The 115,343-nt window shown below is 41.8% G+C and carries 106 protein-coding genes, 2 tRNA genes and 3 pseudogenes (1 of these 111 running past the window's edge); 71 read left to right on the plus strand and 40 right to left on the minus strand.

The features are described from left to right. The 8 genes and pseudogenes from MHH60_RS20100 to MHH60_RS20135 form a co-directional block, all read left to right on the plus strand. Window positions 1-394, plus strand: a pseudogene (locus MHH60_RS20100) (hypothetical protein); the annotation flags it as partial. Between the two features lie 2 nt (window positions 395-396). Next, window positions 397-720 (plus strand): hypothetical protein, encoded by a 324-nt coding sequence (locus MHH60_RS20105; protein ID WP_076136618.1) that lies wholly within the window; start codon window positions 397-399, stop codon window positions 718-720. Next, a complete protein-coding gene (locus MHH60_RS20110) occupies window positions 710-3,787 on the plus strand; it encodes a pyocin knob domain-containing protein (protein WP_076136620.1) in 3,078 nt (1,025 codons plus the stop codon). The genes MHH60_RS20105 and MHH60_RS20110 overlap by 11 nt, the downstream gene beginning before the upstream one ends. A gap of 3 nt (window positions 3,788-3,790) precedes the next feature. Further along, window positions 3,791-4,375, plus strand: coding sequence for a hypothetical protein (locus MHH60_RS20115; RefSeq protein WP_076136622.1), 585 nt, complete (start codon window positions 3,791-3,793; stop codon window positions 4,373-4,375). 118 nt (window positions 4,376-4,493) lie between these two features. Beyond that, complete coding sequence (locus MHH60_RS20120; protein ID WP_076136624.1) at window positions 4,494-4,772, plus strand: hypothetical protein; 279 nt, start codon at window positions 4,494-4,496, stop codon at window positions 4,770-4,772. 15 nt (window positions 4,773-4,787) lie between these two features. Then, the gene (locus MHH60_RS20125; protein ID WP_076136626.1) at window positions 4,788-5,063 is read left to right on the plus strand and encodes a phage holin family protein; all 276 of its coding nucleotides are present in this window, start codon (window positions 4,788-4,790) and stop codon (window positions 5,061-5,063) included. Continuing rightward, window positions 5,060-5,329 carry an N-acetylmuramoyl-L-alanine amidase family protein gene (locus MHH60_RS20130; protein ID WP_306082186.1) on the plus strand — a complete coding sequence of 90 codons (270 nt, stop codon included), beginning with the start codon at window positions 5,060-5,062 and terminating at the stop codon, window positions 5,327-5,329. Before MHH60_RS20125 ends, MHH60_RS20130 begins: the two co-directional genes overlap by 4 nt. After that, on the plus strand, window positions 5,295-5,798 hold the full coding sequence (locus tag MHH60_RS20135) for an N-acetylmuramoyl-L-alanine amidase (protein WP_306082187.1): 504 nt from the start codon (window positions 5,295-5,297) through the stop codon (window positions 5,796-5,798). The genes MHH60_RS20130 and MHH60_RS20135 overlap by 35 nt, the downstream gene beginning before the upstream one ends. Window positions 5,799-6,295: 497 nt before the next feature. On the opposite strand, the gene MHH60_RS20140 is transcribed toward MHH60_RS20135, so the two are convergent. Further along, entirely contained in the window at window positions 6,296-6,910 is a 615-nt protein-coding gene (locus MHH60_RS20140; protein WP_076136629.1) for a hypothetical protein, read from the minus strand. A 607-nt stretch (window positions 6,911-7,517) separates the two neighbouring features. Between MHH60_RS20140 and MHH60_RS20145 the strand changes: the two genes are divergently transcribed. From MHH60_RS20145 to MHH60_RS20170, 7 genes are all read left to right on the plus strand, one after another. Beyond that, window positions 7,518-8,099 (plus strand): hypothetical protein, encoded by a 582-nt coding sequence (locus MHH60_RS20145; protein ID WP_076136631.1) that lies wholly within the window; start codon window positions 7,518-7,520, stop codon window positions 8,097-8,099. After that, window positions 8,100-8,537 (plus strand): hypothetical protein, encoded by a 438-nt coding sequence (locus MHH60_RS20150; protein WP_076136633.1) that lies wholly within the window; start codon window positions 8,100-8,102, stop codon window positions 8,535-8,537. 5 nt (window positions 8,538-8,542) lie between these two features. Further along, window positions 8,543-8,884 (plus strand): hypothetical protein, encoded by a 342-nt coding sequence (locus MHH60_RS20155; RefSeq protein WP_076136634.1) that lies wholly within the window; start codon window positions 8,543-8,545, stop codon window positions 8,882-8,884. Next, entirely contained in the window at window positions 8,865-9,284 is a 420-nt protein-coding gene (locus MHH60_RS20160) for a hypothetical protein (protein WP_076136636.1), read from the plus strand. The genes MHH60_RS20155 and MHH60_RS20160 overlap by 20 nt, the downstream gene beginning before the upstream one ends. Window positions 9,285-9,516: 232 nt before the next feature. Continuing rightward, window positions 9,517-9,627: an LPXTG cell wall anchor domain-containing protein gene (locus tag MHH60_RS33325; RefSeq protein ID WP_076136777.1), complete on the plus strand. Its 111-nt coding sequence runs from the start codon at window positions 9,517-9,519 to the stop codon at window positions 9,625-9,627. A 22-nt stretch (window positions 9,628-9,649) separates the two neighbouring features. Then, window positions 9,650-9,844: a hypothetical protein gene (locus MHH60_RS20165; protein ID WP_076136638.1), complete on the plus strand. Its 195-nt coding sequence runs from the start codon at window positions 9,650-9,652 to the stop codon at window positions 9,842-9,844. A gap of 61 nt (window positions 9,845-9,905) precedes the next feature. After that, window positions 9,906-10,121 (plus strand): hypothetical protein, encoded by a 216-nt coding sequence (locus MHH60_RS20170; protein ID WP_076136640.1) that lies wholly within the window; start codon window positions 9,906-9,908, stop codon window positions 10,119-10,121. A 54-nt stretch (window positions 10,122-10,175) separates the two neighbouring features. Here the strand turns inward: MHH60_RS20170 and MHH60_RS20175 are convergent, their stop codons facing one another. Then, complete coding sequence (locus tag MHH60_RS20175; protein ID WP_179088919.1) at window positions 10,176-11,063, minus strand: hypothetical protein; 888 nt, start codon at window positions 11,061-11,063, stop codon at window positions 10,176-10,178. Between the two features lie 266 nt (window positions 11,064-11,329). Here MHH60_RS20175 and MHH60_RS20180 point away from each other — a divergent pair, with 266 nt between their 5' ends. Genes MHH60_RS20180 through MHH60_RS20190 form a run of 3 tightly spaced genes read left to right on the plus strand, consistent with a single transcriptional unit; the run spans window position 11,330 to window position 12,135 of the window. After that, on the plus strand, window positions 11,330-11,527 hold the full coding sequence (locus MHH60_RS20180; RefSeq protein WP_076136645.1) for a hypothetical protein: 198 nt from the start codon (window positions 11,330-11,332) through the stop codon (window positions 11,525-11,527). After that, on the plus strand, window positions 11,520-11,807 hold the full coding sequence (locus MHH60_RS20185) for a helix-turn-helix domain-containing protein (RefSeq protein ID WP_076136646.1): 288 nt from the start codon (window positions 11,520-11,522) through the stop codon (window positions 11,805-11,807). Before MHH60_RS20180 ends, MHH60_RS20185 begins: the two co-directional genes overlap by 8 nt. 13 nt (window positions 11,808-11,820) lie before the next feature. Further along, window positions 11,821-12,135: a YolD-like family protein gene (locus MHH60_RS20190; protein WP_081389055.1), complete on the plus strand. Its 315-nt coding sequence runs from the start codon at window positions 11,821-11,823 to the stop codon at window positions 12,133-12,135. Window positions 12,136-12,188: 53 nt separating this feature from the next. Here the strand turns inward: MHH60_RS20190 and MHH60_RS20195 are convergent, their stop codons facing one another. Together MHH60_RS20195 and MHH60_RS20200 are read right to left on the minus strand one after the other, a co-directional pair. Beyond that, the gene (locus MHH60_RS20195; protein WP_076136648.1) at window positions 12,189-12,404 is read right to left on the minus strand and encodes a DUF3006 domain-containing protein; all 216 of its coding nucleotides are present in this window, start codon (window positions 12,402-12,404) and stop codon (window positions 12,189-12,191) included. Then, entirely contained in the window at window positions 12,405-13,457 is a 1,053-nt protein-coding gene (locus MHH60_RS20200) for an MBL fold metallo-hydrolase (RefSeq protein ID WP_076136650.1), read from the minus strand. It abuts the gene before it with no gap. A gap of 195 nt (window positions 13,458-13,652) precedes the next feature. Here MHH60_RS20200 and MHH60_RS20205 point away from each other — a divergent pair. Continuing rightward, window positions 13,653-13,718, plus strand: a tRNA-Met gene (locus tag MHH60_RS20205). A gap of 438 nt (window positions 13,719-14,156) precedes the next feature. On the opposite strand, the gene MHH60_RS20210 is transcribed toward MHH60_RS20205, so the two are convergent. Together MHH60_RS20210 and MHH60_RS20215 are read right to left on the minus strand one after the other, a co-directional pair. Further along, a complete protein-coding gene (locus MHH60_RS20210) occupies window positions 14,157-15,374 on the minus strand; it encodes a sialidase family protein (RefSeq protein WP_076136652.1) in 1,218 nt (405 codons plus the stop codon). Window positions 15,375-15,407: 33 nt separating this feature from the next. Further along, complete coding sequence (locus MHH60_RS20215) at window positions 15,408-15,773, minus strand: hypothetical protein (protein WP_076136654.1); 366 nt, start codon at window positions 15,771-15,773, stop codon at window positions 15,408-15,410. 395 nt (window positions 15,774-16,168) lie between these two features. Between MHH60_RS20215 and MHH60_RS20220 the strand changes: the two genes are divergently transcribed. Then, window positions 16,169-16,672: a hypothetical protein gene (locus MHH60_RS20220; protein ID WP_076136656.1), complete on the plus strand. Its 504-nt coding sequence runs from the start codon at window positions 16,169-16,171 to the stop codon at window positions 16,670-16,672. A gap of 688 nt (window positions 16,673-17,360) precedes the next feature. Here the strand turns inward: MHH60_RS20220 and MHH60_RS20225 are convergent. The 6 genes from MHH60_RS20225 to MHH60_RS20250 form a co-directional block, all read right to left on the minus strand. Then, a complete protein-coding gene (locus MHH60_RS20225; RefSeq protein WP_081389056.1) occupies window positions 17,361-18,350 on the minus strand; it encodes a hypothetical protein in 990 nt (329 codons plus the stop codon). Then, on the minus strand, window positions 18,347-18,841 hold the full coding sequence (locus MHH60_RS20230; RefSeq protein WP_076136658.1) for an RNA polymerase sigma factor: 495 nt from the start codon (window positions 18,839-18,841) through the stop codon (window positions 18,347-18,349). The genes MHH60_RS20225 and MHH60_RS20230 overlap by 4 nt, the downstream gene beginning before the upstream one ends. Window positions 18,842-19,287: 446 nt before the next feature. After that, on the minus strand, window positions 19,288-19,623 hold the full coding sequence (locus MHH60_RS20235; protein WP_076136660.1) for a DUF3139 domain-containing protein: 336 nt from the start codon (window positions 19,621-19,623) through the stop codon (window positions 19,288-19,290). 359 nt (window positions 19,624-19,982) lie between these two features. Continuing rightward, window positions 19,983-20,144: a hypothetical protein gene (locus MHH60_RS20240; RefSeq protein WP_155288176.1), complete on the minus strand. Its 162-nt coding sequence runs from the start codon at window positions 20,142-20,144 to the stop codon at window positions 19,983-19,985. A gap of 66 nt (window positions 20,145-20,210) precedes the next feature. Beyond that, window positions 20,211-20,762: an ImmA/IrrE family metallo-endopeptidase gene (locus MHH60_RS20245; protein WP_036683410.1), complete on the minus strand. Its 552-nt coding sequence runs from the start codon at window positions 20,760-20,762 to the stop codon at window positions 20,211-20,213. 152 nt (window positions 20,763-20,914) lie between these two features. Beyond that, window positions 20,915-21,091, minus strand: a complete 177-nt coding sequence (locus MHH60_RS20250) for a YjfB family protein (RefSeq protein ID WP_076098563.1) — start codon at window positions 21,089-21,091, stop codon at window positions 20,915-20,917. A gap of 149 nt (window positions 21,092-21,240) precedes the next feature. On the opposite strand from MHH60_RS20250, the gene MHH60_RS20255 reads away from it, so the two are divergent. Further along, window positions 21,241-21,390 (plus strand): hypothetical protein, encoded by a 150-nt coding sequence (locus MHH60_RS20255; RefSeq protein WP_155288175.1) that lies wholly within the window; start codon window positions 21,241-21,243, stop codon window positions 21,388-21,390. Window positions 21,391-21,470: 80 nt separating this feature from the next. Here the strand turns inward: MHH60_RS20255 and MHH60_RS20260 are convergent, their stop codons facing one another. Continuing rightward, entirely contained in the window at window positions 21,471-21,908 is a 438-nt protein-coding gene (locus MHH60_RS20260; protein WP_076128851.1) for a NucA/NucB deoxyribonuclease domain-containing protein, read from the minus strand. A gap of 100 nt (window positions 21,909-22,008) precedes the next feature. On the opposite strand from MHH60_RS20260, the gene MHH60_RS20265 reads away from it, so the two are divergent. Beyond that, window positions 22,009-22,425 (plus strand): cytidine deaminase, encoded by a 417-nt coding sequence (locus tag MHH60_RS20265; RefSeq protein ID WP_076128854.1) that lies wholly within the window; start codon window positions 22,009-22,011, stop codon window positions 22,423-22,425. Window positions 22,426-22,594: 169 nt separating this feature from the next. Next, a complete protein-coding gene (locus MHH60_RS20270; RefSeq protein ID WP_076136662.1) occupies window positions 22,595-24,070 on the plus strand; it encodes a glycosyl hydrolase in 1,476 nt (491 codons plus the stop codon). Window positions 24,071-24,142: 72 nt separating this feature from the next. Here the strand turns inward: MHH60_RS20270 and MHH60_RS20275 are convergent, their stop codons facing one another. Continuing rightward, the gene (locus MHH60_RS20275; protein ID WP_076128858.1) at window positions 24,143-24,631 is read right to left on the minus strand and encodes a PH domain-containing protein; all 489 of its coding nucleotides are present in this window, start codon (window positions 24,629-24,631) and stop codon (window positions 24,143-24,145) included. 117 nt (window positions 24,632-24,748) lie between these two features. Here MHH60_RS20275 and MHH60_RS20280 point away from each other — a divergent pair, with 117 nt between their 5' ends. After that, complete coding sequence (locus MHH60_RS20280; RefSeq protein WP_076136664.1) at window positions 24,749-25,309, plus strand: hypothetical protein; 561 nt, start codon at window positions 24,749-24,751, stop codon at window positions 25,307-25,309. Between the two features lie 215 nt (window positions 25,310-25,524). Then, complete coding sequence (locus MHH60_RS20285) at window positions 25,525-25,860, plus strand: YolD-like family protein (protein WP_076128863.1); 336 nt, start codon at window positions 25,525-25,527, stop codon at window positions 25,858-25,860. On the opposite strand, the gene MHH60_RS20290 is transcribed toward MHH60_RS20285, so the two are convergent. Next, entirely contained in the window at window positions 25,857-26,021 is a 165-nt protein-coding gene (locus MHH60_RS20290) for a hypothetical protein (protein ID WP_172628852.1), read from the minus strand. The genes MHH60_RS20285 and MHH60_RS20290 overlap by 4 nt on opposite strands. A gap of 117 nt (window positions 26,022-26,138) precedes the next feature. Between MHH60_RS20290 and MHH60_RS20295 the strand changes: the two genes are divergently transcribed. From MHH60_RS20295 to MHH60_RS20305, 3 genes are all read left to right on the plus strand, one after another. Further along, on the plus strand, window positions 26,139-26,825 hold the full coding sequence (locus tag MHH60_RS20295; protein WP_076136666.1) for a M15 family metallopeptidase: 687 nt from the start codon (window positions 26,139-26,141) through the stop codon (window positions 26,823-26,825). 75 nt (window positions 26,826-26,900) lie between these two features. Further along, window positions 26,901-27,377 carry a WGxxGxxG-CTERM domain-containing protein gene (locus MHH60_RS20300; protein WP_076136668.1) on the plus strand — a complete coding sequence of 159 codons (477 nt, stop codon included), beginning with the start codon at window positions 26,901-26,903 and terminating at the stop codon, window positions 27,375-27,377. Window positions 27,378-27,535: 158 nt separating this feature from the next. Continuing rightward, a tRNA-Leu gene (locus MHH60_RS20305) sits at window positions 27,536-27,621 on the plus strand. 162 nt (window positions 27,622-27,783) lie between these two features. Here the strand turns inward: MHH60_RS20305 and MHH60_RS20310 are convergent. The 3 genes from MHH60_RS20310 to MHH60_RS20320 all read right to left on the minus strand — a co-directional run bounded on the left by MHH60_RS20310 (window position 27,784) and on the right by MHH60_RS20320 (window position 29,426). Further along, window positions 27,784-27,978 carry a hypothetical protein gene (locus MHH60_RS20310; protein ID WP_076136669.1) on the minus strand — a complete coding sequence of 65 codons (195 nt, stop codon included), beginning with the start codon at window positions 27,976-27,978 and terminating at the stop codon, window positions 27,784-27,786. Further along, the gene (locus tag MHH60_RS20315) at window positions 27,975-29,144 is read right to left on the minus strand and encodes a site-specific integrase (RefSeq protein WP_076136671.1); all 1,170 of its coding nucleotides are present in this window, start codon (window positions 29,142-29,144) and stop codon (window positions 27,975-27,977) included. Before MHH60_RS20315 ends, MHH60_RS20310 begins: the two co-directional genes overlap by 4 nt. Window positions 29,145-29,225: 81 nt before the next feature. After that, on the minus strand, window positions 29,226-29,426 hold the full coding sequence (locus MHH60_RS20320) for a helix-turn-helix domain-containing protein (protein WP_076136673.1): 201 nt from the start codon (window positions 29,424-29,426) through the stop codon (window positions 29,226-29,228). 540 nt (window positions 29,427-29,966) lie between these two features. On the opposite strand from MHH60_RS20320, the gene MHH60_RS20325 reads away from it, so the two are divergent. Next, the gene (locus MHH60_RS20325) at window positions 29,967-31,910 is read left to right on the plus strand and encodes a hypothetical protein (RefSeq protein WP_076136675.1); all 1,944 of its coding nucleotides are present in this window, start codon (window positions 29,967-29,969) and stop codon (window positions 31,908-31,910) included. Between the two features lie 155 nt (window positions 31,911-32,065). Next, window positions 32,066-33,151, plus strand: coding sequence for a hypothetical protein (locus MHH60_RS20330; RefSeq protein WP_076136677.1), 1,086 nt, complete (start codon window positions 32,066-32,068; stop codon window positions 33,149-33,151). Window positions 33,152-33,252: 101 nt separating this feature from the next. Here MHH60_RS20330 and MHH60_RS20335 read toward each other — a convergent pair whose 3' ends face one another. Next, on the minus strand, window positions 33,253-34,482 hold the full coding sequence (locus tag MHH60_RS20335; protein ID WP_076136678.1) for a stalk domain-containing protein: 1,230 nt from the start codon (window positions 34,480-34,482) through the stop codon (window positions 33,253-33,255). Window positions 34,483-34,697: 215 nt separating this feature from the next. Here MHH60_RS20335 and MHH60_RS20340 point away from each other — a divergent pair, with 215 nt between their 5' ends. Further along, a complete protein-coding gene (locus MHH60_RS20340; protein ID WP_076136680.1) occupies window positions 34,698-35,045 on the plus strand; it encodes a helix-turn-helix domain-containing protein in 348 nt (115 codons plus the stop codon). Here the strand turns inward: MHH60_RS20340 and MHH60_RS20345 are convergent. The 5 genes and pseudogenes from MHH60_RS20345 to MHH60_RS20360 all read right to left on the minus strand — a co-directional run. Beyond that, window positions 35,042-35,331: pseudogene (locus tag MHH60_RS20345) on the minus strand (JAB domain-containing protein); the annotation flags it as partial. The gene MHH60_RS20340 and the pseudogene MHH60_RS20345 overlap by 4 nt on opposite strands. Before the next feature lie 268 nt (window positions 35,332-35,599). Then, a complete protein-coding gene (locus tag MHH60_RS20350; RefSeq protein ID WP_076136681.1) occupies window positions 35,600-35,875 on the minus strand; it encodes a hypothetical protein in 276 nt (91 codons plus the stop codon). A gap of 170 nt (window positions 35,876-36,045) precedes the next feature. Further along, window positions 36,046-36,288 (minus strand): hypothetical protein, encoded by a 243-nt coding sequence (locus tag MHH60_RS20355; RefSeq protein ID WP_076136683.1) that lies wholly within the window; start codon window positions 36,286-36,288, stop codon window positions 36,046-36,048. A gap of 483 nt (window positions 36,289-36,771) precedes the next feature. Beyond that, window positions 36,772-36,948 (minus strand): DUF6979 family protein, encoded by a 177-nt coding sequence (locus tag MHH60_RS33330; RefSeq protein ID WP_440941445.1) that lies wholly within the window; start codon window positions 36,946-36,948, stop codon window positions 36,772-36,774. Then, window positions 36,896-37,174 carry a DUF6979 family protein gene (locus MHH60_RS20360; protein WP_076136685.1) on the minus strand — a complete coding sequence of 93 codons (279 nt, stop codon included), beginning with the start codon at window positions 37,172-37,174 and terminating at the stop codon, window positions 36,896-36,898. Before MHH60_RS20360 ends, MHH60_RS33330 begins: the two co-directional genes overlap by 53 nt. A 229-nt stretch (window positions 37,175-37,403) precedes the next feature. Between MHH60_RS20360 and MHH60_RS20365 the strand changes: the two genes are divergently transcribed. The 19 genes from MHH60_RS20365 (at window position 37,404) to MHH60_RS20455 (ending at window position 71,451) form a co-directional block, all read left to right on the plus strand. Beyond that, complete coding sequence (locus MHH60_RS20365) at window positions 37,404-37,907, plus strand: VUT family protein (RefSeq protein WP_081389067.1); 504 nt, start codon at window positions 37,404-37,406, stop codon at window positions 37,905-37,907. Between the two features lie 59 nt (window positions 37,908-37,966). Next, on the plus strand, window positions 37,967-40,000 hold the full coding sequence (dpdA, locus tag MHH60_RS20370; protein ID WP_076136687.1) for a tRNA-guanine transglycosylase DpdA: 2,034 nt from the start codon (window positions 37,967-37,969) through the stop codon (window positions 39,998-40,000). A gap of 57 nt (window positions 40,001-40,057) precedes the next feature. Beyond that, entirely contained in the window at window positions 40,058-40,846 is a 789-nt protein-coding gene (locus tag MHH60_RS20375; RefSeq protein WP_076136688.1) for a hypothetical protein, read from the plus strand. Between the two features lie 144 nt (window positions 40,847-40,990). Beyond that, a complete protein-coding gene (locus tag MHH60_RS20380) occupies window positions 40,991-41,917 on the plus strand; it encodes a queuine tRNA-ribosyltransferase (protein ID WP_076136690.1) in 927 nt (308 codons plus the stop codon). Continuing rightward, window positions 41,889-42,653, plus strand: coding sequence for a hypothetical protein (locus MHH60_RS20385; RefSeq protein ID WP_076136691.1), 765 nt, complete (start codon window positions 41,889-41,891; stop codon window positions 42,651-42,653). The genes MHH60_RS20380 and MHH60_RS20385 overlap by 29 nt, the downstream gene beginning before the upstream one ends. After that, complete coding sequence (locus tag MHH60_RS20390) at window positions 42,634-45,828, plus strand: hypothetical protein (RefSeq protein WP_076136693.1); 3,195 nt, start codon at window positions 42,634-42,636, stop codon at window positions 45,826-45,828. Before MHH60_RS20385 ends, MHH60_RS20390 begins: the two co-directional genes overlap by 20 nt. 71 nt (window positions 45,829-45,899) lie before the next feature. Then, entirely contained in the window at window positions 45,900-46,568 is a 669-nt protein-coding gene (gene queC, locus MHH60_RS20395; protein WP_076136783.1) for a 7-cyano-7-deazaguanine synthase QueC, read from the plus strand. A gap of 151 nt (window positions 46,569-46,719) precedes the next feature. Further along, window positions 46,720-47,004, plus strand: coding sequence for a hypothetical protein (locus tag MHH60_RS20400; protein ID WP_179088920.1), 285 nt, complete (start codon window positions 46,720-46,722; stop codon window positions 47,002-47,004). 208 nt (window positions 47,005-47,212) lie between these two features. Beyond that, window positions 47,213-47,482 (plus strand): helix-turn-helix domain-containing protein, encoded by a 270-nt coding sequence (locus MHH60_RS20405; protein ID WP_076136697.1) that lies wholly within the window; start codon window positions 47,213-47,215, stop codon window positions 47,480-47,482. A 189-nt stretch (window positions 47,483-47,671) separates the two neighbouring features. Continuing rightward, on the plus strand, window positions 47,672-50,536 hold the full coding sequence (locus tag MHH60_RS20410) for a hypothetical protein (protein WP_076136699.1): 2,865 nt from the start codon (window positions 47,672-47,674) through the stop codon (window positions 50,534-50,536). A gap of 1 nt (window position 50,537) precedes the next feature. Continuing rightward, window positions 50,538-52,826, plus strand: coding sequence for a UvrD-helicase domain-containing protein (locus MHH60_RS20415; protein WP_256715168.1), 2,289 nt, complete (start codon window positions 50,538-50,540; stop codon window positions 52,824-52,826). 202 nt (window positions 52,827-53,028) lie between these two features. Beyond that, the gene (gene dpdE, locus MHH60_RS20420) at window positions 53,029-56,289 is read left to right on the plus strand and encodes a protein DpdE (RefSeq protein WP_076136701.1); all 3,261 of its coding nucleotides are present in this window, start codon (window positions 53,029-53,031) and stop codon (window positions 56,287-56,289) included. Continuing rightward, window positions 56,286-58,802, plus strand: a complete 2,517-nt coding sequence (gene dpdF, locus MHH60_RS20425) for a protein DpdF (protein WP_076136703.1) — start codon at window positions 56,286-56,288, stop codon at window positions 58,800-58,802. Before dpdE ends, dpdF begins: the two co-directional genes overlap by 4 nt. Beyond that, on the plus strand, window positions 58,799-59,668 hold the full coding sequence (gene dpdG / locus MHH60_RS20430; RefSeq protein ID WP_076136705.1) for a protein DpdG: 870 nt from the start codon (window positions 58,799-58,801) through the stop codon (window positions 59,666-59,668). Before dpdF ends, dpdG begins: the two co-directional genes overlap by 4 nt. Continuing rightward, window positions 59,641-62,766, plus strand: a complete 3,126-nt coding sequence (gene dpdH, locus MHH60_RS20435; RefSeq protein ID WP_143766737.1) for a protein DpdH — start codon at window positions 59,641-59,643, stop codon at window positions 62,764-62,766. The genes dpdG and dpdH overlap by 28 nt, the downstream gene beginning before the upstream one ends. Window positions 62,767-62,779: 13 nt before the next feature. Continuing rightward, window positions 62,780-63,484: a hypothetical protein gene (locus MHH60_RS20440; RefSeq protein ID WP_076136709.1), complete on the plus strand. Its 705-nt coding sequence runs from the start codon at window positions 62,780-62,782 to the stop codon at window positions 63,482-63,484. A 60-nt stretch (window positions 63,485-63,544) separates the two neighbouring features. Continuing rightward, a complete protein-coding gene (gene dpdJ / locus MHH60_RS20445; RefSeq protein ID WP_076136711.1) occupies window positions 63,545-68,116 on the plus strand; it encodes a protein DpdJ in 4,572 nt (1,523 codons plus the stop codon). Further along, window positions 68,113-68,625 (plus strand): phospholipase D-like domain-containing protein DpdK, encoded by a 513-nt coding sequence (gene dpdK / locus MHH60_RS20450; RefSeq protein ID WP_076136713.1) that lies wholly within the window; start codon window positions 68,113-68,115, stop codon window positions 68,623-68,625. The genes dpdJ and dpdK overlap by 4 nt, the downstream gene beginning before the upstream one ends. Beyond that, window positions 68,626-71,451 (plus strand): hypothetical protein, encoded by a 2,826-nt coding sequence (locus MHH60_RS20455; protein WP_076136715.1) that lies wholly within the window; start codon window positions 68,626-68,628, stop codon window positions 71,449-71,451. Between the two features lie 522 nt (window positions 71,452-71,973). Here MHH60_RS20455 and MHH60_RS20460 read toward each other — a convergent pair. The 4 genes from MHH60_RS20460 to radC form a co-directional block, all read right to left on the minus strand. Beyond that, window positions 71,974-72,213 (minus strand): hypothetical protein, encoded by a 240-nt coding sequence (locus MHH60_RS20460; RefSeq protein ID WP_341161156.1) that lies wholly within the window; start codon window positions 72,211-72,213, stop codon window positions 71,974-71,976. 249 nt (window positions 72,214-72,462) lie between these two features. Further along, complete coding sequence (locus MHH60_RS20465; RefSeq protein WP_076136721.1) at window positions 72,463-73,533, minus strand: ParB N-terminal domain-containing protein; 1,071 nt, start codon at window positions 73,531-73,533, stop codon at window positions 72,463-72,465. Next, complete coding sequence (locus tag MHH60_RS20470; protein ID WP_076136723.1) at window positions 73,520-74,314, minus strand: ParA family protein; 795 nt, start codon at window positions 74,312-74,314, stop codon at window positions 73,520-73,522. Before MHH60_RS20470 ends, MHH60_RS20465 begins: the two co-directional genes overlap by 14 nt. A gap of 186 nt (window positions 74,315-74,500) precedes the next feature. Continuing rightward, entirely contained in the window at window positions 74,501-75,115 is a 615-nt protein-coding gene (gene radC, locus MHH60_RS20475; protein ID WP_076136725.1) for a RadC family protein, read from the minus strand. 369 nt (window positions 75,116-75,484) lie between these two features. On the opposite strand from radC, the gene MHH60_RS20480 reads away from it, so the two are divergent. From MHH60_RS20480 to MHH60_RS20505, 6 genes and pseudogenes are all read left to right on the plus strand, one after another. Further along, window positions 75,485-75,802 carry a hypothetical protein gene (locus MHH60_RS20480; RefSeq protein WP_076136727.1) on the plus strand — a complete coding sequence of 106 codons (318 nt, stop codon included), beginning with the start codon at window positions 75,485-75,487 and terminating at the stop codon, window positions 75,800-75,802. Window positions 75,803-76,215: 413 nt separating this feature from the next. After that, window positions 76,216-76,428 (plus strand): annotated as a pseudogene (locus tag MHH60_RS20485) (transposase); the annotation flags it as partial. Between the two features lie 294 nt (window positions 76,429-76,722). After that, complete coding sequence (locus tag MHH60_RS20490; RefSeq protein ID WP_076136729.1) at window positions 76,723-77,205, plus strand: helix-turn-helix transcriptional regulator; 483 nt, start codon at window positions 76,723-76,725, stop codon at window positions 77,203-77,205. A 38-nt stretch (window positions 77,206-77,243) separates the two neighbouring features. After that, window positions 77,244-78,929, plus strand: coding sequence for an AI-2E family transporter (locus tag MHH60_RS20495; RefSeq protein WP_076136731.1), 1,686 nt, complete (start codon window positions 77,244-77,246; stop codon window positions 78,927-78,929). Window positions 78,930-78,937: 8 nt separating this feature from the next. Further along, the gene (locus MHH60_RS20500) at window positions 78,938-79,825 is read left to right on the plus strand and encodes a hypothetical protein (protein WP_076136733.1); all 888 of its coding nucleotides are present in this window, start codon (window positions 78,938-78,940) and stop codon (window positions 79,823-79,825) included. After that, the gene (locus MHH60_RS20505) at window positions 79,825-80,922 is read left to right on the plus strand and encodes an AAA family ATPase (RefSeq protein WP_076136735.1); all 1,098 of its coding nucleotides are present in this window, start codon (window positions 79,825-79,827) and stop codon (window positions 80,920-80,922) included. The genes MHH60_RS20500 and MHH60_RS20505 overlap by 1 nt, the downstream gene beginning before the upstream one ends. 693 nt (window positions 80,923-81,615) lie before the next feature. On the opposite strand, the gene MHH60_RS20510 is transcribed toward MHH60_RS20505, so the two are convergent. From MHH60_RS20510 to MHH60_RS20525, 4 genes are all read right to left on the minus strand, one after another. Then, a complete protein-coding gene (locus tag MHH60_RS20510; RefSeq protein ID WP_076136737.1) occupies window positions 81,616-82,029 on the minus strand; it encodes a lecithin retinol acyltransferase family protein in 414 nt (137 codons plus the stop codon). 540 nt (window positions 82,030-82,569) lie between these two features. Further along, on the minus strand, window positions 82,570-82,755 hold the full coding sequence (locus MHH60_RS20515) for a tyrosine-type recombinase/integrase (protein ID WP_306082209.1): 186 nt from the start codon (window positions 82,753-82,755) through the stop codon (window positions 82,570-82,572). Continuing rightward, complete coding sequence (locus tag MHH60_RS20520; protein WP_256715170.1) at window positions 82,692-83,777, minus strand: tyrosine-type recombinase/integrase; 1,086 nt, start codon at window positions 83,775-83,777, stop codon at window positions 82,692-82,694. Before MHH60_RS20520 ends, MHH60_RS20515 begins: the two co-directional genes overlap by 64 nt. Window positions 83,778-83,854: 77 nt before the next feature. Then, complete coding sequence (locus MHH60_RS20525) at window positions 83,855-84,121, minus strand: helix-turn-helix domain-containing protein (protein ID WP_042130125.1); 267 nt, start codon at window positions 84,119-84,121, stop codon at window positions 83,855-83,857. A gap of 686 nt (window positions 84,122-84,807) precedes the next feature. Between MHH60_RS20525 and MHH60_RS20530 the strand changes: the two genes are divergently transcribed. Then, the gene (locus tag MHH60_RS20530) at window positions 84,808-85,932 is read left to right on the plus strand and encodes an IS701 family transposase (protein WP_179088921.1); all 1,125 of its coding nucleotides are present in this window, start codon (window positions 84,808-84,810) and stop codon (window positions 85,930-85,932) included. A 315-nt stretch (window positions 85,933-86,247) separates the two neighbouring features. On the opposite strand, the gene MHH60_RS20535 is transcribed toward MHH60_RS20530, so the two are convergent. The 4 genes from MHH60_RS20535 to MHH60_RS20550 form a co-directional block, all read right to left on the minus strand. Beyond that, window positions 86,248-86,445, minus strand: coding sequence for a helix-turn-helix domain-containing protein (locus tag MHH60_RS20535; RefSeq protein ID WP_042130121.1), 198 nt, complete (start codon window positions 86,443-86,445; stop codon window positions 86,248-86,250). A gap of 50 nt (window positions 86,446-86,495) precedes the next feature. Continuing rightward, a complete protein-coding gene (locus MHH60_RS20540; protein WP_042130118.1) occupies window positions 86,496-86,894 on the minus strand; it encodes a sigma-70 family RNA polymerase sigma factor in 399 nt (132 codons plus the stop codon). A 136-nt stretch (window positions 86,895-87,030) separates the two neighbouring features. Further along, window positions 87,031-87,975 carry a mannose-6-phosphate isomerase, class I gene (manA, locus tag MHH60_RS20545; protein ID WP_042130116.1) on the minus strand — a complete coding sequence of 315 codons (945 nt, stop codon included), beginning with the start codon at window positions 87,973-87,975 and terminating at the stop codon, window positions 87,031-87,033. 68 nt (window positions 87,976-88,043) lie between these two features. Beyond that, on the minus strand, window positions 88,044-90,356 hold the full coding sequence (locus MHH60_RS20550; protein WP_076136741.1) for a helix-turn-helix transcriptional regulator: 2,313 nt from the start codon (window positions 90,354-90,356) through the stop codon (window positions 88,044-88,046). A gap of 237 nt (window positions 90,357-90,593) precedes the next feature. On the opposite strand from MHH60_RS20550, the gene MHH60_RS20555 reads away from it, so the two are divergent. The 8 genes from MHH60_RS20555 (at window position 90,594) to MHH60_RS20590 (ending at window position 103,000) form a co-directional block, all read left to right on the plus strand. Further along, window positions 90,594-91,532 carry an ABC transporter permease gene (locus MHH60_RS20555; protein ID WP_076136743.1) on the plus strand — a complete coding sequence of 313 codons (939 nt, stop codon included), beginning with the start codon at window positions 90,594-90,596 and terminating at the stop codon, window positions 91,530-91,532. A gap of 10 nt (window positions 91,533-91,542) precedes the next feature. After that, window positions 91,543-92,421, plus strand: coding sequence for a carbohydrate ABC transporter permease (locus tag MHH60_RS20560; RefSeq protein WP_042130109.1), 879 nt, complete (start codon window positions 91,543-91,545; stop codon window positions 92,419-92,421). 73 nt (window positions 92,422-92,494) lie between these two features. After that, window positions 92,495-94,045 (plus strand): extracellular solute-binding protein, encoded by a 1,551-nt coding sequence (locus MHH60_RS20565; protein WP_076117198.1) that lies wholly within the window; start codon window positions 92,495-92,497, stop codon window positions 94,043-94,045. 145 nt (window positions 94,046-94,190) lie between these two features. Further along, on the plus strand, window positions 94,191-94,334 hold the full coding sequence (locus MHH60_RS20570; protein ID WP_179088922.1) for a hypothetical protein: 144 nt from the start codon (window positions 94,191-94,193) through the stop codon (window positions 94,332-94,334). 72 nt (window positions 94,335-94,406) lie between these two features. Next, window positions 94,407-99,311: an S-layer homology domain-containing protein gene (locus MHH60_RS20575; RefSeq protein ID WP_076136745.1), complete on the plus strand. Its 4,905-nt coding sequence runs from the start codon at window positions 94,407-94,409 to the stop codon at window positions 99,309-99,311. A 113-nt stretch (window positions 99,312-99,424) separates the two neighbouring features. Then, window positions 99,425-101,635, plus strand: a complete 2,211-nt coding sequence (locus MHH60_RS20580; RefSeq protein ID WP_076136747.1) for a GH92 family glycosyl hydrolase — start codon at window positions 99,425-99,427, stop codon at window positions 101,633-101,635. A 23-nt stretch (window positions 101,636-101,658) separates the two neighbouring features. After that, window positions 101,659-102,627 (plus strand): MTP-1 family protein, encoded by a 969-nt coding sequence (locus MHH60_RS20585; RefSeq protein WP_256715171.1) that lies wholly within the window; start codon window positions 101,659-101,661, stop codon window positions 102,625-102,627. A 154-nt stretch (window positions 102,628-102,781) separates the two neighbouring features. Continuing rightward, window positions 102,782-103,000, plus strand: coding sequence for a hypothetical protein (locus MHH60_RS20590; protein ID WP_143766739.1), 219 nt, complete (start codon window positions 102,782-102,784; stop codon window positions 102,998-103,000). Window positions 103,001-103,123: 123 nt separating this feature from the next. Here the strand turns inward: MHH60_RS20590 and MHH60_RS20595 are convergent, their stop codons facing one another. Then, window positions 103,124-103,441, minus strand: a complete 318-nt coding sequence (locus MHH60_RS20595; protein ID WP_143766740.1) for a hypothetical protein — start codon at window positions 103,439-103,441, stop codon at window positions 103,124-103,126. Window positions 103,442-105,003: 1,562 nt separating this feature from the next. Here MHH60_RS20595 and MHH60_RS20600 point away from each other — a divergent pair. From MHH60_RS20600 to MHH60_RS20620, 5 genes are all read left to right on the plus strand, one after another. Beyond that, the gene (locus MHH60_RS20600; protein WP_076136758.1) at window positions 105,004-106,074 is read left to right on the plus strand and encodes an ABC transporter substrate-binding protein; all 1,071 of its coding nucleotides are present in this window, start codon (window positions 105,004-105,006) and stop codon (window positions 106,072-106,074) included. Further along, window positions 105,983-106,399: a carbohydrate ABC transporter permease gene (locus MHH60_RS20605; RefSeq protein WP_076136760.1), complete on the plus strand. Its 417-nt coding sequence runs from the start codon at window positions 105,983-105,985 to the stop codon at window positions 106,397-106,399. Before MHH60_RS20600 ends, MHH60_RS20605 begins: the two co-directional genes overlap by 92 nt. A 27-nt stretch (window positions 106,400-106,426) precedes the next feature. After that, window positions 106,427-106,873 (plus strand): carbohydrate ABC transporter permease, encoded by a 447-nt coding sequence (locus tag MHH60_RS20610; RefSeq protein ID WP_081389059.1) that lies wholly within the window; start codon window positions 106,427-106,429, stop codon window positions 106,871-106,873. A gap of 29 nt (window positions 106,874-106,902) precedes the next feature. Beyond that, window positions 106,903-107,232 carry an ABC transporter permease subunit gene (locus tag MHH60_RS20615; protein ID WP_256715174.1) on the plus strand — a complete coding sequence of 110 codons (330 nt, stop codon included), beginning with the start codon at window positions 106,903-106,905 and terminating at the stop codon, window positions 107,230-107,232. Between the two features lie 300 nt (window positions 107,233-107,532). After that, window positions 107,533-108,555 (plus strand): helix-turn-helix transcriptional regulator, encoded by a 1,023-nt coding sequence (locus MHH60_RS20620; RefSeq protein WP_076136763.1) that lies wholly within the window; start codon window positions 107,533-107,535, stop codon window positions 108,553-108,555. Between the two features lie 152 nt (window positions 108,556-108,707). Here the strand turns inward: MHH60_RS20620 and MHH60_RS20625 are convergent, their stop codons facing one another. Continuing rightward, complete coding sequence (locus tag MHH60_RS20625; RefSeq protein ID WP_076117191.1) at window positions 108,708-111,374, minus strand: cellulase family glycosylhydrolase; 2,667 nt, start codon at window positions 111,372-111,374, stop codon at window positions 108,708-108,710. Window positions 111,375-111,771: 397 nt separating this feature from the next. On the opposite strand from MHH60_RS20625, the gene MHH60_RS20630 reads away from it, so the two are divergent. Further along, complete coding sequence (locus tag MHH60_RS20630; protein WP_076117189.1) at window positions 111,772-111,972, plus strand: hypothetical protein; 201 nt, start codon at window positions 111,772-111,774, stop codon at window positions 111,970-111,972. Here the strand turns inward: MHH60_RS20630 and MHH60_RS20635 are convergent. Both MHH60_RS20635 and MHH60_RS20640 read right to left on the minus strand, forming a co-directional pair. After that, complete coding sequence (locus tag MHH60_RS20635) at window positions 111,962-114,799, minus strand: GxGYxYP domain-containing protein (protein ID WP_076136765.1); 2,838 nt, start codon at window positions 114,797-114,799, stop codon at window positions 111,962-111,964. The genes MHH60_RS20630 and MHH60_RS20635 overlap by 11 nt on opposite strands. A 190-nt stretch (window positions 114,800-114,989) precedes the next feature. Continuing rightward, window positions 114,990-115,343, minus strand: partial view of a response regulator transcription factor gene (locus tag MHH60_RS20640; protein ID WP_231573870.1) — the end only. It continues 480 nt past the right edge of the window; the window shows 354 of its 834 coding nt (coding positions 481-834); its start codon lies beyond the right edge, outside the window; the stop codon is at window positions 114,990-114,992.

The following is a 115,343-nucleotide window of genomic DNA, read 5'->3' on the forward strand; positions in this document are numbered from 1 at the left end:
AACCTGGGCATTGTGGATCTGGGAATGGATGTACTTCCGGAAGACTCAAGAGGGAAGCGACGATGAACGTAGAGAGGCGATACGCCGGAAGCGCTGGGGCGATCGTCCTTTTAAGCTACCTCTATTGCGGGAACTGGGAAATCAGCATGGAAAGCTCAAAAGTGTTTCAGAGGACTTTTTAGCTAAAGAGATCCATTTTGAATTTTCCTTAGTCCAACCGTTTAACATGGCGGGTCTGCAGGCTGATTTTGAATACGTGCGTCCGGTTCATATTCGTCGAGCAGTATTTAGTTCAGCAGTTCCGACGCAAGTCATTAATATAAAAGGTACTGGGTACTCTCATGGAGTAGACTTCCCGATTTGCGGGTTTGAAGTGCCATTTGGGAGAGGGTAGTAATGGCAGACGTTATTAAGCAGCTGCTTCTGGAAAAGCTGGTTTCGAATTTGAATGGCCACATCGTCAGCGCGCGAGTGAATATAGGAGGCGTTCAGACGACGTATCCTATTTACAACACAATTGTGGCTGGTATGTCTGTTCGAAAGTACATTTATATAACGGAGACGCAAGCCCTCGGCAAACAACTTCTAGGCGCAGCCTTGCTGGATGCTGAAGGTAATATACTGGCAGATCAACCCCTTCTCGTAACTAAAAACGATAAGGGGTTTTTAATTGCCTTTGAATTTGTTTTGAGATTGGAGGCGAGTGCTGGTGGCGTATAACAAGCAGCAATGGAAGGACGAGATTCCCGACTTGGCCAAGCCGATAAAAGATTCCTCTGGTAAGCAAAAGACTGACCCGCAAACCGGACGGCCTTTGTACGAACTGGTCCAAGAAGGTACACGTCTTACATCTCAGCGTTTGAATTATATAGAAGAGGGGATTGAAACTGCCCATGAACAGGCGAATCTGAACACTACGGATATTGATGCTCATAAAAAAGATACAGTCAAGCACATAACGGCTGCTGAAAGAGCGGAATGGAAAGCCAAGGAGACACTTACAGGTGCTCAGACTAAAGCTGATGCTGCTCTATCATCTGCCAAAACCTATGCTGATACCGCTCTGCTGGCAAAAGCAGATAAGTCATCCACTTACAGCAAAACGGAGACGGACCAGCGTATTCAAGCTGTGGTCGGGGCCGCGCCGGATGCTCTCGATACACTAAAGGAAATCGGAGATGCACTGAATAATGATCCTAACTTCGCAGCCACGGTCACTAATCAGCTTTCGGGCAAAGTGGATAAGGTAGCGGGCAAACAACTTTCAACAGAGGATTATTCTTCTGCGGAGAAGGCGAAGTTGGCCGGGCTCATTCCTGGAGCTGGTGCTGCGGGATCGGCTACAGATACTACGATAGGTAACCGTACTGCTGATCCTAATACTACAACAGCATATAGCTTGACGGGCACTATCACTCAGTGGTTCTCTTGGATTATTAAGTACTTCAAAGCCATCACAGGCAAAGCTAATCCATTCGACACACCTGACATTACACTGGCTGCGACTAAGACTCATGTAGATAACACTACAGTACATCTTACAGCTGCGGAGCGCACAGCATGGAATGCCAAAGAAACTCCAGCAGGAGCTCAAGCTAAAGCAGATGCAGCGCAGGCTGCGGCAATCGCTACTGCAGCAACAGACGCAACGACAAAAGCGAACAGTGCTCAGACAGCAGCAACTAACGCAGCTAACACAGCTCTTGCTCTTAAGGCTTCTTTAGCCTCTCCAGCCCTTACGGGGACGCCAACGGCTCCGACGGCCACGGCGTTTACAAATAATAACCAACTAGCTACGACGGCGTTTGTTAAATCTGCCGTGGATTTGACGCAATTATATAAGTTAACCAAAGACGATGGCAGGAATAAAATGCTTGCTACAGGAACTGACCTAGACACTGTGGTTACTTCTGGGTTTTATGATGGGAACGGGCTTTTGAATGCACCGCCTGGATCGACCTGGTGGCATATTCAAGTAAGCGTTCATTCCGACACGGATAACGGCGAACGTTACGTACTCCAAAAAGCGAATCCCCTAAATGCTAATTCATCATTAGGCGAATACAGCAGAAGGAGGGTCAACGGAGGATGGGGAGCGTGGACATACGCGCCGAGCAGCGCACTAATAAACGTCCCTGGGGGAATCGCAGGACTAGAAAGCAACGGAACTTTAAACATAAATAATTTGCCTTACGGTGGAGTTGTAAATTTACTTGGGGACTCAGGTAGATTTATGGGTACTGATGGTGATCCGAGGTCATTGCAACTCACCGCCTCATTCGCTAATAACTCTTTCTTTTCTCCTTATAACGGGACTACAGTCGCTAGTGGTGGCAGGTTCTACCACGATAATTCTACTAACGGAGGGACAAACGGGGCGTTAACAGATGACGTCGTTAGTCTCATAGCGGCTTTAGGTCTAGGGGGGTTAAGATACGGCACTGAATTTAACATAGCCTCGTTTACAATGGGTTCTGGGGTAAGTAATGCAGGGAGCATTGCAGGAACATATTTAATGACTGTGAACAACAATTTTCCTGCTGGCGGGGTCGATAAACTATTTACTGTGTCCTTCTGGATAAGGGTTAAGTCCGGCAAAAATGCCGTCATAACCAAAGAAGCGAGGTTACGGAAAAATGGCGTTACTATGTCCGCTAATATTACTTTGACTCCTGCTGATGGATGGGTACACATCGAAAAAACAATACCCTCAGCGAATGGGTATTCGAATGCTGCGCCGAACATTTTCGCAACATTGGGGGATGTAGTGCAGATTGCTATGCCCGTGGTTGTTGCGGGCGGTATTGGTGTTGGCGTCCACGTTTCGCCAGTTATGGGATCAACGCTGGGATTCGTCCCTATTCCAACAACTGGGGGCAACTTTACTGGGCCTGTATCAAGAACCTATGGTACTGAATCTATAAAGCTCCACAACTTAGCTTCATACAAGAGCGCCGCCAATAATACGGGGACAATCAAGATAACCCTTCCGGTTGGCTGGAATAATACCATGATGAACATCAAAATAAGAGGTTATGAGTATGCGTCTAACCGTGGAGCGTGGGAATTAACCCTTGGGGGGTATAACGCCACAACTGGAACAAAATGGGACATGACATCTGCTTTAGCTTCTTCTGCGGTGGGTACTTTGCCATTTACGTCTGTACGGTTTGCCTTTGATGGCAGTAAGTGCTGCATCCTTTTGGGTACAACTACCACGGTTATGCAGTACCCATCTATAGAGGTGTCCGAGGTGTTGGCCTCCCACGTTGGAGCCAGTGCCGTAGCCTCCGGCGGCTGGACGATTACCAATATCACAAGTGAAACGGGTATAGCGAACGTTGTCACCGTACCGATAAAATGGGGTAATGCCGATACTTTGGCCGGACGAGATGCGTCCCTAACCAACGTGGCTAATACTGTTCCACTTCGCGGAGCAGATAAAAAAATTGCGGATGTCCCCTTGGCCCGTGGCTATACCTATAACAATTTAGTGGCTACCACTTCAAACGTGAGCATGTGCAACTATACTCCGGTCGGTGCGGGTATGTACGAGGCTAAAGGCTACTTAAGACTGACTGCCCCGGCTATTGTAGAAGTGACACTAACCTTTTATGACGGGAAAGCGCAAACCTCAGTAATGTTGCCGTCCCAATTGTTAGAGGCCAAGAGCTACCACTTACCGACGGTATTCCTAGCCGCGACTTCGGCAAGTCCGATATCTATCGAAGTTAAATCCAACACAGCAAATGTCGTGTATATATCGGCAGTTATAGAGGAGGCGTAAGATATGGTAGAATTAACATGGGTAGGCGATGCGAAACCACCACAAGTAATTGAGGGTGTTAAGATATTCGCTGGAACCGGAACTATGAAGAAGCAAACAGATTTTTACGTGCCTGTCACGTTATACGATGCCTCATTTGGTCGCGTGGCTTTCTCACAGGCTGACGGTGTTTACAACGGTTACCACGACGAAACCACCAAGTACACAGTGGAAGAACCTAACCTACAGCCAGAGAATATCCCTAAAGACATGATTATGTTTGGGATACAAGGCACTATGGCTGCTGCTAGTATAAAGTCTGTCCGTTCAACATACTTCAATATTCCGGCGGGAACTGCTATTTCTGTGAAGGAGTCAGCCCTCAGCAAAGTTGAGATGATTGTCGTGGATGATTATTTCGTTTCTGGTATACCACACGCAGTAGTATGTAGAAGACCAGGCGAAAGCTTTAAAGCCCTAAGAGTAACGGGTCAAGCAAACCCATTGGTAGTAGGTACGATAACTTTGCTTGATGGGAACCCCACCTTTACATTGACCAATAACGCTGGCTATTCACAAAACGGTTATTTGGTATCATACGGGACGTAATCTTACTACAAAATATTCCAATCTATTATGCCTTGTTTGTCTTAAAACTACGCCATATAGGCGTTTTTATTTTGCCCTCGGATCCCCGGGGGCTATTTATATTAAGGGGGGGAAGGTAGTGGAGATTACAACGATCACAGCATTAGTTGCAGCAGTAAGCGGTGTTGTATTAGGGTGGGTAACCAGAACGTCTGCATTTAAAAAGGATGTGGCACAAGAGGCTGGTAGTGGTGCGGCATTGCGTACAGACGTTGAGTACATCAAACATGGTGTTGATGATGTTCGATTTGAGTTAAAAGACCAGGTAAGACGATTTGATGCATTAACAGAGCGAGTAACACGAGTTGAAGAATCTACCAAGCAAGCCCATAAACGCTTGGACAAAATCGAAGAATAGAGAGGATGAATTTATATGGAATGGAATGCAGTTGCAAATTTTATTAAGCCAGAATTGCTGATGGTTGTCGCCGTGTGCTGGGTGATTGGCTATATCCTTAAACAAACCCCAAAGATACCCGATTGGACAATCATTTACGCAGTTACTTTAGCTGCAATTATCCTGGTTGTACTGACTACTGGATTAAACGTAGACAGTGTTCTACAGGCGATTTTATGTAGTGCAGTTGCTGTGTACGGTAATCAACTGGTTAAACAAACGTCTAAAGCGAAGGAGGAAAATGAACAATGAAGAAGGTATGGATCGACGCAGGACATGGTGGTAAGGATTCAGGAGCAGTCGCAAATGGTTTAAAAGAGAAAGACATCGTACTGTCAGTGGCTTTGGAGATTAAAAAGCGACTCGAGACAAATTATGATGGAGTTCAGGTGTTACTATCCCGTAGCACTGATGTGTTTCTGGAATTAAAAGAGCGCACAAATCTAGCCAACAAAGCAGGCGCTGATATTCTGGTTTCAATTCATGGTAACGCTGGGGGGGGGCTCTGGTGGTTTTGAGTCATTTAGATATATAAAAGCCTCAGCCGCATCGGCAGCACTGCAGAACGTGCTACACATGGCGATTGTGGACATGCTTAATAAGGTTGCTGTTGGTGTGATAAATCGGGGGCAGAAGGCAGATAATTTGCACATGATACGAGAAAGTAACATGCCAGCAGTACTCACGGAGAATTTGTTTTTGGATGTGGCAACCGACGCTGCCAAACTCAAAAAAGATGTAGTTATCCAAGCAATCATTGATGGCCATGTGATCGGGATTGCAAAGTATTTGGGACTGAAGAAGAAGGAAGAAGGGAGACAAGTGAACAATGACAATAAAGTGGCAGTATTCGTAAATGGCAAGAAGATTGCTGACGGCGCACTTTATAACGGCACAACCTTTACCCCTGCACGAGCTGTAGCAGAGGCACTAGGGGCTACAGTTGTATATGACGCAGCAAGTAAGATGGTTAACATCATAACGTAAATACTAAAACCTTTTGGAAAAAGTCTACTGGCATCGGCTGGTGAATTCTTTTCTTACTATAGCCCTTTTTTTGAACGGAGCTACTTTATAAATATGGTTGCCCGATATAGAAGAGAAACAAGAAATACAAAATGTAGAGAATGGGTAGCTTTATTTTGAATTTGTTACAGAATAATTTAAATTTTTCTGAGGTCATGGACACATTCTTCATGACATATCCGTAAATGAGAAATTGTCCAATAATAAAGAAAATGAGCTTAAGGGGAAAGTTGCCCATGTTTATCTCAGTGAAAATAATGGTGAATGTGACACTCACGAAGGTTAGTGATACAACTTTTAAAAACTGTGCATAACGATCTTTTGGTTCTTTGACAGGATCCTGCTGTCCCCATTTTCTTTCGTCAATTTCTGTCATGTTAAACCTCCAATCACTTTAAAAGAGATCCCGTTGAACTTAAATCTAATTCAACGGGGATTATTTATAGGGTATTAATTTATTACTGAATATATTCAGTTGCTACTTCATTATACTGCACACTGATAGGTGTTATGAAGGAGTCATTTGTATAATGTACTAGTGTGAGGTAATAGCGGTATAATCCTGGTACTTGTGGATCACCCGATCTAGTGGTCCATATTCCTGTGTATGTGGGTTTGATTTCTGAATTATAAAACCAAGCTTCGGAAGCTGAAATCATCCATTTTTTGAACCATGTAGGATTCCATCCGATTTTTTTATAAACAAAATTATTTAACCAGGCTGTAGTAAGTGAGGCAAAAAGAGCCACATCTTTGTTTTTATGAGTTTCATATAAAGGACCGTATACGAGTTCTCCAGAACCACCTATCTCATGAGCGAAGGGGGATATTAATGTTTCACCAGATTGAGGTGCTTTTTGAACATTGTTGTAAATAGAAGCTAGTTGATTGTCGCTCAAAGTGAGGGGAGAATTAATTTGGAGGCCATTATAAGTATAGCTGTTTGTTGTTTCTTGTTGACTGCTCACCTGTTGCGGAGGTGTTACAGTTGAGTTTGATTGATTTGCTGATGCGAGTGGAGCAATTGCGGTAGTTAATAAAGCGATTGATAAAACTGTGGTTAGCTTTCTCATGCTTTTATAATCCTCCCAAATAAAGTAATTACTTACATGGATAATAGTAATCTTGATGGGTAATTATGTATATAAGCTATAAGGTCGATTTAAAAAATAAAAGTTTTTGTGATTTTTTATATATAAAAGTCGAATGTTGTAATAATAGGATGTTATTGGTATGTATGACCTAGGACTAATTTATTGTATTGATTTTAAAGTACAAAACCCGCCGATGAATGATCCGCAGGTTTGTGTTGATCAGGTATCTCAAGTAGGTCCTTCGAGTTATTGGGTACATTGCCTACAACTGTAGGAACTTTATAACCTCGCATTTTTATTACATCGTAAGTTTAAGTAGTTCCAGCAAAAAGCCAACTGGCTTCGGTTAGTGGGCTTTTTTTGTATTCGTTTCGTTTGAGTGAGTTGTAGTGTATATTTTCTTATTACTTACTATTTTTTAAAAAAAGGAACAATGATCCTATACCGAAAAATTATACCTAGTTGATTCCTTTTAATCCCTAAGTATCAAATTAAAGTGTTGAAATAAAAAATATCCTAAAAAAAGAGGGATTATTGTATCAGAATAGAATAATACTATAACTTACATAATGGGGAGAATAAATAGATGGCTCATGAAAAAATACAAGTGGATTTTAAACAAATACTAGAAGAATTATCGAAACCAAGGAAGTTTAGTATGCTCGAAAAGATAACTGAAGTATTTCTTTTAGATAAGAATGTTCCTAATTACATGGATTTCATTATGCGGTTGTTCGGGCCAGAAGTTGGACAAGGCTTATTTGTCTACATTTCATCTGAAAAAAATGTAGATAGTGTTCCAGATAAGAATTTAAGAGAAGCATTGGCTAAGATTAATACATATAAGAATTTTTATGGGGATTCTCTACGACAAACATATGCAAAAATGGGTAGACCATTTATGATTGGTGCATTTCATTTTACAAGAGAACTATCTGAGCAGGTTGCGGTTGTAACTTTGAGAAGGAATGACAATGTTGAATTCTCAGGCCAATTAGATTTCAATACTTCTGTGATGCTAACACAACAACTGGTTGATCTAATGGGTCAAATGTATAAATCGCAAAAAGAACAAATAGAATTAGATAATATCATCAAATTAATGAATGAACTTGCCCAGTTTGTAGAAACTGTGCTTGAAAATCAACAAGATGTGAGTGAGGAATAAATGGCTCCAGCATATCTAACTACTATTAATGTTTTTATCGGTGCAGCACTTTCAGTAGTAACTACCTTTATATTTTTAAGAGCAGAAAATATGAAACAGATCATGACTAGAAAACATGAGTTTTCTGTAAAAGAATTAGGTGAAAAGATATTTTCCCCTTTGTTGATTGAATTAGTGAGACATGAAACGAAAAAAAAATTAGGAAGACATCATACATTTCCAGTTCAAACAATAATCGATACTATCTCAATTAATCAGTACCTATTAATTTTTGCGAATGATAATGTTAGAAATATTATAAATAATATATATGAATTTGGTACATCTACGAGTAGTGATAATGGTAATACCATCAAAACTCAAGATGAACTTATAATTGAAGAACTTTGTTTGTTACGTGAAGAGTTAAATAGTATTTATTCCAAATACCGGATGTGAATAATTTGAGCGATTCAGAGAAAAATAAACAAATTGCTGAAACAGCGATGCAATTAAAAGCATTAATGGGAAAATTAGATTATGCGGCAATGGCTCAAGCCCTAAGTCATTCCCACCAATTAAAAAAAGAAGTTGAAAGGAAAAACATCGGAACAAGTGAAGAAGATCCTGAGAGTTGGACGGTAGAAATTTTAAATGGGGAAATAGGCCAAATGGAGCAACTTATTCGTACCCGTGCATATGATAATGTTGAAGGTAGAGCATACTTTATGTCATACTATACAAAAGTACTTGAAATCACGAAATATAATGAGGGGGAGGACGACAATGAAACGCTTGATTGCTGATGTAGTGCCTAATAAATTTTATGATTTTAATTTTGAGACGTTTAAAAATAAAATCAGTCCTCTCCCTCTGATTAGGAACGTATATGGATACCTTGTCAAAACTAATAATTTTATGATTTTCTTAGGTGATAATGGTGGTTTAAAGGTTGGTATTGAATATGAGAATGACAATGATTTGCTTTATAAGTTTGAAATGGCTTTAACAACTTTAAAACTAATAAATAAATTTTATGAGGATAATTACAAAGAAAATATAATAAAGAATTTCTTAATTAGTTGGCCAGTAGACGGAACAGCTTCTATGAATGAATTGAATTGGAGTTTTGGAGATTTTACGTATAAAGAACATCAGGTGCCTTCATCTTATGGTGGCAATTACAGTCAACTCTTATTAATATGACATTAGAATCTAAATCATTGTAGACTTCTTAGCAGAAAAATAACAACTATACAGTGTTGTGTATGTAAATAGTATTGAGTCAACGGAAGCACTCAGCCCTGCCAGTAATGGTGGGGTATTTTTATGCATTCAGGCAAATTTTCCTAACCAGTGATATAGAGTGAATATACATAATATTCCAAATGAATTAATCTACTATTATGAATAATGAAAATTATCAGTATAGAGATACATACTTTTCTGTGGGGAATCTAGCAATATATGGATCGCCATACTTGGCTTAATGCTACTGGGATTTGTTTTGTTTTATTTGATTAAGAAGTATATAAAGCAGAGAAAATGAGGTCAGGTATTGGGGTGCTGTAATGAAGAAAATCTTTAAAGAATTTGGTGTCCATTTTTGTGCAGCATCTACTCTTCTAGGTATTTCTTTATTGTTCAATAATTATGATGTTGCGGATGAGGAACAACTATCTTTGCTGGTTGTAATGATGTGTGGAGCGCTCATATCTATTGGTGGATATAACTATTTGAAAAACAGAAAAGACATAGTGATATAATCGTGGGAGTTGTTGTTTTAGGAATAGCGCTGTTTACCCTCTCTTTTTAGGAGTGATCGTATTGAGTAATGTATACAAAGTCTTGAAGACGGATGCAGAATTTCTATCAGCTGCCTTAAAACAGTCTCAAGTGGATATACTTGAACGTTGTGGTGATTTGGCTGGCTGTGTAATTGATTGTGAGGGTCCAGTACAAAAATGGAGCCCAGTCAGTGTTAAGGTTGCTGATGCTTATTACATGAGAAATGAATTTGAATTTAGAATGGTTTTGGCATAAGCGTGTATAACAAATACCCCGTCAACCTTAATTGGTCAGCGGGGTTATTTTTGTTTATTGAATTGTGTACTCACTTACTTCAAATGTAAGTATTTTATCGAAGACAACATAATCTTTACGTTTGTTGAATGGGCCTTTGTTATTTGAGTGTTTATCAATAGCATATAATCCAGGTCCTCTACCGGCATCACGGGAGTCATACCATTTCAAGAATGCATCTACTTCTGCAATTGGTAGGTCGTATTCTTTTTCTGTTCCATTCACCAGAGTGATGGTAAGAATAGCTCGATCCCCTGATGGCTGCTCTGGAGTTGCTGTAGGTTTAGGCGTCACTGTTGGTGTAGCCGTTGGGCTAGGAGTACTTGTAGGCACTGGAGTAGCCGTTGGTGTCACGGTTGGGCTAGGAGTACTTGTAGGCACTGGAGTAGCCGTTGGTGTCACGGTTGGGCTAGGAGTACTTGTAGGTACTGGAGTAGCCGTTGGTGTTGGTGTCGAAGCGACGCCAAAAACATCAAATTCATATAAATAAAGTGAATCACCAAATGCACTTGAAATAGATACTGTTTTTACGCCAGGAATAGGCGTGATACTAACCTTAACTCCTTTATAAGATGAATGTGGCTCATATACATTAGATATAATTTTCCCAGCACTATCGTAAAATCTAATTTCTAAACGGTTAAAATCACTTGCATGGAATTGGTAAGCATTTATAGTTGTTTCTTCAGAAAATTGATATGTAAAAGCTCGGTTCTTTAAATATGAGTATAAATTTTCATTAGTAGATAAATCGTTATCAGTCAACTTCGAAGTGGTGGTATTACTTGCTGCCTCAGTCATTAATTTTCCATCAAGAAGCCCTTCGGGATATGCATGAACTCCAGAAATAGGCATAACAGCAAAAATAAACATAAGCATGAAGACTATCTTTATTTTTTTCATTAGTTACACTCCTTGTTATTTATGTATTGTTCTTAGTGCATAATTTATATACTAATCATTAAATCCCACCTTTTCTTTGATTAACTTCTGAATTTTATCTTTAAAGGGGAATTATGTCTAAACATAATTGACTATATATGTAATAAAAAGATCTAAAAAGATTAAAATATTTTTTATTCCAATTAGTGAATAGGTTTCTTGTTGTTTTAAGAACAAATGTTCGAATATAATACAAACAAGTGTTCTTACTTTTTGGAGGCGATCACATGAATATGAGGGTTGGTCAAACCGTTGAGATTATATGCCAGGACAAAATGGAAAAGATTACGCAACGCAAGATCGAGGTCCGTGGTATTCGTGACGGCCGTATCCGTGCCACATGCCTGACCACCAATTCGCCCCGTGTATTCCTAGAATCCAGTACCCTGTCATGGCAATCTGTGAAGGAACAGCGTCATGCTTAGCGATACGGCCCGCAAGCTGCTGATGATTATGCGGCATTGCTCGGTGCATCATGGATACATGCCTACGCTAGAGGTACTGGAGACAAAGAGTGGGCGAATACCAGAAAAGATCCAGGTCGGGCTGCAGGAATTGGCAGAGAACAACTACATTCTGTGGGAATTTGGGAAACCACCTGAGAGTGCAGTTGTCGTTGAGGGATGGGAGCGAAAAGAGGATCGACCAGCATATGTTTCATGGGGCATTGACGGTGGCCATATAGATTACTGGACAGATTACTAGGAGGGCAGACATCATGGTTAAGAAACTGGAGAGTATTTGGGATTGCAGTAGGATGATGTTACCGGAGCATAAGGTTCGCATTATCAGTGATGAGCGAGGTCAGCAGTGGAGGGACCGTAAAAAGCCGGTGCTTGATGCGCAGGAGTGGGAATTGATTGATCAAGTACTCACTTACTCGAAACGGTATCGAGAGCAGATAACAATCACTCAGTTTGGGCCGGTTCGAGATATCAAGATACGGGGGATTGTGATGGCCATAGACAAGCAGCTACACGGATCAAACTGCAAACGGATGATGACTATGATTGGATTAAGATTGACGATGTGATTCAGGTGACTACATAAAAAAATGCCCCTGAAGCGTTCACCGGGGCATAACTATTATTCCTCGAATAACTCATCCATTAAACTATCGATTTCTTCTTTCCGCGAGGCTGTAGCCTCAGTATCAATGATGATCTTGCCTTCCTCGAAAATAAGCGTGTCTCCAGACTTAACCTCCGCCGGTAGTTCTGATCTAAGAACATCTTCGGTTTTACCATCAAATTCAATGACGGCATACTCACCTTCAAAGCGGTCAATGATTCCTTTATGCATTTACTTAGCCCCCTTAGTCGATGTAAAAGTGATTTTATTTCCATCACTTATTGCAGTAATTGTACCTTTTTGGTCAGTTCGTAACACTGAAGTATTCGCATTTTTTAACCTTGTAAGAATCCCGGAATCTGGATGCCCATAATTGTTCTTACCGACGCTTATTACTGCATACTGTGGTTTAACGGCGTCGAGGAATGCTTTACTGGTTGAACTATTGGAGCCGTGATGTCCGACTTTTAATACATCAGCTTTTAAATTCATGCCATCGGCTAACATATCGTTCTCAGAAGCCTTTTCAGCATCGCCGGTAAAGAGGAAGGACTTGTTCTTATAAGTGACCTTTAAGACAGCACTCCAGTCGTTAAGATTATCCCCATACGTTCTAATAGGAGCCAGGAACTTCGCCTCAACACCAGTTAAAGGAATGGTAACGCCTTTAGTCACTGCTTTGATGGTACGGCCCTCATTCTTCACAGCAGTCAAAAAATCTTTGTATGTTTCAGTGGTATGTGATACCTTTGGTGCGTAGACCGATTTAACATCCAGCGCTTTCAGAACATCATCTAGCCCACCAATGTGATCTGCGTCAGGATGAGTAGCAACCAGGGCATCAAGTGTCTTTACACCAAGGGCGTTCAGGTACTTTACTACATTCTTACCCTGATCGTTATTACCTCCGTCAATGAGGACATATTGATTATTCGGAGTCCGGATTAAGGTAGAGTCACCTTGTCCAACATCGAAAAAGTAGACCTGAAGAGTACCAATGTTCTGTTTCTTTGGTAAAAGCAAAGTTGGAGCTGGTGTAGTAGTAGGCTTTGCTGTTGGTTTCGCGGTAGGTTTAACAGCTGGTTTAGCAGTGGCAGCCGGTTTTGAATTTGAACTTCCACCATTGTGATAATGGTATTCTCCGTTTTCCAGCCCCCACTTTGCGCAATTTGTGCGGCAATAATGACCGCCATTTGCATCTGTACGTCCTGGATGTGCCTCAGCAAGTACAGGCATCAATAATAAAACAAGTGACATGAAGATTGGAACGATGATTCTTCTCATAAAAAATAAATACCCCCAATGTATGATTCTGGGAGTATTCTATCAGTTATAGGTAATTTTTTCTAGAGAACATAACGAAAACTTGCTAACGAATTTGTAAACGAAGTATCTGATATAGAGTTAAATCCATGAATAGAAAAACCTCTATAATAGAAGAAAAAGATACACAGTTAAGCTTATTTTAACCTTTCCCCAAGCTCAGTTGGTTAGAGCGGTCGGCTCATAACCGATTGGTCGGGGGTTCGAGTCCCTCAGGGCCCACTTAGAGAAAACCCTTACTTTGTAAGGGTTTTTTGCTATCTATAGGCTCCCTTGTAAGTAGAAGTGGAAGAGTTGGAAAAGCTGCAAAATTGGAAATGGTCACATTTTGGTCACGGCGCTGTTTGATCCTTTGGTTTTATCACGGATCATCTGGAAAACGGTAAAAAGTATGTATTCTGTGGAACTGCCCTACTCTTGTAGAGGAAGGGGAGTCATTACATACAAACCATTAAGAAGCAGTACCATACGCCGTAGATTTTTGATTGGACTGAAAGCATGTCTGACACACTGGAATTTGATGATTTCTTTAAACAGGTTAATGCTGAATTTTGATAACAAGCAATAAAGGATGCCGCATATTCGCTCGGCATCCTTTATTGAAGATGGATATACTAACTTAACATCCTTTTAATTAAACATCAGAAGTTGATTAATAGCTTATTGATTATCACCGAACCAGATGTTCTCTGTACCGGTCCGCGTGTCTGTCCATACGTTCACTAGCCGGCCTGTTTGGGGGACGATGGCATTACCGATGTAGTCCCCAATTAGGGGGATACCGGTGACGTCAAAGGAAGTTGTTGTTATCCGGGTGTTTGTATACGTCATACCGCCATCTCTAGATGTTGCTAGATAAACATCAAGGTTGAGGGGATTGACTCGATTAGTGTAATAGGTAACGAATATTGCACCATCCGCAGGGGAAACGGTGATGGCTGGGAAAAAGTTTTGGGAGCCCACCGGACTACCTGTAATGGATATTGGTGACCCCCAATCCACGCCAAAATTAGTGGAGGTAGCAAGAAAAATATCAGAATAACCTTCTCGAAAATCTTGCCATACAGCATAGACATTCCCTCGCGTCGTCGGTGCATTAGAAATATCTGCTGCGAGGGAAGGGTATGTCAGACATCTAAATGTATATCCTGGCAATGGATCTGGTGGGACTACAACGCTCGCGACCATGGTTTCAGGAGTAAAAGTGACCCCACCGTCTGAGGATGTGCGAATTTTAAGATCAGTATTACCGGGAGGCTGATTGATCCATCCCACGATAACAATCCCATTTAATGTAATTGCTATACCGGGGAATTCTTCGAATTCTTCGACCGAAGACAGCAGGGAGGGACTGGAATAGGTATTACCGTTATCTAGGGAACGATTGAAAAATATCGTATTTCCCGGTATGAATTGTGTGTTGTAATCATGCGTATAACCTGTATATACATTTCCAAAAAAGGGACTTGATCCAGCTTTGTCGGTGACAACGACCACCTGGTCATCATTCACAAACTGTCCAAACCCTTGATTCACGATGATTGGCGGTCCGAATGAAGAGGCATTGTCGGCAGAGGTATAGGAAACGATCGATCCGCTGAGACCGTCTGAATCGAAGGCGTGAGCCAATACGACGAACGTATTCGGAAAAATATAATCAATATGTGGTGCTTCGATGCCTGTAAATCCCGCAGGTAACGGTAATAACGTTGTTGTCCAAGTGCTACCTGCGTCAATAGATTTGTATAACCCAATATTGGGAGGGCCTGATCGAAGATCTACAGCTACGGTGACCATAACGGACGGGTTAAGCCAGTTTACCGCGATGGTGGGCTCGAATTGAGTGCTTGCGCTCGGCGAAATTTGAATATTAACCATGCGAAGCTCCTTTCGTCATAGATTTTTCGGTACTTACGGGTTCAGCTGAGCTATGAAAGTTAGTTCGGATTGCAGCACTCTTTGATGGGGGATGACATTTCCTGACGAATCCGTTCCAAATACCGTAATAATCGTGTCTGCCGGTGCGTTTCCAGTAACGAGAAATTGGACTTCATAAGCTGAATTGCCTGCGATATTAAAACTGAGAAACTGGCTGGTGTTCGCATTAACATTTAATGAGTTGGAGTAGACTAAACCTTTACTAACCAAGGTATTCCATACGTAAACGTGATAGACTACGTTAGATGAAAAACTAAGGTTGTCATTATCGATATTAATGAGCACGTTGGATGCTGGGATAGTCCCTGTGTTCGTAATAATGCCTGTTGTTGTTGCCATGAGCTTCACCTCTTTATTAGTTTGCTATATATATATGAATTGAGATTCATTGTGTTTGGACAAGGGACTCAGAAAAATCGCGGAAATGAATACTGGAGGTTTTATTAGGTGGGGAAATACATATAAAATTTTAGCATGATCTGAAGGTAACTAGATTTTATATTGAACAGCAATTGACGATTTTTACGACTTCTCTGCCCAAGGCGCATACAGGTAACTATTCGCTATCAGCAGGTGAGATTTGAAGAATTTAAATAGAAGGTCTGACATTCATTTTAAATAAATGTTATAATTATTAAATCAGTGTGTAGAGATATTGGTCTTTTTTATTGGGCCAAAAATATATGTCTCATGATACGTCTGCCATCTGAAATATTATTTAGGAGATGACAAACATGCATGGAGACACAAGACTGCCCAGAAACGGAAAAGAAGGTATACTATTTTTACTCATTATTTCAATCATTTCAGTTAACACTATTGCCCCTATTATTGTGGGGTTGGAACGCGGCTTCAGTAAGGAAGTGTATATAGATACACTAAAGGTTATTCCGTTTATGTGGATGATCGTAGTTTTATCCGTAAGATTAGTTGCAGGACCGATTGTTGGGAAAGTGATGCCAAAATTCATGGGACAAACCGATGGATTTAATGCAAGGATTCTGTTGAATACTTTATTGAATGTCACGGTGTTATCTATTTTACTATCAATTATAGGCACATGGGTTGGGACGAGACAAATAAGCCTGGATCCACTTAAAAGCTTCCTTCACATCTGGCCGAGAAACTTTGGAATAGCATTTTGGATTGAACTTTTGGTTGCGCAGCCGATAGCAAGATTTGTGATGAAAACATTACACGCAAGACAGGATCGAAAAACGGAAAGTGTAAATGCGTAACTTGCTAGAATTTTGTAGACGAATTAGAAAAAAAGGAGCGTCCATGGTGGGCGTTCCTTTTTTTGTAGCAATCGGAAGTACCGAGAGAGACCCTGTATTCCTTTGAAATTTGATTCGATAACAATTAAGTGAACGAGGCTTCTCCTATCGGACACAGCTGACCCTTAAAGCGGTTTTTTCCCTCATTTGCAATTCTAACGGACTCCATAGTCGCTATTGGTATAAAAATACCGTATTTGCGCCTCTTTCTAAGGAATAGTGTCTCTGGAGTCCGAAACCATGCTCTAAAGGCTGAAAATCAGTAAATAACGTCATATGGGTCCGATAGCTCGAATTGGAGGAGGTTAGTTCGTTAGTTCGTTAGTTCGTTCGTTAGTTTGTTAGTTCGTTAGCTCGTTAGTGCCGTGCTCTTCACAGATTTAGTTGCAGCATTCACAGCGAGGATCGTCCTTTAAAGTAATAATAGTAGTCTCACCTCTACAACCAGCATATCTAGTATGCGGGCTCATAAACCATACAGTAAAGCACAAAACGGCACTGCTCCAAACCATGAAATGGTTTTGAAGCAGCGCCGTTTTTGTTAGCAGCCAGCTAAATTGTTCAATGGAGAGCACGGCGACCGAAACGAGGTTCTCAATTGCTTCCGATCGCCGTCCCAACCGCAGTCCCTGGGTTTCCACCAACATCCCTAAAGTTTCATGCTGTCCCACAGCTGCTGGAATGCCCCGGATTCGACCTCGAAGAATACCGGTGCTAGACCGTAGCGTACAAGGCCTTGACCGAACAGCGTCAGCTCTACTCGGGCATTGTCTTCCAGCTGCAAATAGATGATCTTGCGGTCCTCGCTGTCGTAGATGCCTTGTTCGATCAGCGGCTCTGCTGCCAGCGGTTTGGCAGCTTGGAGGGCTGTCAGGAAGCCATCAAGCGCCTCGCCATTGGCGATTGGCGCCTGCTGCTGGAGGCCGTTGTTCCAGCTGTTGAAGCTTTCCCATTGAGCTGAAGTAACTCGGCTTTCAAGATTCAGCTTGCCGAACAGGTCGGCGCCGCTGTTTATGGTGATGCCGTTCGTGTGCTCGTACAGTTCGGCGAATACCTCGCCGTTGATTTCCGAATAGGACATAATCAGGAAGCTGGAGTCATAGCCCTTCACGGTATAGAGATCCGTTTCACCGATGTTCGAGGCTAACTCAATATATTCGTCGTTACCGCTCCATTCATTGATGCCGCCTGTAGTGCGTCCCAACTTGTCACCGCGCAGAGCAGCAGCATCGGCAGCGTCAATGCGAGTCGCTGACTGTGTATAAATATTATTTTTATACACGACCAAGGCGATCATATCTGCCTTCACGCCAGATTCCTTATCTGGCAGTTTCAGCTTGGGAATGACAATGCTGCCCGATGTAGCTGTGCCCGAATTGCCAGCATTGCTTGCACCCGGAGTTACCTGGGCAACCTGCCCCGGGGAGCTCTGACTGTTCAACTGCTGCCATATACTAGGCCCAGCCAGACCGATTCCTGCGGCGAGCACGACACTTGCCGCGATATAAACGGTTTTGCGTGGACGCTTACGCTCCTGCCGCTGCTCTATTTTGTCGAAAAGTTCTTTTTTCATCTCTTCACCTGGTTTCATCGAATCCACCGCTTTCTTATATGATGTTCGAAACTGATCTTCCTTCACTGTGGTTCCGCTCCTTCCAGCTCCAGTTTTAACAGTTGCCGTCCCCGCTGAAGTCTCATCTTCACGGCAGACTGACTAATCTGCAGAATCTTGCTGATCTCCTGGATGGGATAGTCCTCGTAATAATAAAGATGGATTACGGTTTTATACTTCATGGGCATCGCCATAACTAACTGCAGCAGAGCCCAATCCTCGGGGCTGTCTGCCGCAATTGGCTCAGCGCTCTCCAGCTTAACCTCGCGCTTGCGCCAGCCTCTGCCCAGTAGTGTTTTACAATGGTTGGTGATTACCCGGATCAGCCATGCCTTCTGATGTTCGGCATCTTTGAACTCCGGCGCTTTTTCTATTAGCTTGATGAAGGTATCCTGAGTGGCTTCTTCGGCATCTTGCCGGTTGCCTAGATGGACCAAAGCGATCCGGAACAGCATATCTGCGTAGATTTCGTAACTCTTCATCACATGATTTCCCGGCCGGGTCATGGATCGCTGCATGATACTGTGCCCCCTTTACCTATAACACCATTTAGGACGGCATTAGGTCACATTTTGTTCCTGAGAAAATTTCTTTGTGTTTGGAGAGTAGAGAATGCCTATTCATAAATTATCTCCAGAGGGTTAGGGACTCAGCAGTCGCTATTTGCATATAAATAGGCTTTTGAGCAGGTTCGAGGACCCCAGTGACGCTATTCCTTAAAAAGGGGCTCTTATATGGTGTTTTTCATGCAAATAAAGGCTATAAGGTCCGCTACACTTTGAAATGGAGGGTTATACCGCACATAAGATCAACTGTGTCCGATAGCTGCTAAGTACCACGTCAATATTGTCTACGCAAACGCTGGTTACTTATTTAGAGCAGGGAAGATCAAAAAAACGCGTTTGCCGAGGCAGCCCTGATGCTGACTGCTGGACAAACGCGTCTTTTTAATAGAGCAAATCCTTCATGGGAGATTCTCCTCGATATGTTTATATGTATAGCTAGGATCATTACCTTTAACAGGAGCCCTGCTGTATTGAAAGATCCTTCCGTTTTCTTTTCGATAAAAGTATCTTGCGTAGGGTTCGTCTGCGAAAATCACCGTGGTACTTACGAGGGGAGCTTTGGCGATCTGGGTGTGTACTTTATCAAAATCTTCCTTCTTATAATTTCTCGTCTCTACTAGATAATGAATGACTTCTCTGTTCATATGATTTCGGAAGGAGTGGAAGGCTAAGGATGTTATTCCACAGATTAAAAGGATTAGAACGATGAAGATTAGTTTTGTATTTTTCTTCATTAATTCCCTCCATATAGATAATTTGTATATAGTATAAGATAATACACAGAGACTATTATGTCATTCATAGATATATGACGTAGGAAGAAGAGAAGATACTGGAGCTGGAGCAGCGAATTAAGATGCTGGAGAATCAGGCAAGTCAGAGGTTGCCGGGGGTGAAAATCTTTATAGTTTGTAATTTGGGATTGTAGGTGTATTCGTTATTCTAATTCTTATGGGTGTGAGACAGTTTGTATCTGCATAACAGATTATACAAAAAGGCAGCAAATACCGATAGTAAACCAGGCGTAGGCGAAGAATTGCCGGGACATACTATATTTGCTGCCTTTTAACTTATGAAGAATAATAATTCTCTTTTAGTCTTCTTTGGGTTCTTGCAATAAAATGGAGAAGGTCCCCGTTTCGTGATCCACCTCAATCGTCTCAATGCCCACGAAATCCGGGATTTCGGGGTGTACTGCATCTACATTATAATCCGGATGAGTCAGTAATAATTCAATTACTTTAATGGCTTCCATGTCGTTCCTCCTCACGAGAAATTCCACCATAAATGAATATGCAGAGCACTATTGCAACTAAGCTTATTATCTCCGTGATCCGTTGCGAATATGTGTTAGTCGTTCTTCGTTTCTTCCCATCACGGCCAATAATTGCCCCTGGAACACACGTCTTTGGATCTGATCAATCCGCTGTAAGGCCAGCTCGGCAGGAACTTGAAATTCTGCTGCAAGATAGGAGATGGCATCCTCCCGTTGCTCAGGCAATGTCATGCGGGAGATCATGGAGTAAGGCATCGCCGCATACAAGATAAAACGCTCGGATTCATCCTCCTGTGCCCGCGTGAAATGCTCTGGCATCAAGGTCTGATTATCACTGCCATGGCGAAGGAGGTGACACAGTTCATGAAGAAACTCTAGCCGTTGAAGATTGGCTGGAAGGCGGTTGTCGATAAACAGGCTGTACATCCCTGCAGACGCCTCAATGCTCTTGCTTCTCACATCCAAATAATGAACCCAGATATTAAGCCGCTCGGCTATATACGATATTGAAATTTGTGAAGGCTGATGAAGATTTAATCGCTTGTATAAATCTTCCGTCCATTTCTCAAGCACAGTCATTTGATAATATGATTTCATGTTCTCCAACTTATTCACCTCGTTTAAAATCACTAATGGGATCGTATGTTCGCATAAATGCGCAAAAGAAAAGCCCGAAGGGCTATGTAGAGTAAAAAAAGTCTAAGGATACATAGGAACGTTCGTTCTCATGTATCCTTAGCATAAAGCAATTACACACTAATATCAAGTGTTTTTCCCAAATTCGGAGCAACGCTTTTGCCCAGCATTTCCACCATGGTTTGGCTCTGGGTTTCAGCCTGATTCTTGGCAATATTCATGACCTGTATCCCAACATTTTGAGCTAAGGATGCTTGGCTCATTGCCATTGATAATGCAGCTATATCCATATTGCACCTCCTTTGTGTATATCCTGTTTATCGACTGTCCACCTTCAATTCATTAGGTGATTGGCATTTGTTTGCCAATTCGCCCAAACGGCTTATCTCCTTTTTACATATCTTGTGCTGTAGTCATTAATCATTAGGAGGAATTGAAAATGGGAATGGAACATGGTTGTGGTTGTAACGTAGGTCCGGTAGTAAGTCCAGCATCAGTAGGTCCGGTGTGTAGTCCTTGGACTTCAACAGGAGCAATTCTGGTACTTTTCATCTTGCTGGTTATCATCACTAAAGCTTGCTTATTCTAAGTTAGCTGATGTGCATTGTAGCCCCATCTGGCGAATGCCAGGTGGGGCTATTCTGTTGCCTGGGATGGTCAGACAGATCGTTATTTAAACATAAATTCTACCCGCGTTCCGTCTGCATAATCCTCCAGCTGATTGCCAACCCAGCTTCCTGCCCCGCGGTTATCGCTTGGCGTTATGTATTCAATGTCGGCACCAACGCCGCCTTCCTTACACATAGCCATTGGCCATTCATCCCGGTCATACCCCTTTTTAGTGGGGATCCCTTTTAAGGACTCTTTACGGTTCTCTTCAGCCTGCTCTCGGTTAATCGTACATGTGGCGGATTCACCTTTCGCAATGGCATCCTGAATATGCTTGGCGGTCTCAGGATAGCGGTCTGATGGGAAGGTTAGCTGAACAACACTCGAATCGGATGGAGACGAGGGGTCTGTAGGCTCTCCGTTTTGTTCAAACCAGTAACTAGCCAAAGCAAGTAATGCAACAATGATGAGACTGGAGATCCATTTTTTTACTTTCAATTCTGCTCCTCCTTTTTTGGCACTTAAAATAGTATATCTTATATCATAATTCAGTGCGATTTAATATAATTAGGTAAAATAAAGGAGGACGGAACTGGATATGGAGTACATAATTACCATTGAGGATCAGACGCTTATTGCGGCTGCCGAAGATATAATTACCAGGCGTTATGAATGGGGACGGCACCATGTGGGTGCAGCGCTTCGTACTAAAACAGGAGAGATTTTTACAGCGGTACATGTGGAAGCCAGCATGGGGAGGATTACAGTCTGTGCAGAAGCGATGGTGATTGGCAAAGCGATATCCGAAGGTTATAAGGAATTTGATACGATTGTTGCGGTAAGGCATTCTGATCCAGACAGCGAGGGAAAAGAGATTAAAGTAGTTTCTCCCTGCGGCATGTGCCGAGAGTTAATTGCGGATTACGGAATAGACTGCAAGATAATTGTATCGGAGGATGACCGATTAGCTAAATATGAAATCACTGAACTATTGCCTTTAAGGTACACAAGATAAGAAATAATGAGGAGCCGCGGAGCTCCTTTTTTTATTGAGCCGTGAATTTATTCAGCAGTTCCTTATATCGTCCCAACTTATTTTACAACTTCATGTCCATTCGCTGAGTTCATGTCACTATTGTCCCCATACTATAACTTAAAAAGATTTAAAAGGATGGTGAGAATAGATGGAGCAGCGGATTATTCGTCAGATGGTTGATTCAGCATCAAGGTTCGTGGGCGATGTGCAGTGGCAGATGGCTTTTCGCAGATTACAAATGGCTCCGGCGGATTCGGGGCTGTCGTCCTCGGCTCAGCTATTGCTGAATACCCTCTATTACTTGCAGGGAAAGGGTGTGATAAGCGGCCAACATGATTATTTGGAAAGTGCAGACGAGCTCATGGAGAAGCTTAAAAATACCAGCGGGCAATATGCTGCGCTGCATGGCTACGAGCTGGGCGCAATCAATAATCAGTCACAGGCTCTAATTGACAATCAACGGAATTGGGTCGTCAGCAGTGCGATACGCTGGTCTAGGGCCGGAGGGATCGTAACGATGTGTTATCATGCTGCATTACCGGGGACAGCGCCAACTTGGGGGAATGTAAATACGAGCCTAAGCAATGCTGATTTTGATAAATATATAACCCCAGGTACCACCCAGTATAATGCTCTGTTAGCTGATCTGGATAAGATAGCCCTGTCGCTGAAAAAGCTTAATGACGCAGGGGTTCCTGTACTTTGGCGGCCGTATCATGAAATGAATGGTGGATGGTTTTGGTGGGGGCAAAAGAGCAATTACGCTGCATTGTGGAACCTTATGTTCGATCGTTTTACCAATTATCATAAGCTGCATAATTTATTGTGGGTCTGGAGTCCAAATGCAAAAAATCAGTGGTGTGATGAGCCGGCAGAATACTATCCGGGCAGTGATAAGGTAGATGTGCTGGCACTCGACATTTATGACGCGGATTTCAAGATTAGCCATTATGATAATTTATGGGATCTGGGTCGTGGCAAGCTGATTGCGATTGGTGAGAATGGAGAGCTTCCGTCTGCTGAACTGTTGTCCAAAACGCAGCCTAAATGGTCATATCAGCTGACGTGGGGGAAACTTCTCTATGAGAAGAATACCGATGCTGTGATAAAAGCTTTTATGAACGACAAAATGCTATTCACACGAGAGGAGTATGCTGCTGAGGCCGCCGCTTTCGCTGCTATCGGGGATAGTGTGCTGGAGAGTGGACTCTGTGGGCAATACTACAATAACATGACGCTTAGCGGCACACCTGCACTGATGCGCACGGATGCCAATATTAACTTTTCATGGAGACAAGGTTCGCCTGATCCTGCCATTCGTGTAGATGCGTTCTCTGTGCGGTGGAGTGGGAAGCTGACGGCAGCTTTTAGCGAAGTTTATACCATTTATTCCTACTCTGATGATGGGATACGGGTATGGATGGATGGCAGGCTAGTCATTGATAGTTGGGTGAATCAGAGCGGCCAGGAACGAAAAGGGAGCATAAACCTGATTGCAGGTAAGCCGTATGAAATAAAGGTGGAGTATTATGAGAATGCGGGCGACGCCCGGGTTGTTTTGCAGTGGGAGAGTCCGAGCCAGACCAAGGGGGTTATCCCAGCGGGGGCATTTTATCTTCCTTAAAAAAGATACTTCAAGTGTACAAGCGCAAGCAAAAAGCCCCGGTTTTCCGGGGCTTTTTTACGTATGAACATCTTAAATTTGCTCGCGGTAGCTAATGTTGTTGGCGATCTTCTCGTCACGAACGGCTTTGCGCAGAACATCTTTGACGGTTTGGGCATCATGGATTTTTCGAAAAAGAAGCTGAGGCGCTGAGGCATCATCAGAAAATACAGTTAATGACCCAATGCCAAGCATCCGGTCCATGATAGACTGTTTTACGGATAAATCGCGTACGCGCAGTAATTCGATTTCTTCAACATTTTTACCGATAAGTCCGGTCTTTACCATAATACGCTGACTTGTAATGGTATATGAAGTTGTGTTAAGTCCTACGATTCCTTTGAGTCGATCCGAGATGCCGGCAGGTTTGCCTTTCCAGAGCACGACTTCTTGAATGACATGATTATCTACTGCGGGTCGATGAGCGGTTACTGGAGCGGTACCGTCAAGGCTGGTTCCACATTCTCCACAAAATTTAGCGCCCTGCTTGTATTCCGCTCCACAGGTGGTGCAATAAGGCATAAATACTCTCCTTTCCTGATCACAATTAAAATAATTATAACATAACAGTCATTTTACATATATTTCATTTGCGCTTTACACAAACCGACATTATCCTGTTAAGTGGAGGGATAAATAATGAAAAAAGCTTTACTAATAGGAATGCTGATGATGACTGTCATCCTTAGCGCCTGCAGCAATAATTCAACTTCATCGGCACCTGCCACGAAGGAAGAAGTGCAGGAGACCGTGCAAAACTTCTACAATGAAATGTCTAAACTTGAAGAGTCGGGAAAATCTTCTTTAGCGGAGTTCAATGAAGCCATTGCGGGTTATTCAGCAGGAGAACTCACGGACAAGCAGTTGGAGAAGAAAATTAAGCAATTCCAGAGTACCGCAACTGATTTATCGAATCAAGCCGAGAAAGTAAAAATTTCCTCCAGCTTGCCTGAAGACATTCGTAAGTTGCTTGAAGAGTCTAAAATTTCCTTTGAAAGTGCTTATTCTTTAAAAAAAGAGGCTTCTCAGGGCGCAGATTCCGCAAATGTTACGGCTGAGCAATTTAATGAATTGAATCAAAAGGCTGATATAGCGATGTTGTTCGGTATCTCCAAGCTTAATGAGGCAAGAGAAGCAACTGGACTTATAGATTCCGAAGGTGAAGCTACCTCGGTATCTGGAGATGTTGTTCAAGAATAAATCAAATCAGGCGCTGTGCAGTTTATCTGTCAGCGTCTTTTTGCTGCGAATTTTAGCTTGAATAGATATACATTATTATACATCTTCTAGATAAAATAGAGATTCCGAAAAAGGTATCTTTTTCCTGATTATTGATTAATATGCGAAGATGCGGATATAATACAAACATACGTTCGTGTTCAGAGGAATAGATATATAATTAAGGAGGGGTTACCATGGGCAAAAAGCTGGAGAAAAACGGGCTGTGGGAAAGCAGCCGCATGATGCTGCCGGAGCATAAGATAAGAATTATAAGAGATGAACGGGAAACGCTGCGCCGCATCAAGCCTATTCTGGATGAGCAGAAGTTGGAGGAGATCGAATGTACACTGGCTTTGTCGTTGCGGAGTCATGTACGAGTGACAGTTGTTCTTTTTGACCCTTTTGAAAATACGATGCTAAGTGGTTTTGTGACTTCCATTCACACCCACTCGCGTGAGTTTAAGCTGCAGTGGGCGGAGGAATGGAAGTGGATCGATGTGGATGATATTGTCGAGGTCTACATCGTTTAATGCTGAGAACCGCTGCCTTCGCTTTTCTCATAAGCGATTAAGGTAACTGTAGGGTTACCGGTCAGATGTGCAATGGAAGCTTCAGCATTCCGAATAATTTCCAGTGCTTCTTCCTGTTCACTAAGGGCTGCCACTTTATAGCTATCGCTATGGATATCCATATGTCTCCCACCTTTCGTTAAATATTTTGTCCTTTTTTGTGGAAATCATCCTAAGAGGGACAGGGGTACAGGCAAATAGGGCAAAGGGATCATTGAATATACCAAAGGGGTGATTCTATGCTGACTTTGGAGCAATTGAGGGAAAAATCCGCGGCGCGTCTGGTCGGGCTTCATCCTGTCTTGGCGGCAGGTGCGAATGTTTTGATTCAGCAAAGCCATGCGAGAGGAGTCCCTATCGTTATTACTCAGGGTCTACGGACCATTGCTGAGCAAAATGCTTTGTATGCGCAGGGTAGAAGCAAGCCGGGGCCGATAGTTACCAACGCTAAAGGCGGTACCAGCTATCATAATTATGGTCTTGCGTTTGATTTTGCGCTTTTGCTGCCGAATGGCACTAGCCTTTCTTGGGATATCAATCGTGATGGTGATAAGGATAAGACAGCGGATTGGCAAGAGGTTGTACAGGAGGCTAAACGGCTTGGTTTAGAATGGGGCGGAGACTGGACTTCTTTTAAAGACTATTCACATCTGCAGATGACTTTCGGTTTAAGTATAGATCAACTTCGGGCAGGTAAACGTCCAACGACGGACCAAGCCAAAGAGGCTTTAAAAAAGATTACCGGAGGGGATGATCAGGTGAACAAAGACGTTACAGTGACCATTAACCTAAACGGCCGTAAGCTTACCGATGGCGTTCTCGATACCGGAATAACCTATGTGCCCATACGTGCGCTGGCTGAGGCACTTGGAGCAAAGGTTACTTATGATGCTGTGACCAAGACAGTTAATGTAGTAAAAGAGTAAAACCATCATGCATAGACAGTGCCGTCCAAGGGGAAATTATCAGTGATAACTAACCTTAAAGGGAGGCATAACACTGTGAACAAGCTGATAACAAGCCTTGCATGCGGTACTGTATTATCAATGAGTCTAATGGGAGCTAGCTATGCATCAAATGCCGTGGGATCAGCAGCGTTGGGCGGTATCCCAGCCGCGAATACCGGGATGGATGGTACTGCGGAACACACTCGGATGATGAACACGGAAGGCAATCTAATGAACGGCACAACCGGAACGCTGAATCAGCATGAGAGCATTATGAAAGATAAGATCCGCATCGATGATAATTACAGACCTAACAACTACAACACCAATAACTACAATGACACCCGGAACAACTACAGAACCAACAGCACTGTCAACCCGGCAACCAACACCACACAGACCGGCAAATACCGTGCAACTAGTACAACAACGAATGCTGCAACTAACAAAGGATCTAACTGGGGCTGGCTCGGTCTGCTTGGACTTTTGGGTCTTGCCGGAATGAGAAGCAGAAGTGACGAGCGCAGATAATCCACGTCAATAATAACCCGTGTCGGTTCTGGCTGAACGGGTTATTTTTATTGTGAATAATTTTTTTCGAAAAAGGATTGCGCGTTATCGATATTCATGATATTATATTTCTTGTCGCGTTATATGTGAACAACGTATGAAGCTTCAACACATAATATGCCGGGGTGGCGGAACAGGCAGACGCACAGGACTTAAAATCCTGCGGTACGTGAGTACCGTACGGGTTCGACCCCCGTCCTCGGCACTAGAAGAATAAGGGTTTCAGCTCATTAGAGCTGGAACCCTTATTTGTTTTTAAACGGTTTTGCTAACATTTTGCTAACGCCGCTTCTTTTTCGTGTAGATTCGAGGTTTCCGATACGCTCGGAATGATGTCTGACTTGACTTCGTGATGAGCAGTTTTTGCTCAGACTCTGCGTTCGAGGATTCTGTCACGTTCCATCCTCAGTCGCAGGATTTCAGCTTTAATGACTTCTTTAGGGCAAGGTAAAGTATTCTTGTCGCTGTACTCCAAAGCAAGCTTTACAGTGACTCTGGCTATGTCCAGCAGTGCGGAATTGATTGTAGCATCATCTAATGCTCGCCAAGCTGTGTGCTTCATTGAGATGCTTCCTTTGCTTTTTTGGAAAATAGATCGTTGATCTTTTGTGCCGTATCTTTTTTAGTCTCCATGTCGATGTGCGTATAGGTATTGGCTGTAATGCTGATAGTCGAATGCCCCAGCCATACCTGAATTTCTTTCAGGCTTACGCCATTTTTAATCAAGTAGCTGGCTGTCGAATGCCTGAGATCATGGAACCTGATATGCGGCAATTCATTCTTAGCGAGTATTTCCTTGAATTTATGATTCAGATATTCAGTCTTCATGGGACTGCCATCAGGCCAGCAGCATACAAGACTACTATCGACGTAATCTTTGCCATATAGCAACTTGTTTTTCTTCCGCTGTTTCTTTAGATGTAATAAGTAATCTTCAAGTTTTTCCATCAAAGGTAGAATGCGCTGACTGCTTTCGCTTTTAGGTTTCTTTACGACGACCTCTTTGCCGTACTTTACGCGAACCTCTTTAATCGAAATTGTCTTTTCTTCGAAATTAATGCAATCCCACTTCAACCCAAGTACCTCAGAACGTCGAAGGCCATAATGAGCCGCGAGATATACTGCTGATTCTATCGGTGTACCCAAACAAACCTCAAATAGCTTTTCGAGTTGTTCGACAGTGTAGTAGTTGGCATTGAACTTCTCCTGTTTTGGAAGTACGATTCGATCAGCGGGATTAAACGGAATCAAGTTCATTCGCACTCCAAATTTCAATGCACTCCTGATATTGGCGTGGTGTCTTCGTAATGTTTTAGCCGATAATCCTTTTTTGCCTGTCGTTTGATCATCTTGATATTTTGTTTCATAATATTTTTGCAGATGCATGGGTTGTAATTCTTGTAGCAATACATCATTCTTACTCTTAAAGTAGGGGATGATATGCTTTGTTACAATCATCTCATAACCTTCCCAAGTCGTTTCCTCGACCTCGCTTTTAATAACGTTATTAAGCCAATCTAACATGAATTCAGTAAATTTGAGTTTTCGCTGTGGCTGAACGAAACAGTTGTTGTCTATCCTCGTAAGCGTTTCTCTCAAAAACTTCTCAGCATCTGATTTTTTCTCGCACTTGGTATTAATCCATTTTTGCTTCCGCTTTCCGGACTCGTCCTTTGTTTCGACAATTATATACCAGTATTGATTGCGTTTACATAAGCTGCCTTTCATGTGCCTCGACCTCCAATAGTTTTTTTGGAAAATGAAAAAGACAGGAGAGTTATTGCCCCTGTCTGTGAAACTGCTATTTGATTACATGTATTTAGAAGATTCCATTTGAGCCTTGCTTAGAATATATTCTTTTACACTTAGTATTGGAATTCTATACGTATGTCCAATTTTAATAGATTTAATTTCACCAGATTTTAGTAACCTATACGCAGTATTTCTGCCGATCAATAATATATCTAAAAGATCTTCAACTAAAATAACTTCTGGATAATCATTTAGCATCAAGCTAGTCACCTCCTGTTCGTGGTAATAATATATATTTGTCTGTTTCGAGAGTACGGTTCTGAGATCGTTATCCCGTACCTTATGTTATTTGTTCATGCCTGGCGTTGTTATTTGGCGCCTTTCTTAGTTAGTGTTAGTGTGTCATGGACTTCAAAAACATATCAAGTTATAGTAAAAATACGGATTTTCAAAAGAAGATTCGTGCATCTGTAATTGAAGTGAAATGTATACGATAACATATCTACAGATGTAAATATTATCCGATTATCTCAATGTAAGATGATAAATTATTTATTACTCACGCGACAAAATAGGAACTGTGTCACTATAATCCGATTCAGTTATTTCATAAACGACATACAACTTAGTTCAATGCAATTTAGTTTTGTTTGAATACGGTGCATATATTGGATAATGTTGAGTGTTCTAAAAAAAGTTGATTTTATTGTAATAATTTATATTAAAATGTGATAGTAGGATGAAATTTTATTGAAAATCATCGCAAAATCACTTTTTTATAGAAAAGGAGATTTTAATATGAGAAAAGAGTTAGATGAATCTTCCGTACAAGAATTAATAAATGAATTCAAAAGCAAATACTCCGATAATGAATTTGACTTAAATGAAAACGGAGAATTTTGCATTATCAAAAACCAGAAGTTGAAGGCGATAGCGAACTTTAGTCTTATTCCAAAGGGAACTGTCAAAAATGTAGATGGGAAAACAGATTCGTATCTTTTTATGGGACTGATATTTGATGGTCAAAAGACTACGGTTTTGCCTGAAATAGAAGTGCTGAATAAGGATATAGCAAGCAAGAGTTGGTTGAGCAATCAGATACCACTAGGTATGTTTAATATGAGCGAAACAAAGGGATATCAGTTATTTAAGCAATTTATTCTTAGATCTCAAAGTAAAGAATTGATGGATGTTTTTGATGTTAAAAGATCAGGATGGCATTACGTGGGTGAGAAATGGGTGTATGTACATAGTGGAGGAATAATCGGTGAAACAGATAAGAGTATAAGGTTAATAGAAACGGAATCAACTTTGAAGCTTAACAATGGAATTACATCAAAAGAAGCGTTTTTGGGAAGTCTGGACATGCTGAATATCTGTGATCCGAAGCTGACACACGCCCTTTTTTCACTAGTACTGGTGTCAGTTATAACATCGCCGTTAATCCAAAATGATTTAGCTCCTAAATTCAGTATGTGGATCGAGGGGAGATCGGGAATGGGGAAAACAAGCTTATCGAAAATGTTTACTCAGATCTTCGAGAGTCTCAAGCTTGTTCATGTATATGATTTTAAGAAAGACTTAAATAAGAACATTATGAATAGAGACTGTGTTTCAATCTTCGATGATTACGGTACTTCGAAAACAAAAAAGGTTGCTGATTTAACAAATGAAAAAATAGAAAAACTGATTAGAGATATAGGTGATAGGGAAGTAACATCATATTTTACAGTTCGTCCTGAAGGTATGGTACTTTTTACTGGCGAGAAATTCATTACCATGGGTAAAGTTGATATAGCATCATCCGCTGGACGAGTTGTACGTGTTCAAATGGATAATTTATTTGATAAAAAGCAAACTTCAACATATGATCCATTGAAGGTAGAAAGATTTAACAGCTCTAAAGAAGGTAGCTTTTTGTCTACAAGTATGGCTAGTTATTTGAAGTGGATGAGTGAGAAGTTGAATTCTCATTTCTTCGAAAGTTACCGTAGAGATTTCGAATATCATCGAAATTACTATTCAACAGAGTCGAATATACATAGTAGACAAAAAGACAATTTTGCTCATATGACGGTTTCATTTAATTTCTACTTGGCATATGGTTTGGAGAAGGGGTATATAACGCCTGAAGAAAATGCTGTTTATGGCGAGAAGGCTAAAAACGTATTCTTTGAGTTACTGAAACAGCAGGCAGTTTCACCATTTGATCCGGACGTTCAAATATTCCTAGATGCACTTGAAGACTTAATTGTACAGGGGGATATCACTGTAATTGTCAAAGGTATCCCTTATATGAATCAAGGTGAAGGTGAAGTATTGGGGATCGTAGATGTATCTGATAGAACGTTAAGTTTAGCATGGCAACCTGTGTATGATATGGTCGTTAAACATATTTTGGTCCAAACTGATAACTCGGAATTCATAAGTGATATAAAACTTGGAAAGTTATTGAGGGAAGCCAATCTAATTTACAGATCGAATGACCGAGTGACGAAACCAGTAACAGGATTAAATAGTCGCGCTATTCAATTTATTACTAATAAGTTTCCTGCTTTGATTGAGGAGATTATAGAAATTAATAAAAATAGAAGCTTTAACGAACTACTTGATGAATACTCTAAAGATTATGAGAGTAATAACCGTAGAGATGAGGAGAAGGAAAAATACAAGGGAAATAAAAGAAAATTGGATAAGTTAAAGTCCAATATTTTTGAGAATAGAAAATATCTGAGGGACTGAGAGGGAACGATCTCTTATACGTATATATTATCTTTTAATATTTATATATTAATTAACTAGGGATATATACGAGATTTTCTGATTCTAGTTAGAGTTGTATTGTTTTTAAAAATGCGCATAACAAAAACCTAATTCAATGAATGGAGGTTTTTGTTATGCAGCATACAGTTCATATGTTTTGTAAACTAGATTATCATTTTTACTCATCGTTATTTAAAGTCTTGCAAGAATTATCGAATATCAAGCACAAAAAGTTTTACCGTGAGAAGGACGGTACTTATCATTGTCACTTGCTTCTGGAGGAGACAGGAATTAAATTAATTCTAAGAAGCTTAGAATATGAGGAAGGTTTTAGTTATAAGGCACTGGAGATTATAATGAATCCCATGAGGCTATTGGATGTAAATGACTACCTTCAATTGGCTAATATGGAACAGGCAAAATCCATTTATGATGCCTTTAAAATAGCTTTTGTCCCGATAAAAGAGAAATTTGAAAGTAAAAAGCGTAATCGACAATTCAAATTTAAATTACATCAGTTAGATACCTATAGTTTTAAGAGAGTGGATTTTGCAATCAATTTTTATACTGAACATATCAAACTGTATATGAAATTGATTAAACGTGCCAACATTCCTAATGGTTTTCAACTGTTTTTAAAATATAGACCATCAAGCAAGCGTTATGAACCGGCTGAACACAGTTTTTATATTTTTAGAACTAGCAAGTCAAATACCAAGTCAAGGGCGCATATAACTTTGAATATTCAATGTTATGATAAAGGTGAGCAACTAAAAGAAAATAATTTGCCTTGTGAAGATGAAAGGGCCAATTATACAATTCGCTTTGAGGTTCAGTGTTATTATAATAAAGTGTATAGAATTATGAAGAAAAATCAATTGAGCAAACAAGGATTTTCTCAGTTTCTACAGGATGATCTTTCAGATAATGAACTTATAAAATACTTTAAAAAAACCATTGGATTTGGGGATTACTACACTTTATCAAAAGCTAAAGGGATCATCGAGAATAAAAAAATGCAAATAAGATTGAAAGAATCTTTGATAGAAACACTTGAATTAGTTAGTAATAAAAGAGGGATTTGGAAGGCGAAGGAATCTGTCGAAGACAGAAAAGAATTCGATAAAAATATAAAAAAGTTACATGATCTTGGAATCAACCCTGTAACTATCCCTGTAACAGAACGGCTTGACTTTTTGCCCTGCTTATTTAAAATTTAAAATAAATATAATGCCAGCACATAATTTTATAGTGCTGGCATTTGATAATAATTGTCTTATAAACTAATGAAAACATCTAGCCATCATCTTAGTTATAAAATTTAGTGGCCGGAGCTTTCAATAGTGACCGTTCGAGCCTCTAACCATTGATTTGTTTTGTACTTAATTCCGGTAACTAAGCCCCAAAACGCTTCATCCCCGTTTGGAACCAGTATACTTTTAGAGTCCCAATATACTAAAATTTTAGTGCCGTTAATATCTTTTACAGATCCACTAAAAATGCCCTCTGCAGAAACTATATCTCCTATATTAATCCTAATCCCTTTCTTATCTAATGGGTCAGTAGTATTGTATGTAACCTCTGCTTGATCAGTCTTTCCAGTAGTATTCTGCTGCTCTTTGTATTTAAAGTAACTAGTATATGAATTAGGAATAGTGTCGAAGTCACCATAATAAATTCCAGCTGTTAGATTTGCTTTGTCCCATCCTATTTGGAGTCCTAAATTTTCACTTACAAAACGTAAAGGAACCATTACTCTTGAATCAACGATTTTTGGACCAACATCAAGAGCTTTTTCTACACCGTTTACAAGCGCCTTTGTTTTACCAATCCATATGTCAACCTTCTTATTGAAAAGTGTAATAGAGGCTTTTTGTTCTTTTGCATTCCATACAGTAGACCCTCCAAATTCAGATATTATTGCGGCGATAGGCAGCAAAGTCCTTCCATCCTGCATCACAGGAAGACTACCTCCTTGGGGATCAAGCTTTTTAATTTCTTCATTAACATACATCCAGGGGTCGTTCACTTTTATTAGGATAACTTTATTGTTCTTTTTAATATCCTCCGCATATTCTTTCGTACGAATGATAATTCGGTCCGTATAAAGGCTAACTGTTGTACCTTCGCCGAGAATATCTTCAAAAATAAATGCTGGCATAAATACTTTGTTGTCATCTAGAAAAAGCTGTTTCCGACTAATATCAATACTACCCTTAACAGTTTTGCATTCCTTATCATATATAGTAACTTTGCTTGATAGTTTAAACTCATAGCATGATTCTCTAAAGGTTATTTGGGATGTCTCGTACGCTCCAATACGGCCTAGATAAGTTTCTTTAGTGTTTGAATCCATCGCACTAAGTATCTCAGCAACCGGAAAATAATAGATTCCGTAATCGTTTTCTGGGTTAGCTATTTTACCTATAGTTTTTCCGTTGTACTCATAAATGAATTCTGAATTTCTTTGAGCGCTCACACTAGGAGCAATTAAGACAATAATCAAAATTAAAGAAACGAATGTCATACAATATTTAATTGATTTGTTCATTACTGAAACCCTCTTTCTTTAGAATTCATTTCTCATTAAAGATCCTCTGTCTTTATAAATAAGTCTGATGGTAAGCCTCCTTCCTAAACATCGGTGTATTTAGAGTCAAATTCCATATTCGAGCCTCAAATAAAGCTTACAGCATATTTTTTGAAACTACCAGTGTATTAATTAACTTTTCCTTTTTATCTAGTCTTAAGAAGGAGGCGTTAATAATGGACAATACTTTATTAGGTGCTCGTTTGCGCCAAGAGCGACAACGATTAAATATGACTCAAGAGAAACTTGCGGAAATGGTAGATATTTCTCATGCTTACTTAGGGCAGATAGAACGTGCTGAACGATCTGTAACTCTTGATACCCTTGTTAGACTTGCTAATCAACTAGGGGTTACAATTGACGATCTTCTTCATGAATCAATTGAAATGAGTGATGAGTTTTATGCGAACAAGATAAATAAGCTCTTAAATAATCGCTCGATTCAAGAACAGAAAATGGCGTTAGAGATGTTAGAGTTAATGTTTTTACATCTTGAAGATATTTGCTCGGGCAAAACTGTTTAAATTAATCCCTGTTCTTTGAGACTCACAAAACTATTACCGGAAATAATGATATGATCAAGCACTTCTATACCAATAATTTCGCCAACTCTCACTAGTCTTTTTGTTAATTCAACGTCTTCGAAAGATGGAGTCGAGTCTCCACACGAATGGTTATGAGAGCAAATGAGAGAGGCACTACAGCGTTTGATTTTAGTCCTGAATATTCTCTAGGATGTACAACAATGGCGGTATTTAAAGGACCTATTGATATATTCTTCTATGAAAACACATGGTTTTTAGTATTGAGATGTTGTAGAGGATAGCTGTCATCTGTCAGGCCGCTCTCTTAAGGATTCAGATATCAGTTTCTTTAATTCCTCATTGTAGTGGTGATTTATAAAATATCCTCCTAGTAATATTTTGTAGAAAACAAAGAGCCGGACACGATTAAATGTGTCTGGCTCTTTCATTGGTTTAGCCTCTCGCGAGGACTACCTATCAAGCATAGGTATCAGGAATATAATATATACTTATTTAGCGATGCTTTGCTAAGATAGCAACGAATAAAATCGCCCTTACTCTTTTGGTGCTGTAAGATCATCAACCCAAATCCAATTCTGTTCAAAAGTTGATCCTTCATCTCCTAATAAATCAACTAATTCCTCAATCGTTTCCTTGCTCCAATCGTCATCAGTCAAAAATTCAAACTTGGAGAAGTCAATAATCTCAGTGAAGAATTTACGAGTGGCATCTTTAAAATTAATTAACTTTACGTGCCTGTTTTCATCTGAGGTTAGTTTAATCACAAGTGTGTTACTTTGCTTATCTTGCTTTAATACATCTAATTGCATTACACGATATACTCCAGTGTCTTCGGTCATGATTAATTGTTTATCGCTAAAATAGAAATCAGTTGATGTGTATGCCTCAATTGGATATCCTGGATCAGGAATATTATTCCAATTCCCATTGATACTTTGCTTCAGAGTAGGGTTTGATTTTGTACTGCTAGCTTTAGCATTTACTTTTTCTTCGGTATCTTTTTTCGATTTACCGTTGTCACATCTTTTTTCTCTAAATTACTTTCATTTTTAGTTTTGACAGCAGCGTTATCATTGTTTTCTTTTTTGTTAGTTATTGCTATTTCCTCTTGTTTATCTAAATTACTCGTTGCGCTGTTTTCTTTTACTTCACTAACGTTTGATTTGGTTTCAGTAGCTATTTCTCTTGTTACAAGATCTGCAGTTACACCAATGATATACAATAAAATAACAATGCTGACCCCATATAAAAATAAAACTCTGAAACGTATCCTTTTTCCTATGGGGCTAAAAAATCTACAAGTCGCGGATTTACTAGCCCTATAATAAGAAGATGAAACAAAGTACCACTAATAAGACTAATATTCCCGTCACATCACGCACTTGAATTATTCAAATATATGGAGTTGCAGTATCAAGTATAGACGTTTACATAAAATTGGGTCAACGGTATGCTATGACTTAATGAAGTTGAAATTATTATTGCTAAAAAATGTTTAGAATTATATAATGCAAACAAATGTTCTTTTTTTATTTGGTTAAATAAAAAGCTAATTTCCAGCACCGGTTAATCAATTGATAACTTATACTCTAGAAAAATAGAATATCTCCAGGTTAGATGTTGGTTATGATTAATAATCATCTCTTCACTCGAAGGTATTTTATCTCGTTTTGGAACAGTTCAGATGTTTTCTAATGCTGAATAATTATTTTGAAGTAACAAATGTATTAACCATGTCGTTATTCCATAAAGCCAAGACAACATCCATTTGATAATTGTGAGACTTAGGGTTTCCCTTCGTAATTTCTCGCCACAATTTAAGAGACTTATTATGAAGAAAAAGTTTCATCTTCTGATAATAAAGCAACTGCTTCAATTGCATGATTCTTATTGGTATCGTCTCTAAGGGGTTTATTAATGTGATTTTGCTTTACGCCTTTTATTAAATCAGCCTCGCACAATCCTAAAAAGGCACTGCGAGGGCATGCTTTAGGGTCGGTTGTGAAGAACTCTGTAGTCGCAATATTCCATGCTTCATCTGCAAATAAAACTTCGCCAGAAAGAATGAGTTGTGTCGCATAAATTGCTGATTTCCCATATTTATTCATTGATCTACCACCTTAAAGTAATTTAGGGCTAAATAACATGCTCTTGTTTATTATTCGACTTAATTACAAAACTTTCCTCTCTTCTAGAGATAAATTGGAAGAGCATTATGTCGAAAATTGTAGTAATATTAATCGGTGGAGGGTAGCTCGGAAGAAACATTGATGGTATACTTGGTGGTAAGAAAATATAGAGGTGATAAATATTAAATACTTTACGATTCTAATCTATTTGTTGGCGATAACTTCATCAAATGTCGTCACGGCGGGCTTATCGCCCTTTTTTATTGGTCCTTTTATTATTCCGGCCGGAACTTTTATCATTGGTGCGACATTTATATTTAGGGATTTAGTACAGAATTATGTAGGAAGACGGAACACATACTTGATTATTTTGCTTGCAATGTTCCTATCTGCTCTGACTTCGTATTTACTTGGAGATACCCTTTGGATTGTTTTTGCATCAATTATAACGTTCGCTGTTTCAGAAACTACTGATACGGAGATTTATAGTAGACTCAACTTGCCTTTACATTTAAGGGTAGCATATAGTGGTATTGTTGGGGGCATACTAGATAGTATAATTTTTGTTATTGTTGGCTTGTCTCCTTTAGGGGCCAATATTCTTCCTTGGAATGCTGTGTTCCTTGCGGTAGTGGGTCAAATTATTGTCAAAGTAGTAATACAACTTATCGCAGCAATCATTGTGAAGAAGTTTGTACCTAAAGTAATTTAATTTTTTTAAAAAAGGACGTTTACGTCCTTTTTTGATGTCAATTGAAGGATGGGGATATTTTGAGTAATCGTATTCTTGTAGTCACTTCTTGTACGGGTGAGAAGTTGCATAAACCAGATAACCAACTTGTATTAGACGATTTTAAATATATTGAAAAGCTTGTTAAGAGAGAACGTGAATTAGCTGCATATCAGGAACGAGCAGATAAAATGTATACAGGAAGTCAACATCTTGCACTGATGAAGGGTATAACTGAATATCGACAGCATGGTGGGGAAATTGATTTATGCATCATTTCTGCAGGATATGGCCTTTTGAATGAAGATGCAAGAATTGTTCCTTATGAAGTTACATTCAATACAATGGATGGACAATCTATAAAAAAATGGTCTCGCCAATTGGAAATTACACAGAAACTTCAGGAAAAAGTAGCAGATTACGATCTCATTTTCTTCTTGCTAGGTGATAAATACTTACAGGCAGTAGAATGGCCATTAAATTTAGTGAATAATGATCAACGAGCGATATTTTTTGCTGGAGGATCCAGTCGATCCAGAATATTGAATTGGAATAACTATCATGTATTAACGATTGGTGAAAGAGAAGCTAAAGAATTTAAGTTTGGATTAATAGGAATTAAGGGATACCTTTTCTCCCATTTATTGAAACGTATTAGTGAAGGTAACATAGATTCTACTTGGAACATAATAAAAAATAATCCAGAGCAGAGTAGAGAGCTTATTTTAGAGTCGCTTTCATCTACGAAACAACCTGAACTTTTTAGTGAGACATCGAATAAAAGTGGCTTGTTGCGATTTTATAATGAAATGTTCCCTGTGCCGGATAAGTTAGTGGCTATTAATTGCATTGAAGAGCCGAAATTCTTTCTTCCAGAGAACGATGACCGAGTCGATCCAAACTACGATTTTTTTAAGGATTTCTCTGAGAAAGATAGAAATCCATTAGAGAATGATGTTTATGCTCATCAGATTTTTAACCAACCTCAATTCGATGGATTGCTTGTTTCAAAAGTGAATATAGATAATGCAACAAAACAAAAAAGCGCATTGATGAAAGAAATGGGAATGCATGATTTTTATAAACTCCCAAGAGAGTATCCTATTTTAGGCGATTGTGGAGCCTTTAGTTACATTGATAAGGAAGTACCTCCATACACAACTCAGGAGATAATTGATTATTACCATAACTTAGGTTTTGATTATGGTGTTTCTATTGACCATTTGGTTATTGGGGCTTTCCAGAGAGACGAAGCAATTCGCAATCAGAGATACGATCTTACTCTGACGATGGCAGAGGAATTCATTCGTCTGTATAGAGAAAATAAGGATGCCATGGGCTACCGGTTTCATCCAATAGGTATTGTACAAGGATGGGATCCACCTTCATTCCGCAGAGCGGTAGAGCATTTGATTGAACTGGGTTATGACTATGTCGCTCTTGGTGGTTTAGCCAGAGAACAATCTGAAAAAATCTATGAAATTCTTAAAGAAATTGCGCCAATTATTCCATCACCAACTTTTCGAATGCACTTATTTGGTGTAGCCCGGGATATTAAGACAATGGAATCCTTTCACAAACTTGGCGTAACTTCGTTTGATTCGTCCTCACCATTAAGAAGAGCGTGGCTCGGTACAGGACATAACTATCATACTTTAAGTGGTAAACACTATACTGCAATTCGAATTCCTGAAGCCAAGGAAACATCGGGAAGAGTTAAAAAGATGCTGGCTCTTAATAATGAAATTGAATTCTCTGAATATAAACGACTTGAACAAGAGGCTTTATCGGCACTAAGAGAATTCGGCGCTGGTAAACGTGAGTTATCTTCGACTCTTGATGCTATTCTTGAGTATGATAAGATATTAGGCGAGAATCGCGAAATGCATGAAGACCTCTATATGGAACTCTTATCCGAACGTCCGTGGGAACAATGTCAGTGTAATATCTGTAGAGAAATTGGTATTGATGTTGTTGTATTTAGAGGGAATAATCGAAATAGACGAAGAGGGTTTCATAATACTCATGTCTATTTTAGCCAGATTCAGGAATATAAAAAACAATGGAATAGATAGTGCTCTGATATGCCTTAGTGTGGTACACTAAGGCATATTTATGTTGGAGGCTATATAGTGTTATTCACTTTCGAATTAGTAAATAAATTGAGTAGAAAAGATAGCAATACATATTTAGGTGTATTCTCTTTAGGTGTTGTTAAGTCTTGGAATTTGCCTATAGTTCATGCTGATAGAGTAAATGATGATATTATTATTGTGAATTACGAAAAATATATAGGCTCTTCAAAAAATGAAATTAAAGTCTCAGAGCCGGTATTAATCTATAAGGTGCCTATTGGTGGAAATAATGATGAATATCCTGTATTGTTTTATGAAAAGAACGAATACTTTCCAAACTATACTCTCAATCAGCTAATCAATTTTGAACCTTTCGGCCGTTTAATAGAAAAAGGCGAAAGGATTAGTAGCAACTCGACGAAATTAATGACAATAAAATCTCTCAGAGATATGATTGAAGAATTTGGAGATTATCAAATAGATCAAGAAATGTGGCCTGAATTGTCCGAAAACCTAATAGTATATGTCCATTCTTTAATAAAATGTTTTCCTGAACTTGGATATCTTCCTGTTGCTGAGCGAAAGAAATTTAGAAAAGTATCAATTGCAGATTCAACAATAGCTTGGAGTTGTTATTTAAGATATTTTATTGAGGAATGGAACGTGATACATTCTGTTATTGAAATCCCGGATCTTTTAAAAATCTATTTAAACAAAGATTGGTCAGGCAAATTTTTTGACCGTAATAATCCGGTCCTAAGTATTAATAATGGGAAATTTAAGTTTAATAATTCTCATCGTGATTTAATATATGCAATTTGGAGAGAATGGATAAGAGAAGCCTAAGGGCTTCTTTTTTTTTGAGAAAATAGGTAGCTGGGAATAAAAAAATGTGCTAAACTCAGTTTATCACGTAAGATCACGTAAGATAAGCTGGCGAAGTCTTTATCGATATCATTAGTTTCATCAATCAGAAGGAGGGGATACCATTTGGAATTTTATATGGGTTGGTCTCATAGCGACGCTTTTTTCTGTGATTATTTTGCAGATTGTCCTATTTTAATAAGCGCATTACCAGATAATAAAGGTGGTATTAGAAGGTTTAAAACTAAGCCGCAAAAGCTAATACTAGATTGTGGATCAGTCTTTTATGTTAAACAAAAAAGTCGGCCACCATTGAAAGAAATCTTCAATAATCAAATGGCATTTATAGAAGATTGCGCTCCGGAAACTTCAGTACAAATGGTTCATTTTGATGAGCCAATGTTAAATAAGTCGACGTTATCTGATCGCTACATGGCAATGGAGAGAACATTATTTAATGCATATGAATATTTGAATGTATTTCACACGAATCGTCTCTCCACTTCTGTACTTCCAATGGGAGTAATTCAAGGCTTTGATCAGGCAAGTATTGAATATTCAGCTTATGAGCTAGCTAAAATGGGATATGAAAAATTTGGAATTGGTTCATTATTGTTTAAGCATCATTTAAAACAAATTGAGATGATTAAGCATGCAGCGGATATAGTGGGATCATCGAATTTGCATGTTTTCGGTGTTACAGGAATTACGCAAATGCATGCAATGGCTGATATCGGGGTGAGTTCCTTCGATTCCACGCGACCAACGATGGCAGCAGCTTTTTTTCAGGTGTTTTACAGTAAGCCATTTCGAACGTATTTTCTCTCAGAGTCTCGAGCAAAACCTACGAGTCCAAGAATAAGTAGTCCGCTTCCTTGTGAGTGTCCAGTTTGCAAAGAGAATCCTAATAATATCTTGATTTCTCATCCACGCGAATTCATGAAGTTAAGGTCGATACACAATTACTATCATTTGTTAGAAACTTTTAAAGTTATTTATGAAGACAAGAAAAGGAGAGATATAAGTGTTATTCCAAATGAGTTACGGGCCTGAAATAGAATCTGTGTATGAGGAGATACGGAGAAATCCTGGTCAAGATTTAGTTTCAATAAAACAAAAATTTCAGTACTTTGAAACTGGAGATATTACATCTCTAATTGAATGTGCATTATCAGTTCTGCAGGATTTACAGTTTATATTTAAAGATAAAGCACATTATTTTGTTCTAAATGATCAAGCTTGGAGAAATAAAGAAGTTTTCTCTAGGTTGAGTAAAATTTTCAAACAAGATCCTGTATCAGATGAATCACTGAATTATATTTTTGCTTCACTTTTCGAGCAGCTATTTGTTAAACCGGACAGAATGTTTGTTACCAATATACACTACCAAGTAAATAGTAAATTTAATAAGACATTGGTAGGTCATGAAAAAATTAATGCATGGAAACGAATGATGGAGTGTTGGGGTTTGGGCAGACGGCTGTATTCGGGATTTTACGCTCTCCCTCAACAGACATTGATGCAAGATATTGTTTCTGGAATTGAGAAATGGGAGGGGGCACTACACCCGTTCTGCGAAAATATAATCCATCCGATTTTGCCATGTGTAACTTCAGAAGGAAGGATATTCAGAGGAGTAATATTTTGTTTGATGGCTTTACACCATGAAAATCGTATTCAGTTGAGCTATAAGCAGGATTTGCCTTACAAGTCTTATGGGCCACAAAATGAATTGAATTGGATAACAATCGAAAGGAGGACTGTTTACGATGATGCCATGTCTCAATAAAGACTCGTTAAAGCTATTGGTTGGTACTGCTGATGAACGTTATAACTATTCAGTAGAGTATTTTCGGAAAACGCATTTTCCTCAAGTAATGCACAGATACCATGGTAGCCAGCTAATTGCTGAAGTTACGGAATCAGAACTGTTTGGAGAACTGAAGGAAGTTGATTCTGATGGAAATCGAGTATATTTGATATTTGGATCCACTGGCTCAGGTAAGTCTGAACTCCTCTGTTGGTTAAAAGATAGATGGGCTCTTGAAGTCCCAGATCGTCCAGTTATTCGTATTTCTCGAAGCGAACTCAATCCTCAAGTGTTAATCAAAAAGTGTTTGGATGTATTAAACATACCTCTAGCTGTTGATCTTGATGAAAATCGGTGGGACATCTTATTAAAAAAGCCAATTACATTAATCAATCAGATGGTATGGGCAGCATTAGCAGAATCGATGGAATCAGACGAGGAAATTGTGCCGGCGGCGTTATTATTAAGACCTATCATTGAACGGAATATCATTGAGTTTACAAAGCAAGTCAAGCGAGGGCGTATAAGAAAACCACTTGAAATTCTATATCGAGAGCAGTTCGATGAATTGATAGCAAGTACAACTCTCAAGATATCCTTAGAATATCTATCATTTAGGCAAATTCTTTCACGTAAACTTGATCAATTCTTGTTTGAAGATTGGGATATTGGATCTTTATTCCGGATAATAACAAATCAGATGAAAAATAATGATTTGCGTCCATTGTTGTTGATTGATGATCTTGTTCAGTCTGTTAATATATATGCCTCTGATTTATTGGACCAACTTATTACATTAGAAGAGGGTAATTGGGATGTTGTCATCGGACTCACTCCTGGTGCTATTCGGGATTCAGACAAGGGTTTTGATCTTACAAAAAGAATCCAAAACCTTGATACTATTGATGACCGAGTAAAAAAGCTGTGGTTATCTGATGAATCGGGTAGAGAGTATTATAATTTAGATCGAAAACAAGTGATTCCATATATGACTAACTATCTCGAACAGTTGAAGAATGTTCGAGGATATACATGTTCAAGCGAATGCCAACATTATCAGAATTGTTCAATAATACTTCAACCAACATCTGAACAAGAATCTGCAACACCAGATAGGAATACAAAATTGCTTCCGTTTAACGAGCACATGATACAAAGAACGTTTGATGCTATACCTCAAGGGAAAGGAAAGCTTCGTTATATGATTTTAAATAGCAAAGAGATTATTCGCTTTTTTCTCAAGGGTAACAAAGATTATGTATCGAGAATAGTTCCCCTTATTAAAAGAGAAATGTTTGCAGATCAAAGTGACTTACTGATAAAAACATTGGCAGAATGGTATGTTTCGGAAAAAGCTAATGAAGTAACTATTTCTAAGCAATTATTAAAGAATTTTGGTTTACGGACGGACGAGGCAGTTGTCTATTTGAATTGCATTGATCATAGTTCGATTAAAGAACATTCCACAATAAAAACTGAAAGTAACGAAACAAGTGAACAATTTGATAGAGCGGTGATAAGAGATTGGATTGAAGGCAGTCCTGTCAATGAGGAACTTCTTCTACCGATTAGATTAGGAGTATCTTCTTTAATACATGATTCGGTTAAAAGCGTGAATATGTCTCGTCCATTTACGCCGCGCACGACATCAACTATTCAGAGAAACGATATTAATCGGAGAACAAGATACCCAATTACGCTAAATGGGAATGAAAAAGAAGAGGGGATTTTTGTTGAGAAAGGATTTGCTGCTCTTCAAATCGCAAATTTTCAATCACTAAAATATCCAGAAAAAATGGCTGATTTCCAAAAAATATCAAATGAATATGAGACTGCGATGTGGGTTTATCAAGCTGAAGACCTCCATTTGAAATGGCTTATTACGCTTGAACAAATATTAGATATGAAGGTCTCTACGTTTGCTTTTGGATTAAAATGTTGGGTTAAGGCATTGCAAATTTACAGCGAATCTCTTTGGGCTTCAGATGTCATTAAGTATTCTCCATTAAATCAGGAATTATCGAATTTGGCTGAACAGTGTTTTCAGGATTGGTATATGTTAAGGGATAACTTATACCAACCAACAGAAGCGAATGATTTAATGACGGATGAAGATTTTAAAGAATGGATCTTGAATTTCAACCCTGTCAAAGAACTTGAGCATTATCAGATCGGCAATGTTTCTTTGTATGTATTTTTACTCCAATTAAAAGAAAGATCACAAAACTATTATGATTTGCTAAATGGGAGTATAAAACAATCTATTCAAAATCGAATGAGTATGATTTCCTTTTTATCAGACTCTAGAATCGACATATCTGTTCAACTAGGAATGCAAATTCAGAATTTTAACCAAAAGACGAAATTTACACAAGGCGATTTTGTTTCATACACCTTATTAGAAAAAGAGTTGAAATCTCATAGACTGATTGAGCAATATGCTAAAAGTGAGTCCTTGCACAAGGAAGTAAAACAACTAGAAAAAAACTTCTATGCATTAAAAAGAGACGTTAAAATTCTCAGTTCTGAATGTGGCATAGATATGGATTTGGATTTAAATGAAGGCATTAATACTGTGGATGGAAGCACAAAATGGTCAAACTTAGAACGGGACAAAGAGGAATTAATATCCCTAGTGGACGAACTAACAAGATTAAAGAGTTGTCTTTCATTATCGCCAAGAACGTTGGTGAGACAGATTACCAAAGAAAATATAAAGATTCAAGAGCTTGTTCATGTTCAAAATTTAATGTTAAGTATGTCAGAAAACATCAATCAATTGTTTCAAAAACAATTTGTTGGATTTGAGCTGTTGCAATTGATTGACGAATGGCAATCAATTGATTTTCAACAACTAAAGATTCACATAACTAATGAAGTTCATAGAGAACAAACTAAATCTCGTATCATTCAGGTATTGAGAAACGATCTTGATTGTAACGAGATTAGTAATGTCTATCAATTGTTAGAACTAATTGATGAAAGCCCCCAAATCAGGCCGGCATTAAAACGGCATATCAAATTATTGGTGGAAAACGGACATAGCACGTTACCTCCAGTACAGTGGAGAAGATTGTTAGATGAGATTAAAGCGAACTTCCCACATTTGTTTGGAGCCATAGAGATCAAATTAGTTGTAGGTAACGAAACATAGTTTGTTTCCGATAGGACAGACCTTCTGTTATCATTAGGAAGAAGATACTGTAAAGAGAGTGGGTAATGTGTATGGAAAGAGAAATTAATAGAGAAAATAAAAAAGCCATTGTTGTATTCAGTGGTGGACAAGATAGCACAACTTGTTTGTTTTGGGCAAAACAACGTTTCAGTGAAATCGAAGTTGTAACATTTAACTACGGTCAGCGGCATTCTACGGAGCTCGAATGCTCGACGAGAATTGCGAATGATCTTTCCGTTAAGCAGCATATACTGGATATGTCTTTGCTGAATCAATTGGCTCCAAATGCTTTAACAAGATCGGATATTGAAATAAAAAGTGAAGAAGGTAAACTACCAACGACATTTGTAGATGGTCGGAATCTACTTTTTCTTTCTTTTGCAGCCATTCTTGCTAAACAGATCGGTGCGAAGCATATTATAACAGGAGTTTGTGAAACGGATTTTAGTGGCTATCCAGACTGCCGTGATGTGTTTATAAAATCTCTGAATGTAACACTAAATTTATCTATGGATTATCAATTTGTTATAGATACGCCATTAATGTGGTTAAACAAGGCACAGACATGGCAGCTGGCTGATGAGTTGGGAGCTTTCGATTATATACGCAAGAATACGTTGACTTGCTATAACGGAATTATTGCAGATGGTTGTGGTGAATGTCCTGCATGCATCCTGAGGAAACGGGGACTGGAAGAGTTTTTAGAGGGCAGATTTTAAAAAAATGAATCGCATAAGTTGAAACTTAAAAGAAATTTGATACATCTGTTATTTTGAGTTATGTTGACGATTGGTAACGGTTATGATACCATAGGAGCATATTTTGTTATCGCGCTTTGACATCTCAATATGTATGAAGGGACTGGCGGATATGAAACACATTATCCAACTGTTTCCTACTCTTATCCTCTCACAGGAAGTGTTTTCCGTTCTGGTGTCTGCTACTGCAGTTGAAAAACGAGAAATATCTGAAGCTTTTGCTTACCTTGATGCTTTTGGCTTAAACAAATCGTTTATGGGCAGAAGATGCAAGCGTAACGGAGGCAATTGGGAATTATTCGTTCGTTTCAATGCAGAGACCGCAGTAGAATTCACCTTAAAGCGAGTGGAAGAAGGACCTTATAAGTTCGAAATAACCACACCGGTCTGGAGATAAGAATAGGAGGTTACGCTCTCGAGGGGGTTAGGCAGCAACCTCCTCGATCAGCTAAACCACCATACGACATATTGATGATGAGATGAGTAGAAGTAAGTGATGTGAGACGGATTAAATCTAAAGGAAAGGGAGATGATGAATAAAGAATGAAGTATATGTACGATGTTTACTAACGATATTTGTAGTTGCTTGAAAGGAGAACAACATCATGACAACTGAACATCAGGAGAATGATTATGTTGTTCACAGTGGAGAAGAGTTGAATTTACCAAAGACCTTTCCAAAAGTAGAAATATCAAAATCAATAAAAAAAAGTTTGGAATTTAATGAGATCTCAATTCGCAAATTAGCTGAAATGACAGGGATGAAACATCCACAAATTGTACGGATAACGAGCGGTGACACAAATTATAATATTGATACGCTCATTAAAATATTGGATGTTTTAGATTTGAAATTAGTTGTATGCGAAAAATGATAACTCAATTTCTAACTGATGCTGCCATCTATATGGAGAAGACCACCCTAATTTAAGGGTGGTCTTCTTTTTGTAATGTATACGAATGTACGTTCCTCATTGACGAAATTGAACTATGGAATTAAAATATCTCTCAGGTGGTAACATAAAAGTTACCGGCGCGGTCGTGAAAAAAAAGGAGGGTCCCTAATGCATTACTTGTGTACTTACGATAATTCACGTCCTGCAGATGAGATTATACAGAGAGAACTGATTGCAGGAAGACCATATATTTATGTTACTGCGACTAAAGCAATGGCCAATGAACGGCGAGCTCTTATACCAGAACATCAGAAAAGTGAATTGGAACGGAAACCTAGTGCTTTATTCGGGGATTTCATCCGGAATGAATTACGACAAGCAAACTGGAGGTTTGCTACACGCGGAGAAGAAAAAACATTTTTGAAGCGTGCATTTAAAACAGTAGCAAGTGGCTCCCCCTTGCTACTCGACTTATTTCATAAAGATAGCGCTTCATTCTTACGTGTTTTATATGATTTATCTGTCCAAGGTATAGATCTTCGTAATATGGATCTCCCAAAAGAGAAATTGGAGCAATTAGTTAACCCACAACTTGGAGATTATTTGGTCGATATCCATAGAGCTTTTCACGATGGATTGGAGGGAGTAGGTCTTTCTTTGTTTGATGGATCTGGACGAGATTTCCTTCTGCGTCAATTTACCCCGAAACCCGTTGTCATCATGGAGGGTTTTACATTTTTGACGGAGATGCAACATCTCTTTATTCAAAATTGTATAAAGAATAAAATCGACCTGTACTTTATCGTGCCAATGCATGATCCGCAGATTAACGGGTTCGAAGTCATTCAGAACACTTATAAATTAATCCCAGATCTTATGAGGAAGCCCTTAAGCACACCGCATATAAGTGAGAGAGAAGATTTGCATCACTTACAGAAGCATCTTTTCTCTGATAATTCATCTGCTTATACGGAAAATGTTTCGAATATAACGATGCAGCGGTACCCTAATCGAGATCGAGAGATGCAAGCTTGCATCGAGCAGTTGCGTAATTGGTTTGAGGCTGGCACATTTAAACCTAATGAAGTTGCTGTTGTGATGAGAAGATCAAAGGAATTCCTTGATCGATTTCGAGATCATCTGGCGATGAATCCTTTGATATATTACCCGGAGGGTAGCGATAAACCGGTGGAGGTGACATTGTTATTTCCACCACGTTTACTGTTATTGACACCTGTCGGTAGATTCGTCCTTACATTATACCGAATTTGGGAGGATGGGCACTTACGCTTGTCAATGGAAGAAATGGAGACGGTACTCGCGTCAGGTTGGCTTGGAGCTCGCCTTCAGGATTCCACCACGCTTTTCCGAGCCGTAAAGCACCAGTTTTTTAGTAAATGTGAGACGAGGCAGCAATGGGAAGCGGTCCTAGATCGACTTGTCGAGAATTCGGGTTCCGATTATGAACGCTTGCCTTTACATTTGTTAGATCATCGTACTATCACGCGTTGGAAAGAAGTCGTGGCTTTGCTTGAGAATGTATGTGCTCGGTTGTTTGTTACAGGGCAGAAGAGAATAGCAGATCACATTCGTTTACTACAAGCGGAGTTGATCAAGTTATTGCCTAAGCGTTTACGGCGTGCTGAGCAAGAGGTTCTGGAACAGATTCAGGAAGTATTTAAGGGGTTGAGTGAGTATTATTCCATTGAAATTACTTCCGATGAGTTCGGTGAAGCACTCCATGCCATGACTCGAGGGACTACAGAGGAAAAGGATGAAGAAGAGGAGGATAATTATGATCAAGATCATATCCTGCGAGTTGTCACTCCTGAAACATTGGATGGTCTGAATAAAGCGGCAGTTATGTATGTTGCAGTTGATAGCCAGCATACCCCAGCATTGTATTCGGAACCGTGGCCATTCTACGAGGATAAACGTGAAGAGCATGTAATGAAGGAACGCTATATGTTTCTAACAGTCGTTCGTGCTGCGCAAAACTTATTATGGTTATCGTATTCTCTAAAGGACGGGGAACGCTCTTACCAGAAAAGCACATATTTAGGCGAGATTGAACGTTTGATGAATAAACAGGTCAGTGTTAGGACCATTTTAGATCAAATAGACATAACTCTGGCTAAGGTACCACCAATCTTTCCTTCTGCTCCTGCTGCCAGGAGAAGAAACTACGAATTGAATGAGCTTGCTCATTATGGCTTATGCCCACTTCGTTATCGTTTAGAATTGCTTCATCCAGAGGCGCGTGTTTACCGAAGCGCATGGCAACTTAACATTGTTGCTCAAGGAATCTGGTTGGACAAAATATATGATGAATTAGTTAAATATTCCGGAGTATGGCCGAATCCATTGAGGGTGTCTTCAGAAGATGAAAAAATTGAACAATTGTATCGATTTTTAATACAGGCTAAAGAACGAGTAAAGAATCAAGTACAAGAGACTTTTCCAACATTTGAGGCAACGACTTGGATTGCTATCGAAAGACAGGTTGAGAACCAATTAAAGTTTCATGCAAAAATACGGGGAAAGTTTACGACACGTATATTTGCTGGTAACAGGGAAGAAATTGATATTTTACTTCCGAACGATGACAACGTAATAGTATCGTTTAATGTTCCGTACTACCTAAATGCTTACAAAATAACAGTTCCTTTGATGGATTATGATTTATGCCATGAATGGCTTCTACCAGGTGAGTTGAGGAAAGAAGAAGTTCAGACCCCTAATGAGCGAAGACAATCCAAACTTATTGAGGTCGGTGGGATTAATGTATTTGAAACGCAGTACCATGCCGTTTCATGGTGGCGTAGAACTATACAAGCTCATGTCTTTGAGCAGTTTGATACTGTGAACAATGATGTTACGCGTGGATTACGGATGCATCAACAAGCATCGGAAGAACAACTGGGACAGTGGATTACATCGATTGAACAGAATCATTTCCCGAAGCATGCAGGGGAACATTGTACAACCTGCCCGGTAAGGATGGAATGTTTGGGAATTAGAGAGGAGGAGTAAGATGACTGGTAATATTTATAATATAATGGCGACAAATAAACGTGGAGGAATCGAGTTATCTGAAGAGCAGTTGTGTATTGTTGACCATGTGCTTGGTTCTGACAATATCACTGTAGTTTCCGCGGGAGCGGGCTCTGGAAAAACGCGTGTAATGGTGGCAACTGTTCTCCATTTGGTCGATACGTTCAGACAGACTACTTCCATCGATGACTTTGCGTTAATCACCTTTACTAATAAGGCTACTGATGAAATGCGGATGCGTTTGGAAGAAGGTGTTGACCACCTTGTAAGGCTCTCTGAATCTACGGGCAATGAAACTGAACGTAATTTCTGGCTTAAACAGAAGGAACGCTTATCCTCCACGTTCATCGGAACCATACACAGCTTTTGCTCTATGATGCTGAGAACCTTTGGTTATCAGGAAAATGTTCCTCATGAAAGTGAAATCCTGATTGCCAGACGACATCTACTTGCGGCATTGGACGAGACAATGAATTATGCAGTAACGGATCCAGTCATGCAAGTTTTATTTCGATCCGATCTGATTCCTTGGGCAATACATGAAATGCGTGGGAAGGTTGAAGAGTGGTATGAGCGGATTCGTGGCAACGGTAGACAGATCGAAGTGATCTATCAGGAAACTTTAAATCAACCTCACGATGAGGGCCGACCTTATCGAGTGGCTGTTGCTACTATCTTGCTTCATTTGGATCAGAACTATAGGAAGGTTAAAGATTCTTTGGGAGGACTTGACTCCAATGACTTACTCCATAAAGCCGCTTCAATGATGAAAAGCCAAGGAGATATAATTGCTCCACTTCTAGGAAGCAGATTTCAATATCTTTTTGTGGATGAATTTCAAGATACAGACCGCTTACAGAAAGCAATAGTCGATCAACTAATCAATCATCTTAAGCATGTACTTGTCGTTGGAGATCGAAAACAGGCAATTTATGGATTTCGTGGAGCAGATGATTCAATTATTAAGCAGATGGCAGATGAACATAAGGTGCCTATGCTATCTTTGAATGCATCTCGTCGGCCGACGAAACCCTTAAATGAAGCCCAGGCAGCCTTGTTTAGAAATATGGGGTCTCGTTATAGTGTCATGCAAGAAGTTCTAATAACCCCTGCGGAAGCACATGTACCTAACGATAAATTGGTTCCTTTTGAATATAATCACGTTTTCAGCAAAGACAGAACTGAGTGGGTTAAAGAATCTGTCGACAAGGTTAAGGAGTATCTGCAGGAATCCATAGATGTCCCTAGAGAGGGGGAACGCCCAGTTCAGTATAAAGACATGTGTGTCCTATTTCGTTCAAATCAACAATTGATTGAATATGAAGAGCAATTTTCAAAATTAGCACCTGAAATTCCACTTGTAACAGATATAAGTGGTGGTTTTTTTCGCAAGCGGGAAATTGTGAACTGTTATTATATGTTACAAGCAATCGTGAAATACCGGGATGATGTCTCACTGGATTTGGCGCTCGGAACACCTTTTTTACCCTTCCGAGCACCTGTCCATATCTATCGTCAGACCGATTCTGATTCGCCGTTATGCGACTGGTTAGAGCATACTCCGGAGTGTGCAGAATGGCTTAAGGGAATTCGAGATTTCCGGAGAAGGATAAAAATAGATCTGGTTCCGCACCTGCTTACACAGATGTATGAATTTACACGTATACGGGAGTATTATGCTTTACAGAATAATGCTCAGGCTATTGCAAACTTAGAAAAACTTATCATGTGGTCGAGAGAACAGATGAATGCCGAAGCACTAACGCTGCAGCAATTTTTTGAACGATTCCAGAATGCGCTTCTTACAGGTCAAACTATGGACGAGGCAGATGTAGGCGATGAGGATACTACAGGAAAGAATGCTGTTCGATTCTCGACAGTTCATGCCGCAAAAGGCCTAGAGTTTCCAATAGTCATTATTCCAGGGATTCAGCGACCTTTGTTGAATGATGACCAGCAGCCTATATTCTTCGATATAGAAGAAGATAACTGGGGTTTGGATCTATGCCTTCCAGGGCGAAAGGGGGCATCGCACCGCTATCAGGAGTGGATTGAAAAGTATAAAGCTAATCATTTAGAGGAGGAAGCACGAATATTTTATGTGGCTGTTACTCGTGCACAGCAAGTAGTTTGTTTAATTAGTGGAGGAGAGAAGTTAAAGGTAAATATCGTGGACTCCGATAAATGGTCCTGGAAGGATGAAGTCCTATCTGCTTCTTCCGAACTTTCTAGATTAGGTACAGATAGGGTTCGACTTCCTCAAATCTGATGTAAAAGCTTTTTGTAGCCTAGGTAAGAAGACACGGTTTGGTAAATTGGAAGACTATGCAAATGCTCATTGACTAATCAGTATGAATTTGGTACTTTTGAATTATCATCGGGGGCTTTTGTCAATAGTGATAATAGTTGAAAAATATCAAGGCCCTACTATAAATTAGTAGGGCCTTGTTTCACACTTGGGGGCATCGAAAGTGAGAAGAATCTACGTCGGTTCGTTTGTAAAAGTTGCTTCAAATGAAATGGGCATAGGAAAACTAACCTCTTATTCGCAAGAGAATAAGTTAGCGGAAGTAACCTATTTTCACTCTATCAACAAGCAGGAAGTCCTCATTCATCCATTGACAGACATTGAAAGAGTTACTTTGGACCATCAAACCAGATGTTATTACTATGATGAAGAAAAAGAAGAATGGAAGATGGGCCGTGTTCTCCGTATTTTAGATAATGAATACGAAGTGGATTTTCCAGATACATTTTCCGCATATATTCCTGAAAACAAATTGAATGTTCGATGCGCTGATTCTACCACTAATCCTATGGAAGTATTGTCGATTCTAGGACAGGAAACGTCTTTTTTTTATCAGAGACGCAATTCATTTTTACAGATGTTAATAGAACAGCGAGCAGCTGCCGGCGGGATGACAGGATTGATCTCCTCTGGCATTGTAATACTGCCTCATCAAGTCGAAGTGATTCGCCGCGTCTTGGAGGACCCTGTACCTCGATACTTGCTTGCAGATGAGGTCGGAATGGGCAAGACCATCGAAGCAGGAGTCATTCTTCGTCAGAAGCTTTTGGATTATCCCAATCATCGCGCTCTTATTTTGGCTCCTACTTTTTTGTTAACCCAGTGGGAAGAAGAATTAACACAGCGTTGTCTAATTGATCAGTTTCCTGGGCGCGTTCACTTTGCTGGGCTAGAATCTATTGATAATAAATACAACCCCATACCAGACATTATTATTGTAGATGAGGCACACGAACTAGCAAGGATGGCCTTCTCTAAGGACCCTGTTAAGCAAAAACGATACGATACTTTAAAAAAGATGTGTCATCGTGCCAAAACATTGCTTCTGTTATCAGCTACCCCAGTGCTAAACAATGAATGGGAGTTTTTATCTATGCTGCATATTCTGGATCCCGATCAACACCGCTTGGAGGATATTGATGCCTTTAGGTACAAAATAGATAAAAGACAAGAGGTAGGCAAGAGCCTCTTGTCTTTCCGGGAGGAGACGAAGCCATTCTTAATCAAGCGGCGGATTGAAAACTTCCGAATGCTCTTTAGTGAAGATAAAATGTTACTGTCGCTATTAGTCGAATTGGAATTGTCTTTGGATCCTGAGTATGAAGAAAAACGGAAGGGTTTAATACGTCGAATTCGGATACATATATCAGAAACCTATCGCTTACATCGTCGGATGCTCCGCAATCGAAGAGATAACGAAACATCCTTATTTCAACATCATAGGGGAGAGTTATCTGTTATGGAAGAATGGGATTTGGATGAAAGAACGGAAGAAATTCATCTTATTTTGGATGACTACCGTATAGAATCGTGGGCAGCGGAGAGAGAAATATGGGACGATGAACATGTAGTTACGTCCCCTCGCTTTTATATTTGGATGTCTCTTCTTGAAGCGGTATGCACAGATGAAAATTTACTTCGTGATTTAGTTATAATTCGTAAAGAACGAAAATTGATAGAAGATATGTCTGATATCTTCTATGGAACTAATTTGCAGTATCTTGTTGAGACTCCGCATTTTGAGGGAGAACCGGAGATGTTGGATCGCCTATTGAGAGTATTTGCTTACCCAAGTGAAATGGGAGATAAAAAACAATTACTAGCAACAATGATCCAACATACTCAAAAACGGGCACAACAAAAAAAAATGTCTCCTCGTAAAATTGTGGTGTTCACCCAACATACTCGGGTCTGCAAGCATGTTACTCAATTCCTAAAAGAAATGTTTGGTGATGAAGCTGTAGGCGGATATTTTATGGGATTGAATAGAGAGCAGATTGAATTAGTAACAACTAACTTTCGAGATAAAAGCGAGTGTCAGATACTCGTGTGTGATAAAACCGGTGAAATCGGTCGTAATTTCCAGTTCGCTGATGAAATGATTCATTACGATGTGCCATTTGCTCCAAATCAATTGGAACAGCGCATTGGACGGCTTGATCGTTTTGGGCGTAATAAGCCATTTCGAATTTCAGTTCTAACTGGGCCGGACGCAGAAGTGAATTATCAGTGGGGTTGGCATCGATTTTTGAAAGAAGGTTTAGATATTTATAATGATTCAATATCATCTTTGCAATTTTTCATTGATGCTATTCTACCCGATGTTTTACGTAATCTTTATGTGACTGGATTGCCGGGTTTGGAAAAGAGCATGGAGGGAATTCGCACTAGTATTCATGATGAGAAAGTGCGGATTGCTGAACAACAGATTATTGACGAAATAGATGCTCGTGAGCAACAGGCAAGTAATTTCTTTGATCAGTTAGTTCTTCACGAAAGTAATTCGGAGAGAATACAGCAATCAATAGAGCCTTGGGTATGCGAAGCCATGAGATTTAAAAAAATTGAGAATGGAGGCAGAATTATCTACAAGGCTGCTTTAGGCACGCTTTTACCTACGCAACACTTGGTTGCTCTGAATGACCAAATGGAAAGACCAGGTTGTTTTGACCGTGAAATTGTGATAAGGAACAACAACTACAAATTGTTTCGTCTTGGTGATCCATTCTTTGATATTCTAAGCGGATATCTACGTAAGGATGATCGCGGACAAACTTATGCATTTTGGAGGAAAGTAAAGTCTTGGACACAAGATACAGATTGGCTTGGCTTTCGTCTCCATTACATTGTAGAGGGGGACCTTGAACCCTTATTGAAATTTTTGGAGGCGAAGGGTCTTCGAGTTGATTCAAAAGTGTACCAGCGACTATTGGATAAGTTTTTCGAGCCTACTTATGTCGAAGTTACACTTGATTATCAAGGCAATAGAGTCGATGAGGAACATGAGCACTTACTGGCTAGACCCTATTGTGATGTAGAAGACGGTGGAACCGATACGAGCATAATAAAAGATAGATTACAAGTAATACGTGATGCATTCTCAACAAAGCAATGGCAGAAGATATGTGCTATGATTTCATCCGATTCGCGTCAATATTTAAATGAGGATCCTAAATTTATTGAAAAGTGTCGAACAAAAGCAGAAGTTGCAATGACCCATTTCAATTATCTAAAAGTTCAAGTGGAAATGAGAAAGCTTTACGAAGGTGATTTGATAACTTATGACGGATTTGATGAGGAACAGTATGAAGCTTTAATCCAGGGTATCAAACAACCCAAAGTTCAGCTGGATTCTGCAGGATTTATAATTTTATCAGGGAGGGATTTGTTAAAGTCAGGGAAAAGAGGAGGTAGCACATTTTGAACGAATTTGATGAACTGCAGGAATGGATTCTAAATGAAAACTTCATCTTTGAACCAAACAATCCCTTTATCATAAGATTTGTTCAGGCAATCAAGAGTGGTGCCATTGGGATGGATATAGCAGTCCTGATTCGAGGTGTTTTACGTTATGAATCGGAAATAAATGGAGGGCAACGCATATTCTTGCGTGTCCCTCGCACAACCAACTGGCCGAATGAATTAATGTATGAATTAGTTGGAATCGTTATATTGGATGAAAAGCAGGATTCGTACTTAGTGTGTGCCGAGACTTGGTTGCCTAAATGGCTCCCACAAGCCGAAGAAATAGGTCCCGAAAGGCCATTGTTTGCTTTGAAACCACGTAATGAGATGAAGGAAGTAGAAGGAGACCCATTTTTAGAGGAAGTTAACAGACTGAATTACCGATGTAGTGCACAACGTGCTGCGGTGCGCACTATTCTTACTTCACCTCAAGATGCAACAATATTATTAAACCTTCCTACTGGAACTGGAAAAAGCTTGTGTGGTCAATTGCCAGCTCTTCTGTTCTCTAGACAAGAAGGAGTTACGGTCGTCGTTGTACCGACCGTCGCACTAGCTTTGGATCAGGAACGTGCATTAATGCCACTGATTAATCGGCCATCTGCATATTTCTCCAGCAGTTCAAGAAAAAAAGAAAATAAAGAAATTCAAGAAGCAATAATGGATGGAACACAACGAGTCGTATTTGCCTCTCCCGAAAGTGTACTTGAATCATTAGATTATTCACTCCAGATTTCTGCTGAACGTGGTTACTTCAAAATGTTAGTCATTGATGAAGCGCATATTGTTACAGGCTGGGGTGAGGGGTTTCGCCCTGCTTTTCAAGAACTTGCAGGATGGCGCAGGATGATGTTGCGTCATTCAGTTACTCCATTCCGTACGTTACTACTTTCCGCGACGGTGACCGAAGATTGTTTTGAAACACTACAAATTCTATTTGGTAGTCCGGTACAACTTAAGATGTTCTCATCGGTAACTCTTCGACCAGAACCAGCTTATTGGATGACAAAGTGTACAAGTAGAATTGAGAAAATTAATAAGATATTGGAAGCAATCCGAATGTTACCACGTCCTCTTATCGTTTATACCACTGAAATTAAGGATGCCGAAGATTTATATGCAATACTTCTGGCAGATGGATACGAACGGATTCGCGTTTTTCATGGAAATACAGGACAAGATGATAGAGAAGCAATTATTCAAGCATGGAGCGAAAGGCAATTGGATATCATTGTCGCTACATCAGCATTTGGACTTGGCGTTGACCAAGCTGAGGTCCGCGCTGTTATCCATGCCTGTGTTCCTGAGAGCATAGACCGCTTTTATCAAGAAGTAGGTCGTGGTGGTCGAGATGGGAATGCATGCCTTTCACTTCTAATTTATGATGAAGAAGATGTTAGTCGCGGTAGTAGAATGAGTGCCGCTCAGTTGATTGGGGTAGAAAAAGGCCGTCTTCGCTGGGATAGGATGTTTGCACGAAAACAACAACTTTCAGGAGAAATAGATACTTTTCTATTTCCGATTGGTAAGCTTTCCAAAAGAATAAATGGCAGAAATGATTATAACGAACAGTGGAACCTTCGTATTTTAACAATGATGTCTCGTATGGGGATAATTGAATTTGATTGGGGAGTAAGAGGGCAGTCTTCAGATTCAAATGATAAAATCTTACGAGTTGTGCGGATATTAAAACATCATCATCAAGAAGAGAGTTTTTGGGATGAGGTGGAAAATTACAGAAAGTCGAGCAGAAGAAATGATAGAGAAGAGTTCGATCTTATTAATAGGTTATTGAAAGGTGAAGAATGTGTTTCTGATGTGTTAAAAGAGCTCTATTCTATTAATGATCATACTGATGGAATATATACAAAAAATTCTGTTATCGCTGTACCGGCTTGCGGAGGATGTCCGGCATGTCGAAGAGAGAACAGACTTCCTAGAGGAGTTCCGGGCGCATCGTACCCGCTTCAATGGCCTGCTGAAAACACTACAACAGAATTACTTCAAAGATACTTAGATCCTGTCCAACATCAGTTGTTATTGTTTAAAGAAAAAAAAGGAAGTTTGCAAAATGCGTACAGCATGCGAGAAAAACAAAACATGTTTAGGACAATTCAATGGTTTCTACATCAAGGCATAAGGCATATCGTAGCAGATTCACAATGGATTCAATGGATAAAGGAACATGAAGCATTGTCACGACGGCATATCTTCTTTACATCTTCTTTAAGTGAACATTCACGTCTTGCACGTATGAAGTGGCAGATACCTACACTAGTTATTAATGAACAGCCAGAAGACTCAGTAAATGTTTTTCGTTGGATGGAGCAGCCAACCGTCAAGGAACACCCTGTTATTTTTATAGTTTCTAATACAATGGAGAATCCATTGCGTCCTGCAACGATGTTGCAGAATACCTCGAATATACGATTTTATCAGTATGATGTTTTTAGACAGGAGGTCGGAATATGAGTTTGATTAAAACGCCTGAGGCATCCCCAGCACGTATATACGCTATTTATGCACTGATTGCTCAAATGCATGGACAACGATTAGAAATTGATTTACTAAAGAGGATGATTATGCCGTCAGCTTTTGCTTCTCCAAATTTGGAGCGTAATGAAACAGATTTTATTGGAAAAACAATTCCTGAGATGATTTCACTTGGACTTATTAAGCATGAGAATAATTTCCTTCAAATAACCGATACAACAATTCCAAAGGGATCAATATCTTCCCAAGTAGCTATTCTTCTGCCACATGTCATTAGAAAAAGAGTTTTATTTTCCGAGGAAGACCAAAATGAAGATTTAGGCAGAATCATTGCATGGTACTTGACACAGAACCCATATCGGGCACCTGGTAATTGGAAAGAAGTTGAAGAAGCATTATTAAAGCAATTAAACGACAAAATGGAATGTTCTAGTGATGCTCGTTACGGTCAGTTTGAGGATTGGTCTCTGTATTTAGGTTTTACTACTCGCATATTGAAACAACTGATGCCTGACCCTACAAAAGTAATTCGGTACTTTCTGCCTGAGCTATTTCATGACAGTCGAACACATTTTATAGATACGGTTGTTCATAGATTGGCAAAGTTATGCCCAGTATTCGAGCATGGTAGTTATCGAGAAAAGGTGAAGAATACCTATGGAACGGAAGCACTGCTTCAAGGTCACTTATCGCAAACAACCTCTTATGCTTGGCTAAGATTGCAAGACGAAGGCATAGTTGATTTGAGGATGAAATCGGATGCAGACGTCTACGTTTTAACAGCACAAGAGAAAAAACACCGTTATTCTGAAATAACATGGAATGGAAAGGTGGAAGAGATTTGAAGCCATTGTTATGTTGGCAGACAGAGCAAGTATATAAAGTCATGGATAAGGATGCGCTACATGTTCAGCAGCACTTATTTCTCGCTACCCACCATCCAATTAAGATGTACAAACAGACGGCAAGTCCAAAAGTTCACGACAAAGGTGCACCTTACGATGAGGCGACTTTCTTAAATAACTTTACATCTGGAAAAGATCAAATGTTTGTTCCTATTCTTGGAGAATCAGGAACGGGGAAATCACATCTTGTTCGCTGGTTACATGCAAAGATAGATAAAAAAGGCCGTAAGGTCCTGCTTATTCCTAGGTTAACAAACCTTAAAGAAATCATCCTTATGATATTGGAGGATCTTGAAGACCCAGTATTTGAGGAATATCGGCAACGTGTGCGACATTCAGTAGGCAATATAACGTCCGAACAAGCAAAAGAAATATTACATAACAACATTACTCTTGTGATTGGTAAGAACGGTAACCATGCGGTTGAACGCTTAACTGATGCTGAATTGTATCTCATGGAAAATCTCCCTCATTTATTTCGCGATCCGGCATTCATTCCCGAGTGGTTTAAAGAAGATGGTATTATCCATCAGTTGGCTGAACATATTGTTGGTGGTAACGGAGGTCGTTTAAATGAACGTCGAGAATTTACTATTCAGGATTTACCGATAAATATGGCATATATTAACCGTGCGAGTGAAGATGCTCGGGATGTTTATAGTGAACTTGTAGCAGATTATCCATTACAGCAGCAGGCAGTGGAATGGATCAATCAAAATTTGGATCAAGCGATTTCTACAATGCTTAGCTTGTCTAGCACCGATTTAGTGAAAATCATGAAACAGGTACGCATTGAATTAGCGGCTAAAAACATTGAACTTATTCTACTCATAGAAGATTTTACGGTGTTACAAGGTATTGATTATCAACTACTTGATGCGCTTATCTATACATCTGCTAAAGATAATGATACCAAAGCATTAGAAGAAGAAGAAGAAGAAGACAAACTATGTAATATGCGCGTTGCTCTTGGTTGTACAACTGGATATTTCCAAAGGTTCGAAGACACTGTCCTAACAAGAATATCTTTCAGGGTAACGCTTGATGTTGGAGAAGACTTAGTGCCACAGGAAGAGGTAGAGAGATTTTCTGCCAAATATCTAAATGCTTTGCGTACTCCTGAGCAAGATATTAGGCAGTGGGCTTTAGAAAAAGAGAACACTAAACCGTTGAGGTCTGCATGTGAGGACTGCACTTTTGTTGAATCATGTCATGAAGCATTCGGACAAACAGACGGGATTGGATTTTATCCTTTTAACAAAAAGGCGCTTTACACAATGTACAAGAGAGGAACCAAAGAGGAGAACTTCAATCCGCGTCTCTTAATAGGAAAAGTATTACGCTATATTGTAGAGAATTACGCAGAACCAATACGAGAAGGGCAATTTCCTTCATCGGCGCTGTTCGACCATTTCGGTGGCAAGTCCATAAATCGACTCTCCACAATAGTCCAAAATGAAATAGAACGCCTTGATCCAGTTCATTATGACCGACGACTAGCTTTAATTGAATTGTGGACAGAAGAATACGAAGTAGTTGATTTCCATCCTTTTATTCATGAAGCATTCAACCTTCCGACTCTACAAAATCGAAAAGTTTTCTTACAAGAGGAGGCAAGAAGTCAACAAGCAAACGGAGAATTTAGTGCTGATCAGACAACAAAAGATGAGTCTTCAGTAAATGAGCAGCCTCTGGAGAATAAGCAAAATTATGAAAAGACGATTGAGTCTAAATCAAGGCTACTTGAAGTCGACTTACCACAATCCTTAATGGAACGCATACAGACCCTCGATCAATGGGCTAATGGAGGATCTTTAAGTCAAAACCATACACAATTTATGCGTGATATTTTATTCGAGGCAATTAATGATTATATTAACTGGGATTTTGAGCAAATAAATCAGAAATGGTTTCAAGATAATGGTCTATGGTCAAAACGAAGTATAAATTTTGAATCTCAATCTACACAGCAAAAGCAAGCTTTAGGTCAAATTCGTTTGAATTTACCGCTTAGGGAAAATGAACGAAAAGATACGGCACTTACTCTTCAAGGATTGATCTACTACCAATATTATAAGCACTGGGAATTTAATAAAGGATCTGACTTTTTACGTTATTCTGCCCGTTATCTTGAACAATGGTGTTCTATGCTGATTAAGCAGATGCGTGAAATCCCTTTGAATAATGAAGCATTTGATCCTCTTCCTCTGGCTTTGGATGTGCTCGCAATCACTGCAGCAATAGGGGGAGCAGTTAAGAATAATTCTTCTGAAGGCATAACTGAAGTTCTTTTTAACCCTATCTCTTTACCAAGTGGCGTAAGGACATCAGAGTGGACCAAATTACTTGAATTATTACTTCTTCATAGAGAAGAAATAAAAAGTATAGCACTAGCAAGGCTGTCTATCATAAAAGGTGAAACCAGAAATCGTGTGAGAATGGTGGATGCTTCAATAGTATATAATCATGTTCTGAATTTGGATCTGAGTAATTTAACCTTACCTCCAGATGATAAGATAGGTGCATTTGACAAATTAATAAAATGCTCAGATATGTTACAAAAACAAGTATGCCAAGTGCTAGAGGCCGAGCATTTAGATAAATTGAAGTGGACAGAAAGAATGAAGGAAACCTTTGGGGACACATTAGACGGCAAGGTAACTGCTTTGCAGGTGAATCAAGCAATAAAAACTGCTATTTCATCTGCAACATTACGAGGAGATCAACATGAAATACAGGCGGCTACTGCTATTCTAGAAGCTAGATCAATTAGTAACTTGGTGCGAGTTATTAGTGATAATGAAAAAAAACAAGGTTTAGAACTGGCAGTATCTTTAGGCAAATTGCCCACGAAACATATAACAGATGTTACGAATAGCTTAACAGTCATAGAAAAATTTCTAGAAAATTCTACTAAAAAAGTTGAAAATGATCTGATGCAACTACAAGGTGATGAAGCAATACAGGAACTTGAAACAATTAGAACTGATATCCAAAAAGATTTGGCTTTAGTTGAATTGGCATTAAAATCTTTTTAAAGGGGATGGAATAATGCTTGCTGTAAAAGCGGCAACATTTATTGAGTTAGTAGAGAAAAAAAAGTTATTAGAAGAGAATAAAGAACAGATTCAATTGTTTAAAACACGTCAAATTGAATTACGTAATGCTCTTATAGAATTAGCAAGGATACGGTCTAATTACTTGTTAATGCGAGATGCTAGTATACCTTGTCCAGAATTAGGAGAGATACTTAGCCCTATCGAAGTAATAGCAAAAGATAAAATTCAATTGTTTACTAAAAATCCGCAATCGGTCTTGGAGAAGACTGCTTTTCAGGCATTTATAAAGGCCATTAAAACTACTGTGACAGCAGTTTCTCAAGGGTTACTGCAAGAATGGAAATTATATGTAGAAGGATTAATGCCCTATATACAGCAAGACACTTTAAATATATTGAAGAAAGTTCCTGCTTTCAAATGGGAAACTGAACTCATAGAACAACATATGGCTTCATTACGAAATCATATGAATAGATTACCGAATGTTAATGCTGAAATTGAACAATTAAGAGAAATAAGTAAAGTGCTACATCAACTTTGGAATAAGTTTGGTCAAGGAAATGTTCCCCCGGAGATATTACACTTTCTCAGATTGGCAGGAAGTTCAACGGGAGCACCTTTGTCAATTTTAACGGAAGAAATATTGAACTGGCTTAATGAACATGGGATTTATAATGATTGCACTATTCGGATTTAAGTGTTAATTGTTTAAGTGCAACTAAGCATTTAGCAGGATCTATTGAAATGAGGGACCTTGATGGACTGGAAGCAATTGTTTCTGAATGAGCTAGAAGCAGAAGAGGCTAAGTATCTTTCTTGGGGTTATGTGGAAGGATCTTTCACTGATGAAGAATTGACAAGTATGGCCGAATCTTTTATCGAACGGTATGAAATTCATGATCTCTCGGTAGAAGAATTGAAAAATGCGTTACTCGAAGATTTGAAAATTTCGATGTTGCCTTCTAAAGGTGGAGAAGTGTGGCGAACGCGGATGGCGGAAACGGTTCGTTTGATCGCACGTTTGCGGCAATGGTTTCCTACAAAGGCATGGCAAGCCTCTCCGACTTTGGTAGCTGATTTTCGTTTTCAGGAGAGGTTACGTATTTATCCCAAAAGACACATCAAAGCCCAATCACTAATCGATACCACTGAAGGGTTGTTAAATTCGTTAGAAGTGGATGTGCTCCGTAATTTCTTAGAAAACAAAGGATTTGATTATAAGTTGTCTGAATTTCAGCAAGAAGCTGCAATTCAAATGTTTAAAGATCTCCAAGATGAACAGTCACGGGGGTTTATTGTGACCGCCGGTACCGGAACTGGTAAAACATTGTCGTTCTATCTGCCTGCCTTAACATGGATTGCTGCACGCATTGATAACACAAATTGGACAAAAGCGGTTGCTTTATATCCAAGAAATGAACTTTTAAAAGATCAGTTTATGGACACTTTTAAAGAGGTTCGCGAACTGAACCAGATGAAATCCTTGGAGCGTCCTATCTCAATTGGTGCAGTATTTGGAGACACACCTACTAATAAGGATCAAGTAATTCATAAATGGAAAATGACAGCACAAGGCTATGTCTGCCCATTCCTGAAATGTCCGGATTGCAAGAGTGATCTAATATGGACCAAGCCAGATCACGCTAGCAATATCGAACGATTAATCTGCCTTAAGAGGGGCTGTAGTACTGTTATCGAAGGTGAAGTCATGCCGTTAACCCGCAGTAGAATGCGTAGAAATCCGCCAGATATTTTGTTTACAACAACGGAAATGATGAATCGTTATATGAGTGATCATAATTATGGTTCGCTTATTGGAATTCGTTCGTCTCAACCTCCTCGGATTGTGTTACTTGATGAAGTTCATACCTATACCGGAACCCACGGTGCACAAGTTGCACTGTTACTACGCAGATGGCAGCATGTGCTAGGTGGAGTACCGCTTCAATTTGTCGGCTTATCCGCAACATTGCGGGATTCAGGTGACTTTTTCAGTCAGCTAACAGGGCTAGCGCGCTCCAAAGTTGCAGAGGTTGATTCATCTTATGGTGAGTCTGAAGCAAAGGGAAAGGAATATCAATTGTTATTACGTGGAGATCCAGCATCGGGTACCTCGCTGCTCTCAACAACGATTCAGACGGCTATGCTACTGCGCCGTATGTTAGATAAAACACCAAGAGATGGGAATGTTACTACATTTGGCTCCAAATTGTTTCTATTTACAGACGATCTGGATGTTACCAATAGACTATTTCACACACTTCTCGATGCTGAGGCGAGAGATACCAAGAACAAGAATTATCCGAAAAAACTTGACCGTGAACCATTAGCTGCCTTGCGGAGCCATTATAATGACGAGGCACAACAGAGAATGCAAAACGGGCAGTCATGGTTATTTGCTGAAACTATTGGTCATGACTTGACTCAATCGTTAACTATTGGACGGACCAGTTCACAAGATACAGGTGTGGATTCAAAAGCGGAAGTAATTGTATCTTCACCCTCTCTTGAAGTAGGTTTCAACGATAAATTAGTTGGGGCAGTTATTCAGCACAAAGCTCCACGTGATTTGGCTTCCTTTGTACAGAGAAAAGGACGTGCCGGTCGGGACCCAGATATGCGTCCATGGATGGTCACGGTGTTATCTGACTTTGGCAGAGATAGGTATATGTATCAAAGTTACGAAACGCTGTTTCAACCTGTCCTAGAGAGACAAGAGTTGCCAATTATGAATCGTTATGTGCTGCGTATTCAAGTCGTTTTTGCTTTTATGGATTGGATTGCTTATGAATTAAACCAGGAAGAAATCAAGGTAGGAAGCCTATGGCAAATGTTTGCACAACCTCTTGATCAACGATATCAAGACCAGTATCAAAAACCACGGGGAGAAACTCGCAAATTAATCAAGAGAGTGAAAGATGATAGCTCATTACGTGCTAGAATGGAAACTTATATTCGGAAAGCACTGAGTATATCTCAGCAAGATGTTCGAGCGATTTTATGGGATCCTCCGCGTTCACTTATGTTAGAGGTTCTTCCGACACTGCTTAGGCGGTTAGAAACGAACTGGGGGGTAGTAGGAGACCTTCGCGCTAAAGAGGCGCATATATCTAACCATCCACTACCAGAGTTTGTACCATCAACGTTATTCAGTGAACTTAGCCTGCCAGAGGTCAGCATTGTACTGCCATCTGATAAAATGGAAGACCAATCGATGGATATCATGCAGGCGTTGAATACTTTTGCACCAGGCCGCGTATCTAGAAGATTTGGAATTGCTCATAGTGGAGAAAGTCACTGGATTGCCCCACCTACGCTAAAACCGGGTGAAACTGGGGAGTCATCAGAGTTAATGATCTCAACATTTTGCAGTGAAGACGAATATCGATATCTTGGGACATTTCCTTATATTAATATAGACGATAATGTTGTTGAACTACCAGTAATCAGACCTTGGAAACTGAAACCTGCTCAGTCTGATTCAAATGTTGATACTAAATCCAATGCCCGCTTGGTTTGGAAATCTCAGATTTTTCCGTCTGTACAAGCGTTTATTGAGAATGTAGAAGAAGTATCCTTTAATGATGGCGAATACGGTAGAAGTGTGGAAATTCCTACAGGACTTCATTGGTCATCTCTTTTGAAGAATATTCGATTTTTTACACATGATTCATTTAGCGCTGTTACAGTAAGAAGGTTTGCCATCGGTTCGGAAGCATCTGTAAGACTAGTTACTCAATCGGATCCATTGGAACTTTCTATTCGATTTGGTTTAGAACCTGGAAAAGCGGCAGCTTTAGGATTTGTCCAACAAGTTGATGGCATCCGCTTTGAATTGAAAAATATTCCGGAAACTATTATCTCATCTGTTGATTTAAATAAGGCAAAACTTCGATCATTCCGGACAATGTATTTCCAGCATTCTGTCATGAATGATCCATTGTTAAAAGAGAAGGGCAACATGTTTGTTCTGGAACGTATGGCAGAAATCTACTTATCTGCATTGTTACAAACTGCACTTTTCAATGATTGGTCTTTAACTGTAGCCTGTGATTATATTCATTCAAATGATTTTCCAAAGGTAATGAACAATGTAATGCACGTTATTTTTCAAGTATTGGAACAGGAAGAGATTTCTGAGATTGAAGAGGAGGCTCATTATCAGCGGACTCATCTCAAGTTAAAAACTTTATTCGAAATCCCATTAGTAGGCGAAAGATTGAAATCATTAGCTGTTATACTCTGGTCTAAAGAAACGCAAGACTGGCAAAATTGGGCTCAAAAGCGTTGGATCTCTACGTTAGGTGAAGCAATATTGGCAGCCTGTTTAGAAATTTCTGGTCCGCATCGTAATGGTGAGTTGCTTCTCGATATTGGTGGAGGACCTCAAAGACAAGATGACGGAAGTTGGTCGAATAAGGAACAAGAGATTTGGATTACAGAAACAATTGAAGGTGGAAGCGGGATTATTGAAGAAATTATTAATCAGTATCAAAGAGATCCGCGGAGGTTTTTCCGATTAATAGAGAGTGCTCTTACACCGTCTGATGCCGAAATTGTTCATAGTGAGTTGTCACGTATATTGAAAGAAACTCAAATTAATGAAGAGCTTCAAAATCAACTTTACGAGTTTCGTAACGCTAATGGATATAAGGAAACTAATAAAGCACTAGAGGGAATTAAGCAAGTTATGGAGCGTTCTGGAATATTGGTGACACATCCTGTTATGAATGGACTATTTAACCGTTTGCTACGACCTGGCAGCAATCAACAGACTGATCAATTCATGTTCGAGTTATTACAATTGTGGGAGAGTGAAGAAAGTAGACTAGGTGTCGAAATGGACGCTCGTGTCTTCGCCTATGTCTGTAGTGTGGATAGTGGGAAGTCAGCAAATCTGGCTGCAGCCCTTGATCATATTGATCCTCGGGCGACAGATGATGTTAATTGGCGATTTAATGTGATCTACGGCATGATTTGGCCAAGAGGATCACAAATTCGTCGTCGAGCATTAGAATCATACAATCCGTTTACGCCTTCAGTACCGACAGATCGGGAGTTATTGCTGAACACAGTGGAACTTCATAAACGTGTCGATTATAGTGCACCTAGTTGGAGAGATCTAATGATAGAATCTCTTATCTCATATGGATCAGTTCAGTTACTTGTTCCGCAGGATAACAAACTAGAAATCAGTGATATTATCCTTAGTCTTACTGCAGCACCGCTTGATTTAGGCTTCTTACATTCTTACCCACGAGTAGAAGGTATTACAAGAGACAATGGGATGTTTATTATTCATTTTGAAATTCGGGAGGCACTTCTATGACTCGATATATATATACCAATGCCGCCTCTCGAGAAATTCCGGATTTGTTACAAAGTATCCTAGTCGCCGAACTAGTTAAACCGAGCCGCTGGCTGTTCCTTGCTTCGCCGTGGGTTTCAGATATCCCAGTCATCCATAATAGAGCCAATGAGTTCATGTTGTTAAATCCAGAATGGGCTCGGAAAAACATTACTTTTACTGATGTTATTGTGGAGTTAATGGAGCGGGGAACTGAATTTTTTCTTGAAACTCGCCCGGTTAAATCAAACCAGCAATTCATTGACAATATTAAGAAAAAGACTAACAAACCATGGAATAACCTTAATCAAAATGCTGTTCTTCATCGTAAAGGATTGTTAGGAGACAGTTACTTTTTGAGTGGATCGATGAACTTTACTAATAACGGAATCACTACACTTGAGGAATTTGTCCAATATACGATTGATCCAACTGAAGTTTCGGAAAATCGGATTGTATGGGGACGATCCTGGGGGAAGGGGATGGAATAGATGTTATCTCCCACAGTTCAGGATTTTCTAAATCATTTTTATGCATTACCTAATTTGCTCGTATGGGACAAAATTAATACTGGAGGCTATGGAGATAAATTTAAACCATATTTAGCTAGATTAGAAGGAAATTATCCTTCATTTACGGTATTGCCTTATATGGAGCAAGATAAATCATTTACATGGTTTGCAATCGCTTTTAACGATACCTCATTTACACAAGTGCGAGAAGTGATTCGCTCTTTTGTTGGGGTCACATACAGCAGTATGGATTTTTATCAAGTGGATGATTTCACTCATATCCAAGATACAAATGTTAGGAACTTTACTAACGGTCACTTTTTTAAATTCCGAGGAAACGATAAGGCGATTGGGCAGAAGGTTCAGGACTTATTTCGACTGCTCAAGGAACGGCCAGAACGTGGAGTAAGCATACCAACTGACCCAAGTCCTCTATTAAGAACCTTTGAGCTAGCCTTACAGGCTGGTGAACATGGTCTTGCTGAAACACAAATCGCAATCTTAGAACGGTATAACTTAATTGATCCTCGCAATGCATTATTTATGCGAATTGAGATGTTATCAAGATTAAATTGTTGGCAAGACATTTTGAACCATCCACAAATGGAGGATTTATTAAAAGCTCCACGACCGGCAAGGGTAACTGAAGGGATCATTCGTGCGGTGTACGTTGAGTATCTGGAGCCGTTGGAATCTGATCCTGAAAGTATGACAAGAGTATTTAGAGAAGATATTTGGCCGGCATATCAATCATTGTTCCGAGTACGTGGGTCGCTAACGCATCCTCATGTTTTAATGTGTTTCATGCTTCGTTCAATTATTCCTGAGGAACCATTATATGAATTGCGTAATGAAATCTTGTCATTAGCTGCCGGACAACCGATTGAACCGTTAATACGTTCATTAACAAACAAACCTGATGTTTTAAGAATGGCATTGGGAGTGACGGCACCTACATTAGAGGAAGCCAAAAGTCTAGCGGATAATAGTAGATATGCAGAAGCATTTAAGTTAGCAGTCCAGTTTCCTCCGTCGAAAGAACAGATTCAGTTATTGCTAATATGTGCTTATGAACTTCAAGATTTGATCGTAGATAAACAAGTAGTAGATTCGATATCGCGGTCAGGGATAATAGACTGGCAACCAATACTTACTACCAGACATTTGCAAACATGTTATGAATATTTATATTCATTAAATGATAAGAAATCTAATGTGCATGACTCAAACGTTAGTAATACGCTTCCGGGATCATGGAATGAATGGTTTGATAAAATAGAGGTCATTGACCTTAACCAGGCAACTGTGCTAGCTAGACGTGGGGCCGTGGAATGGCGTCGAGATGGATTTCTCGATAATTATGCTGAAATGGAAAAGTTTAAGAGTTATTTGAAAGATGACAGTAAGACAACAAAAGATACATTGAACTTGTCAATGTTATACTTGCTGCGTTTCTTTTCTGAAGATCCACTATGGCCACGTGGAGAATTAAAAGATACTTATGGGGAACTTCACAGAATATTTCTTTCTCATATGCAGGGAACTTCAGAAGAGATGAAGATTTCATCAGTTTGGCTGCAAACACTCCTTACCTTGGGTTTGCCACAAGATGAGTATCGAAGTTTATTTGAAGATTTGACTCAGACGTGGAGAAAATATGCATCTAGAGAGTATTTTAGCGCCTTAGTACCGATTCTTAGTCAATCTGCAGATCTTCCTTGTCCGGATCTTTTATCCAGATGTAGACTTGTTCATCAAGTTCATGATCTTGCATCCAAAAATAAGAATTTTGGAGTAATGGAATGGGAAGAGGTTGAAAGTAGATTAGTTCCAAAGGATTGGGAAACATATTTTAGTCTGTTGCACTCTGCCCAAAATGATTATCAGTTCTTAGCAGATTGGTGTGAGCGGATTCAAAATAAAGGTATAGATTGGACACCGACCTCTGCTCTAAGAGTCAATGATTATTTTATTAATTGGATTGTTGAAGAACCTGAGTCTGTAAAAAGATCAATACTAGCACGTGCTCTTTCACCTTTTGTTCGCTTTATTGTTCAATACCGTGATTTTCCAAGAATCAATGATGTTGATCTTTATGAGAACTTGGCTGATGCTGTGCGTATATTTGCCAGTAAGAATGATGAGACACTACAGGACTTAATTAAGCTCTTGGATGGTCTTTTGCTTAAGAAACCGGGAGAAGCTGACGCACAGTGGCGATACACTAAAGATTGGCTAACCTTTCAGCCAATTCTACGTTTGCTTAGTTCTGTATTTGATTGTATGGAATTATTCCGGGATTATGGTGTTCCGGGAATGGAAATTAAGCCCGTTTGGGATGAGTGGGTTGGCCAATTATATGACAAGTTAGAAAAAGATATGGATTCATTGAGAGAATATCTTATTCTACTTGGCGAAGAGGTATCTGGTAATTACGACGTGTTGGAACTGCTTCGTAAACAGGCTCAGGATGTTGTACAAGATGAAAGTGATCCATTACTAAAACTACAAAAGATGAAAATTACGATTTTCTCCTGTAGAGAGAAGGCAGCAACTCGTGCATCTGAGCAGATTATACGCCGCAATTCAAAGCTAAATGTACGAGTGTGTACGAGTGACCGGGCAACTTCTCAGACAACAGCCTATGCTAGTCAATCAGATCTTTCTATAGTTGTCACTACTTGCATCTCGCATGCTTTAACTGTAGGTATTGAAAAAAAGCTTTCAAGGGAACCGATTTATCCGCGTAGTTCGGGAGAGGCCGGAATTGTAGAAATTCTTGAAGAATACGCTATGGGGATATAAATCCATCATTTTTCTAAGTTATAATACGTTGTGTTATCTTCTCATATGGATTGGGCGTATACGGAGATCACCTGAATGCGCAGGTTGCTGTGCATTAACTGTGCATGAAGGCGGAGGAGATCTACGTGCTCTCGGAGAATCTGGTCGTAAACACTAAGCAGAGCACGAAGCAAGCACAGTACCATATGGGGATCTACGTGATTCAGGGAGAATAGTCATGATTCTCCCTGTTTTTTTATCTGTAGCGGGTAGCATGGACGTCAATAGCAAGTCAACTTACACCGTCAACCTTAAAAAAGGGCTATGCAGTAAGAGGTGGTTTAGATTTTTATCTGAATTTCGCTTTACAAGTGTGAACCTGTCAATAGAAATCAAAACATTCATAAGAGTCGAGTATAAAAAAATAAGCCCTGCTTTTTACAAAGGCAAGGCTCATTAATTATTTTAACTATGTTATTTTATAAAGATTGTAATTGATAAAGGCCTCAATATTTCAGTTGTTTGCAAAAGATTTAGATAAACTTATGTGTTGAGAAGTTGGCGTCCCTGATCTACTAATCTTTGCAGTATTTTTATTTGTTCTTGCGTTTGAACCGAACGAGTTTGTAATAATAACTCAATTTGAGGTAAATCATATTTAAGTTTAATGATTTCAGCTTTTTTTCCACTATAAACTGATGTTTCAAGATTTAAATATTCACATGGACCCTTCAAAGTCTCACAGTATTCTTCAGCATCTCCAGCCTCATAAGCATATTTCATCATATCCAGTGTATTCTTCGAAATGATCTTCGTATTCTTGTACAAAGTAGGAGTATTCGACTACAAATTTGGTTTTCTCTATATTATATTCCCCCCCCGTTTCTTCTAGCGCATGAGTATTATATTGGATTAATAAAAATAATTCAAACATTGGAGAGTATTAGGTAAAATGGATATAAGTAACTCCAAAAAATCTGAAGATCAGGTGAAATTAATTGGTCTCTCTCTATCGGCATGAATAGAATCGTATTAATCGGTTGAACTTTCCACTTGCTTCTCTCCCTTTAACTTTGCTCCTTGTTGTTGTAGAAAAGCGAAATACATTTTCAGAGCCTTGTCGATAATTTCCTCGGCCTCAGTTACTTGGATTTGTGGAGTGAAGTACTTAGCATATACCTCGTATTTTAGTTTAAAAGGGGAAGCAGATTTGCTTCTTGATTTGATATTAATTTCTCCTGACAATATTTTTTCTATTTGTTTAGCTGATGAATTTCCAGAAAAGTTCCTTAAAAGGTCAGCCTTTTTCATATCTACTTTGTAATTGTGTTGAGTTAAGGCGTCTTCAAGAATGTTTTGCTCTGCAAGCGAGAGATAAGAGAGACTTACAGCAGGATACAAACCAATTTGTCCATCGTCCACACGTTTTTTCAAACTCAAGGAGAGTTTCTCTATGCGTAGCAGTCGAGCAATTGTATTTTTAGATAGACCGTATTCCAAACCAAGTTTTTCGTCGCTCCGCAACTTCGTACCTAAAAGGGACGAAGTTGTTTTTTCTTTGGTGTACTGCGGATCTTCAAATTTTCTAATTTCATCAATAATGTCGTTCCGCTTGCCTTGGGAAAACATAGTCGAGTAACGAAGAGTCAGTACCTTTGCTTTTTCAGAGGGCAGTAGATCGGAAAATGAACGCTGAAGGACATTTGTCTCCACTACATATAGAAGTGCTTCATCATCGGATAAGTATTCTTTAATGATGCACGGAAGTTGATCTAACCCGGCAAGAGATGCAGCGTTCATGCGGTTATGCCCTGCTAGCATTTCAAATTCGTAATCGTTTTCGTCGGGATCAACCTTACGAATAATTACTGGAACAAGCACTCCATTGGTTGCAATACTCTCCACCATATCCGACAATCGTTCACCTTCGTATAAGCGAAAAGGATGAGGTTTAAAGTATCTTATTTTACTTATGGGAATTAACTGAATATTATAGATTGTTATGGGTAACTCTTCAATTTCTTGGTATGATTGTTCAGAGAGTTTCAATAACTCATCAATGCTGCCCAACTTCGGAACAGTTCGCCGTTTAGACAAGGTCATGCAGGATCAACTCCTCTGCTAAGTCTTGATAAGCAGCCGTTACTTTGGATCGAGGGAAATATGTCAACAAGCTTTGGCTATAAAAGTTAGCTTCTCCGACTTTGACCGACAGTGGAATTTGTGATGTGAAGATGCGTATGGTGTCCCCGTAATGATCCAGAACTAGTTTAAAGGCTTCCTTATACAAATTGGTGCGTGGGTCACACATAGTCATCAGAATTCCTTTAATACTGATCCGAGGATTAATTCTTTTCTTTACTTTCACGATAATGCTTAATAGTTGAGTAAGACCAGTGGCGGACCAGAGTTGTGGATTTACAGGAATTAATACGCTGTCACAGGCAACTAGGGCATTTATAGTTAGCAAGCCTAAGGAAGGGTTTGTATCGATAAGGATATAATCATAATGTTCTTTCATAGGTGTTAGAAGCGTAGCTAATGTTTTTTCGCTTCCCATTTCATCGCGTAAATTAATTTCGGAAATGGATAGTTCGATGTTACTCGGAATGAGGTCTATATTTCCTAGATGATACAAATATTTTTCAGTTGCAGGTAATGGGGTATCGGTCATGATTGCATCGAGAATATTACACATGCTTATTGGAAGTTGATCGGGTTGCTCGATTCCGAAACACATACTCAAATTACCTTGAGGATCTAAATCAACCAGAAGTACCTTTTTGCCTTTATGGGATAAGGCGCATGCCAAATTGTATACTGTAGTTGTTTTACCTGTTCCACCTTTTTGATTAGCAATCGTAATAATAGTTGTCTTTGTCATAATAAAACCTCCTTTTAGAATACCCGGAATTTATTAATGTGAGGTGCGACAGGCTCTCGAATTTCTGGTGTAATATAATTAAATGAAAATACAAATAACCACAAAAATTATTTGCGGGTTGCAGAATTTCATATATTTCACTAAGTTAATAATGGTATCCGAGTTAACGAAAGAATTTGGATTACATTAATCCACCAATAATCCCTGTTCTTTTAAACTTAAATATCGATGACCTCCAATTATGATGTGGTCCAGCAATTCAATACCAATAAGCTCACCAGCACTAATAAGACGCTTGGTAATTTTAATATCCTCTAGACTGGGTTCTGGATTTCCGCTTGGGTGATTATGGCAACAAATTATCGATGCACTGTTGCGCTTTATTGCTGCTCTAAATACTTCTCTTGGATGTACTAATGAAGCATTCAAGGTTCCAATGGATATTACATCCTTAGATATAACATGATTTTTTGTATTCAAGAATAGACAAACAAATAATTCTTTAGGAGCGTAGCGTAATTCCATACCAAGGAGTTCGTATACGTCTTTAGGTGAACGTATTAAGGGTGACTCGTTGGCTGGCGCTGTGAATTCTTGTACGAACTGTACGGTCGAAAGAATCTGTTTGACTCTGGTTAACCCAATACCTTTAACACTAAGTAGTTCTTCTTCAGTTACATCGGCTAAGGAGGCTGGAGTAGGGAAACGATGGTACAATTCATCCATCAGATAACTATCAGGTTTTTCTCTGAGTATTGAAGCTAATAACTGCTTGTAGGACTGTGATTTAAGTGAGTTCATATCAATTACCTCCTAAGGATACAATAGTTAAAAAATAAACCGAGCAGAGAGTTTCTGCTCGGTTTATTTTAATCCGCATTAATAGTAATGAGCCTGATATTAGGTGCTTTTTGGTGCTTCCCAAATTAATTACACATGTATCAGAAATATAATATGTAATTAAAAATTATTATAAAACTATTGTTTGATTTTCCTGGAAGGAAAGAATTCAAGATGGTCGTAATTCGAATGTTTTTTGTGAGTTAAGCGCAATTTAATTGCAAACATTCTTTAGAAAAAGTATAATTTCAAAAATAAAGCATATAAAAATGATTCTTATAACAAAGAGATCTGCTGTTTTCTTAAATTTAGAATATGAGGTGAGTTACTATGAATAACAATAAAGAGTATGAAACGATTTATCAAAAAATGGACTTAGTAGAATATATTTATTATCTGCAGTATGAAATGGAAAATGATGACATATTGGTAAAAACTAAAGATGCAGATTTTCTTGTTTGGGAAGGTAGTACTTTTAAAGTAAATGGTGAAGAATTTACTACTGCTGAGTTTTATGAAATGCTTTCATCGATGTGGGAGCAGGCTGCGTGTAATGGCCAAGATTTTGAATATATAAATAACAAGTTCACAAGTATTAATGAGATTGAAGTTAGAAGAGAAAAAATTAGTAGAATTATAAAATTATAAGTGATAAAAGTTTGTAAGAGGGTTTAAAGTAATTCCTCAGTGGATCAGTAGTTGGTATGGATATTTTTAAAACGAGAAATTCCACCTGGATTTTATTGATCCTCCCGTATACTCACTTTAAATTGGTTGACCGAAGAATCACCTCATTATGAATAACTATTATAATATATAGAAATTGAAAAACTGAAAGATGAAAATTAGTACATGAGCGCATAAACTGTTCATGTGCTTTTTCGTATTATTAGGTTAACCAGAAACTACCGGTTGGCCTATTTTTGTAGGTGCTATAAGATGGCGGTCCGGGAGAACGAGGGCTTTTTTGGGGAAGTTACCCCGTCAATAAAACTGTTCTCCTACTTCCCCCAATGACCATGTTTGATCTGGTAGGGGCAACAGACCCCGTATCACAAGCCTTTGCCGATCCCTATTCGTCCTGGCAACGAGGATCTAACGAAAACGGGAATGGACTTCTTCGGGAGTTCTTTCCAAAAGGTCATGACTTGGGACAGGTTACCGATGAGGAACTCGCTCATGCCATCCATCTCATTAACGACCGTGCTCGAAAATGTCTAGGATGGAAATCTGCTCACGAATCTTTTATGGAACAGGTGTCGCACTTAGCTTGACAAAGCGTCGGTAAGAAACCAGATTTTGAAAATCTCTTTTTTTATCGTTCTGTGAAAATGCGTCCATGGGGTGGATTTGAAGCATACAGAGCAGTATGGATGTCATGGTCTAACGAGTATACAGATTAGATGTAGGATGTTTATGACAGAGTAGATTAGATGATTTTTTGCAAGAGATTAGGTTAAATGTTCTTGATAATAATTTTTCCTGAAGTAAAAAAAATTTATCTGGTCAAATATATTGACACGATAAAGTTAGGCTGATATTATGATGGCAGATAGGAGTGGGATATAATGGAAACCAAGAGTGAACAAAACACTCAGATCGCTTGTTTACAAAAAAATTTATCTGCAATCAGAAAAATTGCAGGATGGACCTCTGAGCAACTCGGCGAAAGAATTGGTGTTACGAAGCAAACCATTAGTAATCTTGAGAATGCAAAAACTCCGATGACACTAACTCAATATATTGCAATTCGGTCAATTATTGATTTTGAAATGCAAACAAATAAGGAAAACACTGTCTTGCCGCAAGTTGTAGATGTACTACTTAATAGAGAGGAAGAGTATACCGACGAAGAGCGGGAGAAAATATCTGAAAGTGTAAGGACTATTGCAGCTACTGCTTCAGGAGGAATAGGAGGGACAGCTTTAGCAGCTGTTAGTGTAGGATTACTTGGAGGAATTTTGGGTACCCCACTTTTAGCGATTGGGGGAGTTGTAGCCGGCTCAACATGGCTAGCGAAAATTCTAAAGGGAAAAGATAAAAATAGATAAAAATTATATAAGCCAACGTGCTGATTCAGGGGTGAAAAATGGCAAACGAGAATGAGATATTGGAAATTACAGAAATCGATAATGTAGATTCGTTCGATTTTAATGAGTTGGAGACTAAATTGCAAAACGAATTGGATTTACAACTATCGGAACTGGAGCTTTTGAAAGAAGATCGAGAAAAAATAGGTAGCCCCGATAATTTAGGAAATACTGTTATGAATGTAGTTTGGGAACAATTTATTAATCAGTTGGCAGCTACCGCTGGCGAGGACTTTATTAAAGAGAATGGTGGTCTAACGTTGGATTTGAGGAATGATGCCCATATTCAAACAACAGAAAATTTCGGAAACGGTAAGATAGCAACACATAATAATAAAATAGATTTCCAAAAGCGGTATGATGATTGGCAAGATAATTTTCAAAAAGACGATAATGGTGATATTAGATTAAAAGATAAATACAAAACTGGCGACTTCCAAAAAGTATTGAAAAAGGAAGCTCGTAAACCTTTTGATAAAGGCAGGGATATGGGTTCGACCGCCGTTAATAAGGACCATACTGTGTCAGCTGCGGAAATTATCAGGGACCCTAAAGCGAATTGCCATCTTGAAAAACAAGAACAAATTAATTTTACAAATAGCGAAATAAACCTAAAGGACATGGAAGCTGCGGCCAACCAATCAAAAGGCGACAGAAAAATGAAAGATTGGCTGGATAGCGAGCGATACGGTGAAAAACCTGCAGACAGGTTTAACATTAACGAAGAAGAATTAAGGGAAAGAGACAGAGTTACTCGTGAGGAATATGAAAAACTGACAGAAGAAGGGGAACGCAAATCCGTTGCGAAAGGAAAGCAATCTCAAAAAGAAGAAGCGTTCAGGATAACGGGCAAAGCGCTTAGAGCTGTAATAATGCAGCTTTTTGCAGAATTAATAAAAGAAGTAATCAGAAAATTGATTTTGTGGTTAAAGACAACCCAAAAGAATCTGGAATCTCTGCTTAATACTATTAAGTCGGCGATAAATTCATTCATTAGCAAGTTGAAAACACAGTTAGTAAGCGCCGGAAGCACGCTTATCACCACTATTGCTACAGCCATATTGGGACCTATTGTGAGAACCATTAAGAAAGTATGGACTATGCTTAAACAGGGATGGAATTCGTTCAAAGAAGCAATTGCCTATCTTAAGAGTCCAGACAACAAACATAAGCCAGTTGGTAGACTGATACTTGAAACAGGGAAAATAGTAATCGCGGGGTTAAGCGCGGCGGGTGCGCTTGTATTGGGAGAGGTTATTGAAAAAGGCTTGATGTTAGTACCCATATTTGCATTTGAGATTCCGATTCTTGGTAGTTTGGCCAGCTTAATAGGCCTATTTATGGGCGGCTTGGTTGCGGGAATTGTAGGCGCAATTGCATTGAGCTTGATTGACAAAGCTGTTGCTAAGCAACAGCTGGCGGAGGCGGTACATAAGGAAGTAAATAAAGGCAACGAGGTATTAAATACACAAAATACGGTTACCGCACTAAATGAAAACAAGCTAGAACATACTAAAAATAGTGTTGCCAGTTCTATAAAGGAGAGGCATGATATTGCCACTAATATAATTAAAGAATCTTTAACAAATATCAATGACGAAAATATCAATAGTGAAGTTGCCGTCAGCGGGAATGAAGATGCATTTGAGAATATGCTTGGAAATTTAAACAAACTACTGAAATAGGGGATAATATGAACGAGCTTGCCATTCAAACACACGACTTCAATCATGCAAAAAAGCAACTTAAAGAATTCTCGGAAAAAATTCCATCGAGTGTAGATTTACAATCGGTTGCCTCGAAGGGGGGATTATTCAATTGGTTTGACCACAATGTAACAGGCAACGAATTTAATCAATTAACGACCCAAATTCAAAAACATCTGATTACTATTAACAACTTACATATTAAATCTATAAAAGAATTCGGTCAGGTTTACAATGCGTTAGAAGCGTTGGATAAAGATTATATCCAAGCTATAATTCTATCAATCAAGGCAGCTGAAAAAGCGAGTAGTCAAGCGAAGGAGAGTGCTCTTGAAGCTCAAAAAAATAGCCTTGATATCGCTAAAACCATTCAAGTGCAAACACAGATGATAACAGTTTTGAGTCAATTCAAAGAACAAATTGATGAATACGAACAACTTAAGAATATCGATGAAATATGGAACGACAGCCAAACATTTAAGGAAGACATTAAATCAATCAATGTAGGGATTGGAAATATTGTTGAGTCGATAGAAGAGCAAACGCAAGTGATAAATGCTTTGAAGCAATTCAAAGAACAAATTGATAAATACGAACAGCTTAAGAATATTGATGAAATATGGAACGATAGCCAAACATTTAAGGAAGACATTAAATCAATCAATATTAGAATTGAAAAACAAAAAGAAGTAATTGACAGTGAAACAAAAGATCAAATGAATTATATACTGAATCTGATAGATGAAGATAAAAAAAATAATGAGGATCGAAGTAAGATATTATCTAAGAAACTGAAAATAGCATATCTATTAGCAGGGGGTTCTTTAGGCATTACTTTGATTCATTTTGTATTGAATTTATTAGGAACTATATGATGGATAAATATAAAAATGATTTTTTGAATTATGCTTCAAAATTAGACGCATTGGTTGAGGCAAATGGGAAAATCACCAAATATGCTACAGTTATTGTAGAAAATCAAGATGAATCAGCGACAATAATGCTGCTAAAAAATATATCCATAGTAGTTGATTCAGGTAAATATTCAATTGAAGTTAAACAATTATCAAATGTATTAAAGGATAGTTTGATTAAATATTATGGATACATGAAAGTACTGGATATTTGTAACCAGGATCAAATAGACAAAGAAACGCGAACATTGCCTGAATTATTGGCAGAATTAAATGAATTGATTGGACTTAACGGAGTAAAAGCAAAAGTTAATAACTTAATAGCCTATCAAAAAGTGCAGAAGTTGCGTGAGAACCAAGGATTAACTACTGCAAAAAACACCCTTCACCTTTCTTTTACAGGAAATCCAGGAACGGGAAAAACGACAGTGGCAAGGATTGTTGGACGGATATATAAACAAATTGGATTACTCACAAAAGGTCACTTTATTGAAGTTTCTAGAACCGATTTGATAGCGGGCTATCAAGGGCAAACGGCATTAAAAGTAAAAAAAGTTATTGAAAAAGCAAAAGGTGGCGTGTTGTTTATTGATGAAGCCTATAGCATTACAGAGAATGAACACAGCGATTCTTATGGACGGGAATGCTTAACAGAATTGACAAAAGCATTGGAGGATTATCGAGACGAATTGGTTGTAATCGTGGCAGGGTACACAGAACCAATGAATAAATTTTTCGAATCGAATCCTGGGCTTAAATCTCGCTTTAACACATTTATCGAATTCGACGATTATGCAGCTGACGAGCTGGTAGAAATATTAAATATTTTGTGTAAAAACAATGATTATACTTTAAGTGAAGAAGCGAGCAACAAAATTAACCAAGTTTTAAACAATGAAGTGGCCGCGAAAAATGAGCATTTTGCTAATGGGCGACTGGTTAGAAATTTATATGATGATATGGTAATGAACCATGCCAAAAGGGTAGTTAATATTGATGAACCAAGTCATGAGATCTTATCCTTAATAACTGATGAAGATATATGTAGTATTGAATGAATTAACATCTCACCACTAGTTCCTAGACATTTCGTTACTCGCTTAGAGGCATTACTCACTGAATAGAAAGAAGTTGTTGAGCTGATGCGGATGGTATTTATTACCCACGCGCAACAAGTGAAGAGTTATGGATAAATAAGGCACCATACGCCAAATCGCGTAGAGTGCCTTATTAATTTTCTCGGTTATCATTTCACCTCTACCGTCAAGCAGGATTGGAATTCTACGGCGAACCTACGCTCATAGATGGTGACCCTCTCAATCAGCCATCTTACCAACTACTTGTTATATTCAGTAATGGTGTTAGGCTATTCCTGCATGAATGTGCTCATATCGGCGATTTGTTTGCGATGTTCATCTCGACCTACGTTTACGAAAAAAATAAACTGACATTCGAGAGGCGTTTTTAAGAATGGGAGAATACCTTGAATTCTCTCTTAATTGTAATATTTTTCAATAGTAGACAATCCAAAACTAAGGCAATTTATTCAAAATGAAATTTAGGAATTAGAAACTTAATAGTTCATTAACCAATCAAGTGTCTAATTCTTTTTCTTTATTCGACCAGTTTGATGACTCCATAGCTCATCATGTGAAATTTAGAATGGGAAAGAAAAGAAAAAAATCCATTAAACTGCTCATGTGGTTTAAAGGATTTTTATATGCATATTTATTTGAAAAAGGGTTGGTTATTTAGCCTCTGCAAGATACTACAAAATGTTCGCAGTTATTGTAGATCAAATTGTAGTTAGACTCACCTAATCTTTTGTGTGCTCTTTTCACTACCTCATCACGGGAACAGCGTAAGCTTGAAGAGCGTTTCTCTATTGCTTTACCTTGCTTGAAGGTATCGAGCGTATCAAGACTTACAATTCCGTGACCATTAATTTTAGTATAATGAATAACTAAACCATTTCCGACATATATCCCATGATGGAGATATCCGTAGTACACAGCAATATGATCACCTCTTTCTAGTACTGGATCATTTCCTAAAAAAGCATGAGTTGCTTTTCTTGGAGCTGTTTGAATACTTTCAACTGCATTAAATACGGTTCTTGCAGTTTTTTGTATAGACTTAACTAATGGCAAAAGTGGATGATCCATATATTGAATTACCTCCTCAAATACACTGCTTAATGATTGCTTTACACATTGTTACCGTATTCTGAATAATTAAACGAGTCGACGGGGACTAGCGTTGTTTATAATTAGCGGGCAGAGAAGTCAACAATAGCAAATTAGTAATTTAAGGTAAGTATTTCTGTTGCTTTTGCTAACATTTTTGCTAACATGGCTGCACATACAAAACCTCGAGCGCATTGAGTATGCAACACAAAAAAAGCTATTAACCCGCATGGTTAAAGGTTTTTCACTCGATATTCCCGTAGTATAGTAAAGGTGTTAAGAAGACCATTTCAGGACTTAAAATCCTGCGGTACGTGAGTACCGTACGGGTTCGACCCCCGTCCTCGGCATCCTTGATTTATAAGGGTTTTTTCCGAAAAACCTTGGTTTTTGAAACAGCTTAGGAGAGAACTTTTTATCGAGTTCTCTCCTGCAGTTCTCTCCTTTTTCCGAAGGAGAGAACGAGGAGAAGATCGCATGACTCTCATGAAATATTGAGGGTAGTGCGATCTTTTTTTATTAAAAGACCAAAACACCGCTCATTGTTGATGCCGAAGATACTTTGGAGCTGTACTCTAGATGAGAATAAATGTTGGCTGTTGTAGAATAGTTGCTGTGTCCCAGCCATTCTTGAATTTCTTTCATACTGACTCCATTGGAGAGTAGGAGGCTTGCACAACTATGACGCAGGTCGTGATAACGAATATGACGAAGACCATTTTTTTAAGAGTTCTAGTGAAGTTCTGTGTGATATAGCCCGGTTTAATTCGTTGTCCCAACTTATCCAGATAGATATACTCCTCGTAATCTGTGCAGTAGGATTTACCACATATGGCTTTATTGAGAGCTTGAAGCTCACGAATGCGCAGCAGTAAATCCTTAAAAGCTGGCACAAGAGGTAAGGTGCGGCGGCTCGGTTTGTTTTTAGCACGGTCCTTTTCAATGATGTGTTCCTGACCTTCAAAATAAACCGGAGTTACCGTGTGCCTGATACTAATCGTTTTGTTTTCAAAATTTATAGCTGTCCATTTCAATCCGACTACTTCACTTCGCCGCAATCCATAAAAAGCGGCAAGAATGACTGCTAGCTCTATCAATTCGCCCTTAACTTTTTCAAACAGAATATTTGTCTCCTGCTTGTTGTAAAAACTGCCTACAAAATCATTTTTCTTTGGCCTTTCAATCTTATCTGCCGGGTTAGTGTTAATTAAATCATTTTTGAGAGCATGTTTTAGCGCTTTGCGAATATTAGCATGATAATGGAGAACCGTGTTGGTTGTCACTCCATTTTCTTCAAGCTCATACTGATAGTATTCTTGAATATGACATGGTAATAGCTCTTTGAGAAAAAGCCCTTTTTCTTCAAAGTAAGGTACAACATGATTAGTAATGACGTTGTGATACGAAGCGTAAGTGATAAATTCAACCTGGTGTTTCATCATTGCTAGCCACTGAAGCATGAAGACAGAAAATAGGGGTCCTTGATCGACTGGCTCTTCAGCTGACATTTCTTCGATAACTTCTTCAACTGGTTCTTCCTCAGTAGCATTTAAAAGAAGAGTAAATTCCCTCCTTGTCTCTAATAGCAATGCTTCTGCTCTTTTTTTGTTTCCTTTTACCGTAAGGCCAGTAGGAATCCATTTTGGTTTTCTCTTACCTTCTTCATCCTTGCAATTCAAGACCATATAAAAAAGACCCTTTTTTTCTTGTAGGTGGCCTGCTACCATGAAAAAACCTCCTTCATAGCAGCCCGCATTGGTCCTACCATTGACGCATTAATTATAACACGTATGAGCAGAACGGTTCAATGCGGTAAAGTGTGAAAGCTAGAGGGTGAAGTGCCATTTATAACTGTGGCTAAATACTCGATTATATAGATTTTAGGGATTTTGTATATCCTACCAATCTTAAAGTGCTGTATACGTTCAGCTTGCAATAGTTTGTAAGCAGTTTTTGTGCTTATATTACCTAACATAACACACAATTGATCTATGTTAACTACATCGGGAAAATTACGATACATAAGCAGAAGTAAAGATTGAAGTTCTGGCTGTCCTATATCAGTTTGCATCTATAGCACTTCCTAACGAAGAAAATATTTGTAGATATATGGAGGCTGGAGGTGTTATTTATGAATCAATATATTCTCGACAAATTCATAGAGATCTGTTCAAGCTGCCGACGGTTACTCGACATCATAGCTTTTTAAAGCTCCCTCTCATCCGAGCGGGCTGCCCCCAATGCAGTGACGCTGGCCAGGCAGAAGTATCATAATCCCCAATACCGGTCATTGCGATTCATCCTACCATGGGATGATTTAAGTCGGAAAGATAGTCGCTCAGGGCACATGCGATCCTTCTTGGCGCTTCCGCTATGTCGCTTCTGCTGTTGCAGAGGCAATGGGAAAGTACTTGAACAGAAGATATGTAGATATCAAAGAACAAGTAAGGAATTTAGAAGCAGGCTTTTTATAGCTTAGCCCCTATAATTTAAATGGGGATGAGATAAGGAATAAGCAATTAAAATTCTAAACTTATTTTTTGCTCCTCTACTTGTTGGGATAGAACGATTTCACTAATATAACTTGAGTGTTGCAAAAACTACGCTGTCGATTTGACCCGGTTAAAGCAAGTTTGTTAGAACTTTCGTCGAAGATTTTAAAATAAAAAGGACATCAAACCTTTGTGTAGAAATTGACGGTTACGACGCCACAATTTCCATATAAAGGAGATGTCCACTCTTATGGTATCCCTCTACATGTCCATAATCGTCAAGTTTATTTTAGTGCTGAAGTTGGAGTTATCTAAACCACAACTGAATCACGTGTTCACACTCGTTCACGGCATCATTCTCTGCGCCGGACGTAAGAATATCACTCAGATTCGTAACGTTACCAGACAAGATCGTCATCTCAGTAGCATGACCAATTTCTTGAATCACTCTCCCTGGTGCGTCAACCGCATGCAGCGTAGACGCATGCAATTTGCATTGGAAAAGATCCGGGCGAAACGTGTGAAAAGCGGTGATTCCAGATCTCTTATGTTTCTTATTGTGGATGACACTTGTTGTAAGAAAGACAAGTCGACCAAGAAGATGGAGGCGCTCAGCTTTCAGAATTCACATGAAGACGGCAAGTCTGTCTGGTGCCACAGCATTGTCACTTCCCATGTGGTGAGTGAAGGTTGCTCCTACGCTTGGGATTTTCGCCCGTATTACCAGAAAGAGTATTGTGAGGCGCAGCGAATGAGGTTTAGCAGCAAGAACGATTTGGCTCTGGAAATGATCGAAGCCTTCCCTGCTGAGGATGATGCACTCGTCTACGTCCTTATGGATAGCTGGTATACGAGCGAGAAGGTCATCAACGCCTGTAACCGCAAGGGATTTCATGTCATTGCAGCCGTAAAAACAAATCGGCTGATCTGTCCAGCCGGCATTCCGATTCAAATTAGTGATTTCGCTACACAGCACATTCACAAAACTGATCTCCACTCTGTTACCGTGGAAGGTCAGGGAATGTACTGGGTCTATCCCTACGAAGGATCCGTGAGCGAGATCGAAAACGTCAAGCTGTTGCTGTCTTGGAAAGATGATTACACCGATTTGAGCAAACCTCAGGTTTGTCTTCTTTGTACGGATCAGTCCCTGGATCTCGTTACCATCCAGCGATATTATCACGTACGTTGGAACATCGAAACGGGTAATCGTTATTTCAAGGAATTGCTCGGCTTTGACCAATATCAACTGCAACTGCTTTCTTTTATCGGCATTCAACGTTTTTGGGCCATTCAATTCCTGACGCAAAACTATCTTGAATTCCAGCGGCAGGAATGGATGAGAGACAAATCATCCATGACACTAGGCGATGTGGTGTATCGCATTTGAGAAGAGTACTTCGGGCAGATTATCGTCTATGTTTACCAGCAAGCCTTGGAGAAAAAGCCGCTTTTCGACATCCTGAAACATTTCAAACTGTCTGCCTAAACGTTGTTTTTACTGATAGCACTACAGGTCTGTCCACTTAGCTTATTGCTGAGTTAAATCGCAACACTCAAGTAATATAAGATACCCCCTGCCATAAAAACAGGGGGTTACAAATTAATCACACAAGTTAATATAAAAATATCTATCAATTAAAGATCATTGAAATGAAAAATTACTTTTTTATTATGCATAGTTTAAAAACGCAATCTTCATATTCTAATGATAACGATTAAGATTAAAACGACGTACTGCTAATATGAACTCTAATGTAAGGTGTTGTCTGCAATCCTCATCTATATGCCCGTTTTGTTTTGCAAATTTATTTATCAGTGGTTGATAAAGAAAAATTAGTCTAGCTTCGGCATCACGATTGCCACTCTGAGCCAATTCAATCAGTGTACCTATTTCTTGCATACTGATTCCATCCCTTTTTAATTTAATGTAAGGTTAAGAGAATTATTAGTTTAACAATATAAAGAGAGGTGCTCTTTTAATTTCCGTAATAAATTTGCTTTCATTTTACTGACTGCTTGCCTTGAGATACCAAGATTATATGCAATTTCTTTATCAGTTAAATCCTTACAGTACTTTAGGGCCAATACCCTCTTTTCTACAGTACTAAATTTCAATTCATCGATAATTTGTATCAATGTAGTACAATTTTCGACTCGGGTAGAGGACGACAAACAAATACTAAAGTTGGGTTTGATGTTATTTAATTCTTTTTCATCCAATAGAATAGTATGAGAAGTATGGCGAAGAGCTTTTTTATAATAATCCCGGCTCGCATGACGTAAACACGACTGTACATAACTACTAAAAGCATTTTTAATTGCTTTTTGATCTTTGTTAACATTATGCATATTTCCATCTCCTCTCATTAATTAAATGGGAATGATGAGAGGGAAAGGCAACCTTTGGATTTAATATATAAGAAATGTAAAAATAAATTTTCGACATTTTTACTATAATCGGCATAATAAAGCGAAAGGGCGCAAATTATTCATGTGAAATAATAAGCTGAATCATTCCATCAATTTCATAAGGTCCGCAATCAACAGGTAGAATAAGGTGATCACCTTTATTTAGTCTATACTTGCCGTCTTGGATAAAGATATAACCGTTACCCTCAATCACACTAATGAGAGAATATTTCGGATGAGCTGGCAATTTTGTTTTATTAGTGATTTCCCATTTTTCTACTGTAAAGTACGAATTCGAAACAAATTGGGTTATATAGAGTCCGTCATATTTTTGAGTTACATATGAAGATGGTATATGTATCTGTGGTGTAGTTGTAACTTCGATGGCTTTCCCTAAATGAAGTTCACGTAAATTCCCATTATTATCTCGGCGACCATAATCATATACTCGATAAGTCGTGTCTGAACTTTGTTGGGTCTCCAGTACGACAATTCCTTTCCCCAAAGCATGTAATGTGCCGCTGGGTACATAGAAAAAATCTCCTTGCTTTACTGGAATCTTTCTGAGCAGTTTCTCCCATTCCCCGCTTTGAATCATATATTCTAATTCCTGTTTAGAGGATGCTTCGTGCCCGTAAATAATAGTGGCATCAGGCTCAGCATCGAGAATGTACCAACATTCCGTTTTACCAAGCTCTCCATTCTCATTCTTATCAGCATAGCCATCATCTGGATGCACCTGAACAGACAAATTATCTGAGGCATCCAAAATTTTAGTGAGTAAAGGAAACACTGGTGAACTTGATCCGAATAGTTCGGGTTTCGAGTTCCATAGCTCCCCTAGTGACATACCTTGAAAGACTCCTCCTTTTACAATGCTCTGTCCATTAGGATGTGCCGATATCGCCCAGCATTCGCCAGTCGAGTTATTTGGAATGGGATAATTGAACAAGTCTTTGAGTTTAGTTCCACCCCAAATGCGTTCTTGAAAAACAGGTTGCAAAAAAATAGGTAGATTCATAAATGTTATAACTCCTCTAATTAATAATGGGTAAGAAAACTTCCGGATATAAAGCGGGTCTCATACCGCTATTTATTCATTTTCCGGTACATGGCTGGTGTTACCCCGTACCTTTTCTTGAACGCCGCGTAAAATGTGTTCAGTGTTGTGAATCCATACTTTTGACTAAGTGGCTCAATCGGCTTGTCGCTCGTCAGCAGCTCCTCGCAAATGATGTCGAGCCTGCGTTCTGAAATTGTTTCGGTAATCGAACGGGTGGTTTCCAGCTTGTAGAGGTTGCGCAGGTAATTAATCGACAATCCGAGCTCATCGGCAAGTAGCTTGGTAGCCAGATTAGGATTGGTCAGATGTGCTGCGATTAGTTGATCTACCTCTTGGACAAGTCCCGCCTTCTTGGATACATTGCGGGCAGCGGCGATCTCCGCCAGCGTCTGGCTGGACAAGTCCTCCATCCATTCTCCGAATGCCTGGAGGGTCTCAAGCTTCATAATCTGATTCTCGACGGAAGTGAGTCCCCAGGAGCTGGACAGTATGAAATGTGGAGCAGCTTCCTGAAGGGAACGGCGAACATGCATGAAAAAGGTGATAAGCGACATTTTGCACTCAAAATAAGGCCGCTCTCTAAGCGCGGAGAGAGCAGCGTCCATCGTAGGGAGCAGAGTGTCGCCGTCGGCCTTCTGAATTGCATGTACCATCTGCCTCTCCAGTTCAAGCGGAAGATGGTACAGCTCGTTCGGACTACTATCAGCCTGCTCTTCCGACACGAGCGCGCCATGCCCCAGCCGAAAGCGCTCCTGGGTCATTTCGTATACAGTCATGTATCCTTCATGCAGCTCGGCTAATCCTTCCACACATTTGCCGGAAGCCACGGTTGTGCTAATGGAGAGATACTGCTTCACCAGCCGCTGCGACTCCCGCAGCTTGTCGGCAATAGCATTAGGCTGCCTTTTGTCCACCGGCAGGATGACGGCGATATGATCCGCTCCCATATCCACGGTTTGAATTCGGGCGGCGAAGAAGGGCTGCAGTGACTCTCCGACAATATTGGTCATAGCAAACCTTAGCAGCCGCTGGTCTTTATCTGAATAGTTCTGGACAAACGACGGAAAGTAGTCGATCCGGAAGATGGCAACCGACAGGTTCTCCTCCGGAAGCTCAATCTCCAGCCGGCGGATAGATTGGCGAATCTCCTCCAGAGAAGGCGCCGGACCGCTGAGCAGTTCACGCATGAAGCGTTCCCGAGCGAAGAATTTGTGCTGCCGGCCCACCTCTGTCAGTTCGTGGATCTTCTCCGATTGAAAGACGAAGACCTGGGACAAATAATCAAGCTCATTGGCTGCCAGCAGACCGTCTTGCTTTTCGGACTGGTGCTGTTTCATGACATTCTGCACCAGCTCCTGAATCGGCGAATAGACTTTTCGGGACAGCAGAGCGACTACTCCGAGCGAAACTAGGAGCAGTCCGCCGAACAACAGCAGGGTGATATTACGCAGGAAATCGATCCTGCTCAGAATGACAGACTTGGGAATGGTCTCGTAGAAGCGCCAGTTCTGAATACCCTTAATCGAGGTCTGGGCGTAAACCAGCATCTGTTCCCTTTCGTTTTCAGGCTTGTAGAGCTTCCAGCCATTTATCTTATCCGAGCTGGCTGCGGTGAAATCCTGTATTTGATCCTGACTTAGTCGATCGGTGCTGAAGATCATCTCATTCTTATCGTTAAGGACAAATAGGTTGGTCTCTAGGAAGCTGTTGGCTTGCAGCAGTGTCATAATACTGTCCGCGTCCACGTTCAATACAAACGCCGAGATGGACTTGCCGGTTTCATAGGGGATAATGGCCGTAATCACCCTCCGATATTTGCTAGAATTCAGAGGCATATGGAGGGTGCGCGGAATCAGAAATGCCCCGTCCGTAATCTTGCGTGTACGCAGCCGCTCCAGTACCTCTTGGTCATAGAACTCGTCGATGTCAGTAAGCCCCAGCCGGGAATCGATGATACTGTCAGTGTAATCATTGATCAGATAGACCGAATCAATGGATGGATTGCCATTCTTCACATTCATTAGCCGACTCCAGACCGTATAGGTCTCAAAAGTGCTGTTTACTTCGGCCAGTGCATATGACTCTAGCTGGCTGTCAGAGCTGGAGGAGTAAGCGTAGTTGATGGACCATTCCATCAATTGAGCCGTATTCTTGCCGCCATTGACAAGAGCTGACTCAGTATGATCGCCGATTTCGTTTAAGAGGGTTTTGGCAGACAGCCCGTAAAGGGCAACAAAAGAAACAGCGAGCAGGAATGTCGTTGCGCTAATAAAATAGATGAGGATTTTTAGAAAAGTCGTTCGTCGTTTAATTCGTTTCCAATTAAATATATTTTCCATTGAGCTCCCCCGGACGGTTCCTTTTGTTTAGGAATGCAGGGTTTATTGTACCATAGAAGCATCTTCACTGAACCAAATCAATGGATTTTGCGGTGAGTGATGGATTCAAGAACCGGTGAATGGATGCAAGGAAGAAGTACCGTTGCATGTTGTAATTGTTCTCTGCTCCACGGCCTGATATGGTGATTTCAGACATTCGGCCGTGCACGGACCAATGACAACTAAGGGGGTAGGAGCATGGAGCATGCTCAAAGACGGGGCATACGCTGGAAGCTGAAGCAGATCGCACACAGTCCTTTTTTATACCTAATGGCGATTCCCGGTTTGCTGTTTTTTCTAATATTCAGTTATTTCCCTATATACGGAATCATGATCGCCTTCAAGGAGTATGATTTCTCCCGCGGGATTACCGGGAGCAAGTGGGTTGGATTTAAGAACTTTGACTATTTCTTTACTTCGAATGACTTTTGGGTGATTCTCCGCAATACGGTCGGGTTGAATGTGTTGTTTATCATGTTCACAACCTTTTTTGCGGTGCTGATCGCACTAATGTTCAATGAAGTAAGCAACAAGTATTTCAAGGGAATATCTCAATCGCTAATTTTCTTACCTTATTTCATGTCCTGGATTGTAATCGGTATGCTCGTCCAATCGTTTTTGGGAGGCGAACAGCCACCGGTTAATACCTGGCTGCAGAATCTCGGGTTAGAGCCGATCAACTGGATGTTCGAGTCGAAGCTATGGCCGGCCATCCTCACGGTGATCCGGGTTTGGCAAGGTGCCGGCTACCTGTCGATCATCTTTCTGGCCGCGATCACCGGAATCTCCGAGGAACTCTATGAAGCCGCCCGCATTGATGGTGCATCTAAACGCCAAATCATGATGAAGATCACGGTGCCACTGCTGGTCCCAACGATTTCGATCATGACGCTTTTGTCGGTCGGCCGTATCTTTAATGGTGATTTCGCCATGATCTATGCTATCATCGGTGACAATTCACTGCTCTATTCAACCACAGATGTCATTGATACCTTCGTCTTCCGCTCGATGAGACAGCTACACGACTTCGGGATGTCCTCAGCTGTGGGCCTGTTCCAATCGGTCATGGGGCTCATCTTCGTCGTGTCCGCCAACGCCATCACCCGTAAGGCATCTAAGGAATCCGCATTGTTCTAGGAGGGAAATCATGAAACAGACGGCATCCGACCGTACTTTTACAGCCATGGCCTACATCATTCTCATTTTGTTTACGATCTTCTGTGTCTTCCCGTTTCTACTGATGATCATCGGCTCCTTCACGAAGGAAAGCGAACTGATCGTGAACGGGTATACCCTGTTTCCTAAGCATTTTTCTACAGCGGCTTATAAGGCGCTGCTGCATTCCGATGCACTGGCCCAGGGATACAAAGTCACTATCCTGATTACGGTGATCGGGACACTCTCGGCACTGTGCATCTCGGCGATGCTCGCCTACTCGTTGTCCAACAAGCGCAATGTGCTGCAGACACCGCTACTCCTGTTCTGTTACTTGCCTATGCTTTTCTCGGGAGGAATCATTCCCTTCTATATTGTTGTCAGCCAGTGGCTGTATCTGCAGAATAGCATCGGCGCACTGATTCTGCCGTTGCTCTGTCAGCCGTTTCTCGTCTTCCTACTGGTCAGCTTTTTTCGCACCGTGCCGGATGAACTGGAAGAAGCAGCCCGGATCGACGGCGCTAACGAAATGCGGGTATTCTTCCAGATTATCCTACCGATCTCAAAGCCAATTCTAGCATCCGTTGGCTTGTTCTATGCACTATATTACTGGAACGACTGGTTTATGGGCTTAATGTTCATCGACAATGAAAAACTGTTTCCACTGCAGCTAATCCTACGGCGGATGGTCTCTAATATGGAAGCGGCTAAAAATTTGATTCCTGCTGCCGCAGCGATCTCGACAGAAGCCCCCACCTATGGCGTACGAATGGCTACGACGGTACTCACTATCGGACCGATCATTCTGCTGTATCCGATGCTGCAAAAGTATTTCGTCAAAGGCCTGACTGTTGGAGCGGTAAAGGGTTGAATGAATGGATTTCGGCATTAACCGGGCGACCGGATTAACGCATAGATGATTACTTTTCGAGGAGGGTCAAATTATGAAAAAAAACAAAGCAATCAGTACCATTCTCGTCAGCGGCTTATCGCTTTCTCTACTGCTGGCTGGCTGTGGAGGCGGGGGAAACAAGAATGCTTCCCCGAGTAATTCCACTAATGGAGAGGTGTCCACGGCCAGCACGGCTCCAGCTACGGAGGCCCCAAAGGAAATCGTTGAATTGAAAGCGTATTTTCCCGGCGATAAGCCTAACGAATTCGAGGAGGTAATGAAGGCCGTGAACGACAAGCTGAAAGCCGACAATGTAGGCGCTTCTCTGAATATCAATTTCTTGCCATGGTCGGATTATGGCAACTCCGTATCGGTCAAGATGTCGGCAGGAGAGGATTTTGATATGTACCTGGACGCTCCTTGGCTATCGATGGCACAAATGATTTCAAGCGGTTCCATTATTCCGCTTGACGACATGGTGGCGGCCCGCAAGGAACTGAAGGATTCGATCCCTGAGCAAATGTGGGCGTCGAACAAATTCGAAGGCAAGATTATGGGAATTCCGCTGGGCACAACTCAAGGAGCGATGAACGGTTTCTTGATCCGGAAGGATCTTCGTGAGAAATACGGCATGCCAGAGTTGAAAACGGTTGCAGATGTTGAAGATTTCCTTTATACCGTGAAGGAAAAGGAAACGACGATCAAACCGTTCATTGTCGATGGTCGCAGAGCCGACACTATGCCGAATCTCTTCACCGATTATTCCAATAATACCAGCAAAGATAACTATGTGGAAACTACGGTTAAGATGTTCTATTACTCCCAGAAAGACAAGAAGATAGTAGGGGCCTGGGAGAATCCGTCCCTCCAGCAGAATTTCGACAGGATCACGAAGCTTTACAATGACGGTATCCTGTCCAAGAATATTGCTCAGGAGCAAAACGCGCAAACCTTGTTCACGCAAGGTAAGTACGCGGCAACGCTGTATGCGTCTGACGGAGTGGAAGGTCTGAAATACCTAGAAGCGCTCAAGATTCCAGGTGTCGAGCTTGAAGTGGTAGTACCTTACGACCAATCGGCTAAGCCGTATTCAACATTCCAGCAATGGAACTTTATGTGCATTCCTAAAGCCTCTAAGCATGCCGATCTGGTGATGGACGTAGCCAACTGGCTTTCTATTAAAGAAAATCATGACCTTTTGGAATACGGAATTGAAGGCAAGGATTGGGAAGCATCGGGAGATACGTCCTTCAAACAGCTGTCCGATTACTCCTTCCCGGGATATGTCATGACATGGCGTCCTACCCTAGTTCGTACCCCGGACAGTATGCTGCCGAGCGATAAGGAATGGTTTGAGAAGTCGAAATTGGCCGAAACCTTTCTCTTGAGTCCGCTTTCCGGGTTCACCTTCAACGCGGATCAGGTCAAGACGGAGTATGCTAAGGTTTCTCCTTTCTATGATTCCCTGTACTTGCCGATGGCTCAAGGTGTATTGCCTACCGATAAAGGATTAAAGATGATGAAGGACAAGATTCTCGGGGTTGGCGGTCAGAAGGTCGTCGACGAGATTCAGAAGCAAGTCGACGCAATGCCGGCCAAGTAAACAAAAACAAAGATAACCTGTGGGGAAGAGGATGTAGCTTACCGCTTTGCGGAGAATTCGTTCCCTTCCCTCTTTGTGAGTTAAACACAGGTGTAGCCACCGCTTCCTGATGGGGCTGCGCCCGGGCGCATGGAAAAGGTGCTGGATGGGCAATGGCACAGTGCCGATCCGCATCGAACGCAGCTGGCTGACTCTGTATCACGGAGCGCTCGATGAAGTGATGGCTGTGGCGGACATTCCGCTGGAAGATATATTCGATACAGTGTCATACGAAGGACCCTTGATTTAAAAATATCTCAACCTGAAGCTCCGCAGAGAAGAGGGGCGGGCTTCAGTTTGAACTCAGGAGGTTGAAAATCACATGAAAAAAATGATAAGTGCTTGTTTAGCCTTGTCTTTGACCGTTTCATTATTTTCTGTGAATCTTGTTGATCGTATTTACGCATCACCGGTGCAAGAAAGCGGGATGACTTCGACACTTTCAATGACCTCGGCCCAGCTTGCGGACAGCTCGGCAACGCAGCAACGATGGCTGTCCATCCCGGATTCTCGCATTGTTCTCAACCCGGGCAACCATCCGGACGGCGGCGCGCATTTTCCGCTCGGTAGCGGCTATTACGTACAAGGAAAAGCCAAGGGACAGGATCGGCTGCTGGAGACCTTCCAAGCAAGCGGAATGCTGCCTCCCAGTGTCGAACAAAAACCGGTCGTCTTTAATGAGCCGTTTGACAATCTCTCCGCCAATGATTGGCAGACTTCCGGTGTAACCGCCTCTGCGACAGATGGACGCGCAGTGGTAACGACAACCGGCGATTGGGGAAGCGTCACGTCCAAGGAAATCACCCTGAACCTTACAGACTCGCCCTACTTGTCAGTGACCGTGCCGAAAGCAACCGGTAAATGGGCACTCAAAATCGATAAAGGCTATCAGCGGGATGTTCAGCAGGACACGACCCAAACCGGTTCCTTCCTGTTCGATTTGAGGACATTGCCTCAGACAAAGGAATTGACGGGCAACCAGACCTTCAAGGTGATGCTCTTTGTTAGCGGCGGAAACGGGAATACGGCCGAATTTGATTCCCTACAATTTCAAGGTGTTCCGCCAACAAATACTAAGGATCCCTATGAGGGCAAGCAGATCGGGTTCGAAGATGTCTTCGATTCCGTTACTTCCACACTGTGGAAAACCGCTGAAAGCGCCGGCAATCAAACCGTTATGAATTATGAAGACGGGCTGGGCAAAATCACGATCAGATCGAATGATGGCTACGGTGCGATTGAGCGTGAAGTGACTGTCAATCTCAGCGAGACGCCATCGCTCAGTGTGAAAATTCCGGAGACCACTGGAAAGTGGGCCATCAAGCTCAATACCGGCGGGCAGTATGAGCCTTATACCCTCCAAGGCGACACTTCGGATACCGGAGTATTTACCTACGATCTGGCCGGAATCACAGGCTGGTCGGGAGTCAAAAAATTCAAGATCAAGATTTTCCAGGTTGGCGGACAGGGCTCATGGACGAAAATCGATCATTTAGCTATTCACTCCGATGACCGCTGGCTAAATACGGCAACTACGTCGCAGACGATATGGCGCCCCGAGGCGATCGATTATAACGGAACCTATTCTGCAGGTGCGGTTACAGGTTCTGATCTTTTCTTTGACACGGAATCGGTGACACGGACAATTCACTCCGACTTGTCTGCCGGAGCTATCGCGGTCGCTGGCGAGTACTCCGGCTCCGCAACCTTTGCAGCCGAGGGGAACGTGTTGACGGTCGTTGACAAGGATCGGGATTTCACGTACGCCATCGCTTTACCTCAAGATGCGGTTCCGTTTTTCTTCACATCGGCAAATGATGTGCGCTTGGGACGCAACGCGATGAAGACACCTTCTTCGGGCTCCGGTTATTGGGTTGTGACCTTGCTTGGGAAGGGAGATTATGCCGTCGGCGTCGGCTATGCCGTTGGTGGAGACGCGAGCGCCGTCGATACGGCCGCGCAGAGAGCAACAGCGGCGGCGACGCTTGAAGGAGCTGCAACCAGCCGAGCCAAGTATGCAACATACTGGGACGAATTTCTTGCTAAGGTGCCGGTGGTTGAGGATTTCGATATTCTCCATGTCAATAAAGTCGGCGTTACTTCCGAAGATGTGAAGCAAATGTATTATATGGCATGGATCGGGCTTTCCCAAAATATACTGCCGCCAACACCTGAGTGTGGGGGATCACATCGGCAGATTGCCACCGGGAAGCCTTCGATGTACACGTCCGGACCGCAAGGAGCAGAAGCTTCGGCAAGCTGGGATTCTCTGTTCGGTATGCAGTTCTTGGCTTATGTGGAGCCGGATATTGCCTGGGAGACCTTCGAAGGGATGATGGCAGGTGTCGAGTCGGACGGTAAGCTGGGAGGAGAATCTCTTCCGGCCCGGAAGGCCCAGACCGCCTGGATACTCTATCAGATCACCGGGGACAAGGAACGATTGGCAGGAATCTATGACAATCTGGTCAAGCATCTGCGCTGGGCTGCCAACAATCTGCGCTGGAGTTTCGGCGACGGCGGTCCGAATGAAAGGGACGGGGAATTTGTCATCTCGCTCATTATCGATTATGAATATGCGCGGCAAATCTCCGAGAGCCTCAACAAAACGGCCGATGCAGAAGAGTGGGCAAACTCGGGGTTGAAACTGACCGAGGATTACAAGAGCTGGTTTTTCCCGAAGAAAGGGACAACCCTCTATAAGCATTGGCTGGACGGAAGTAGACCCGACCTCACCGGACAGACCAGTTCTGTGGCCACCGGTCTCCATGTGCTCGGACTTCCCGAATATTATGTCAATGAGCTGGTGGACCGCTTCCACTCGGAGTATAACCCGGAGATGCAGTTAGCAGGTTTCAAAGGGCTTAAAGCACCTAACGCTCAATATATGACTTACGGTCTCTTGGATCACGGGTTAAGTGAGGAAGCCTCCTCATTCATTCATTCCGTCACCCGCGATATCGTGCGAACGAAGACCTTCGCTGAGGTATACGAGAAGTCTTCGGACGATATCAACGCCATTCCAATTGCGACGAGTATTTATCCTTCTCTCTTTGGAATCGTTAACCTCATCGATAACGTATGGATGGCCAATGGATATCGTATGGACCTTGGAGCTCCCGCCTTTGTTCGGTTACCCGGAGCGACCGGTGGAGTCGCGGGACTGACATGGATGGGGAAGATCTTCGACACGGATATTAACGGTGCGACCATTCAATTATCCGGAGAAGCGCTGAAACTACCTGGCGCATTTTCCCCGATCACAGTGCAAACCGGTGCGACCGTTCAATGGGGAACCGATTATGTGAATCCGGAAGTTCCGGAAGCGTCGGCAAATCTGACTGCGCTGGTGGGTGATGGGAAGGTCACGCTTCGTTGGGATGCCGTTCCGAATGCGGACAGCTACCAGGTATATCGCTTCGAAGGCGACGCGGCGCCTGCCGATCCAAGCGCTTGGCAGCTTGTAGAAGCGGACCTTAAACCGACGACCTATACGGTTGTGGGACTGACCAATGGAACGAATTATACCTTTGCAGTCAAAGCGGTTAATCTAACCGGGGTAGGCGACTTCTCCCCCGCTGTGGTTGCGACTCCCACCGGTGAAGCACATACGGTTCCGTTCGCCCCGGTGAACTTGACCGGAGTGGCAGGGGACGCAGAAGTGCGGCTTCGCTGGGACGCATCAGCGGATGCGGTTACTTACGCGGTGTACCGGTATGAAGGTGTATCGGCCCCGGTCAATCCGGCCGAGTGGAAGCTGACTACCAGCGTAACGGAGGCCACTTACACGGTAATCGGATTGACCAACGGAACGAGCTATGCGTTCGCGGTGAAGGCTGTTAATGTGGCCGGGGAGAGTGACTTCTCCAACGTGATCATCGGAGTGCCGAGTGCGACATTGCCGGAAGTTCCGGCAGCGCCACGAAACCTGAGCGCTGCGACAGGGAATGGAAGCACGGTTCTGAGTTGGAGTGCCGCCACTGGGGCGAATAGCTATTCCGTCTACCGCTATAAGGGAGGGAAGGCCTCAGCCGATCCCGGATCATGGGAACTCGTCGAGGCGGGTATTACGGCCACCGCTTATACGGTACCTGGATTGACGAACGGCATGAGCTATGCATTCGCGGTGAAGGCCGCGAATGCGGCCGGGGAGAGCGCGTTCTCGAACATGGCTGTTGTGACTCCGCTTGCTCCGGTAACGCCAGATAACGGAGGTGATTCTGGTAGCACAGGGACTAGCGCTTTGTCTACGGTCATCTCCACGAATGGCAGCATTGTTATCCCGAGCGGAAAATCCGGCGAAGTGAGCCTGAACGGAGACGTGATGGTTTCGCTTCCGGTAGGTGCGGCGAACAGTGAACTGCGAGTGATCATTGAAAAGCTCGCGACGGCGGCTATACCGCAAGCCGATCAAGGAGCTTTCATCAGCTCTGTTTATGAGATGACGAAGAATGTGCCGGGGCCATTCCGCAAATCGGTCATCCTCACGATGAAGTTTGATCCGGCTAAGGTAGGTGCGAATCAGAGAGCTGCCATTTTCTACTATAATGAAGAGAAGAGGGAATGGATAGAAGTAGGCGGAGTCGTGAATGGAGAGTGGATGACGGCTGTAGTGAACCACTTTACGAAATTTGCAGTAATGTCGGTCGGGAAGAAGGCGGTCGAACCGAATCCGGGGCAGCCTGCTGTTACGTTCACGGACATCGCCGGACATTGGGGCGAGAATGCTATCCGCAACGCGGTGAGCAAGCAGTTGATCACCGGCTACCCGGATGGCACGTTTAAACCGAACGCTGCGATTACCCGGGCTGAATTCACGGTGATGCTGGCTAAAGCGCTTGGCTGGAAAGGGGAAGGCTCAACTCTCGCCTTCGAGGATAAAGCGAAGATCGGCGCTTGGGCAAGGGAAGCGGTGACGGAGGCAGTGGCAGCTGGAATCGTCAGCGGCTACCCGGATGGCAACTTCCAGCCGAACGAGCGTATCACGCGTGCGGAGATGGTGGCGATGATCGCGAGAGCGCTGGAGCTGCCGCTGAATGCGCAAGACGCAACCAGCTTCGCGGATGGCGCAGCCATTCCGAAGTGGGCGAAGGCTGCGGCTGAAGCCATGCACCAACTCGGGATCGTAAACGGTCGCGGCGAGGGCAAGTTCGTGCCGAATGCTACAGCAAGCCGAGCGGAAGCAGTAGCGATGCTGCTGCGGATACAGGATTATCAAAGCAATCGATAAAGAGTAATGAAGCAAAACCTAGCAGCCAATCGCTGTTCTAGGTTTTGTTTATCTAATCTCAGCCTCATCTGTTTTTTAGAAATAGAACATGAAGAAAAGGTTGGTGTTTTATCTTGAATTTATTACAGCATGTCAATCCTCTGCAGGGGACAGCGTCCACATTTCGATTTTCCAACGGAAATACGCTTCCGCTCATTGCCCGGCCATTCGGCATGGCGGCGTGGAGTCCGCAAACGGACGAAGCTGGCCATGGATGGTTCTTCCATCCCTCTCACCGTCATTTCGAAGGGATTCGTCTGACCCATCAGCCCAGTCCATGGATCAGGGATTATGGACATCTCGTTCTGATGCCGCAGAGCGGAGTACTGGCTCTGCCGGCCAGGCAACGTTCTTCCTCCTTTCGCCCGGAGGACATGACGGTGATGCCCGATTATTTCCGTATTTCATTGCGTCGCTATCGGGCTTCGCTCGAGCTAAGCCCGACAGAGCGCTGTGCGAGCATTCGCCTGAAGTTCACGCAGCGTGAGGAGGCGAGAATGCTCGCCGTGCCGTTTGCAGGCGAATCCTTGGTTACAATCGACCCTGCCGCCCGAAGACTGAGCGGGTATACCCGGGCCAACTCGGAGGGGGTTCCCGAGAACTTCGCTATGTATTTCGTGATGGATTTCGACTGCGACTTTGATGTACAGGCCTGCGGCACCTTCACAGGGGACGGGGCGACTGTTATTCAACTCAGCGGAACCGGTGAACGTGTCGGAGCCTTTATCGGCCTGTGCCTGCCGGAGTCTGGCGAAGCGGGGCTTACGGTAGGCACTTCATTCATCAGCATCGAGCAGGCCGCCGCCAATCTCCGTCAGGAGATCGGCGGCAAATCCTTCGAGGCTGTCCGGGCGGAAGCGGCCGAGACTTGGGAAGATACGCTGAGCCGGGTGCAGGTGGAGGACCGGAGCGAACGCAAGCTCCGCACCTTCTATACCTGCCTGTACCGGACCTGTCTGTTTCCCCGGATGTGGCATGAATTTACGGAGGACGGGCAAAAAGTCCATTACAGTCCATATAACGGACAAATTGAGAAAGGGCCGATGTACTGCGACAACGGATTCTGGGATACGTTCCGAACTTCCTATCCCTTGTTCAGCCTGCTCTTTCCAAGCCGTTTGGGCGAGATTCTGCAATCCTATGTCAATGCCTATCAAGAGGGTGGCTGGCTGCCCAAGTGGTGCTCGCCGGGTGAACGCAGCTCCATGCCGGGGACACTGATTGATGCGGTGCTCGCCGATGCGTACGCGAAAGGCATCGAAGGCTTTGATGTGGAGCTTGCCTATGAAGGCTTGCGCAAGCACGCCTTGCAGGCCTCCAAGGACCCCCGTTTCGGCAGAAAGGGCTTCGAGGCCTATGAACAATACGGATACTTGCCGGGAGAGGTCTATCATGAAAGCGTCAGCAGCACCCTGGATTATGCGTACGGGGACTTCTGTGTTGCCCAGGTCGCAAAGGGTCTGGGGCGAAAGGAAGACTACGAGCTGCTGATCGGCCGCGCGGGCAATTACACCCGCCTGCTTGACCCTGAGCTTGGCTTCATGCGGGCCAGGAAAGCGGATGGAAGCTGGCTGGAGGCCTTTGATCTCCTGAAGTGGGGCGGAGCCTACTGTGAAGGAGGTCCTTGGCAAAGCAGCTGGGCCGTTCAGCATGACATGCTGGGTCTGGCTGAACAGATGGGCGGAAGAGAGGTGCTGCTGGCCCGGATGAAGGAGCTGATGACCGTTCCTCCGGAATTCAAGACCGGAGGCTATGAGATCGAGATTCATGAGATGTCGGAGATGGCTGCTGTCGATTTCGGGCAATTTGCCATCAGCAACCAGCCGAGCTTTCATTTGCCCTATATCTTCGCGGTGATCGGCTCGCCGTCCGAAACCCAGTACTGGGTGAGAAAAACGGCGGAGGAGCTGTTCAGCGCTGAGATGGATGGACTGCCCGGAGATGAAGATAACGGCAGCCTGAGCGCGTGGTATATTTTTGCCAGCCTGGGGATGTATCCGTTCTGTCCCGGCGTTCCCGAATATGTAATCGGCAGTCCCGTCTTCGAACGAATCACCCTGCATCTGGAGAACGGGAAGGAAATCCGCATGGAGGCGGAAAATCAGGCGGAAGGCCATTGCTACGTGCAGGAGGTCAAGCTGAACGGGCAGCAACATCAAGCCTTGTACTTCTCTCATGAACAGCTGATGCAAGGAGCAGCCATTGAGTTCAAACTGTCCGCTGAACCGGATGAGCGGGCGTCAGCGAATAAGGAACTTCCCTACTCTTTGTCCGCCCGGCGATAAATCCTACAAGAAACGAGGCAACGATGATGAACCTTCAGGAACAACGAAAGCATTTCGAAGAGACCAAAACGATTTATGACAGCAAGAAGCTGCAATTTCACGGAGTCGAAGGGTTCGATGTCTACAATCCCTCCCTCCCTTTCCAATGGGAAGGCGAAACCTATATCTACGGCCGTGTGGAAAAACGCGAGGAGTGGGCGCGTTCCTGGGTGAGACTGTTCGAGCAGACCGGGGAAGACGAGTGGACGCTGGTTCCGGACAGCATGATTTACCAGCTGGAGGACCCGTATATCAGCATCATGGACGGAACGATGATTCTGGGAGGCACCCATGTCCGCTACAAGCAGGGCAAGGGAGAGACCTACTACGGCTATTTTTACAGAGGCACGGATCTGAATGATCTCTACTATTTCACGACCGGCCCGGATTATATGAAGGATATCCGCCTCATTCAATTGAAAGACAAGCGAATCGGGGTGTTCTCCAGACCGCGGAGCGAAGAAATCCGCAAGCTTTACGGCAGTGAATCCATCGTCGGGTTTGCGATCATTAACAGTCTGGACGAACTCACGGCGGAGGTGATCGAGAACGCTATGGTGATTGACGGCCTGTTCGGGAAGGATGAATGGGGCGGCTGCAACCAGGCTTACTTGCTGAGCAGCGGCAAGGTTGGCGTCATCGGGCATAAAAGCTATCTGGACGAAGGCGAAGACGGCCAGGATATCCAGGTGTATCTGAATTTCAGCTTTGTGTTCGATCCGGAAACGCATGAGGCACAGGAGCAGAAAATCATCGGCACCCGTCCTTGCTATCCGGAAGGACCGGCCAAAAGATCTAGCCTGATCGATTGTGCCTTCACCGCCGGAATTGTGATACGCGAGGACGGCAAAGTGGATCTCTACAGCGGAATCAGCGATGCCGAGGCCGGAAGAATTGTGATTGATTATCCTTTTGAAGGATATGGGGAGATTCTGTCCACACTAGAGGGTTAATTCTCTCAGTTGCTTTATTCTGAAGTCCCACCGGATATCTGCTGTGGGACTACAGGCTGCGGCAGAGTCTTTCGAGACATCAAATCAATAAAGCAAAATAAAGAAAACAAGCTGGTGATCCTTTTACTAAAAAGGTACACCAGCTTTATTTTGCTTGAAGAATGTTATTCCTCGATTGCTTCCAGAGTGGAAAGTCTACTTTGGTTTTCTTCCTTACGTAGTAAAAGCAGGAGGTCGTGTATATTCGCAGCGTGCTGCCCAGTATCAAGAGTTATCGACGGATGTGAAGAAAGACAAGCAGTACCGGGTAGCAACGAGTGTAATGATGGCCGGAATCTTTTATAACAAAAAAAATTCAGTGAGCTGGGATTAAAGGAAGCGCTGACCTGGGATGCATTCAAAAGCATCCTAGAGATGGTCAAGGAGAAATAACCGGAGATCACTCCCATGTTTATCGCCGGAATAGAATCTGGACGCTGGGCATTTAATCGAATTCCTACCGCATGGCAACATCAGGCAGAACCTTGGGATGAATGGCTCCCGTGAAGCTTTTATTAACAATGATTCCGCCAAGCTGAACTTTGATCAGGAGAACGGCCCAATGGATGTATTTGCGGAGCGGCTGCTGGAGCTTCAGAGCGGCGGCCTGATTAACAAGGATGCGCTGACGGTAACATATGATAACTAGAAGGAAGTATTTGCCACAAGCCCAGTCGTAATCATCAGCCAAGGCATGTTGGCGCTCGGGGACCTGTTCAAGATCAATCCGGATCTGCAGAATGATATCGGATTCAGCCCATACCCTTTGATCCATAACGGCACGAAGCCGGTGGTGCTGTCGGCCGATGATTCCAGATATGCGATTACTTCCGAATCAAAGCACCCGAAGGAGCCAAGAAATTCCTTGCCTTTCTGCTGCAGCCGGAGAACCTTAAGACCTACAGCGAATTTCTGGAATCGCCTCCTGCGTTTACAGATGTGACCGCATACTGGAGTCCGCTGAAAGACCAGTCGAATCGGGCGCTGCAAACTGGCGTCAATATTCCGTTGACCGATACGTCGTCGGGTTTCTCCGGGGGACGATGCCGGCAGGATGGTGCAGGAGCTGCAGGAAGGTCAATATTCCACCACCTTAGATTTTACCAAGGCTTATAAAAAGCATGGGATAAAGCCTGGAAATCGACCCACAAATAACCTTACCCCGCTTGGGTCAGGTCCCGGGATGGATTGGAGAGAAGTGCAAACCGAGTCAGATAATATTCGTGAGTATAAGTCATAATAATAGGATATATATGTAAAAAACGTGCATTCATTAATAATTAAAGGGTAGTAAAGCGATTATTACAATTAAGAAAGAATAATTACTGTTGTCGTTGCAATTATTCTAGCTTTACTGATTGGCGTCTTCGTTGGCTTTCAAGAGTCAGTGAAGAAAAGTTCATTTCAATTTCAAATCATAAAAAGGTGGTAACATGGATCAGTTCGACTTGAAGTAGATTAAATATGAGATAGTGGCAAGCTGTAGGCCGAAAGCGGACGCTCTTTTCATGGAATAAGTTAGTTATCCTTGGGTCATACTAAATACAGACTCCAACTCATACAAAATCAGGCCCTGTTAACCACATATGGTTGGCGGGGCTTTGGATAGTATATAAGAAAAACGGGACACTATACATTATATTAATATAAGGGGATAGATTATGTGAATGTTTGGAGTTCTAATCTGAGTAGGACAACGTCTTGGTTATTGGCTATTACAAGTGCGATATTATTTGCGAAGACCGGGAATCTAGTCTTTATCTATATAAAAGTGTGCATGAAAATAATGGGCATAATATAGAATAGAAAAAATATAGACGTAGCAAGGGACGAGCAATAGGTGGAACATACTGAATGCAAATGAGTGTGCATAATTACATATGATGATGATTTCGTTAGGCTTTGGTAAAAAGTATTCTGAGCTTTTTAAAGATGAGTAACGCATTGATAAATATTAGGGTATTAATATGTTCAGTGAATTCCAAATTAAAGAAGATTTATTTGTAAGGGGAATTATATACTAATGCACATATTGAAGAGGCGGACAAATATCATTTATATATGTAAATTTTAAACGAGTAGGTTAGTTGAATTTTATATGACTATAAAAGCGACATTCCAAAGAATTATCTTAGGGAATGTCGTTTTTTGAATTGGACTACTTTATTGATTCGAATTTTCATGTCGAATAATACGATTAAATGTTTTAAATTGTAATAAAAATGTTAAATAAGTCATTAGGATCAATATAATACAAATTATAGAATAAAAAGGAAGGGAATTTCCTGCGAAGGAGGGCGGAGGTTACCAAAAATAAACAACAAAAGGAGATTTAAAATGAAAAAAGTTTTCGGTTCTTTTCTGTCTCTTACACTTGTTTTAATATTATTTGGAAACGTATCCTTTGCTACACCAGTAGAAGTTTCAAAAGACACCGAAGTAGTTTTATACGAAGCTGAGCAAATCACTGATATTGATTTGCTTTTAGAACGTGCGAAAAATGGTATATCCGATTTGGAGTCTAACATGTACACCTTCCCCCTCGAATACGGGATAGAGGTATTCTGGTACAACATCAAGATGTTCAAGGATCTCGGCCTGGAGCCGCCTAAGACGTTCGATGAGTTCATGAAGGTGGCAGAGAAGCTGAAGCAGGGCGAGATTACACCGATTGCTGTCGACGGCAAGGACAAATGGCCGGTACTCCGGTATCTGGCGTACAAGCCTTTCCGCATGACCGGCAATGATTTCATCGAAAATGTGAAGCAGGGCAAAGCCTCCTTCAAGGACCCGGCCGGCATGGCAGGTATTAATTTCGTTCGCGATTTGGGCATTAAGGGATACTTCCAGCAAGGATTCACGGCAACGAATTACACAGCGGCGCGCGACCTGTTCCTGGGCGGCAAAGCCGGTATCTATTACATGGGTTCGTGGGAAACCATGAATTTCGCAAATGATAAACTGAGCGCGGACATGAAGGATAACATTGGATTCTTCCGTCTTCCCATGATGGACGGCGCCAAGACGGCAGACAATGACTATTTCATCAACTCCGGCATAGGTGTTGCCTTCAACCAGGAGACCTTCGATGATACGATGAAGGAATTTGTCCAATTCCTTCTGGAGAAGTACCCGGAAGCCAATACGAAGAAAGGCGAGTTCTCACCTTTCATGTATTCGCTGGATCAGACGCAAGGAATGCCGGAAATTTTCTATAAGATTCAAGAGGAAATCGCGAAATCGGGAAGCGTCTTCGCGGTACCGTGGGATACCCGCCTTGATCCGGCCACGAATGAGCTGCTTGGTAACGAGCTGAATGCTCTGGCGCTGGGCGTTCATTCCCCGGAGGAATTCGCGGAGCTCATGGATCAGGCCATTAAAGAAAACGCGCCGAAATATTTCAAATAGCCGAATTGCACCAACGGCCAGCCGGGAGCCCGGAGCTTCTTCCTGGCATCTGTTTCGTTCGATTAAGATGCCACTGATTAAGCCAGTACTCATGGTGTCTATCATTATGGCTACTACAGGCGCGCTGAAAGGGTTCGACATCCCGTATCTCATGACGAACGGGGGACCCGGCCGTGTTACGGAATTGTTGCCGACGTATATATACAAAACCGCATTCTCCAGTCTGGACTTCGGCTATGGCAGCGCGATGGCCGTCTGTATCGTCATAGAAAGCCTCATTGCAGTTGCCTTTATCAGACGGATGATGGACAGTAAGGAGACCTGAAGATGAATTTACCGGCTAACCAAGGCGTTGATTGTTACTATTTCCTTTGTTCTACTTGTCATTCAAGTGTATCCGATTGTCTGGGTGTTTATCTCCAGCTTTAAGGCACCTACCGATTTTTCCGGTGATAATCCGCTTAGTCTATCCAGCCACTTCACCTTTGAGAATTATCTGAGCGTGTGGAATAAAGGGAATTTGGGAACGTATTTCTCCAACAGTCTGATCGTTGCCGTAACAACTATTGTGCTGGTGATCCTGTTCAGCGCGATGGCCGCTTTTGTGATTGAGAAGATGACTTTTAAATGGAGCCAAAGCGTACTCTTCCTGTTTCTGTGTGGCATTATGATTCCGATTCAGGTGGTGCTCATCCCGCTGTTCATTCTTTATAACAAAATGGGTATTATTAACACGCTCACCTCGCTGATTCTGCCCCAGGTAGGGTTGCGCTGCCCATCTCAATCTATCTTTTCGTGAGCTTCTACAAATATATCTCGAACGAAATTATGGAGGCGGCTGTGATGGACGGCTGCGGCGTTTATCAGGTGTTCTGGCGGATGATCTTCCCTCTGTCCCGAAATACGAATGTGACGGTTGTCGTCATGAATCTGATTTTCGTCTGGAATGAGTTTATCTTCGCAAATACGTTCATTCACGACCTGAAATCGCGTACCATTCCGGTTGGCTTGATGGACTACATCGGCCAGTATGGCTTAACCGACTGGGGAGCAACCTTTGCCGCTATCAGCATCACGACGATTCCGACCATGCTGGTGTACTTCAGCTTCAACAAGAGCGTTATTTCCGGTATGACTGCAGGGGCAACCAAAGGTTAATCTCCCATATACCTTGGACTGAAGGTATACTGTAAGCATCAGGTTTTATACTCTCCTCAGTCAGAGGGATGTTATGAAGTAGCGAAGACCGTCTCAAGGGCGATCTAGCGTCTGGAGCGCAAATCAGAGCAAGCGGGAAATCGCCCGGATCTTCGATTCGCCAGAGCACTCAATCAAGCGGTATTTACCGATCTCATCGTTCATGGGGACAGCCCATCGTTTGACCAAACGCCATAAGAACGATACAACCAGTTTGCGGCCATCCTGATCGGAAGCCCGTCAGCGGTCTGGGTAGAACGTATGAAGAACAATAACGTTACAGATGCTCTTCTGAGCTTCCTGGCAGATCGCGGAATTGTCGTGGAGCTGCTCTACGAGCAGCAGAAAATCATCTTGTTATGTATGGCAAGTCTGGAGGATTGCGCTGTATTAACGGACATCCTGGTAGCTGCAGCCGGGGCATTTTCGAGCGGAAGCTCACCGGATGGCATTTCTTTGCCCCTCGGAATCGGTGAGGTTGTAACTGAAATCATGCAGGCGCATCTCTCTTTCTTGTTAGCCGACCAAGCCTGCCAAATTGCTGTGTTCTTCGGCATGCCGGTCATGGAGGTGAACCGGTGGACGAAGATCTGTCATGTTTCCGGCAGATGGCTCTCCGACTGGTCTGAACAGGTGGATTCCTGCGTCCGCTACGCCCATGAAGATTTCGAAGAGCTGCTGGGACGCTTGGTGGAATGGGGAACGGGGCGATTGATCGCTCCTGCTGCCCTGAAGAAGGCGGGGATCCAATGGGCTAACTGGTTTCATGATCTGATCGAGGAGGACTATGGAATCAAGCTTGAGAAGGTGAGCGGAGACCGCACGCGGCTGACGGACAGAATGCTGGAAGCACCGGATTGGATGTCATTGCAGAAGCAGTGCCAGGATTTGGCGCTAAGCGTGCAATTCTATTTGAATGTAACGAAGACCTCCCTGAAAGAAAAGGTGGTTGATGAGATCAAAGCTTATCTGGACTCCCATTACCATGAGAATATCCAGCTTGATCAATTGGCAGAGCGGTTCGATCTCAATTCTTCCTATGTAGGCAGCGTATACTCCAAATCAACCGGGCAGACGATTCTGGAATATATCACTTGGCTGCGCATCCGGCAGGCGAAAAAGATGCTGCGGGAAAGCAGCTTCAAGATTTCAAAAATATCTTCCAATTTAGGATATGATAACCAGCGGTATTTCTGCCAAGTGTTCAAGAAGCATGTAGGCGTCAGTCCCGGCCAGTATAGAGATGAGCATATGGTGAAAAGTGAAGAAAATCAGCTTTTATAGTTAATGATCGAATATCATCAAGGCAGTGTTTTGAGACAATGCTTGCAGCAGTTCTTCAAACTTTCTCATAGCAAACCTAAAGAGCAGCAGCCATTTTGCAATAGCAGAGTGGCTGCTGCCCTTATATTAACTCACCGTCAAATCTCCTGCTCTTAGTTGACCGGGGTAATCCAGAAGGCTTCCCAGGCACCGGCTATCGTTTCGCTGTTGGCCAGCAGCTTGCCGCCTTTATTTTGGTCTGACTTGATGTATTTGCCGTTGGCAGCGGCATAGATACCGTTTTGTCCGCCTGAAATACTCTCAATATAGAACCGTTCCCAGGTTCCGATGGTGGTGCTTCTCGCCAATAGCTGGCTGTCTTCATCAACGACAGCGGTCAGATATTGGTTGTTGGCCGCAGAGCGGAAGGAAACCGTACCGTCACTGTTGTTCACGAGCGTAAAGGTCTCCCAGGCGCCGCTAAAGGAATCGCGGTTTGCGACCAGCGGGTTTTTGCCGCTGTTGTCGGCCGTAACGACTTTGTTGTTCGCGATCGAGGTGAAGCAGTATTTACCGGCGGCAAGGTTGGCGAGACTGGCCTTCTCAATTTTCAATGAAGAGGCTTTATCATTATAACTCCCTAAGGATGATGCATCCTCAAATAAAACCTTGGTTCCCCCGCTATAGTTATCATCATTATATAGAGTTACCTTGTAGCCTTTGGGCACTTTGACAGATGAAATGGCGTCGTTGGATACCCCCTTGCTGACCAGGCTGTTATAGTTATACGTGCCTACTCCAAGCTGGACGGCTTTCCCCTGATAGCCCGCATCCACAAAAAACTCGGCTTTTTTCGAGGCCACACTGTCGTCATAGACTAAGCCCGAGCTGTCACCGACCTTGGTGATTTTGAAGGATTCCCAGGCACCGTTCACTTGATCCTTGGTCGCTTCCAGTCTGCCGCCGCTATCCATATTGGCCTGCACAAATTTGCCGTTCGCGCCGGCCTTGATTCCATAAGTGCCGTTCCCCAGGCTGACCAGCTGAAATTTCTCCCAGGTTCCGATGGAGGTGCTGCGGGCAAGCAGTTGGTTGGATTCATCAATCACCGCACATATATATTTCTGATTGGCTTGAGACAGGAAGGAGACACTTCCATCATTGTTGTTTTTTAACGAGAGTGTCTCCCATGCGCCGCCAATGGCAGGTCGGATGGCCGCCAGCGGTTCCGCCCCGGCATTATCAGCCGTAACCACGCCTCCATTGGCCACCGAGGTCAGATAATATTCGCCGTCACTAAATGGGGTCGCACCGGCTTTTTCAATCTTAATGGAAGAGGTCTTATCATTGAAATCGCTGAGCTGGGATACATCCGAGGTCAGAACCCGCTGGGCCCCGCCAAAGTTCAGATTCTCGTACAGGGTAACCTTCAGCCCGAAAGGCACCTTGACTGAAGAGATTTTGTCGTTAGGAATTCCGGCCGCCACCATTTGATTCAAATCGTAGGAGCCTGCTCCGAGCATAACGTCAAGCCCGCCATAATTATCGTTTTCGTAAAAGGTAGCACTGCCGTCGCCGGTTCCGGGGCTGACCGTTCCAGGCAGATAGGCTTTGATAACATTGTGGATCTTAGCGTTCACGGTTGCGTTTGAGGTGCCGACGCCTGACCATTTCTGATGGATGGTATCCTGAGAGTCGTTATAAATATCCACCTTTTGCGGATTATGGGTGTAAATTCCCCATGAGGAGTTGGTTCCGGTTACTTTGTAGGTCCAGGTCGTCCAGCTCCATCCCTGCTGATTGAAGGTTGACATGGTATTCTTCCAGGCATCCTCTTGGTCAAAAGAGGTGAATTCCCCTATATAGGTCGGAACGCCATAGTTGTAGCTTGTGATGTCAGCGACCTTGCTCGCAATATACGAAGCCTGGCCGGAGGTGCTGGAAACCGCATCCCATGGATAGTAGTGGTATTCATAGACTACATTCGTCCAGCCGTATTGGCTCGGGTTAGGCAAATTGCCTGCATCCCAGCAGGATTCCATAATAACAATGTGATTGGAATCTTTGGCCCGGATGCGTTTGTAGATTTCATTATAGAAGTCCCATTGCAGACTGGTGGTGGCTGCGGCTTTAATTCCCGGCTCGTTCAAAATGTCATAACCGGCAACAGCGGGATTGCCGTTGAAATGTTCGGCAATCTTCTCCCATAACGCGAGCGTCTTCTCCCGGTTGGACGGGCTGCCGTACAGCTGATTGCCGTCATTAATTTCGCCTGAATGATCCATGCCGTTCTGCGAGCCGAAAGCGCCATGCATATCAAGGATGACATAGATTCCCCGCTGGCTGCAGTTACTTACGAACCAGTCCAGCCTTTTCCATGCATCCACTTTCAAATTTCCATTGTCATCGGTCAGATTCATATACGTAAAGGGCAGCCGGACTACATTCATCCCCATGCCTGCGAGATTATCGAAGTCTTGCGTAGTCCAATAGTTGTCTTCATAGATAGCCACCAGCTGATCTCTCACTGCGGCGCCAAACCGGGACTTCAATGTATCCATCATGGTCTTCTGGTCAGGTGCATTGGTTGGATTCATCCAGTCTTCTTGGACTAGCCAGCCTCCCGCATTGGTCCCTCTTAAATGAACGGTCTCCCCGCTGCCGTTTGCTTTGCGGATAGTGGTTCCGTTCGTTTTTAGAAAGTCCGCGCTTCCCAAGCCTGCTGCAGCATTTGCCGTGGATTCAACTCCGAAACCGATTGCGGAAAACAGCAGACTGCTCAGCATAACCAGACTAAAGAATACCTTTAACTTCTTCCTTGCCGCTCTTTGCTTGTGCATGCTTGATTACCCTCCATTTAATTAGTCTCCTTAATTCCTCATTCCCAGCATGGAATCGTCTTGCTGATTTGTTTCGGAAATTGAGAGGATGAACGGGTTAGTCAGGGGCACCTCCTTAGTCAGAATAGAGAGGTAAATGCAAATATAGATTTATATTAAGGTATATTACGGGTTATGCTATCCGTCTTAAAAGATAGTACATTAGGTCTATAATCAAGATGGAAAGGGCACACAGCATAGCCGCCTTCTCAACGGGTTTGTTTCTAATATCATTTGAAATGGCGTCACTACTGCCGGAAAGATTATGGGGGCTGGCTTTATTGGATATTCCTGATCCCGGGCCATTTTCAGAACGATATCCTTTTTGGGCTATTCGTGCCGAGTGCCGGATGGACATATGAACTGGGGAGATTATTACGATCTGGAGGCTTTGATTCGCCTGCAGGCGGGAATCAGGGCATATTGGTGTTTGCAAGCCGGACAGGTACTGACTCACAGGGAACAGTTGCATATCGGCAAAAACAGACGGGGTGAAGCGGTTGAAGCCGCCTCATCCCGTCTGTTATGGTTTTGCCCGTTTACGGATATTAATTATTGATCACGCTGTCGATCGTCAAGGTCGCCTTGTCCTCGAAGCGCACGCGGTACTCAAGCTTATGTCCGGGCTGGGTATGGTTGAAATCCAGGGTGAAATCCTGATATTGATTGGCGGCTGAGAACTGTTGGCGGGTAAGCTGTCTCTGAATGATGGTCTCGCCGGTAGTCGCATCCCGGACGTCGATTGTGGCGACTACATCATTGTCGGTGCTGTTGTTGTTCACCTTCATGCGGAAGGTGATCTTGTGTGCACCTGCAGGAACGTTGGCATCATAAGGGCCATACAGCATAAAGCCGCTGTTGTCCTGTGCTGGGTCCGCCTGCCAGCCACCTTCAACTGCGCGTCCGATGGTATGGCTGATTACGGAGCCTTCAGCTTCGTATTTGCCGATGTTCTTCGTAATCGTTACCTTGTCGATATTCACAGCGGAGTTGTCGTGATAGTAGGCTCTGAGCTCAAGCTCGTGACCGGTGGTATTATTGAATGCCAGACTGAAATCCTGGTGTAGGCCGCTTGCCTTGAACTGGCTGCGATACACATCGTACGATGTGAGCACTGCGCCAGTTGTGTTGTCCCGCACATCAAGGGTGAGGACTTTGTCGTTGTTGCCGGCCAGTGAATCTATTTTGATCCGGTAAGTTGCCGTCAGCTTGCCTGCAGGATAAGTAGAAGCATACGGTCCCCAGAGCATAAAGCCGGGACTGTCCTGAGCAACGTTTGCTGTCCAGCCATTGTCTTCCGCGCGACCGACACTATGGCTGAACGGGGAAACGGCATAGCTCGTATTCTCGGCTTCCAGGCGCGCGACGAGTGTGTCCGGATCAACCGGCAAACCATTCTGTTCCCTCATTAATTGGAAATAAGTATCGGTACGGACAAAGACGACATTTGGATTGGATGAAAAGCTATTTACTGTGGTGACAAGATCCTCGTAGTTGGTCTGCCATGGATTCGCCTGAATGGAAAGGAAACGCGGCGACAGGCCGTTCCAGCTAGCGATTCCCTGATTGATCTCGTGGATTAATGCGTTTGCAGAGTCGCCATAGTTTACGTTGAGACCTTGTGCAGGCAGCAAACTATTGTAAATGTCAATGCCACCTCCGCTTTGCTGCGTGGTAAGCCCAAGCAGGGAAGGAGCATTGTTGGCAAAACTGTTGCCGACGTTGCCATTTATGCCACCGTTGATGAAATTCCAGATTGTGGCCACCTTCAGGCCGCTGCGCTTCATGTAATCATCGGATTGGGCTATGAACTGGTCAAGGTAGGCCTGGTTGCTCCAGAAATTCGGATAGGTATATCCGATGCCACTCGGCCCTGAGATGAAAGCGTCATTCTCTGTGGCTGTGTTGTAATAATAGTCAAGCACGCCGGGCATTGCATCGAGCATCGCAGGTGAGATAGTCCAGCCCAACGGCACGATACCACGGCTGGCACTGTCCCAGAGATTGCGGAAGCGGCGTTCCATGTATTGCAGGTTGTCGCCGTCGCTCATGATCAAGGAAACGTAGATTTTATTTTCCAGCGGTATTTTGTTCGGCGTGGGCTTGACGGTGACGGTACGCGATGTGCCGGCAAACACCGTTAAATTGTTGGAATAATCGGCGGCAACCGTTGATATGCCGTATTCCGATACACGCTGCACACCGGAGGCTTCATCCGGCCACCAGCCCATGTATACGGTGCCGGCAGGCATATCGGCTAAGAATTGGCGCAGCAGGGCATCCTCTGCGGGTATTCTCGGGTCGAGCCAAACGACGGAGGCTCCCATGGCGGCGGCATAGTCTCTCAAATGTCCCGGCAGCTTCGGATCGAGGCCGACCAGCACCCGATGCGTTGTTTGCGGCCAGTAATTAGCTTTCAAGTATTCGTAGACCTGGATCTTGGTCGTGAAGTCATTCCTCAGATCTTCGAGAATCGGCAGGTTGTAGGGGGCGGACGTCAGCTTCTGGACCAGCTCAGGACCCGCTACGATACCATTTTGTACAGAGGCAATTGTGGCTGCGAGATTAAGCGTGTCCGGCACATTGTAATCGTAGACAACAATGCCGCTGATCTCATTGCGATATTTGGTTAGAAGCGACCATTTGTCTGCGACATCTGTATACCCGAGTCCCAGCGAGTTCGCCCAGGTGTGGCTCCCCTCTTCCTCGCCGAGTGTGTAAATACGCGGCTGGGATTTAGCCAGCAGCCCCTTCAGGGAGGTGAACAGGTTGGACGCATCTACCAGACTGCGCGGTGAAGATCCAACGCTGGACAGACCGACATAGGAGGTGCCCAGCCAGCGGACCCTGAACTCAAGCGCATGCCCGGCCGTGGCGTTGGTGTAGGTTAACTCGAAGCGCTGGAAGGACCCTGCAGAAGTCCATTCCTGGCGGGTGAGCGTGCGGGTTGCGAGAATCTGATTGGCTGTATAATCGTATACGTCGATCGTGACGACATTATCGTTGTTGGCCGTATTGTTGTCCACGAGCAAATTGTAAAAGGCTGTATTGATGCCGGTCGGAATGTCCGTAGCATAGGGCCCGTAAGCGATCAGCTTGTTGGGTGTGTCCATAGAGGTGCGGGCTGCCCAGTAATCCTGATGATCCTTCGTTGCTGCTAGGCCCGTCTCATGCTGGATTTGCGATCCTGTTGCACCGTAGGAGTAATCAGTCTTAAGACCTATAGCATCCAGCGTAGATGCCGGTGCGGATAAGGTCGGCAGTATTTGTGATGAAGGCCAGGTGACGGCGGCGGAAACGGGGGAAGCGCTGGCGAATATTCCCGTACCCGCAAGTATGATGGTGAAGACTGAGAGAAGCCTATTTCTAAATCCCTTTTTTGGCATAATCAAACTCCCTTCAATTTTTTGAATCCGTTTACATGATGCTGAATTGAAAGTGTAAACACTCCTCTCCAGGAAGTCGGAACATGCACACTCATGCTCACGGTATTAATAATAAATATAAATAACATATTAGTCAATAATACTTTTATATCATTTATGATTAACCATATCATTTGCAACACTAACCAGGCTAGTGATTCTCCTGCTTGCCTATTGTCAGGCTGAGGCTGTTGTCGTAATTGTTGCGGAACGCACCCGGCGTTTGTCCTGTCTGCTGCTTGAAGACGAGCATGAAGTGCTTCGGACTCTGGTAGCCGCATATGCTAGCGACATCGTAGATTTTGAGCGGCGTCTGTGACAGCAGATACTTGGCCCGCTCTATTCTCGCTTGTGTAATATACTCGGAAACCATTGTTTCCGTACACTGTTTGAACAGACGACTGATGTAGGCCGGATGCAGATGGACTAGCTCCGCCAGACTCTGCAGCGTAAGATCACCGTCCAGATTGTCTGCGATATAGGATTTAATTGCAGTGATGACATG

Source organism: Paenibacillus sp. FSL H7-0716 (assembly GCF_038002705.1).
Classification (GTDB): Bacteria; Bacillota; Bacilli; order Paenibacillales; family Paenibacillaceae; genus Paenibacillus_AQ; species Paenibacillus_AQ odorifer.

What these genes read in the sequence shown, in the direction of transcription:
- MHH60_RS20105 (WP_076136618.1), top strand. Translation starts at nt 397, where the DNA reads ATGGCAGACGTTATTAAGCAGCTGCTTCTGGAAAAGCTGGTTTCGAAT.
- MHH60_RS20115 (WP_076136622.1), top strand. Translation starts at nt 3,791, where the DNA reads ATGGTAGAATTAACATGGGTAGGCGATGCGAAACCACCACAAGTAATT.
- MHH60_RS20125 (WP_076136626.1), top strand. Translation starts at nt 4,788, where the DNA reads ATGGAATGGAATGCAGTTGCAAATTTTATTAAGCCAGAATTGCTGATG.
- MHH60_RS20130 (WP_306082186.1), top strand. Translation starts at nt 5,060, where the DNA reads ATGAAGAAGGTATGGATCGACGCAGGACATGGTGGTAAGGATTCAGGA.
- MHH60_RS20135 (WP_306082187.1), top strand. Translation starts at nt 5,295, where the DNA reads ATGGTAACGCTGGGGGGGGGCTCTGGTGGTTTTGAGTCATTTAGATAT.
- MHH60_RS20140 (WP_076136629.1), bottom strand. Translation starts at nt 6,910, where the DNA reads ATGAGAAAGCTAACCACAGTTTTATCAATCGCTTTATTAACTACCGCA.
- MHH60_RS20145 (WP_076136631.1), top strand. Translation starts at nt 7,518, where the DNA reads ATGGCTCATGAAAAAATACAAGTGGATTTTAAACAAATACTAGAAGAA.
- MHH60_RS20150 (WP_076136633.1), top strand. Translation starts at nt 8,100, where the DNA reads ATGGCTCCAGCATATCTAACTACTATTAATGTTTTTATCGGTGCAGCA.
- MHH60_RS20160 (WP_076136636.1), top strand. Translation starts at nt 8,865, where the DNA reads ATGAAACGCTTGATTGCTGATGTAGTGCCTAATAAATTTTATGATTTT.
- MHH60_RS20165 (WP_076136638.1), top strand. Translation starts at nt 9,650, where the DNA reads ATGAAGAAAATCTTTAAAGAATTTGGTGTCCATTTTTGTGCAGCATCT.
- MHH60_RS20175 (WP_179088919.1), bottom strand. Translation starts at nt 11,063, where the DNA reads ATGAAAAAAATAAAGATAGTCTTCATGCTTATGTTTATTTTTGCTGTT.
- MHH60_RS20180 (WP_076136645.1), top strand. Translation starts at nt 11,330, where the DNA reads ATGAATATGAGGGTTGGTCAAACCGTTGAGATTATATGCCAGGACAAA.
- MHH60_RS20185 (WP_076136646.1), top strand. Translation starts at nt 11,520, where the DNA reads ATGCTTAGCGATACGGCCCGCAAGCTGCTGATGATTATGCGGCATTGC.
- MHH60_RS20190 (WP_081389055.1), top strand. Translation starts at nt 11,821, where the DNA reads ATGGTTAAGAAACTGGAGAGTATTTGGGATTGCAGTAGGATGATGTTA.
- MHH60_RS20195 (WP_076136648.1), bottom strand. Translation starts at nt 12,404, where the DNA reads ATGCATAAAGGAATCATTGACCGCTTTGAAGGTGAGTATGCCGTCATT.
- MHH60_RS20200 (WP_076136650.1), bottom strand. Translation starts at nt 13,457, where the DNA reads ATGAGAAGAATCATCGTTCCAATCTTCATGTCACTTGTTTTATTATTG.
- MHH60_RS20210 (WP_076136652.1), bottom strand. Translation starts at nt 15,374, where the DNA reads ATGGTTAATATTCAAATTTCGCCGAGCGCAAGCACTCAATTCGAGCCC.
- MHH60_RS20215 (WP_076136654.1), bottom strand. Translation starts at nt 15,773, where the DNA reads ATGGCAACAACAACAGGCATTATTACGAACACAGGGACTATCCCAGCA.
- MHH60_RS20220 (WP_076136656.1), top strand. Translation starts at nt 16,169, where the DNA reads ATGCATGGAGACACAAGACTGCCCAGAAACGGAAAAGAAGGTATACTA.
- MHH60_RS20230 (WP_076136658.1), bottom strand. Translation starts at nt 18,841, where the DNA reads ATGCAGCGATCCATGACCCGGCCGGGAAATCATGTGATGAAGAGTTAC.
- MHH60_RS20235 (WP_076136660.1), bottom strand. Translation starts at nt 19,623, where the DNA reads ATGAAGAAAAATACAAAACTAATCTTCATCGTTCTAATCCTTTTAATC.
- MHH60_RS20240 (WP_155288176.1), bottom strand. Translation starts at nt 20,144, where the DNA reads ATGGAAGCCATTAAAGTAATTGAATTATTACTGACTCATCCGGATTAT.
- MHH60_RS20245 (WP_036683410.1), bottom strand. Translation starts at nt 20,762, where the DNA reads ATGAAATCATATTATCAAATGACTGTGCTTGAGAAATGGACGGAAGAT.
- MHH60_RS20250 (WP_076098563.1), bottom strand. Translation starts at nt 21,091, where the DNA reads ATGGATATAGCTGCATTATCAATGGCAATGAGCCAAGCATCCTTAGCT.
- MHH60_RS20255 (WP_155288175.1), top strand. Translation starts at nt 21,241, where the DNA reads ATGGGAATGGAACATGGTTGTGGTTGTAACGTAGGTCCGGTAGTAAGT.
- MHH60_RS20265 (WP_076128854.1), top strand. Translation starts at nt 22,009, where the DNA reads ATGGAGTACATAATTACCATTGAGGATCAGACGCTTATTGCGGCTGCC.
- MHH60_RS20270 (WP_076136662.1), top strand. Translation starts at nt 22,595, where the DNA reads ATGGAGCAGCGGATTATTCGTCAGATGGTTGATTCAGCATCAAGGTTC.
- MHH60_RS20275 (WP_076128858.1), bottom strand. Translation starts at nt 24,631, where the DNA reads ATGCCTTATTGCACCACCTGTGGAGCGGAATACAAGCAGGGCGCTAAA.
- MHH60_RS20280 (WP_076136664.1), top strand. Translation starts at nt 24,749, where the DNA reads ATGAAAAAAGCTTTACTAATAGGAATGCTGATGATGACTGTCATCCTT.
- MHH60_RS20285 (WP_076128863.1), top strand. Translation starts at nt 25,525, where the DNA reads ATGGGCAAAAAGCTGGAGAAAAACGGGCTGTGGGAAAGCAGCCGCATG.
- MHH60_RS20290 (WP_172628852.1), bottom strand. Translation starts at nt 26,021, where the DNA reads ATGGATATCCATAGCGATAGCTATAAAGTGGCAGCCCTTAGTGAACAG.
- MHH60_RS20295 (WP_076136666.1), top strand. Translation starts at nt 26,139, where the DNA reads ATGCTGACTTTGGAGCAATTGAGGGAAAAATCCGCGGCGCGTCTGGTC.
- MHH60_RS20310 (WP_076136669.1), bottom strand. Translation starts at nt 27,978, where the DNA reads ATGAAGCACACAGCTTGGCGAGCATTAGATGATGCTACAATCAATTCC.
- MHH60_RS20315 (WP_076136671.1), bottom strand. Translation starts at nt 29,144, where the DNA reads ATGAAAGGCAGCTTATGTAAACGCAATCAATACTGGTATATAATTGTC.
- MHH60_RS20320 (WP_076136673.1), bottom strand. Translation starts at nt 29,426, where the DNA reads ATGCTAAATGATTATCCAGAAGTTATTTTAGTTGAAGATCTTTTAGAT.
- MHH60_RS20325 (WP_076136675.1), top strand. Translation starts at nt 29,967, where the DNA reads ATGAGAAAAGAGTTAGATGAATCTTCCGTACAAGAATTAATAAATGAA.
- MHH60_RS20330 (WP_076136677.1), top strand. Translation starts at nt 32,066, where the DNA reads ATGCAGCATACAGTTCATATGTTTTGTAAACTAGATTATCATTTTTAC.
- MHH60_RS20335 (WP_076136678.1), bottom strand. Translation starts at nt 34,482, where the DNA reads ATGAACAAATCAATTAAATATTGTATGACATTCGTTTCTTTAATTTTG.
- MHH60_RS20340 (WP_076136680.1), top strand. Translation starts at nt 34,698, where the DNA reads ATGGACAATACTTTATTAGGTGCTCGTTTGCGCCAAGAGCGACAACGA.
- MHH60_RS20350 (WP_076136681.1), bottom strand. Translation starts at nt 35,875, where the DNA reads ATGCAATTAGATGTATTAAAGCAAGATAAGCAAAGTAACACACTTGTG.
- MHH60_RS33330 (WP_440941445.1), bottom strand. Translation starts at nt 36,948, where the DNA reads ATGCAATTGAAGCAGTTGCTTTATTATCAGAAGATGAAACTTTTTCTT.
- MHH60_RS20360 (WP_076136685.1), bottom strand. Translation starts at nt 37,174, where the DNA reads ATGAATAAATATGGGAAATCAGCAATTTATGCGACACAACTCATTCTT.
- MHH60_RS20390 (WP_076136693.1), top strand. Translation starts at nt 42,634, where the DNA reads ATGATGCCATGTCTCAATAAAGACTCGTTAAAGCTATTGGTTGGTACT.
- queC (WP_076136783.1), top strand. Translation starts at nt 45,900, where the DNA reads ATGGAAAGAGAAATTAATAGAGAAAATAAAAAAGCCATTGTTGTATTC.
- MHH60_RS20400 (WP_179088920.1), top strand. Translation starts at nt 46,720, where the DNA reads ATGAAACACATTATCCAACTGTTTCCTACTCTTATCCTCTCACAGGAA.
- MHH60_RS20405 (WP_076136697.1), top strand. Translation starts at nt 47,213, where the DNA reads ATGACAACTGAACATCAGGAGAATGATTATGTTGTTCACAGTGGAGAA.
- MHH60_RS20410 (WP_076136699.1), top strand. Translation starts at nt 47,672, where the DNA reads ATGCATTACTTGTGTACTTACGATAATTCACGTCCTGCAGATGAGATT.
- MHH60_RS20415 (WP_256715168.1), top strand. Translation starts at nt 50,538, where the DNA reads ATGACTGGTAATATTTATAATATAATGGCGACAAATAAACGTGGAGGA.
- dpdG (WP_076136705.1), top strand. Translation starts at nt 58,799, where the DNA reads ATGAGTTTGATTAAAACGCCTGAGGCATCCCCAGCACGTATATACGCT.
- dpdH (WP_143766737.1), top strand. Translation starts at nt 59,641, where the DNA reads ATGGAATGGAAAGGTGGAAGAGATTTGAAGCCATTGTTATGTTGGCAG.
- MHH60_RS20440 (WP_076136709.1), top strand. Translation starts at nt 62,780, where the DNA reads ATGCTTGCTGTAAAAGCGGCAACATTTATTGAGTTAGTAGAGAAAAAA.
- dpdJ (WP_076136711.1), top strand. Translation starts at nt 63,545, where the DNA reads ATGGACTGGAAGCAATTGTTTCTGAATGAGCTAGAAGCAGAAGAGGCT.
- dpdK (WP_076136713.1), top strand. Translation starts at nt 68,113, where the DNA reads ATGACTCGATATATATATACCAATGCCGCCTCTCGAGAAATTCCGGAT.
- MHH60_RS20455 (WP_076136715.1), top strand. Translation starts at nt 68,626, where the DNA reads ATGTTATCTCCCACAGTTCAGGATTTTCTAAATCATTTTTATGCATTA.
- MHH60_RS20460 (WP_341161156.1), bottom strand. Translation starts at nt 72,213, where the DNA reads ATGAAATATGCTTATGAGGCTGGAGATGCTGAAGAATACTGTGAGACT.
- MHH60_RS20465 (WP_076136721.1), bottom strand. Translation starts at nt 73,533, where the DNA reads ATGACCTTGTCTAAACGGCGAACTGTTCCGAAGTTGGGCAGCATTGAT.
- MHH60_RS20470 (WP_076136723.1), bottom strand. Translation starts at nt 74,314, where the DNA reads ATGACAAAGACAACTATTATTACGATTGCTAATCAAAAAGGTGGAACA.
- radC (WP_076136725.1), bottom strand. Translation starts at nt 75,115, where the DNA reads ATGAACTCACTTAAATCACAGTCCTACAAGCAGTTATTAGCTTCAATA.
- MHH60_RS20480 (WP_076136727.1), top strand. Translation starts at nt 75,485, where the DNA reads ATGAATAACAATAAAGAGTATGAAACGATTTATCAAAAAATGGACTTA.
- MHH60_RS20490 (WP_076136729.1), top strand. Translation starts at nt 76,723, where the DNA reads ATGGAAACCAAGAGTGAACAAAACACTCAGATCGCTTGTTTACAAAAA.
- MHH60_RS20495 (WP_076136731.1), top strand. Translation starts at nt 77,244, where the DNA reads ATGGCAAACGAGAATGAGATATTGGAAATTACAGAAATCGATAATGTA.
- MHH60_RS20500 (WP_076136733.1), top strand. Translation starts at nt 78,938, where the DNA reads ATGAACGAGCTTGCCATTCAAACACACGACTTCAATCATGCAAAAAAG.
- MHH60_RS20505 (WP_076136735.1), top strand. Translation starts at nt 79,825, where the DNA reads ATGGATAAATATAAAAATGATTTTTTGAATTATGCTTCAAAATTAGAC.
- MHH60_RS20510 (WP_076136737.1), bottom strand. Translation starts at nt 82,029, where the DNA reads ATGGATCATCCACTTTTGCCATTAGTTAAGTCTATACAAAAAACTGCA.
- MHH60_RS20520 (WP_256715170.1), bottom strand. Translation starts at nt 83,777, where the DNA reads ATGGTAGCAGGCCACCTACAAGAAAAAAAGGGTCTTTTTTATATGGTC.
- MHH60_RS20525 (WP_042130125.1), bottom strand. Translation starts at nt 84,121, where the DNA reads ATGCAAACTGATATAGGACAGCCAGAACTTCAATCTTTACTTCTGCTT.
- MHH60_RS20530 (WP_179088921.1), top strand. Translation starts at nt 84,808, where the DNA reads ATGTCCATAATCGTCAAGTTTATTTTAGTGCTGAAGTTGGAGTTATCT.
- MHH60_RS20535 (WP_042130121.1), bottom strand. Translation starts at nt 86,445, where the DNA reads ATGCAAGAAATAGGTACACTGATTGAATTGGCTCAGAGTGGCAATCGT.
- MHH60_RS20540 (WP_042130118.1), bottom strand. Translation starts at nt 86,894, where the DNA reads ATGCATAATGTTAACAAAGATCAAAAAGCAATTAAAAATGCTTTTAGT.
- manA (WP_042130116.1), bottom strand. Translation starts at nt 87,975, where the DNA reads ATGAATCTACCTATTTTTTTGCAACCTGTTTTTCAAGAACGCATTTGG.
- MHH60_RS20550 (WP_076136741.1), bottom strand. Translation starts at nt 90,356, where the DNA reads ATGGAAAATATATTTAATTGGAAACGAATTAAACGACGAACGACTTTT.
- MHH60_RS20555 (WP_076136743.1), top strand. Translation starts at nt 90,594, where the DNA reads ATGGAGCATGCTCAAAGACGGGGCATACGCTGGAAGCTGAAGCAGATC.
- MHH60_RS20560 (WP_042130109.1), top strand. Translation starts at nt 91,543, where the DNA reads ATGAAACAGACGGCATCCGACCGTACTTTTACAGCCATGGCCTACATC.
- MHH60_RS20565 (WP_076117198.1), top strand. Translation starts at nt 92,495, where the DNA reads ATGAAAAAAAACAAAGCAATCAGTACCATTCTCGTCAGCGGCTTATCG.
- MHH60_RS20570 (WP_179088922.1), top strand. Translation starts at nt 94,191, where the DNA reads ATGGGCAATGGCACAGTGCCGATCCGCATCGAACGCAGCTGGCTGACT.
- MHH60_RS20575 (WP_076136745.1), top strand. Translation starts at nt 94,407, where the DNA reads ATGAAAAAAATGATAAGTGCTTGTTTAGCCTTGTCTTTGACCGTTTCA.
- MHH60_RS20585 (WP_256715171.1), top strand. Translation starts at nt 101,659, where the DNA reads ATGATGAACCTTCAGGAACAACGAAAGCATTTCGAAGAGACCAAAACG.
- MHH60_RS20595 (WP_143766740.1), bottom strand. Translation starts at nt 103,441, where the DNA reads ATGGATCAAAGGGTATGGGCTGAATCCGATATCATTCTGCAGATCCGG.
- MHH60_RS20600 (WP_076136758.1), top strand. Translation starts at nt 105,004, where the DNA reads ATGAAAAAAGTTTTCGGTTCTTTTCTGTCTCTTACACTTGTTTTAATA.
- MHH60_RS20605 (WP_076136760.1), top strand. Translation starts at nt 105,983, where the DNA reads ATGCTCTGGCGCTGGGCGTTCATTCCCCGGAGGAATTCGCGGAGCTCA.
- MHH60_RS20615 (WP_256715174.1), top strand. Translation starts at nt 106,903, where the DNA reads ATGGAGGCGGCTGTGATGGACGGCTGCGGCGTTTATCAGGTGTTCTGG.
- MHH60_RS20620 (WP_076136763.1), top strand. Translation starts at nt 107,533, where the DNA reads ATGAAGAACAATAACGTTACAGATGCTCTTCTGAGCTTCCTGGCAGAT.
- MHH60_RS20625 (WP_076117191.1), bottom strand. Translation starts at nt 111,374, where the DNA reads ATGCACAAGCAAAGAGCGGCAAGGAAGAAGTTAAAGGTATTCTTTAGT.
- MHH60_RS20630 (WP_076117189.1), top strand. Translation starts at nt 111,772, where the DNA reads ATGAACTGGGGAGATTATTACGATCTGGAGGCTTTGATTCGCCTGCAG.
- MHH60_RS20635 (WP_076136765.1), bottom strand. Translation starts at nt 114,799, where the DNA reads ATGCCAAAAAAGGGATTTAGAAATAGGCTTCTCTCAGTCTTCACCATC.